This is a genomic window from Microbacterium sp. 05T445 (assembly GCF_056395865.1).
This window is the reverse complement of record NZ_JBFTKJ010000001.1, coordinates 788,624-898,309: the sequence shown is the minus strand read 5'-3', so window position 1 is coordinate 898,309 and position 109,686 is coordinate 788,624. Positions and strand designations below refer to the sequence as shown.

Sequence of the window (109,686 nt, the reverse complement as noted above, 5' to 3'; positions counted from 1 at the left end):
ACGCGCCGCAGCAGGTGAAGATCGAGTACAGCATGGACGGCGAGGCGTGGACGACCGGGACGCAGACCACGGACGTCTCGGGCGGCGGGCTGCCGACATCCAGGAACACCAAGGCCGTTCCTCAGAACGACGTGACGCTCTACGGCTGGGAGCAGGACGGGCTGTACTACAACTACCCGGTCGACCCGGCTCACCCGAGCGTGCAGGCGCGCTACGTGCGCGTGTCGTTCCCGCAGGGCGGTCAGAAGGGCAGTCCGATCGACCTGCTCGAGGTGCAGGTGCATTCGCTGCGCGATCTCACGCAGCTGGCGGGCCTCACGCTGGATCCCGGCATCGCCGACAGCGGTCGCAAGGCGAAGATCGGTGTCGCCGGAACGTCCTTCCTGGACGAGCCTGTCGAGCTGAAGCGGAACATGATCACGTTCAGCAGCTCCGATCCGTCCATCGCGACGGTGGATGCGAGTGGGCGCGTCACCCCGGTGTCGGAGGGTCGGGTCAAGATCGCCGTGTCGGCCGAGCGGAACGGGTACCGTGCGAGCGCGGAACTGTATCTGGCTGTCGATGCAGGTGGACGCCTGTCCGTTCCGACCTGGCTCACCTCGGTCGAACTGAAGCTCGACAAGGCCGAGATCCGCGCCGGGGCGCCGGTGGTGGCCTCTCTCGAGGGGACGCTCAACACCGGTGAGAAGGCCAACCTGTCGGAGGCGACCGTCGACTACGTCCTCAGTGACGCCCGTTTGCAGCACGTCGAGGGGAGCGGGGTGATCCTGCTCAAGGAGCCGGTCACGCAGCCCTTCGAGGCGACGGTGCACGCCGTGGTCACCCTCGACGGCGTGACGGTGTCTTCGGGCACGAGCGCCCTGAGCGCCCGCGGAGACAACGCGTCGACGGACGCGACGGCGACGACATCCTCCGTGCGCGATCGCAACGGCGCCCCCAACGGCGACAACCAGGATGCGCGATACGTCGGCGCGAAGGCCGCCGACAACGACAGGTCGACATCGTGGGCGGCGAAGAAGGCGGATGCTACCCCCTCGATCACGCTGCGATTCGACAAGCCGATCACGACCGACCGGATCAACCTGGTCGACCGGGCATCCCTCGTCGATCACGCCGGCGAAGGCCTCCTGGAGTGGGAGGGCGGAAGCCGCATGATCACCGACATCAAGTGGGAGGGGCAGCCCGACAACGTCGTGACCTTCGATACGCCGATCACCTCGTCGTGGTTCCGGTTCACGATCGATCCGAACAAGACCTACGACAACGTCGCCGTCGGCGGCGAGAGCGGTCTGGCCGAGTTCCAGGTGTACGAAGCCGCGCCCCAGCGCACGGTGGCCGACACCGTGGACGTGGTCACGGAGACGACGGTGGGTGTCGCGCCTGCGCTTCCGGGTGAGGTCGACGCGGTCTACACGGACGGGACGATCGGTGCGCTTCCGGTCACCTGGGCGCCCGTGGACGCGGGAGACCTGGCCGAGCCGGGCTGGTTCCGCGTCACGGGGACGATCGAGGGCACGTCGGTGAAGGCCGAGGCGGTGATCACCGTGCGCCCGTGACGCACGAACCCGGCCCGGCCGGTCGGCCGAGCATCGTCGGCAACGGAGAAGCGCCCCGCTCGCGGGGCGCTTCTTCCGTGCGCGGCGGGGTGGTCTCAGGCGACGTACGGGTCGATCAGCAGCGCTCCGCGGATGTCTCGCAGCGTGTCGACGAGCCGCTCGAAACCCTTGCGGTTCCAGGCCGCCAGCCGCAGGTCGTAGGGCCCGAGCGGCTCGAGCTTTCCGGTGCGGATCCGGATGACCTCCCATTTCGCGGCCCGCAGTGCGCGGTCCTTGCGGCGGTCGGCGTCCTCGCGCTTGCCGACGTGCTCCAGACCGTGCCGGCCGGTGGTGTCGTACTCGATGGCGACCCTCAGTTCCGGCAGAAGGATGTCGGGCCACACCTCGACATGGTCGAAGAACGGTCGTGCGACTCGCACGGCGTTGAACCCGGGCGTCACCGAGAGGCGCGCGAACACGTCGGCCCGCAGCTGCGCCTCGACCGCCGACGCGGGCTTCGGCGCGCACTCCGAGCGGAACGGCTCGCCGACGGGCAGGTCGGGGGTCTTCGGGCACAGCCGCAGCTTTCGCGGCGGCGTGCGCGGACGAAGCACCGTGCGCCCGAGAGGGTTGGCGATCGCGGCCGGAACGGGGGATCCCGGGAGGGTCACCACGTCCCGCATCGGCAGCGCCCTCGCGGGGCGGGCGAGATCCGTGCACTCCGGGCACCAGGCGGAGCGGCGGCGCTCACGACCGGGCCGGTGGCGCTGCTCGTCGGGTGTCGCGGCGAACTTGTGACCCGCCTCGCACTGCCACAGCAGCAGCACGTCGGCCGCAGGCGGGATCTGGCTCAGGACGATGCCGGCATTGAGCTCCGGATGGTACTGGCGCACGAGAGCGGGGAACGACGCCCACGCCTCGCGATAGCTCCCCACCGGGTAGGGCACCTCTGTGCCCTTGGAGAACTGGCGGCGGGCCCACCACAGTTCGACACGCTCCGGCATGCCAGCAGAGTAAGCGCGGCCGGCGACATCGCCGGGGTGCGAGGCCGCCGGCATCCGCTCCCGGCGTCACTCGTGCTCGGGGAGCACGGGGGTCGACCAGCCCGGGTCGCGACCGAGCTGCGCGGCCCGGGAGACGGATGCCGCGCCGAAGCGGTCTCGCACCGCGTCGAGCACGGTGTCGAGGCGCTCGCCGTCGTCCCAGTCGATGGGCAGTTCCGGCGGGAGGGTGTCGGCGCGCGCGAGCTGCGACAGGGAGATGCCGATCAGCGTGATGCCGCGTTCGGCGATATCGGGCTGCGCGGCGGCGAGCAGCCCGCGCGCGACCATGAGCAGCACCGCGGTGCGGTCGGTGGGGGCGCGGAGAGTGCGGGAGCGGGTGGCCTTGGCGTAGTCGCCGTAGCGGAGCCGCAGTACGACCGTGCGGCAGCCGCGGTCGCGATCGCGCAGCCGCCGGGCGAGGCGGTCGACGATCTGCGTGAGGATGACCTCCAGCTCCTCGGCCGACCGCGGACGGTTGCCGAGTGCGCGCTGCGAGCCGATCGATCCGCGGCGCCGGGTCGTGTCGACCGGGCGCGGGTCGCGCAGCCGGGCCAGCGCGTGCAGGTGCACGCCCGCCGCCCTGCCGAGCAGCCGTTCAGCGGTCGCGGCTTCGAGCTCGGCCAGCTGCCCGACGGTGGAGATGCCGAGCCGGTGCAGCTTCTCGGCGGTCACCGCACCCACGCCCCACAGTCGTTCGACCGGCAGCGGCAGCAGGAACTCCTGCTCCCGGTCGGGCTCCACCACGAGCAGGCCGTCGGGTTTGCTCACGGCGCTGGCGACCTTGGCGAGGAACTTCGTCCGCGCGACCCCGACCGAGATGGGCAGCCCGACCTCGGCGCGGACGCGCTCGCGCAGGCGCACCGCGATCTGCTCCGGCGTGCCCGCGATGCGCCGCAGCCCGCCGACCTCGAGGAACGCCTCGTCGATCGAGAGCCCCTCGACGAGCGGTGTCGTGTCGCGGAAGATCGCGAACACGTCCTTGCTGGCGGCGGAGTACGCCTCCATCCGCGGCGGGACGACGACGGCATCCGGACACAGGTCGCGCGCCTGCCGGCCGCCCATCGCGGTGCGCACCCCGCGCGCCTTCGCCTCGTAGCTGGCCGCGAGCACCACGCCGCCGCCGACGATGACCGGCCGGCCGCGCAGCGTGGGCTCGTCGCGCTGCTCCACCGACGCGTAGAAGGCGTCCAGGTCGGCGTGCAGCACGGTCGCCTCGCCCCGCATTCCGCCCTCCCCGCCGAATGTCCGTCACGCGGATCATCGCACCCACCGACGACATGGCCCGCGGGCGGTGGGCTCTAGTCGGCGGGGAAGAGCACCCCGATGGGGGTGTCGCCGGCCCCGTTGACCACGAGGTTGCCGCCATGGATGAAAGCGGATGTCGCACCGTCGAGCCACGTGTCGACGCCGTCGCACGCCGCGCTGCCCTCGACGGTCAGCGACAACATGATGAACTCGTCGTCGCCGGGCTTCCAGGTGCCGCGGAGGGGGTTGCAGCCGTCGAAGCCTTCGACGGAGTGGTCGGACGCGACGGTGAGCGTCGACGCGGGCTGCGACACGGCTTGGGCGGTCCACGAGCCGGTGGGGTCCGGTGGCGGGGGCGACGGCGGCTGGTTGCCGTCGCTGATCCGTGCGTTGCGGTCGTACATGGGCTGGAACCCGGCATGGAGCGCAGCGGTCGCTCCCGCGAGGACCGCGATCACCAGTGCGATCCCGGATGCCGCCACCCACGCCGTCCGCCGCCCGCGCAGGAGCACCACCGCTCCGACGACGATCGGAGCGACGACGGCGAGGAGCAGGAGCCACGGGTAGACGCGGTACGTCGTGAAGATCAGCTCGTCGCGACATATGCCCTCGCACCCGTCCAGGCTCATGCCCATGAAGGTCACGGACAGGTACCCGCCGAACGCGACAAGCGGGGCGACCACCCACAGCACGAGCTCAGGCCATCCGACGGACGGCGTCCGGCAGGTCACCGCCTGCTCCTGCTGTTCGCGATCGGCCATCCTGCCTCCGAGCGCCAGTGTACGAGGGTACCCCGTAGAGGCTTGCGCCGCCTGTGGACGGGCGCCGCCGGGGATCGTGCCGCCGCCCGGATCGCGTTGCATGTTGGTACAGTGCGCTCACGCCGGCAGAGAATCGTGCGCGGCGTTCCCCTGCCGACTGATGAGAAGGACGTGATGCCGTGCAGCGTGTCGCCTCGGTCATCCGACTGCGCCCCGAGCACGAGGCCGAACACCTGCGGCTCCATGCGGAGGTGTGGCCCTCCGTGCTCGACCAGATCACGCGCAGCGGCATCACCAACTACTCGATCTTCCTCCGCGACGGCTACCTGTTCTCGTACTACGAGTACGTCGGCACCGACCTCGCCGCGGACATGGCGGCGATGGCGGCCGATCCCGTGACGCAGCGGTGGTGGGAGCTGTGCGATCCGTGTCAGGAACGTGTGTCCACCGCAGCGCCGGGCGAGCACTGGGCGCCCATGCGAGAGGTGTTCCACCACGCGTGACGCACCGTCATGACGGCGTGGAAGGATGAAGCCATGGCCGCCTCCGTGCTCGACGCGCTCCACCGCAGGATCTCGGACGAAGGGATCCTCGACGACGCCGCCCTCGGAGACGGCATCGTGTACGGCCGGGCCCGCTTTCACGGTGCCGGCGCCGACGTCACGGTGAACGTCGATCCGGAGCTCGACGACGTGTCCGACCCCGACTCCGATGCACTCATCGACGGTGTCGAGCGGATCCTGGCGATGACCGAGTCGCGGTGGACCGCGCTCATCGAGACCGTGGCCACGGAGATCGAGGACAGCATCGCCGACGACCAGGTCGTGGAGCAGACGGATCTCCGCGTCGACCTCGAGGCTGCGTCGGTCGTGGTGTTCGCGGACGCGACCCTGCTCTCGCTGGCGGCGCCCCGCCAGTTCCCCGACTCGCGCATCCTGGTGCAGCTCGGCGAGGACTTCGAGATCGAGAACGTCGAGGTCGCCGACGGCGACGGTGCCGAGACGATCGGGTTCGCTTCGCTCGACGACCTCCTGGATCACATCAGCGGCCCCGACGCCGACTGACCCTGCGGCTCAGCCCGCGGACGTGAGCACGCGGCTGATGCGGTTGGGTGCACCGGGCGCGGCGTCGCCGAGGTCCACCACGATCGGCCGGTGCCGCTGCAGCTCCTCCCGGTCGTACGCGCCGTAGGACATGACGATGACGACATCCCCGGTGTGGACCAGGCGGGCGGCGGCGCCGTTGATCTGCACGACGCCGGAGCCTCGTTCGCCCGCGATCGTGTACGTCTCGAACCGCGCGCCGTTGTTCACGTCGACAACGTGCACCTGCTCGTTCTCCAGGATGTCGGCCAGCGCCAGCAGGTCGGCGTCGATGGTGATGGAACCGACGTAGTTCAGGTCGCTGCCCGTCACCGTCGCACGGTGCAGCTTGGACTTCAGCATCGTGCGCAGCACGGAGACCTCGCCTCGGTATTCATGGACTGCATCCAAGAATAGGGTGGCGTCGGATCGCCGCGCGCCATATGACGCGGCCGACGGGCCTATGAGCTGCTGCGCCGCCTGCGGGCGATCCCGATCCCGATCAGCACCAGGCCGGCGATGAGCACGATCGGTCCGACCGTCGCCCACAACGGCGAACCGCTCATCGCGGACCCGCCCAGCACGTTGAGGCCCTGCAGGGTCCAGATCAGCCCGACGGCGCCGAGGATCACACCGGGCACCACGAACGGCCACATCCGTTTCACGCCACCACGATAGGCCCGCGGCGTCGCGGGGACCAGGGGTGCGGGATCGGTGGCCCGGAGTCAGTCGTGCGGGACCGCGTCCACCACGGCGCCGGCGATGGTCGCGCCGTTGGGTGCCTGGTACGAGAAGGTCGCGCCGGGGAGCAGTCCGGCGATGGCGCGGCCGAGCGGCGAGTCGGGCGAGTACACCGCGACGTCTCCGGCGGCGCCGAGCAGCGCGCGCGAGCCGAGCAGGAACGTGTCCTCCGAGCCGTCGGCATCGAACCGCACGGTCACCCGCATGCCCGGCTCCACGATCCCGTCGTCGGGGCGCGCACCGACCTGGGCGCGGCGCACGATCGCGCGCAGCTCCAGGACGCGGGCCTGCGTCTGGTCGTCCTCGGCGCCGACGCGCACGAGCTCGTCGAGCTCGCCCTGCACCTGACGCAGAGCGTCGTGCGTGAGCCAGATGGGCTCTTCCACAACAGACACGGCAAACCTCCCGGGCCGGAACAGATGAAGTTCCCGAGCCTACCCGTTCCCCGGGTGCGGTGCGAGGCCGGCCGGATCGCGGATGCCGTCACTTGCGGTGCTCGACGACCCCCGCGGTGATGGGCACGGCGACGGCGGCGCCGATGCACAGCACGCCCGCGATGAACACGAGTCCGGGCAGCACCGGCGAGGCGAACGAGATCCCCACCAGCACCATTCCGCCGATCAGCAGGATCAGATACAGCACGAACAGCATCGTCCACCTCCAGAGTCGCTTGCTCCTCCTTGATACTCCTCGGGGAGTCGCCGCGGCAGGGGCTTCGCTGGCACGGTCGCGTGCGCGCCAGAATGACGCCATGAGACTTGTGCAGGTCGCGCAGCACGCCGACGACCTCGAGGCCGCCGCCGTCTTCTACACCGCCCTGGTCGGGGCGCCGTACACGGCGGTGTTCGACCCGCCCGGGCTGCTCTTCTTCGACCTCGACGGCGTGCGCTTGCTGCTGGACCGCAACGCGCCGTCCGCGCTCATCTACCTCCGCGTCGACGATGTGCGCGAGGCGCTGACACGCATCGCCGAGCGCGCCGAGGTCGTCTCCGAGCCCCACGTGATCTTCACGCACGAGGACGACACGCTCGGTCCCGCCGGTCATGACGAGTGGCAGGCGTTCGTGAAGGACCCCGCCGGCAACACCGTGGGCCTGGTCTCGTTCGCACCGCGCGCGTGAGGCGGCACAGTGCTCTCGCGGATGCCGGGGGCCGAGGCATCCTGCCCCTATCGACTCGGTAACGGCGCGCAGACTGCCCTCCGCCGGCGTTAGCCTGGTGGTGATGAGCGCCTATGTCTCGGCGTTCGAGCTGTTCTCCATCGGCGTAGGACCCTCGAGCTCCCACACGGTCGGACCCATGCGGGCCGCCCACGACTTCGTCGTCCACCTCCGCGAGGCCGGGCTGCTGCCGCAGGTCGGACGCGTGACGTGCACCCTCTACGGTTCGCTCGGTGCCACCGGCATCGGCCACGGCACCCCCGACGCGGTCGTCGCGGGGCTGCAGGGCCTGGAGCCCGAGACGGTGGACCCGGATGCCGTCCGCGCGGCGTGGAGCGCGTGGCCCGAGGGGCGCGAACTCCACCTCGCGGGCCTGCGCGCGGTGCCGTTCGACCGCGGCGACGTCGTGTTCGCGCCGCGCACGCGGCTGCCCGGTCACCCCAACGCCATGACGCTCGAGGCGTGGGCCTCACCCGACGACGGCCCCGCCCGCGCGCAGGCTCCGTCCGGCGTGCGCGAGACCGGGGCTGCGGCGCTCACCGAGACCGCGCAGGCACCGAGCTCCGACGCCGGACTCCTCGCCCGCGAGACGTACTACTCCGTGGGCGGCGGGTTCATCCGCCGCGAGGGCGAGGCGCCGCAGGTGCGTGCCCACGCCTACCCGCTCGACTTCGCCAGTGCCGAGCAGCTGCTCGCCCTGTGCGACGAGCAGGGGCTCACGATCGCCGAGGCGGCGCGACGCAACGAGGCGGCACTGCGCGACGACGAGGAGATCGCCGAAGGCCTCGACGCGATCTGGGACGCGATGGCGGCCTGCGTGAACGCGGGTCTGCACACCGACGGCGTGCTGCCGGGGATGCTCGGGGTCAAGCGTCGTGCGGCATCGATCCGCGCGCAGCTGGAGGATGCCGAGGCGGACGGCCGCCGCGAGCTTCCGGGGGAGTGGCTCGGTGCCTTCGCACTGGCCGTGAACGAGGAGAACGCCGCGGGCGGGCGGGTCGTCACCGCACCGACGAACGGCGCCGCCGGGATCCTGCCGGCCGTAGCGATGTACTGGTGGCGCTTCCTCGCAGACTCGGGACTCGGGGCCGGCAACGCCGTCACGCCCTACGGCGAACTGGTCGGCAGCGCCCTGCTCGGCTATCACGGTCACGCCGTCGCCCCCGCGGAGGCGGCCGGCTGGGACGACGAGGAGGTGGCCGAGGCGAACCGTCGCCGCGGCATCCGTCGCTTCCTCCTCACGGCGGCCGCGCTGGGTTCGCTGTTCAAGGCGAACGCCTCGATCTCGGGCGCCGAAGGCGGGTGTCAGGCCGAGGTCGGCTCGGCGTGCGCCATGGCGGCGGGCGGACTGACCGCGGTGATGGGCGGGACGAACCGTCAGATCGAGAACGCCGCCGAGATCGCGATGGAGCACCACCTCGGCCTCACGTGCGACCCGGTCGGCGGGCTGGTGCAGATCCCGTGCATCGAGCGCAACGCGATCGCCGCGTCGACCGCGGTCACGGCCGCGCGCCTCGCGCTGCGCGGCGACGGGTCGCACTACGTCTCGCTGGACGCGGTCGTCGAGACGATGCGGCAGACCGGCATCGACATGTCGCACAAGTACAAGGAGACGAGCGAAGGCGGCCTTGCCGTCAACGTCATCGAGTGCTGACGGCTACGCGGGCGCGGCGCCGGTGAAGTGGCGCCGGCAGCGCGCCTGGTAGGACTCGACGCCTCCGACCTGCGCGGCAGTGGGCACCCGCGGGTCGCCCGCGACGTCGGCCGCGATCCGCTGGTGGAAGGCGGCATCCTCGCCGCACACGGCGCACACCGCGGTGAGCTTGAGCACGTCCTCGGCGACCGCCATCAATGCGGGCAGCGGCTCGAACGGGCGACCGTCGAACGTCACGCTCAGGCCGGAGACCACGACGGTCAGCCCGCCGGCCACGAGCGCGCCGACGGCGTCGACGAGCCCCGGACCGAAGAACTGCGCCTCGTCGATCGCGACGAGGTCGAGCTCTCGCTCCTTCACCGCGGCGACGAGCGCGTCGACGTCGGCCACCGACCGCGACGGCACGCTCAGGCCGGAGTGCGAGCTGATCAGACCCTCGCCGCGGCGGTCGTCGAGCGCGTGGCTGACGACCTCGACGGCGAGCCCGGCGATGCGCGCGCGGCGCACGCGGCGCAGCAGCTCCTCCGACTTGCCGGCGAACATGGGTCCGGCGACGACCTGCAGCCTCGCCTGGGTGCGCGTGTGCATGGCGTCAGACTACGGCGCCCTAGGATCGAACCACCCGCCCCCGGACCGTCAGCAAGGATGCCGATGCCCGAAGACCTCTCCGCGCCTGCGCCTGCGCCTCGCCACCCCGCGCCCGCTCCCTCGCGCCCGGAACGCCCTCGGCGGCTCGCGCCGCTCCCCGGGCGCACCTGGGTGACCGTCGTCGTGCTCGGCCTCGTCGGCCAGCTCGCCTGGACCGTCGAGAACATGTACCTCAACGTGTTCGTGTACGACACGATCACCTCCGACCCGACGGTGATCGCGACGCTGGTCGCGGCATCCGCCGTCGCTGCGACGCTGGCCACGATGCTCGTGGGCGCCTGGTCGGACCGTGCGCGCACACGACGCCCCTTCATCGCCGTGGGCTACGTGCTGTGGGGACTGACGACGGCGACCTTCGGCTTCGTGCAGCCTGCGGCGGGAGCGGATGCCGCGCTCGCCGTCGGCACCGCGGTCGTGGCGATCGTCGCGCTGGACTGCGTCATGTCGTTCTTCGGCTCCGGCGCCAACGACGCGGCGTTCAACGCCTGGGTGACCGAGTCGACGACGCCGGCGAACCGCGGCCGCGTCGACGGGGTGCTGGCGATCATGCCGCTCATCGGCATGCTCGTGGTCTTCGGCGCTCTCGACGGCCTGACGCAGGCGGGGCAGTGGACCCTGTTCTTCGGGATCGTCGGCCTCGTGACGGCCGCGGTGGGCGTGCTCGCCTGGTTCCTGGTGCGCGACCCGGAACGCATCGAGTCGGCATCCGGCGCGTATCTCGCCTCCGTCGTGCACGGCCTGCGCCCCAGCACGATCCGCGCCAATCCACGGCTGTACCTGCTGCTCTTGGCGTACGCCGTGGTGGGCACGAGCACGCAGGTGTTCATCCCGTACCTCATCATCTACATCCAGCGCTATCTGCGGATCGACGGCTACGCGATCGTGCTGGCGAGCGTGCTCATCCTCGCCTCGGTCGCCAGCGTGCTGGGCGGTCGCGTGATCGACCGCGTGGGCAAGGTGCGGGCGATCGTCCCGGCGACCGCGATCCTCGTGGTGGGCCTGGTCGCCATGTTCTTCGTGCGCGACATGCTCGCGGTGATCGTCGCCGGCACGGTCATGATGGGCGGGTTCATGCTGTCGGTCGCCGCGATCTCGGCGAGCGTGCGGGACGCGACCCCGACCGACCGCGTCGGCGTGGTGCAGGGTCTGCGCATGATCGCCGCGGTGCTCATCCCGATGGTCGTCGGCCCGTTCCTCGGCGCCGCCGTGATCGTCGGCGCCGCCGAGACGTACATCGACCTCGGGGTCGTGAAGCAGGTGCCGACGCCCTGGATCTTCCCCGCCGCCGCTACCGTCGCGGTGCTCGTGGTGATCCCGGTGACGCTGCTGCAGCGCGTCGATCGACGGGACGCGACACGCACCCCCGTGGCGGAGGAGCAGGCATGACCCTCCTCACGCCCTGGGCCGAGACGCTCGACCCCGACGCGCCGCTGCCCGAGTATCCCCGGCCGCAGTTGGTGCGAGGCGACTGGGTCAACCTCAACGGCCGGTGGGACTACGCGATCGCGCCCTTCGCGGGACAGGTCGCCGATCCGCTCGCGGTCGCCGACCCTGCCACCGCCCCCGCCGACTGGGACGGGCGCATCGTCGTGCCGTTCTCGCCCGAGACCACGCTGTCGGGGGTCGGGCGCACGCTGCGGGCCGACCAGACGCTCTGGTACCGCCGCGGCTTCGCGCTGCCGCGGCCGCTGCGCGACGGCGAGCGGGCGATCCTGCATTTCGGCGCGGTCGACCAGTCCTGTCGCGTCGCGGTCGACGGCGTCGAGGTGGGCGGCCACACCGGCGGCTACCTGCCGTTCGCGCTCGACATCACCGCCGCGCTCGCCGCCGGGACCGCGCACGACCTCGTCGTCGCGGTGCGCGATGTGACGGATGCCTCGTGGCTCGCGCGCGGCAAGCAGTCCGGCCGTCCCGGAGGCATCTGGTACACCCCGCAGTCGGGGATCTGGCAGACGGTGTGGCTCGAGATCGTGCCGCGCGTGGCCGTGGACGCCCTCCTGCTGGCGCCGGATCTCGCGGCGGGAACGGTCGTGGTGACCGTCGCCGCCGCGCACGCGACCGGCGCCGACCGTGCGCACGTCGAGGTGCGCGGTGACGGGCGGGTCGCGGCATCCGTCGACATCCCGGTCGGAGAGGCCACCGCGGTGGCGCTCGACGGACCGGTCAGGCCTTGGAGCCCCGACGACCCGTTCCTCTACGACGTCACGGTCACGCTCGGCGACGACCGGGTGGAGTCCTACGTCGGCATGCGCTCCTTCGGCGTCGGGGTCGACGACCGCGGTTTCCCTCGGCTTCTGCTCAACGGCGAGCCCCACCTGCCTGTGGGCCTTCTCGACCAGGGGTACTGGCCCGACGGCGGCTACACCGCGCCGTCCGACGCGGCGCTGGAGTACGACATCCGGCTCGCCAAGCGCATGGGCTTCACGATGCTGCGCAAGCACATCAAGGTCGAACCCCTCCGGTGGTACCACCACTGCGACCGCCTGGGCATGCTGGTGTGGCAGGACGCGGTCAGCGGCGGGACGGCGTACAACCCGCTCGTGGTGTCGGCCCCCGCGATCGCGTCGCCGACGCTCGACGACCGCAAGCACGCCCGGTTCGGGCGCGCCGACGCCGCCGGTCGCGCGCAGTTCGAGGCCGAGCTGCGCGACATGGTCGCGCACCTGGGCGGCGTGCCGTCGATCTCGCTGTGGGTGCCGTTCAACGAGGGGTGGGGCCAGTTCGACGCGGCCCGCATCGCCGGCGTCGTGCGCGCCCTCGACCCGACGCGCCCCGTCGACCACGCGAGCGGGTGGCACGACCAGGGCGCCGGCGACCTGCGGAGCCTGCACATCTACTTCCGCCCGGTGAAGGCGCCGCGCGGCGCCGACCGCCGCGTGCTCGCGCTCACCGAGTACGGCGGCTACAGCCTCGCGGTGCCGTCGCACACGTGGAGCCCGACGTCGTTCGGGTACAAGAAGTACCGCACCCGCGACCAGCTGGTCGCGGCGCTCGAACGCCTGCACGACCGCGAGATCGTGCCCGCCGTGCGGCGGGGCCTCGCAGCCACCGTCTACACGCAGCTGGCCGACGTCGAAGAGGAGGTCAATGGTCTCGTGACCTACGACCGGCGGTACGTCAAGGTGCCCGAAGCTGTCATGCGGGCGATCAACGACCGGGTGCGGGCAGCGGCCCGATCCCCACGGGAGGACTCCGAATGACCGAGCGCGAGCTGACCGCCCCGGTATCACTGACCCTGTCGAACGGGCGGGTGAATCCCGACGCGATCGGGTGGGCGCGCCAGCCCATCGTCGACACGTCGGGCATCGGCCGCGGTGCCGGTCGAAACAAGCGATGGGAGTACTGGAACGTCACGACGCCGACGCACATCCTCGGCCTGACGGTGTCGTCGATCGACTACGCCGCCGTGCACGAGGTGTGGGTGTTCGACCGGGCCACCGAACGGACGTGGGGCAAGGGCGCGACGGTGCTGCCTTCGCGGGGCGTCGAGCTCGCGGCGAGCCTCAGCAGGGGCGTCGGGCCCGATGGCCACGCGCGTGCGCGTGCGAAGGACCTCGAGATCGACATCGACCCCTCGGTGAGCCCGGACGCCGTACCCGGCACGCGGCTGCAGGCGCGGATCCCGGATGCCTCGTTCGACGTCGTCGCGGCCCTCCCCGCGGGGCATGAGCGTCTGGCGGTCGTGGTGCCGTGGAGCAGCACACGGTTCCAGTACACCGTGAAGGATGTCGCCCGCCCCGCGACCGGATCGGTCACGGTCGAGGGGGTCACCTACGACGTGCCCGCGGGCCGGTCGTGGGCGGTGCTCGACCACGGTCGAGGACGCTGGCCCTACGACATCCGGTGGAACTGGGGAGCGGGCTCCGGGATCTCCGACGGCCGGACCATCGGCATCCAGGTCGGCGGGAAGTGGACGGAGGGCACCGGCTCCACCGAGAACGCCTTCTTCGTGGACGGGCGGCTCCACAAGATCCACGACGAGCTGACGTGGGAGTACGACATCGCCGACTGGCGGCGGCCGTGGCGGGTCGCGGGCGGCGGGCTGGAGGCATCCTTCTTCCCGTTCTTCGACAAGGTCACGCGCACGAACCTCGGGGTGGTCGCCTCGCGCACCGACCAGTGCTTCGGCCACTGGTCGGGAACCTTCACGCCCCCCGGCGGCGAGGCCGTCGCGTTCGACGGGATCCTCGGGTGGGCGGAAGAGGTCCACAACCGCTGGTGACGGTGCCGACGTAGGCTGTGGCCGTGGCGGAGTATGTCGTGCCGACGCCGAAGCGGCGCCGCGGACGCCCGCGCGCCGGTCAGTCCGACGCGCGCGACCGCATCCTCGCGGCCGCGATCGACGAGTTCGGCGACCTCGGCTACGACGGCGCCACCGTGCGCGGCATCGCGGCGCGTGCCGGCGTCGACTCCGCTCTGGTGCACCACTACTTCGGCACGAAGGCCGACCTGTTCGGCGAGAGCATCGGGGCGCCGATGCGCCCCGATCTCGCCCTTCCCGAGATCCTCGCCGGGCCGCGCGAGGCCGTCGGCGAACGCATCGTGCGCTACGTGCTGGACGCGTGGGAGCAGCCCGACGTGCGGCGCCGGGGCGTCGTGCTGTTCCGCACGGCGCTGGGCAACCGGCTCACGACGCCGCTGCTGGCGGGGTTCCTCTCGAGGGAGCTGCTCGGGCGCATCGCGCGGTCCCTCGACCGCCCCGACGCCGACCTGCGGGCGGCGCTCGTGGCATCGCAGATGGCGGGGCTGCTGATCACCCGGTACGTGCTGCGGCTGCCCGCGATGGCCGAGGCATCCGTCGACGAACTGGTCCGCCATCTCGCACCCACCGTGCAGCGGTATCTGTTCGACGACATCGCTTGACGCGGGGCGGATCCGGGCGCACTATTCATCACGTGATGAATAATGCGGCGACGGATGCCGTCAGCATCCGCGGACTCCATGTCCGGCGCGGCAAGACCGAGGTGTTCGAGAGCCTCGATCTCGACATCCCCCGCGGCCAGATCACGGGCCTGCTCGGGCCGTCCGGCTGCGGCAAGACGACGCTGATGCGTTCGATCGTCGGCGTGCAGAAGGTCGCAGGAGGAACCGTCACGGTGCTCGGTGAACCGGCCGGTTCACGTGCGCTTCGCCTCCGCGTCTCGTACGACACGCAGGCCGCCTCTGTCTACGGCGACCTCACCATCCGGCAGAACCTGCGCTACTTCGCTCGACTGCTGGGCGCACCCCGCAGCGACGTCGACCGCGTCATCGAGGAGGTGGGGCTCGCCGACCAGCGCGACCAGACCATCGACTCGCTCAGCGGCGGCCAGGAGTCGCGGGTGTCGCTCGCGGTGGCGATGCTCGGGACCCCCGAGCTGCTCGTGCTCGACGAGCCCACCGTCGGCCTCGACCCGCTGCTGCGTGCGGAGCTGTGGGGAGTCTTCCGCAGCCTCGCCGAACGCGGCTCGACGCTCGTGGTCTCCAGCCACGTCATGGACGAGGCGCTGCGCTGCGACCGGCTCATCCTGATGCGGGCGGGGCGGATCGTCGCCGACACGACCCACGAGCGCCTGCTCGCCGACACCGGCACGACCGATCCGGATGCCGCGTTCCTGGCGATCATCGAGAACGACGTCCGCGTCGGGCGCGCCGCCGGCGCGGGTACCGACGCCGCCGGGGCCGATCACCCGCTCACCCGGCGCGAACTGCGGGAGGCGCAGACCGGCGAGTCCCATGCGCACGACGACGACGAGGGGAGCGGCTCGTGAACGGCGTGCGCACCTTCGCGACGGCGGGTCGCGTGCTGCGTCAGCTCAGCCACGACCCGCGGTCGATCGTGCTGATGCTGGTGGCCCCGAGCCTCCTCGTCGGCCTGTTCGCCTGGCTGTTCAGCGACCAGGAGGGCGTGTTCGACCAGTTCGGCGGCCCGATCCTCGCGCTGTTCCCCTTCATCGTGATGTTCCTCATCACCTCGATCACGACGCTCCGCGAGCGTCGATCGGGAACCCTCGAACGGCTCATGACGACGCCCGTCGCCAAGGCCGACTTCATCGTCGGCTACGGACTCGCCTTCGGGCTGATGGCGACGCTGCAGGCGGTCATCACGGTGACCTTCGCGGTGTGGGTGTGCGGTCTGCAGGTCGACGGGCCGATCTGGCAGCTGGGGCTGGTCGCCGTGGTCGACGCCATCCTCGGCACCGCACTGGGGCTGCTGGCGAGCGCGTTCGCGCGCACCGAGTTCCAGGCGGTGCAGTTCATGCCGCTGATCGTGTTCCCGCAGATCATCCTCGGCGGCCTGTTCATGCCCCGCGAAGACATGCCCGACGCCCTCTACCAGATCTCGAAGATCCTGCCGCTGAGCTACGCCATCGACACCATCAACGCCGTCACGGCGGGCGACGAAGGGTGGGACGTGTTCGGGCCGCTCCTGGTGGTCGTGGCCTTCGCGGTCGGCGCGCTCATCCTCGCGTCGCTGACGCTGCGGCGGCGCACGCCGTAGCCGAGGGGCTCAGCAGGTCGGCTGCTTCTTGCGCAGCTTCGCCGTGAGGTCGCGCAGCTGCGCGAGCTCGTCGTCGGAGAGCAGCGACATCCGCTCGGCGATCGCCCTCCCGTGCGCGCTGGCGATGCGGCGGAACAGCGAGGCTCCGGCATCCGTCGCGTGCACGAGCGATCCGCGCCCGTCGTCGGGGTCGGCGCACTTCGTCAGCAGTCCGCGGGCGACCATGCGGTCGACCAGCCGCGACACGCTCGGCTGGCTGATGAGCATGTTGGCGGTCACATCGCGCAGGCGTGCAGTCATGTCGACGCCGCGGGTGACGGTGAGCAGCACGTCGTACTCGGCCTGGTTGAGGGTCTCTTCGTCGAAGTCCTCGTTGATGTCGCCGAAGACCTCGTGCTGCGCGCGGAAGAGGCTCTCCCACGCGTCGATGGCGAGGCGGCGATCAGTCATAGCGTCAAGAGTAGAGCCTGGCGCGGACCGTAGGCTGGCCCCATGTTCACAACTGCCGTCGCGTCGCCGCGCGGGCGCCGCCTCGGGGTGGCGGGCGTGCTGCTCGCGGTGTTCGCGGGACTGCTGCTGGTGCTCGGGATCGCCCCGCCGGCGCACGCCGACGTCGACGACTTCTCGTTCGAGAGTCTCGACGTGGAGTATCAGCTCGGCCGTGCCGACGACGGCACCAGCACCCTCACGGTGGTCGAGACGTTCGTGGCGGTCTTCCCCGACATCGACCAGAACCGCGGCATGCGCCACTCCATCCCCGACACGTACCAGGGCGCGCCGCTGAACCCGCAGCTCGTGTCGATCACCGACGAGAACGGCGCGGCGCGAGAGGCCGAGACGGAGTCCGACGACGGCTTCTTCACGATGACCTCGCGCGCGGACGAGTTCGTGCACGGCCGCCAGACGTACGTCTTCACCTACACGCTCGAGAACGTCACGCGGCACTTCGCCGACACGGCCGCCGACGAGTTCTACTGGGACGTCAACGGCACCGCCTGGCCGCAGCCGTTCGGGCGCATCACCGCGCGGGTGACGATGACGGACGAGCTGGATGCCGCCCGCACCGGTGCGCAGGCCTGCTACGTCGGGTACGAGGGCGACACGGGGACGTGCGCCATCTCCGACGTCGACGGGGCGGTGGAGGCATCCGTCACCGACGTGCAGCCGTACCAGACCATGACGATCGCGATCGGGTTCCAGCCCGACACGTTCGCCGAGTTCGACCCGGACTACCTGGCCTCGCCGTGGGGATGGCTGCAGGCGGGCGTCGCGCTGCTGGGCCTCGGCGGCGCGGTCCTGCTCGCGGGCATCACCCGCTCGAGGCACCTGCGCGACGAGCCGGGCCGGCCGGTCATCATCGCCGAATACACGCCGCCGCGCGAGATCGACGCGCTCGAGAGCGCCGTGCTGCTGGATCGCACGACCAAGGCGATCCCCGCCGAGGTGCTCGAGCAGGCCGTGGTCGGCAGCATCCGCATCGAAGAGGGCCCGCCCAAGATGTTCGGCGGGACGCGACTGAAAGCGGTGCTCGTCGATCCGTCGCGGGCCGACGGCGACGGACGGATGCTGCTTCCCGGCCTCTTCCCCAACGGCGTGCCGGGCGAGGAGTTCGAGTTCGGGCGCACCGACACGCGGTTCTCGTCGACGGCGCACAAGGTGCTGACGGCGGCCGCCGCGGAGCTCGTGACCCGCGGGCTGCGGCGCAAGGTGCCGCTCGGGCCGCGGGTGTGGCCGGTGGCGCTCGCGATCGTGGCGGCGGGCCTCGTCGTCGTGTTCGGGTTCGCGGCGCTCGCCGGGTTCGTGACCGCGTGGGTGCCGATCCTGCTCATGATCGCGGCGGTGCTCGTGGTGATCCTGGTGGCGGGCATGGTCGCCCGCAAGCCGCTCACCGCGGCCGGCGCGGAGGTGCGCGACCACCTCGCCGGGCTGAAGGTGTTCATCGAGTGGGCCGAGGCCGACCGCATCCGCATGCTGCAGTCCCCGCAGGGCGCGGAGCGGGTGCGCGTCGACGTCTCCGACCCGCGGGTCAAGCTCAAGCTGTACGAGAAGCTGCTGCCGTACGCCGTGGTGTTCGGCCAGGAGAAGCAGTGGTCGCAGGAGCTCGCGGTGCTCTACGGCGACGGCAACTCGCCGGTCTGGTATGCCGGCACCTCCGGCTTCAACGCGGCCGCGTTCTCGGCGGGAATCTCCAACCTGTCGGCGTCGGCATCCTCGTCGTCGTCCTCGGGCGGCTCGTCGGGCGGCGGGTCAGCCGGCGGCGGAGGCGGCGGTGGCGGCGGGGGCGGGGTGTAGCCGGATGCCGGGACTCCACCACATCGAGCTCTGGATCGCCGACCTCGACGGCGTCCGCGACGAGTGGACGTGGCTGCTCACACGTGTGGGCCTCACGCTCCACGACGAATGGGCTGGCGGCGGCCAGTCGTGGGGCTGGGATGGCGCGTACCTGGTGCTGACGGGTTCGCCGAACCTGTCGTCGGCCCCGCACGACCGACGGGTCCCGGGACTGAACCATCTCGCCTTCCGTGCGGGGGCGCGGGCGGCGGTCGATGCGATCATGAGCGACGCGCCCGCGCACGGCTGGCACCCGCTGTACCACGACCGCTATCCGCACGCGGGCGGCCCCGAGCACTACGCCGGGTGGCTCGAGAACGCCGCCGGGTTCAAGGTGGAGATCGTCGCGGATCCGGTGTGACGGCGCCGGCCCTCAGCGGTCGGCATCCGGACGCGGCGCCGCCTCCGGCACGTGCAGGCGCGTGAGGAAGCGGTCGGTGCCGCGCGGGATGCCGCGGCGATCGCCGCGCGAGACGAGCACCGTCACGAGCACCGCGAGCGGCACCGTCCAGGCCGCCGGCTGCTCGAGGAACGGGCGCAGCGCCGGCAGCCCGGCCGAGACGACGCCGCCGCCGAGGATCGCGACGCCCGACAGCACCGCGCCGGTCAGCATGCCGGCGATCGCGCCGCGCGCCGTGAGGCCGCGCCACCAGATGCCGAGGAGCAGCACCGGGCAGAGGGTCGACGCGGTGAACGCGAACACGAGCCCGACGCTGCCGGCAAGGCCCGCGGGCTCGGTGGCCAGCGCCACGATCAGCGGCACGAGCGACGACAGCACCGCCGCGATGCGGAATCCGCGGACGCTGCCTCCCAGCAGGTCCTGGCTGATCACGCCGGCCAGCGACACGACCAGGCCCGACGACGTCGAGAGGAAGGCGGCGAAGGCACCCGCGATGACCAGCGCCGTCAGCACGTCGCCGAGCGGGCCGGCGATGAGCCGGTCCGGCAGCAGCAGCACGAGCGCGTCGGCGTCGCCGGAGGCGGCGAGATCCGGCGCGAACGTCCGGCCGAGCAACCCGAAGGCGGTGGGGAACAGGTAGAACACCGACAGCAGGACGAGCACGATGACGGTCGTGCGTCGCGCGGCGACCCCGTCGGGGTTCGTGTAGAAGCGCACCAGGACGTGGGGGAGCCCGAGCGTGCCCAGCAGCAGCGCGACCATGAGCGACACGGTGCGGTAGACCTCGAGCTCGCCGGGACCGGCGCTGGGCGGGAACGCCTCGATCGGCGGCAGCGCGGGCTGCACATCGCCGACCAGGAGCAGGATCGCGACCACGGGGATGGCCAGTGCCGTGAGCTTGAGCCAGAACTGGAACGCCTGGACGAACGTGATCGAGCGCATGCCGCCGGCGGCGACGATGACCGCGACGAGGACGGCGACCGCGACCGAGCCCACCCAGGCCGGCAGCCCGGTCGTGATCCGCACGGTGAGCGCCGCGCCCTGCAGCTGGGGCACGATGTAGAACCAGCCGATCACGATGACGAGCGTGCTCGTGACGCGCCGCGCCCACGCCGAATCCAGTCGTGCCTCGGTGAAGTCGGGGATCGTGTACGCGCCCGAGCGGCGCAGCGGCGCCGCCACGAACAGCAGCAGCATGAGGTAGCCCGCCGTGTAGCCGATCGGGAACCACAGCGCCGACGAGCCGGTGAGGAGGATGAGGCCGGCGATGCCGAGGAACGACGCCGCCGACAGGTACTCGCCGCCGATCGCGGACGCGTTCCACCACGGCCGCACCGTGCGGCTCGCGACGTAGAAGTCGCTCGTCGTGCGCGACACCCGCAGCCCGTAGAACCCGATGAGCGCCGACACGACCGCCACCGCGGCGATCGCGACATAGCCGACGACCGGGTTCACTCGTCCTCCGTCAGTGACCGGTACCGCGACTCGTTGCGCGCCGCCGCGCGCACGTAGAGCGCGCCGACCGTGATCGCGAGGGGATAGACGCCCACCCCGAGCAGCAGCCACGACAGCGGCACCCCGGCCACGAAGGTCTCGTCGAGTGCGGGCACCAGCGCGATCGCGAGGACGAACAGGGCCGTGGCCCCCGCGAACCCCACCGCGAACACGACCCCCAGCCGCAGCTGCGATCGGATCAGCGACCGCACGTACACCCCCGCGATGTCGCTCGTCGGCTGGTCGGCCGAGCGCGCCGCGATGGGGCGGGCGGATGCCGCCGGCGAACCGGCGCGCGGTGCGGTGACACGCACGCGCTGGGCTGGGCGCCGGGGGCCGGCATCCGTCTCCTCCCGCCGCTCGTCCGCGCGCTCCGGCACCTCGTCGCCTGACGACGGTCCGTCCGCGCTCGACGGTTCCGGGGTCATGGCCGCGGCCGGATCGTCGTGGACTCGAGGCGCTCGCGCAGCGCGGGGAGCAGCCGCCGGCTGACGGGCAGCTCGGCCCCGCCGACCGTGACGCTCGGGTGGTCCCCGCCCAGCCGCAGCCGGGTCAGGTGCGGGATCGCGACGAGGTACGAGCGGTGGATGCGCACGAACGCGTCGGACCACTGCCGCTCGAGGTCCGACATCGGCACCCGCACGAGGTAGCTCGCCTCCTCGGTGTGCAGCCGCGCGTAGTCGCCCTGCGCCTGCACGTAGCGCACCTCGTCGCGACGGATCATGCGCGTGGTGCCGCCGAGGGTGACCGCGATCATCTCGGGACGAGCGGATGCCGCGGCATCCGTCGCGGGTGCTGCCTGCGCCTTCAGCGCCTCGACGACCCGCGTGATCGAGCGCTGCAGGCGTTCGGTGCGCACCGGCTTGAGCAGGTAGTCCACCGCCGCGAGGTCGAAGGCCTCGAGCGCGCTCTCCTCGTCGGCGGTCACGAACACGAGAGCCGGACGGTGCTCGAACCGCTGCAGGGCACGGGCGAGGTCGAAGCCGTTGAGACCGGGCATGTGGATGTCGAGGAACGCGGCGTCGACGCTCTCGCGGGTGAGCAGCCGGATCGCCTCGGCTCCCGAGGCCGCCTGGTGGATGACCCCGATCCGGGGATCCTGGCCGAGCAGGAACGCGAGCTCGTCGATCGCGGGCTGCTCGTCGTCGGCGATGAGCACGGAGATCACGGTTCCCGCCTCCCTTCGAGGTCGCCCGGGCGGTCAGGTGCCGTCACGCGGGAGGGACCGGTGGATGCCGCCGCCCGCCCGGGCTGCGACTTCGGCACGCGCATCCGCACCAGCGTGCCCGCGCCGACGTTCGTCTCGATGACGAGCCCGTGCTCGTCTCCGTAGACCTGCCGCAGGCGCGCGTCGACGTTGCGCAGGCCGACGTGCTCGCCGGGAGCACCGCCCGCGAGCGCGCGTTCCAGGACGGCCGGGTCGATGCCGACGCCGTCGTCCTCGACGCTGATCTCGGCGAACGCGCCCTGGTCGGACGCCTCGATCGTGATGCGCCCGCCGCCTTCCTTGCCTTCGAGCCCGTGCCGCACCGCGTTCTCGACGAGCGGCTGGATGGACAGGAACGGCACCACCGTCGAGAGCACCTCCGGAGCGACCTGCAGCGTCACCCTCAGGCGGTCGCCGAAGCGGGCGCGCTCGAGCCTCAGGTAGCTGTCGATCGAGCGCAGCTCCTCGGCCACCGTGGTGAAGTCGCCGTGCCGGCGGAAGGAGTACCGCGTGAAGTCCGCGAACTCGAGCACCAACTCGCGCGCCTTCGCGGGATCGGTGTTGATGAACGAGGCGATCGCGTTCAGCGAGTTGTAGATGAAGTGCGGGCTGATCTGCGCCCGCAGCGCCCGCACCTCGGCCTCGGCGAGCGCCGCCCTCGAGGCGTCCAGCTCGCCCAGCTCGACCTGCGCGGCGACCCAGTCCGCGACCTCGCCCGTCGCGCGCACCAGACCCGCCCGGGCACGCGGGGCGAACGCGACGATCGCCCCGGCGGGCGCACCACCAGCGAGGATCGGTGCGGCGACGGCATCCGTCTCCCGCTCTCCGATCCGGATGCGTCGCTGCATCTGCGCCCGGCCAGAGGCGCGTGTCTCGGCGGCGAGTCGCCCGGCGACCTCGCGCACGGCGTCGTCGCCCTCGACCGTCACGTGACCGGACGGATCGACCAACGCGAGCGTCTCGCAGCCGAGGAGGGCGCGCAGGTGCCGCCCGGCGCGGGTCGCGTCGCCCTCGGCGATGCCGCCGCGCAGGTGCTTGGCGGCGCGGCTCGCGAGATGGAGGGTCTGGTACGTCGCCTGTTCGACGTCGGTGCCGAGGTCTTTCGAGGTCACCACGACGCGGCGGAGCAGGATGATCACGCCGACCGCGAGTGCCCCGGCGAGGACGCCGGCGGCAGCGGCGAGCATCATCGACTCGGGCATGCGGCCAGCGTAGCCGTCGTTCGTCGGAGCCGATCCGCCGTTCGTCGCACCGTGGATGCCGTTCACCGACGACGAGCGGCGACGGCCCCCGGCGTGGTCCGCGCAAGACGAGCATGGTCGCACTGTCAACGCAGCGGCGTGGTCGATGGCCTCGCCGACCCCCCTCGAAGGAGAGACGCCATGGGCAACGAAGCCCCGAGCGCCACGACGAACCTCGCAGAGGTCGACTACGGCGCGGTCCAAGCATCATCAGAGTTCCAACGGCTCCGGCGCACGCATCGGAGCTTCGTCTTCCCGGTCCTGGGCGTGTGCCTCGCCTGGTACTTCGCCTACGTGCTGCTCGCGAGCTACGCCCACGACTTCATGTCGACTCGCGTGTTCGGCAGCGTCAACATCGCGATGGTGCTCGGCATCGCCCAGGTCATCACGACCTTCGCCGTGACCACGTGGTACGTGCACTACGCCAACAAGCGCCTGGACCCGCTCGCGGAGGAGATCCGCGACGAGATCGAGACCGGCGCGTTCGAGAACGAGGGGGCGCGCTGATGCGTCACATCGCAGCGGCCAGCACCTCGCCCGGCGAGCCCTGGCTCAACATCGCCATCTTCGGCGCGTTCGTCGCCGTCACGATGTTCATCGTGTTCCGCGCCAGCCGGAACAACAAGACCGCGGCCGACTACTACGCCGCCGGTCGTTCGTTCACCGGTGGCCAGAACGGCACCGCGATCGCGGGCGACTACCTGTCGGCGGCGTCGTTCCTCGGCATCGTCGGCGCGATCGCGATGACCGGCTACGACGGGTTCCTGTACTCCATCGGGTTCCTCGTCGCGTGGCTGGTCGCCCTGCTCCTCGTCGCCGAACTGCTGCGCAACACCGGCAAGTTCACGATGGCCGACGTGCTGTCGTTCCGTCTCAAGCAGCGCCCGGTGCGCATCGCGGCGGCGACCACCACCCTCGTCGTGTGCTTCTTCTACCTGCTCGCGCAGATGGCGGGCGCCGGCGGTCTCGTGTCGCTGCTGCTCGGCATCGGCGACCAGCTGGGCCAGGCGGTCGTCATCACGGTGGTCGGCGCGCTGATGATCGTCTACGTCCTCATCGGCGGCATGAAGGGCACCACGTGGGTGCAGATCATCAAGGCGGTGCTGCTCATCGCGGGCGCCGGCGTGATGACGGTGTGGGTGCTCGCCCTCAACGGGTTCGACTTCTCCGCGCTGCTCGACAAGGCCGTGGCGGTCGCCGAGAACCCGGCGATCCTCGACCCCGGCCTGAAGTACGGCGTCTCGGACATCTCGAAGGTCGACTTCCTCTCGCTGGGCCTCGCGCTCGTGCTCGGCACCGCGGCACTTCCTCACGTGCTGATGCGGTTCTACACGGTGCCGACGGCCAAGGAGGCGCGCAAGTCGGTCGTCTGGGCCATCTGGCTCATCGGCATCTTCTACGTCTTCACGCTCGTCCTCGGCTACGGCGCGGCCGCGCTCGTCGGACCAGCGGTCATCGCCGCCGCCCCCGGCGGACCGAACTCGGCGGCGCCGTTGCTCGCGTTCTCGCTCGGCGGACCGCTGCTGCTCGGCCTCATCTCGGCGATCGCGTTCGCGACGATCCTGGCGGTCGTCGCCGGCCTCACGATCACCGCGGCCGCCTCCTTCGCGCACGACATCTACGCGTCGGTCGTGAAGAAGGGCAAGCCGGAGCCGGGCGCAGAGGTCAAGGTCGCCCGCCGCACGGTGGTGATCATCGGCATCGTCGCGATCATCGGCGGTATCGGTGCGAACGGCCAGAACGTCGCGTTCCTGGTGGCGCTGGCGTTCGCCGTCGCGGCATCCGCGAACCTGCCGACCATCGTGTACTCGCTCTTCTGGAAGCGCTTCACCACCAAGGGCGCACTGTGGAGCATGTACGGCGGCCTGATCTCGGCGATCGTGCTCATCGTCTTCTCGCCGGTCGTCTCGGGCTCCGAGACGTCGATGCTGAAGACCGAGGCGATCGACTTCGCGTGGTTCCCGCTGTCGAACCCGGGCATCGTCTCGATCCCGCTGGCCTTCCTGCTCGGCTGGATCGTGAGTGTGCTCGACAAGACCCCCGAGGACCCGAAGAAGCAGTCCGAGATGGAGGTGCGCTCGCTCACCGGCATCGGCGCCGAGAAGGCGGTGAGCCACTAGCGGATCAGGGTAAGAGTAAGGGCCGGTCGGAGAGGCTACCGACCGGCCCTTGTCCCTTGCACCAAGAGTGTCCTGCAATCACATGCCGGTAGCTGCCACAGCAAAACAACTACCGTGCAAGCACTCTATAACGGCCAGATAACGCTGACAAGGGTCTGTCGTTATCTTTTTGTGATTCATCGGCGACGCATTGCAAACGCTCAGAATCGGGGAGCGGACGTCACCGGATGAAGCCCTCGCGGACCCGGCCGCCGGCCATCATCAACTCCTCGTCGACGCGGTCGGCGAACGCACGAAAGTCCCCTCGGAGGAGCGGTGACGTGAGCTTCTCGGTGCGAGTGCGGCTCAGCTCGCGCAGACGCCTCGGGAGGTACTTTCCTGTCCCGATCCAGCGTCGATCGGTAAGCAGCATGAGCTCGCCGAGTTTCTCGAAGAGAGTCCACGCCACGGCGCTCTGCTCCAGCTCGTCGCTCGCGTCGCGAAGGTCATCAACGAGATCAGTGATCGCGTAGCGACGAACTGCAAGGTCGTGCTCGCTGACGGATGGACCCTCGGCGAGCTGGGCCCTCCATCGATCGCGCATGACGTCGAGCGCAGCTCCTCCTCTTACCTCCCTGCCTTCGACGAGCATGTGGACGATGACCGGTCGGTGTCGTTCGATCCCCCTGCGTGCCCACTCCGAGTAGGCATCGTGGGAGTACGCGAACACTTCGAAGACCTCGCCGCCGTACGAGTACGTCGCCGCCAGGCTGGATCGGCCATCCGTGAAGACTCCGTCGCCGATGACGAGGAGGTCGACGTCGCTGGATGCCGTGCGCGTGCCGCGCGCCGTGCTGCCTCCGATCACCGCGATATCCGCGGTCGGGAACTCCTGCTCGATGAAGCTCTTGCACAGTTCGACGTAGTCCATGCCCGAATCGTAGAAGCTCGCGGTTGGGCGATGATGGCCGGAGGTGGCGTCCTCACGCGCGATGCGCCACGCGCAGCGCCGCTGCAAGACCTGCGCATGGAGTGGCGCTGCGGTCGACGAGGCCGGCCGAGAGCCCGGCAGTGCGTGCTCCGGCGATGTCCTGGTCGGGGTGATCGCCAATGAACACGATCTCCGCTGGCGGGACGTCCAGCCGCGCGGCGAGGGTCTCAAACGCGCGTCGATCCGGTTTCTGGAATCCGATCTCATCCGACGTGCAGACGACGTCGATGAGAGGCATGATGCCGATCATGGTGAGCTTGTCGATCTGTTGCGCGTGATCGCCGTTCGTGAGCACACCGATGCGCGCGCCCTCCGCCCGCAGTCGATGCAGGACCGGCACAGCGTCGTCGAAGGCTCGCCAAGCTCGGCGGTATCGAACCAGGTAGCGCGTGAAGAGGGCGCCCGCCGCGGCGGGATCGCGGGGAACAGGCATCCCCATCAGCTCGAGGAAGTCGTTGATGCGCAGCCTTCGCTGGTCCGCGAACGAGACTCGCCCCGCCCGCCATGCCTCGAAATGCCTGGCTTCCAGGTCGAACCATGCGCGCACGACATCCGGAGCGGGTTCGCCCCCGAGCTCGGCGAGGAAGCCCGTCACCGCCTCAGTGGCGGCTCCGCGGTGGTCGAAATGGGTCCCGTCGAGGTCGAAGCCGACGGCACGCCAGGGAGCTCGTGCTCGAGCGGCCGTACGGATCACACCGTCATCTTGGCAGTGCCTCCACGCGGGGTGGTTGGATGAGGACGTGTCCACCGTTGCGCCGCCTGCCGAGGGAAGGGTCGCGGGTGAGGGCGGCGAGTCGTCGCGCTACGTCGTCGTAGCCCTGTTCGCTCCCCTCGAGGTGGGTGCGTCGATCAGCCGAGCGCGGTGGCCCGCCCACGTGACCGTCGTCGCGAACTTCGTCACGGCGTCCCCGGTCGAAGAAGTCGAGGGAGTGGTCCGGGAGACGGTCGCTCTCGACGCGCCGTTCGTCGTCCACCTCGAGGGTCGCGACCTGTTCGGTCCGAACCGTGACGTGCCCGTGCTGCTCGTGCGCCCTGGGCGCCTCGACGAACTCCACGGGCGGTTGGTCGTCGTCCTCGAACCGCTCGGCGCGGTCGCCGAAGAGCCCGCGTACTGGCGTGAGGGGTACCGTCCGCATCTGACGCTCGGATCCGCGGTCGAGGGCGAGGAGGGGGAGCGTCGGGTCGTGAGCCACCTCGCGATCGTGCGCCTCGACGAGGAGACGGCGACGACGCTGAGCCTCATCGGGCTCCGGGCCGACGCACCGGCGAACCGCTCCGCCGAAGCTGGGATGCAATGATGCCGCCGCGCATGCTCGTCGCGACCGACCTCGATGGGACGCTGGTCCCCAGCGGCAGCGCCGAGCTTCGGGCGTACACCGCGAGCGTGCTGCGCCGCCTCGACGACGCGGGGGTACCGGTGGTGTTCGTCACCGCCCGGCCGCTGCGATGGATGGTCGGCCTGTGGCCGCACGTCGGGAGTCATGGGTCGGCTGTCGTGTCCAACGGTGCGATCACCTTCGACGTGCGGTCGCGGGAGATCATCGACATCTCCGGGATCGCGGCCAGCGTCGGCATCCCCCTCTGCGAGGCGATCAGAGCCGAACTGCCGGGGGCGCGGTTCGCCATCGAGTGCGTGGACGGCATCCGCCTGGATTCCGGCTACGTCGATCCCTATCCCTCGCCCGACGTGCCGCGGGGAACGCTCGCCGAGATCTGGACGGAGCCCGCGGTCAAGCTCCTGGTCCGGCATCCGGATGCGCCCGTCGACCAGTTCCACGAGCGGGTGAGCATCGTCGTCGGCGAACGCGCGACCGCGACCTGGTCCGTCCCGGGGCTGGTGGAGATCAGCGCCTCGGGGGTGACGAAGGCCAGTGCCCTCCGCAGCCTCTGCGACCGGATGCGGGTGGACGCGCGTGATGTCGTCGCGTTCGGCGACATGCCCAACGACATCCCGATGCTCGAGTGGGCGGGTACGTCGTACGCGATGGCGAACGCGCATCCCTCCGTGATCGACATCGCGGATGACCTCGCGCCCGACTGCGAGGAGGAGGGCGTTGCCCAGGTGCTGGAACGCCTGGTGTCGGACCTCGAGCACGGCGTCACCCGAGGCTGACGCGCTCCTGGCGACGGACCGACTCCGTCGGCATCCGCGGCAGCCCCCCTTGACGCGTCCCACCCGATGTGTACAGTGTGAACATATCCGTCCGCACTCCGGAGGTTCCGATGTCGAGCACGACCCCCCAGGCACTGCCCCCCGTCGTCGGCGCCGAGTCGTGGCGTCGCGAACTGGACGAGCTCCGCGTCCGCGAGAAGGCCGCGACACGAGAACTCGACGCGATCGCGGCGCAGCGCAGGCGCCTGCCCATGGTCGAACTGCCGGATTACACCCTCGTCGGCGAGGAGGGGCCGGTCCGCCTGGCCGACCTCTTCCAAGGGCGGTCGCAGCTCATCGTGTACAACCACATGTGGTTCGAGGGGAAGCAGTGGCACTGCCCGGGATGCACGGGCTACACGTCGCAGTTCACCCGCCTGGAGTTCCTCGAGCCGTACGATGCGCGGTTCGTGATCGTCACTCAGGGGCCGATCGACGAAGCCCTCGCGTACAAGGAGCGCACCGGCAACCGCATGGAGTGGTACTCCACAGCGGACAGTCCGTTCGGGGCCGACATGGATGCGCCGGCGGGCGGTGGATTCGCCGTGAACGTCTTCCTCCGCGACGGTGACACCGTCTATCGCACGTGGCACACCAGCGGGCGCGGCACCGAGCAGCTCAGTCACACGTTCCCGCTCATCGACCTGCTGCCGTACGGACGCCGAGAGGACTGGCAGGACTCGCCGGAGGGATGGCCGCAGACCCCCGCCTACGACGGATGGTTCACCTCGCAGAAGGTCGCCGAGCTCTACGGTCCCGGTCACGGCTGATTTCCGCAGGGGCGGAGCCGTCTGAGCGCAGCGTCGGCGGATCCGCCATGATGGAGCGGATGAGCGCTCCCTCCCGCACCCGCATCCTCGTATCGAGCCTCGTGGCGGGAGCGCTGTGGCTCCTCGTCGCGGGCATCGGACTGGCCATCGGTCAGATCCCGAGCGGCGCCTCCCAGCTGGGCGCGGCGATCCCCGACCTGATGCCGCCGGCGGCGAGGCTCTGGCCCGCACCGTGGCCCGTCGTCGCGCTCGTGCTCGGCGCACTCGCCGTCGTCGTGTGCCACGCGCTGTTCACGGCACTGACGACGCGTGAGGCGACGGCATCCGTCGTCGGCGCGTGGTTCGCCGCCGTCGCCGCGGGCGCGGCCGTCGGCCTCGCGTTCGACATCGCCCTGGCCTGGGAGTCCGTGGCCATCGTCGGGCCACGCGGACTGCTCAGCGGCGAGTTCTCGGCGACGGCGGCCGCGGGCGCGCTGTGGGGACTGGTGACCGGATGGATGCCGGGCCTCGTGGTCGTACGGTCCGCGCAGCGTGACACCCCAGAACGCCCGCGCTTCGGGTGGCTCGTCGCTGCCGCCGCGCTCGGCGTCGTCGCGATCGTGGCGAGCGGGCTCGCGGGCGAGCGCGCGCAGAGCGACGCGATCGCGGCGGAGGTCGAGGCCAGGCGGCAGGTCGAGGCGGCGAACACCTTCGGGGCGCTTCCGGATCCGAACGCGAAGGGCGAACCCGTGCCCACCGCGGCTGCGGCATCCGGCACCTTCGAGCCCGGCTGGTGCACGCCAGATGTCGCGACGCCGCTGAAGGGCGAGCCGGATGCCGCGACCGGCCACCGCGGGCTTCCGATCGAGCTGATGAACTTCTCCGAGGAGCCCTGCGTGATCGAGGGGTATCCGGACGTCGCCTTCGGCGATCAGAACGACCACCTGCTGGACGTGACGATCGAGCAGGGCGGGTCGTTCATGACGCAGGACCCGGGTCCGCAGCGGATCGAGATCCCGGCGGGAGGCACCGCGGTGATGTACCTGGGGTGGGACGCGGCATCGCCGCACGGCGCGTTGGTCACCAAGACCGTCTACGTGGCCCCGACCGCCGGCATGCCGCGCGGCTCCTGGCCCATCGAACTCGACATCGTGGAGGGGTCGACCGTCAAGGTCACCGCCTGGCAGCTCGGCAGCGCCCCCGTCATGCAGTGATGCCGCACCCCGACCTCGGGGTCGGGGTGCGGCGGGGCCCACGCACCCGGAGGCTCCGCCAGCGCGCGAGCGCTGGTGGAGGGGATGTGGGGACAGCTGTCCGCGTCAGCGCCGCGAGGCGCTGCGGATCAATACCAGTCGGTGGCCTGCGAGTGACCCCACGCGGCGCACGGAGTGCCGTAGGAGCCGGCGATGTAGCCCAGGCCCCACGCGATCTGCGTGGCGGCGTTGGTCTGCCAGTCGGCGCCGGCGCTGGCCATCTTGTTGCCGGGGAGGGACTGCGGGATGCCGGTGGCACCGCTGCCGGCGTTGTACGCCTGGTAGTTCCAGCTCGACTCCTTGTTCCACAGCGACTCGAGGCACGAGAACTGGCCGTCGCCCCAGCCGTACTGCGAAGCGGCCATCTGACGTGCGGTCGCCTTGGCGCCCTCGGGGGTGTTCGCGGCGGCGAGGGCGGCGGCGGCCGCCTCGGCCTGGCGCTGGGCCTCCGCCGCGGCGGCGGCGGCCGCCTCCTCGGCGGCCTTCTTCGCCTTCGCGGCGTCGAGGTGCTCGCGCAGGTCGGCGATGCGGGCCGAGACCTTGGTGGTCGAGCCGGTGGTGTCGTCGGCGAGCGCGGGCACGAGCAGCATCGGCACGACGTCGAACTTCGAGAGGTTCTCGGTCGCCTTCGCGAGGGCGGTCGTGTCGATCGAGGTGTCGGCGACGCCGATGTCCAGGCCCGAGGAGGCGATGTCGGCGGTGAGCGCATCGGCCTCGGTCAGCGCGACGCGGGCGGCCAGCAGCGTGCTCTGCGCGTGGGTGCGGATCTGGCGCAGCGTCTCGGCGGTGGCCTCGGGCGCGGCGACCGACGCGACGGCGGTGGCGGCCAGCGGGGCCGCGGCAGCGAGGCTCGGCGAGGCGAGGGTCAGGCCGGTGGTCAGGGCGACCCCGAGTGCCGCTCCGGCGGCGACGGCGGGGACGAAGAAGCGGCGACGGGGGCGGCGGGCAGGGGTGAACGGGGCTTTTGAGTGCATGACGAACGTAGATCCTTCGAGCTTCCGCGCAGGAGCGAACCTGCGCTGCGCGCCCTCGGGTCGGACGCACAAGTCCACGAGTCTGCCTCATCGCCTCTGGACGACTCCCGGTGTTTTCCTGCGAGAACCGTGGGAGCGGTTCTGCGCGAAAGTCCTGATCCCAGGCCGGAGATTCCCTCACGACGGCGGGGTTCGGCATCCGGACACGCGCACCGGCGCGGGTATACCCGGGGCCGCAGGCGGGCCGCTAGCGTAGCGCTCGACGGGCGCGGCGATGCGCTCCGTCGACGCCGTGCACGATTCCTCGAAGGAGCGATCCATGGTCACAACGCCTGCAGCAGACATCGTCCGGGCCGTCGGTGGCGCCGGCAACATCGAGAGCCTCACGCACTGTGCGACCAGGCTCAGATTCCAGCTCCGCGACGCATCCGGCGTCGATCAGAACACCGTCGAGGCGATCCCGGGAGTCATGGGCGCCGTACCCCAGGCCGGCGAGCGGTTCCAGATCGTGATCGGCGGCGGCGTGCAGAACGTCTACAACGACATCATGGCGCTGCCCGAGATGGTGGACGGCGGTGGGGCCGCGGCGCCGGCCGACGACGACATCGACGCGATCAAGGCACGTGAGCGGGCGAAGGGCGTGCGCGGCAAGGTCGCCTGGATCGACTCGCTGTTCGAGTTCCTGTCGGACTCGTTCCGCCCGATCCTCGGAGCCCTGCTCGGCGCCTCGTTCTTCATCACGTTCATGGCGCTGCTGGCCACCCTGGGCGTCATCCCGGACTGGAACGCGCCCGGTGTGACGCTGGAGCCGTCGTGGGCGTTCGTCAACCTGATGTGGCAGTGCATCTTCGTCTTCCTGCCGCTGATGGTCGCCTACAACGCGACGAAGAAGGTCGGCGCCGACCCGTGGGTGGGCTTCGGCATCATGGCCGTGCTCATGCTGCCGGGCTTCCTCGCGCTGGGCGAAGGGGTCGAGCCGACGAAGTTCCTCGGCGTCGAGGTCACGATCGTGCCGATCTTCGGCTTCCCGCTGACGATCTTCGACTACAGCTCGCAGGTCTTCCCGCCGCTGCTCATGGCCGCCGTCATCGGCCCGCTCTACAAGCTGCTGCGCAAGCTCATCACCGCGAACCTGCAGCTGATCTTCGTGCCGTTCTTCGCGATGCTCATCATGATCCCGCTGACGGCCTTCATCATCGGCCCGATCGGCGTGTACGCGGGCGCGGCGCTCGCCGAGGGACTGAAGGCGATCAACCAGTTCTCGCCGTTCATCTTCGCGATCGTGATCCCGCTCGCGTACCCGTTCATGGTGCCGCTCGGCCTGCACTGGCCGATCAACGCGGTGATGCTGCTGAACATCCAGACGCTCGGGTACGACTTCATCCAGGGCCCGATGGGCGCGTGGAACTTCGCGTGCTTCGGCGCGACCGCCGGCGTGCTCGTGCTGTCGCTGCGCCACCGCGACACCCAGATGCGGCAGACCGCCACGGGGGCGCTCGCAGCGGGCCTGCTCGGCGGGATCTCCGAGCCGTCGCTGTACGGCATCCATCTGCGGTTCAAGCGGATCTACCCGCGCATGCTCGTGGGCTGCTTCGTCGGCGGTCTCACGATCGGCATCGGCAGCCTCATCATGGGGCTGCCCGACGGGGTCACCACCCAGGCGTTCGTGTTCACGTCGCTGCTGACGATCCCGGCGTTCAACCCGATCGGGCTCTACGCGATCGCGATCGGCCTCGCGTTCTTCACCTCGATGTTCCTCGTCATCTGGTCGAACTTCCGCACGCCCGAGCAGCAGGCGGAGTTCGAGGCGACCCGCGATGCGGCCGAGGCCGCAGCGGCCGCCGAACACGTGGCTCCCGCCGCGGTCGAGGCGAGCGAGCCGCGGGCGATGGACGCATCGGACGCCGCTCCCGCCGCCGCGGCCGTGCCGACGGCCACCGCGGTGCTCGAACGGGCCGCCATCGAGGTGCTCTCCCCGCTGGCGGGCAAGGTCGTGCCGCTGTCGGAGGTGCCCGACCCGGTCTTCGCGGGAGGGGTCATGGGGCCGGGCGCGGCGATCGAGCCCGTCGGCGACACCGTGTTCTCGCCCGGCGCGGGCGTGATCGCGGCGGCGCAGCCCACCGGGCACGCGTTCGGCATCGTCCTCGACGGCGGGCTCGAACTGCTGATCCACGTCGGCATCGACACCGTCAACCTCAAGGGTGAGGGGTTCGACGTCAAGGTCAAGAACGGCGATCGGGTCGAGCTCGGCACGCCGCTGGTGACGTTCGACCGCGACGTGATCACGAAGGCGGGCTATCCGCTCATCACGCCGGTCATCGTGCTGAACGCCGACGACTTCGGAGAGGTGTCGCCGGTGCTGGAGGGCGAGATCGCCGTGGGCGGCTCGCTCATCACCGTCGAGCAGAAGGAGTAGAGCGGGCGGATGCCGGGGGCCGACGCTGGCCGTCGGCTCGCGGCGTTTCGTCTCGCTTCGCTCGCTCAACGACCGGGGTCATGGTCTCGGTCGTTGAGCGAGCGAGGGCGGTGCCTGGGTCTCGGTCGTTGAGCGAGCGAGGGCGGTGCCTGGGTCTCGGTCGTTGAGCGAGCGAGGGAGGGCGGTGCCTGGGCCTCGGTCGCTGAGCGAGCGAGGGAGCGAGGGCAGTGCCCAGGGGTCTCGGTCGTTGAGCGAGGGAGCGCAGCGACCGAGACGAAACGCGCCGAACCCGACGCGCTAAGCCTTGCGGTGCGCGGCGTAGTACGCGAGGAGGGCCCGGGTGGAGGCATCCTGTGCGGCGATCGCCGCCTCGTCACCCTCGATGGCCGGTGCGATCTGCAGGGCGAGCTGCTTGCCGAGCTCGACGCCCCACTGGTCGAACGAGTTCACGCCCCAGATGACGCCCTGCGTGAAGGTGATGTGCTCGTACAGCGCGACGAGCTGGCCCAGCACCGAGGGTGTGAGCGCCGGCGCGAAGATCGAGGTCGTCGGCTTGTTGCCGGCGAACGTGCGCGCGGCGACGAGGGCGCCGGTCGTGCCCTCGGCCTCGACCTCTGCGGCGGTCTTGCCGAAGGCGAGCGCCTTGGTCTGCGCCAGGAAGTTCGACAGGAACAGGCCGTGCACGTCGCGGCCGCCGTCCTCCAGCGGGTAGGCGGGGTTCGCGAACGCGATGAAGTCGGCGGGGATGAGGCGCGTGCCCTGGTGGATCAGCTGGTAGAACGCGTGCTGGCCGTTGGTGCCGGGCTCGCCCCAGAACACCTCGCCGGTGTCGGTCGTCACCGGACTCCCGTCCCAGCGCACGGACTTGCCGTTGGACTCCATCGTCAGCTGCTGCAGGTACGCGGCGAAGCGGCTCAGCTGCTGGGCGTAGGGGAGCACGGCATGCGACTGGGCCCCGAGGAAGTTCGAGTACCAGACGTTGAGCAGGCCCATCAGCACCGGCACGTTGGCCTCGAGCGGCGTGGTGCGCACGTGCTCGTCGACCGCGTGGAAGCCGGCGAGCAGCTCGCGGAAGGCGTCCGGTCCGAGCTCGATCATGAGCGAGAGGCCGATGGCCGAGTCGACCGAGTAGCGGCCGCCCACCCAGTCCCAGAAGCCGAACGCGTTGTCGGTGTCGATACCGAAGGCGGCGACCTTGTCGAGGGCGGTCGACACGGCGACGAAGTGGTGGGCGACGGCATCCGTCCTCGCCTCGTCGCTGCCGTCGATGGCGCCGGAGGCGGTGAGCCCGGCCCAGAGCCAGTCGCGCGCGAGGCGCGCGTTGGTCAGAGTCTCGAGTGTCGTGAAGGTCTTCGATGCGACGATGAACAGGGTCGTCTCGGGGTCGAGGCCCTTCGTCTTCTGTGCGAGGTCGGTCGGGTCGATGTTCGAGACGAAGCGGGCCTGGATGCCGGCGTCGGCATACGGCTCGAGCGCGGCCGAGATCATCACCGGGCCGAGGTCGGAGCCGCCGATGCCGATGTTGACGATGTGGGTGACCTTCTTGCCCGTCACACCCGTCCACTCACCCGAGCGCACGCGGTCGGCGAAGGCGGACATCGCGGTCAGCACCGCCTGCACGTCGGCGTCGACGTCCTGGCCGTCCACGACCAGCGCTGGCTGCGCGCCCGCCGGCCTGCGCAGCGCCGTGTGCAGCACCGCGCGGTCCTCGGTGGTGTTGATGTGCTCGCCCGCGATCATCGCGGCGTACCGCTCGGCGACGCCGGTCTCCTCCGCCAGGCGCACCAGCGCGGCGAGGATCTCGTCGGTCACGAGGTTCTTCGACAGGTCGACATGGAGATCGGCGAGCTCGAAGCTGAGGCGTTCGGCGCGTCGCGGATCGATCGCGAACCAGTCGCGCAGATCGGGGGCGAACGAGTCGCGGATCGAGCTGAGCTCGGCCCAGGCGGACGTGGCGGTGGCATCGACGGGAGCGGTCACGCCCCTAACGTACTCGGGACGATGCGCGCGGTGGTTTCGTATTGCTCACCGGTGGCCTGCTGCTCCCGTGAGCCCGCCTACGCTGGAAGCGGAGGTGCCATGCCCTTTCCCTCGCCCGACCTGCGCCTGATCGCCGTCGACATGGACGGCACACTGCTCGACGGTGACGGCCGCATCCCCGACGGGCTGTGGCCGCTCTTGGATCGGCTTCACGCCCGCGGCATCCGCTTCGCCCCCGCGAGCGGTCGACAGCTCGCGACGCTGCAGCACGCCTTCGGCGACCACCTCGACGACATGGTCTTCATCGCCGAGAACGGCGCATACGTCGTCGAGGGCGGGAGCGAGATCAGCTCGGACGCGCTGGATCCCGCCTTCACCGCCGCCCTCGTGACGCGGCTGCGCGCTCTCGCGGCAGCGGGGCGCGACATCGGCGTGGTCGTCTGCGGCAAGCGCTCCGCCTACATCGAGCGGGCCGACCCGGAGTTCCTCGCGGAGGCGCGGAAGTACTACGCGCGGCTCGAGACCGTCGACGACCTCCTCGCGGTCGACGACCAGATCCTCAAGGTCGCGATCTACGACTTCGACTCCGCGGCCGACGCCGCTCCCGCGCTGGAGGACCTGCGCGCGACCCACCAGGTCGTGGTCTCGGGCGAGCACTGGATCGACGTGATGAACCCGGGCGTGAACAAGGGCGTCGCCCTGCGGCGGCTCCAGGCCGCGACGGGGATCACCGCGGCCCAGACGGCGGTGTTCGGGGACTACCTCAACGACCTCGAGATGATGGATGCCGCACACCTGTCGTTCGCGATGGCCAACGCGCACCCCGAGGTCGTGGCCCGGGCACGGTACCAGGCGCCGTCGAACCTCGACTACGGCGTCATCACGACCATCCACAGGCTGCTCGACGGGGAGCCGGGGGTGGATCCGTCCGCGCCGTAGGGTGAGGGGATGTTCGGTGGGCGCCTCCTCGTCCTGATCCTCGTCTACGGGCTCGCCGCGGCGGCGCTGTTCGGCGTCGTCTACGCCGCCGTGAGGCTGGGCGCCTTCCATGCCATGAAGGCGCACACGCGGTGGGTCGACCGAGGCAAGCCCTGATCCCCGCCTAGGCTCACCGTCATGGCGGTGAGTCAGACCCGGCGTGCGCGCGCCTCCCGGCGGCGGGCGCGCCGTGTCGCGGCCGCCGACAACGACCTCACCGCCGACGAGTGGGAGGCGCTGGTCGAGGCGTGGGGTGCGTGCGCCTACTGCGGCCTGACCGCGGGGCCCTTCCAGAGGGACTGCGTCCTGCCGATCTCGCGCGGCGGCCGCTACACGTTCGAGAACGTCGTGCCCGCGTGCCGCTCGTGCAACGCCAGCAAGAGCAACGACGAGGTCACCGGCTGGCTGCGCCGCAAGCGCCTCGACGAGCGCGCGTTCCTGTTGCGACACGTGGAGGTGCTCGCGGCGTGGCGGGGCGCGTCGGTGCACGAGGAGACACCATGACCGTCGGCATCCGTCCCTACGAGTCCCGCGACTGGGACGACATCTGCCGCATCCACGACGCCGCCCGCCTCGACGAACTGCGGGGCGCGGGCCTGCTCGACGCGTACCTCGACCTCGCCGACACCTACGAGAACGAGGGGCTCTTCGACGACGAGGTGTGGGTCGCCGAGGTCGACGGCGCCGTCGCCGGATTCATCGCCGGCTCGGCGTCGGAGGAGGGCGGCGAGATCACCTGGATCTACGTCGACCCGGACCTGTACCGACGCGGCGTCGGCCGCGCGCTCGTCGAGCAGTTCGTCGCGCGCTCCGGCGGACCGGTGGAGCTCGAGGTGCTCGACGGGAACGCCGCGCGCGACTTCTACGAGGCGCTCGGCTTCGTGCACGCTTCGACGACGTCCGGAAAGCTCGCCGGCAACGAGGCATTCACCGCCACCGGTCACACGCTCGTCTGGTCCCCGCCGCGGCTGTAGACGCGCCGCGGGACGGGAAGCGGCCCGCGTGCTTCGGGTGCACGCGGGCCGCTGGTCCGGGGACGGATGCTACTGCGCCGCGTAGCCGCCGTCGACGAGGTGGTAGCTGCCGCTGACGAAGGTGGCGGCATCCGAGGCGAGGAACGCCACGAGGTTCGCGACCTCCTGCGGGTCGCCGAGGCGGCCGAGCGCGTGCTTGCCGGCGAGGGCCGTCTGCGCGTCGGCGTCGAGGTTCGCGTCGACCAGTGGCGTGTGGATGAAGCCGGGGCCGACCGCGTTCACGCGGACGCCCTGCGCGCCGTACTCGAGGGCCGCGTTCTTGGTGAGGCCGACCACGCCGTGCTTGGCGGTGACGTAGGCGGACGACATCGGGATGCCGACCGAGCCGAGCACCGACGAGATGTTCACGATCGCGCCCCCGCCGTTGCGCGCGATGGCCGGCGCCTGCGCGCGCGTGCCGTAGAACACCGCGTTCAGGTTGATGTCGATGACCTTCTGCCACGAGTCGATCGGGTACTCGCCGATAGGGGCGGCCGCGCCGCCGATGCCGGCGTTGTTGACCGCGATCCGCAGGGGCGCGAGGGCTTCGGCGGCGTCGACGGCCGCCTGTCCGACCGCCGGGTCGGACACGTCGCCGACGAACGCGACGGCTGTGCCGCCCGCGCCGGTGATCTCGGCGGCGACCGCGTCGGCGGCCTCCTGTCGCACGTCGGCGACGAGCACTGCGGCGCCGTTGGCGGCCAGGGTGAGGGCGACCGCCCGGCCGATGCCGGATCCTGCGCCGGTGACGATGGCGGAACGCTCCGCGACATCGTACGTAGCCATGATTACCTCCGTTGGTGGCGTCATCGCGTGGCGCCGATCACTTCTCCGACATTTGTCGGTTATGTATGAGTTAACCTACACCTGTCGAAAAGATTCCCGGAGGTGGGATGGACCCCCGCAAGCAGCGCAGTCGCGACCGTCTGTACGCCGCCGTGCTCGCGCTCGCCGCCGACCGGCCGATCTCGGATCTGACGGTCACGCAGATCGCCGACGCGGCCGGCGTGCACCGCTCGACGTTCTACGAGCACGCCGATTCGCCCGAGGCGCTCGTCGAGGCCGCGCTCACCGCGGAGCTGGACGTCCTGCGCGACGAGCTCATGAAGGACCGAGCGGATGCCGCCGCCGCGCTCGCGACCGTCACCGAGCGCGTGCTCCACCACATCCTGCGGCACGTCGCCATCTACCGACGGGAGCTCGCGGACGGCGGGGGAGTGCTGCACGCGATGCTCAGCCGCCACTTCCGCGGTACGACCGAGACGCTCCTGGAGCGCGGTCGCGTCGAGGTCCCGATCGTGGTCGACGGCGTCTCCGCCGCGCGCGTGTCGGATGCCGCCGCGCGGTTCCTGGCGGACGGCACGGTGGGGATGATCGACGGGTGGCTGCGGCATCCGTCACCGCGGGTCGCGGACTTCCTGCGCGTGTATCTCGCGCTGCTGCCGGACTGGTGGCCCCACCGGCCCACCGCCTGACCAGGAGCTACCCCGCTGCGGCAGCCGCTCCGGTGAGCACCGTGATGCCGTCGAGCACGGCGCGCTGTGTCGAACGGGCGCCGAGCACCCGGAAGTGCCCCGACGTCGGCACCGCGATGTTCGTCGCCCCGTCCAGGGCGCTGCCCTCGGGGATGTGGGGATCCCAGGGGCCGAAGACCGACACGATCCGTCCGTTGACCGACGTCTCGCGTCCGAGGGTGAGGATCGTCTCGTCCTGCGGGCGGAAGGCGCGGATGCTCGGCACGACGAACAGGCGCGCGAGCCGCGAGCCGCCGAACGGCGTCGCGACGGCGACGAGGCCGATGACGCCCAGCGGCTGCCCGTCGTCGGCCGCGCTGGCCGCGCCGTCGGCGGGGTCACCCCCGGCGGCCGCCTCGGCGACGGCGCGCGCGGCCGCCCCCGACGAGACGAGCAGGTGCTTGCCGATGAGCCCGCCCTTGCTGTGCGCCACGAGCACGCGCCCGGCGGCGGGGGCCGGGGTCCGCGCCAGCAGCTCGCCGAGGCGATCCGCGGTGGAGGGGATCGTCCGGCGGTTCACCCCCAGGCCGTGGACCACGCAGACGCGGTGCCCGGCCGCCGCGAGCGCATCGCCCAGCGGCCGCAGGAACGTCCAATGCTCGTACACGCCGGGCACGAGGTACACCTCGGGCAGTGCGGGATCGCCGCTGCGCCAGCTGCGTGGAAGGGGGCGAGGGCGCCCGATCGCCCACGGGAACGAGAAGACCGCGAGCTGCCGCCGCGCGGCGTAGACGTAGTCGCCCGCCCACCACAGCCCGCGCTTCACGAGGGGCAGGCGCGCGGTCGTCGTCGGCTCCGGCGTGGGCGGCATGGCGAAAGTCTAGGAGTCCCGTGGCCGCCGGCGGTGTCCGCTCAGACTGCGCGCATGCTGTTGTTGCGCTTCTCGTGGGTGAGCTCGGCCAGTCCCAGCTCCTCCAGGAGCGGCGGCAGGTACATGCCGAAACGCCCCCGGTAGCCCTTGCGCAGGCCGTACCAGCCGCCCACGGGGTTGCCGACATCCCGTGCCCACGCCTCGACGGTGCCCTCGGCCGCGGGCTTCTGCTCGTCGGCGGCACCCAGCGGCACCCAGTCGCCCTGCTCGCGCAGCCACGCGGCGAGGTCGTCGACGGCGCTCAAGTGGTAGCGCAGCGTCGTCGTGCCGACCTGGCACACCAGTGCCGGCGGATCGGCCGTCTCATCGCGGTGCATCGTGTACTCGCTGGTGCCCGGCGCCGTGGTCAGCCGCCACGGATCGTCGGCGGTCCCCGAACCTGTCATGTGCCCACCCCCTCGGACGGGAGTCTGCGCCCCGGCCGCCCGTCGCGCAAGCGCCTAGGCGACGGTGCCGGCGGGGGCGGGCGCCGGTGCGCCGCGCACGCCGGTGATCGCCGATTCCACGACGGCGGCGGCGAGGGCGTCGATGACGGATGCCGGCTGCCACCGCACCGGGCCGTGCACCGCGATGTCGGCGAACCCGTGGACGGCCGACCAGCACGCCCATTCGGCGTACGGCCGGCGTTCGGCGGCGAGGGCCCCGGCATCCACCATGGCGTCGAGCGTGTCCATGAGCAGCCGGAACGGAGCGACGATCTCGTCGTCGAGCGTGACGATCCCCCCGTTCGCGTGGGTGTCCTGCGTGAAGAAGGCGGTCTCGAACCACCCGCGCTCGGCGCGGGCGAAGGCGATGTACGCCAGGCCCACGCGGCGCAGGCGTTCGACAGCGGCATCGGCGGGGGAGAGCTCGCCCGGGGTCTCGTCGACGCGCGCGGCGATCGCGCCCGCGAGCGCGAGCTGCGCCTCGCGGGCGACGGCCCGCACCAGCGCGTCGCGGTCGGCGAAGTGGCGGTAGGCGGCGTTGGGCGAGACCCCGACCGCACGGGTGGCCTCCCGGAGCGTCACCGCGGACGGGCCGCCGCTGCGGGCGAGCTGCAGTCCCTCGGCGATGAGGGCGTGCCGCAGGTCGCCGTGGTGATAGGTGCGCACCGGTGAAGTCATTGCGCCGCCCCGCTCAGGTGTGTACGGTGTGAACATCGAATGTGAACGGTGTCCACATTCAGCTTAGGCCCTCGCCCGTCCGCCCTCGACCGCGAACACGCCGGAGGACAGTCCCATGAGCCAGCCGACCCCCGTGGAGGTCGCCGGATCCGAGAACCCGCACCAGGGGCCCGCGACGGTGCGCGCCTTCCACCAGGTCCTCGTCAACACCGCCGTGGCGAACGTCACGACCAGCTACCTGTGGTTCGGCCTCACCTTCTGGGTGTACCTCGAGACCCAGTCGGTGCTGGCCACCGCGATCATCGGCGGGTCGTACATGCTGCTGGTCGCCGTCTTCGGCGTGGTCTTCGGCGTGATCGTCGATCACATGAAGAAGAAGGCGGTCATGCTGCTGTCGAGCATCGTGACCCTCGCCGCCTACCTGATCGCCGGCGCGATGTTCCTCGCGTTCCCCGAGAGCGTGCTGCTGGACTGGGGTGGACCCTGGTTCTGGGTCTTCGCGGGCGTCATCCTCGCCGGCGGCGTCGTCGAGAACCTCCGCAACATCGCGCTGTCGACGACGGTGACCCTCCTCGTGCCCGCCGAGCGCCGCGATCGCGCCAACGGCCTCGTCGGCGCCGTGCAGGGCATCGCCTTCATGGTCACGAGCGTGTTCTCGGGGCTGTCGATCGGCCTCCTGGGCATGGGATGGACGACGGCGATCGCCATCGCCGCCACCGCCGTCGCGCTGGTGCACCTGCTGTTCGTGCCCATCCCCGAGCGCGGTGTGGCCCACGTGGAGGGCGATGCGCCGAAGGGCTTCGGCTTCCGTGGCGTGATCCCCGCCGTCATGGCGGTGCCCGGTCTTCTCGCGCTGATCCTGTTCTCGACGTTCAACAACCTCGTCGGCGGCGTCTTCATGGCGCTGATGGATCCGTACGGGCTGACGCTCTTCTCCGTCGAGATGTGGGGCATCGTGCTGGGGGTGACGAGCTTCGGCTTCATCATCGGCGGCGCGCTGGTGGCGAAGTTCGGCCTCGGCAAGAACCCCGTGCGCACCATGCTGCTGGTGAACATCGGCATCGCGCTGCTGGGGATGACCTTCGCGATCCGCGAGTGGTGGTGGCTGTACGGTCTCGGCATCCTCGTCTTCATGGCGCTGATGCCGATCGCCGAGGCGTCGGAGCAGACCATCGTGCAGCGCGTCGTGCCGTTCGAGAAGCAGGGGCGCGTATTCGGGTTCGCCGCGAGCGTCGAGTCGGCCGCCGCTCCCGTGTCGGCGTTCCTCATCGGGCCGATCGCGCAGTTCTGGCTCATCCCGTTCATGCAGTCGCCGCAGGGGCAGGATGCGTTCGGCTGGCTGCTCGGCGAGGGCGAGGCCCGCGGCATCGCGCTGGCGTTCGTCGGCGCGAGCCTGGTGCTGCTGCTCGTCGTGCTGCTCGCATTCGTGTCCAAGCCGTACCGCGAGCTGTCGGACGCGTACGCCGCGGCAGCGCCGCCAGAGCCGCTCGAGGACGCGTCGAGCGAGGATGCCGCAGCCGCAGCCGCAGCCGCAGCCGCAGCCGCAGCCGCAGCCGCAGCCGCAGCCGGAGCCGCCGCCGTCGGCGAGGCCGGAGAGGATCTCCGCTCCAGCCTGCGGTGAGTCCGTCGGCCTGCCGAAACCTGGGAATACCCTGGAGGGGTATCACCGTTGCCTTCCAGCAGGCATACCCATAGGGGGTATCTCGAACGGAGGAGAACGCCGATGAGCACCCTGACCCGCCCCACCCCGGCCGTGCGCCGACGGTGGTGGGGCCTCGCCCTGATCGCCGCGGCGCAGTTCGTCGTGATCATGGACACGTCGATCATCGGCGTGGCCCTCCCCGACATCCAGCAAGCCCTGGGCTTCACGCCCGAGACGCTGTCGTGGGTGTTCAACGCCTATGTGGTCGCCTTCGGCGGACTGCTGCTGCTGGGCGGGCGCCTCGCCGACGTGTTCGGCGCACGCCGCGTCTTCATCACCGGCTGGCTGGTGCTCCTGGCCGGATCGATCGTCGCAGGCGCCGCCGGCGACGTCGCCACCGAGATCGTGGGGCGTGCCGTGCAGGGCGCCGGCGCCGCGCTCATCGCGCCCGCCGCGCTGGCGCTGCTGATGACGCTGTTCGGCGGCACGGCGGACCTGCCGCGGGCCTTCGCCGTGTACGGCGCCGCGGCCCCCATCGGCGGTTCGGTGGGCGTCTTCCTCGGCGGCGTGCTGACGCAGTACGCGGGCTGGCCCTGGGTGTTCTACGTGTCGGTGCCGATCGCCCTCGCGGTGGTGCTGCTCACCCCCGTCGCCCTGCCCGCCGCGCCCAAGGCGGGCCGCGTCGGACGCCGGCCGCGGATCGACGTCGCCGGGGCGCTGACCTCGACGCTCGGCCTCGCCGCATTGGTGTTCGCGATCGTGCGCGCGCCCGAGGCGGGCTGGCTGAGCGCGGCGACGCTCGTGCCGCTCCTCGGCGGCGTGCTCCTCCTGGTCGCGTTCGCGGTGATCGAGCGTCGCGTGCGCGAGCCGCTGCTGCAGCCCTCGCTGCTGCGCCGTCCGCTGCTGGCAGGGGCGAACCTCGCGCAGCTGCTCCTCGGGGCGGCGTGGGTGTCGATGTGGTACTTCCTCAACCTGCACCTGCAGAACGTGCTCGGGGCGACCCCGTTCCTGGCGGGGCTGGCGCTGCTGCCGATGACCGCGCTCATCGTCGTCGGCATGACTGCCGTCTCGCCGCGACTGGCCGCGCGGTTCGGCACCCGCGCCATGGTCGGGTGGGGCTTCGTGCTGCTGACCGCCGGGCTCGTCTGGCTGGCCTTCGGGGGCGCCGACGGCTCCTACGTGCTTGCGGTGCTGCCGGCGTCGCTGGTCGCCGCGGCGGGCATGGCGCTCGCGTTCGTCCCGTCGCTGAGCGCGGCGATCTCGTCGGCGCCGCCGGAGGATGCCGGAGTCGCGTCGGGTCTGGTCAACACGAGCTACCAGATCGGCTCGGCGCTCGGCCTCGCGGCGCTGACCGCCGTCGTGGCCGCGCTCCCGCAGCCGGCGGGCGAGGTCGCTTATGGCGGCGGCTTCCTCGGCGCCGCGATCGTCGCCGCGGTCGGCGCGCTGGCGGCGTCGGCGCTGCTGCGGACGCCCGCGGCGCGATGAGCATCCGCGCGGCCGTTCGGTGACCACGGGCGGCGACAAGAGCGAGGGGGACGGATGCCGCGGCATCCGTCCCCCTCGTCCGCCCGCCGGGCGGTCGTCAGAAGCGCGTGAGCCCCGCGATGGCGGCCTCGTCGGGACGGCCGGGGAACACGTCGAGCGCGAATCCCGCGGTGTCGACGGCGACCGTCAGCAGCGTCGCCCACTGGTCGATGCGGGGGAGGTCCGGATCGGGGGTGAGGCAGATCTCCGCCGCCGCACCGGCTCCGCCGCACGCGGCCGCTGCGCGAGCCGTCGGCCCGAGTCCGGCGAGTCCGCCGCGTACCGCCTCGAGGTGGGCGAGGCGTTCGGCGGTGGTGGAATCGGCGGGCATGATGTCGCCCTCCGCCAGCTCGGGGTCGAGGAAGTGGTTCGTGTGCAGCAGCCAGCCGTCGGCTCCGGGGGAGACCACCGCGACGCCGGCGGGGGAGACCTCGATGGAGGCCGCGCGGGAGCCGGTGGCATCCGTCGTGAACACGGTGAACACCGTCGACGCGCTCACCGTCGCGCTCTCCGCGATGCGGTGCGCGTCCTCGACGGTCCGTGCCTCGTCGAGGATCCGGCGCGCGATGGCGTGCACCGGGACCCCGCCGGCATTCGAGTCGGTGCGGTGCGACAGGATGTTGAAGTGCACGCCGAGGCCCGCACTGTTGACGCCGATCTTGGCCGCCGTGCCGAACTCGGTGAACATCCTGACGTCCAGGCCCGCGTCCGAGGTGTATGAGACGAGCAGCCCCTCGGGAACGAGGAAGTCGTGCCAGTCCCACGTCTGGATGGACTCGGCGGGCACGCCGGGCCCGACGTGCACGGCGGTCGAGCATTCGCCTTCGCCGCGCGGCGGCGCGGCCGCGAGCACCTCGGTGCGGGCGCCGACGGCCGCGAGGTCCACCGGGTCGATGCCGGCCGTCGCTGCGGTCGCGTCCGCCTCGATCGCGAGCGTGGGCGCCCATTCGGCCAGCGCGTCCCGGCTGCGCGCGGCGATCTCCCGCACCTCGTGCGACGGGATGCCGAGCTCGGCGAAATGCGCGAGGTACAGCTCCACGTTGCGGCGGTACTGCGACGCGAACGTCGTTCCCAGCTCAGCGCCGCGCGCGGCGGGGTCGCCGGCGGTCGGCGCGGTGGTGCGAAGCTCCATTGCTCTCCTCGGGTCGGGGTAGGTGGCTCACGCTCGACGGTAGCGGGCGCGGTCGTGCGGGGTGCGCTTCGTCTCGGTCGCTGCGCTCCCTCGCTCAGCGACCGAGGGCGTTTGCGGGGTCTCGGTCGCTGCGCGGGCGCGGTCGTGCGGGGTGCGCTTCGTCTCGGTCGCTGCGCTCCCTCGCTCAGCGTCCGAGGGCGTTTGCGGGGTCTCGGTCGCTGAGCGAGCGCAGCGAGACGAAGCGCGGGCGTCAGTCGAGCTCGGGCGTGCGCGGCGGCGTCGTGCGGCGTGCGCGCAGGGCCTCGAACGCCGCGGCCCACGCCAGCAGGTCCGCGTCGGCGTAGGCGCGGCCGGCGATCGTCAGGCCCGCCGGCATCCCGATGTCGGCCATCGTGCCCATCGGCACGGTGACCGTGGGGATCCCGAGGTGGCGGATCGCGAGGTTGCCGTTGGCGACCCAGACGCCGTTGCGCCAGCCGAGATCGGCGGACGCCTCGTTCACGTCCATGTCGGCCGGGCCGACGTCGGCGACCGCCGGGAAGAGCACGGCGTCCAGGCCGAGGGCCGCCATCCAGTCCTCCAGGTCGGCGCGCCGGGTCTCTTCCAGCCCGCGGACGCCGGTCCCGATCTCGGGGATGTCGGCGAACGACGCGTACGGGTGCTCGCGCACCTGCGCGGGGTAGGTCGCGATGTCGTCGTCGAAGCCTGTGTAGCGGTCGGGCAGCGCCCCCTCGGGGTGCGGGAAGATCGCGGCGCCGTCGACGACGTCGAGACGGTCCAGCGCCGGGTCGCCGTTGGCGCGCAGGAAGTCGTCCCACGCCCACGCCGAGAGGTCGACGATCTCGCGCTGCAGGAACGCCTCCGTCACGAGCCCGCGGGTCTTGATGGTCGGCGCGCCGGGCCGGTCGCCTTCGTAGTTCGTGACGACGGGGAAGTCGACCTCGACGACCTCGGCGCCGGCGGTCACCAGATCGCGGCGCGCCTGCTCCCACAGCGCGAGCACCGACGGCCGCGTCTCCACGCGTGTGCCGGTCGGGCCGCCGATGCCGCCGTCCGGGTTCGTGCCGGCGTCGGGGTCCGCGCCGATGTACATGCGGGGCACGCCGAACCGGCGGCCGGCGAGCGTCGCGCGGGCGGTGTCGGCGTCGCGCGAGGCGAGCGACGGGTATGAGGCGGGCCGCGTGGCGGAGGCATCCGGGATCCGGATCCACGGCTGCGCGCGCCAGAAGTCTCCGCGCGTCTCGGGGTCGTCGGCGACCATCACGTCGAGGATCTCGAGGAGGTCGGCCATCGTGCGGGTGTGCGGCACCACGACGTCCATCGTGGGCACCAGCGGCCAGTTGCCGCGCACCGAGATGACGCCGCGCGACGGGGTGTAGGCGCACAGCGCGTTGTTGGACGCGGGCGCGCGGCCGCTCGACCACGTCTCTTCGCCGAGCCCGAACGCGGCGAAGCTGGCCGCCGTCGCGGTGCCCGACCCGTTGGATGAGCCGGAGCCGAACGCCGACGTCAGGTACGCGGCGTTGTAGGGGCTCTCGGCGCGGCCGTAGACGCCGCGCTGCATGCCGCCGTTGGCCATCGGCGGCATGTTGGTGAGGCCGATCAGCACCGCGCCGGCCTCGCGCAGCCGCTGGATCGAGAACGCATCGCGCTGCGCGACGAGGTCGGCGAACGCGGGCGATCCCGCCGCGACGGTGAGCCCCTTCGCCATGAACGAGTCCTTGGCGGTGTACGGGATGCCGTCCAGCGGCCCGAGAGCCCGGCCGTCGGCGCGACGGAGATCGGATGCCGCCGCCTCGGCCCGCGCCTCGGGGTTGCGCACGATCACCGCGTTGAGCGCGGTGGCCGTGCCCGGCGCATCGTACGCGTCGATGCGGGCGAGGTACGCGTCCACGAGTTCGACGCTCGTGACCTCGCCGGACTCGAGCGCGGAGCGGAGCTCGGCGATCGTCTTCTCGACGACGGGGAAGCGGGTCATCGCGCCACCGCCGGCTGCTGCTGCGTGATGCAGTGGATGCCGCCGCCGCCTGCGAAGATCTGGCGGGCGTCGACGGTCACGGCGCGGCGCCCGGGGTAGGCGGCCTCCAGGATGTCGCGGGCCCGTGCATCGGCGCGCTCCTCGCCGAAGCCGCAGGCGATGACGCCGCCGTTGACGACGAGGTGGTTGACGTAGCTGTAGTCGACGAAGCCCTCGTGATCGCGGAGGATCTCCGGCGCGGGCAGGTCGATGATCTCGAACGCGCGGCCGGCGGCATCCGTCTGCTCGGCGAGGAACGCGCGCAGGTCGCGCGAGACCTCGAAGTCGGGGTGCTCGGGGTCCTGCTGGGCGTGCAGCAGCACGCGGCCCGGCGTCGGGATCGTCGCGACGATGTCGACGTGGCCGTTGGTGCCGAACTCGTCGTAGTCGCGGGTGAGGCCGCGGGGGAGCCACACGACCTTCGTCGCCCCGATCGTGCGCGCGAGCTCGGCCTCCACGCGCGCCTTGTCGGCGAACCGGTTGCGGCGCGGGTCGAGCTGCACGGTCTCGGTGACAAGGACGGTGCCCTCGCCGTCGACATGGATGCCGCCGCCCTCGTTGACCAGCAGCGAGCTGACGACGTCGGCGCCGACGAGGCCCGCCGTGAAGCGGGCGTGCGCGGCGGCCTTCTCCCACGACGCCCATTCGGGGGCGCCCCAGCCGTTGAAGATCCAGTCGACTGCGCCGAGCGCGCCCGGGCGCTCGTCGTCGATCACGAACGTCGGGCCGTGGTCGCGGAACCAGAACTCGTCGACCGGCGTCTCGACCAGCTCGATGGCGGAGTCGAGCATGCGCCGTGCGCGGTCGGCCTTGGACGGGTCGACGAGCATCGTGACCGGCTCGAACGCGGCGACGGCATTCGCGACGGCGCTCCAGGCCTCGTAGAACCGCTCCTGGTCGACGGGGTCGCCGCCTAGCGTGGGGCCCTCGTTCGGGAACGCCATCCACGTGCGCTCGTGCGGGTCTCCCTCGTGCGGCATCCTCCAGGCCATCGTCAGCCCCTTCGCGTCGATTCGTCGTCGCCGATCATTAATTGATCTAGCGATCAATAGAGAACATATCTATGCTGGCGAGACCATGTCAAGCACATCGTCCCGGCCGCGAACCCGCAAGCCTCCCGCCGAGCGCGCCGCCGAGATCGTCGCCGCGGCGACCGCCATCGCGCGCGAGCAGGGCCTCAGCGCGCTGACGCTGCGGGCGGTCGCCGAGCGGGCCGGGGTCGCATCCGGGCTCGTCGCGCACTACCAGCCGTCGATGGACGACCTGGTCGCACGCATCTACGGCGACCTCGTGGAGGAGGAGGTGCGCGACGTCGAACGGGTCGTCGGCGCCGTCGCCGATCCCGCCGCACGGCTGGGTGCGCTCATCGACACCCTGATGGACGGCGAGCGCGAGGAGCTCACCGTGGTGTGGGTCGAGGGGTGGGCGATGGCGCGGCGCAACGACGCGCTGGCGCTCGCCGTGCGCGCACAGATGGAGCGCTGGCAGACCCTCGTGGAGGGCATCGTCACAGAGGGATGCCGCACCGGCGCCTTCTCGACCTCCGAACCCGGAGAGGTGGCGTGGGAGCTCATCGGCATGATCGACGGCCTCAACGCCCAGTCGCTCGCGCGCGGCACCGACACCACGCGGTTCGCGCTGCGCACCGCCCGTGCCGCCGAGGCGCTCGTCGGGGCTCCGCCCGGCTCGGTGCCGGTGAGCGCATGAGCCGCGTGCAGTGGGAGCAGATCCCGGCGGCGCTGCGCGCCGGGATCGAGGACGTGCTGGGTGAGCCGGTCGTCGAGGCGCGGTCGCAGTCCGGCGGCTTCTCGCCCGGCTCCGCCGACCGCGTCGTCACGGCGTCGGGCCGCCGCGCCTTCGTCAAGAGCGCAGGGCTGTCGGTGAACGCCGAGACGCCGGGCATCCACCGCGCCGAGGCCGCGATCACGCGTGCGCTGCCCGAGGGAATCCCCGCGCCCGCGCTCATCGGCTTCGTGGAGCACGAGGACTGGGTCGCCCTCGTGCTCGAGGACGTCGAGGCGCGGCATCCGTCCACTCCCTGGAAGGCCGACGAGCTGCGGGCGGTGTTCGACGCGCTGCATCAGGTGGCGTCCGTCGCGCTGCCGGCCGACGCTCCGCTGGGCGCGATCGAGGACGCGCTGGCCGGCGACGCCGACGAGTGGCGCCGCATCGACCTCGACACCCTGCCGCCGCTGCCGCGCGGGATCGACGCGTGGGTGCGCGAGCACCGGGACGAGCTGACGGATGCCGCGACCCGCGGCGCGACGGCGGCCCGGGGCGACCGACTCGTGCACTACGACACCCGCGCCGACAACATCCTGCTGCGCCCCGACGGGTCGGTCGTGCTGGTGGACTGGCCGTGGGCGGCTCGCGGCGCCGGGTGGTTCGACGCGCTCAGCCTCCTCATCAACGTGCGGTACTACGACCCCGACGCGGACGTGGAGCGCATGATCTCGCGGCATCCGGTCTTCGCGGGCATGCCCGCCGCGGCGGCGACCGACGTGCTCACCGGCTTCGCCGGGATGTTCCTGGGCTCGTCGCTCCGGCCCTCGCCGCCGAACATGCCGACGCTGCGCGGGTTCCAGCGCGACCAGGCCGTCGTGACGCTGGAGTGGGTGCGGGAGCGCTGGGAGGGCTGACGGCCCTGCGCGACCGCGCCGCACGCGCCAGGATGGAGCCATGAGCGCGATCCCCACCGTGACCCTGAACGACGGCACCTGGTTCCCCGAGCTCGGCCTCGGCACCTACAACCTGCGCGGCGAGGAGGGGATCGAGGCGATCGTCGCGGCGATCGACTCGGGCTACCGCCTCCTCGACACCGCGGTCAACTACGAGAACGAGCGCGAGGTCGGCGAAGCCGTGCGGCGCAGCGGCGTGGAGCGCGAGCAGCTGCTCGTCGCGTCGAAGGTCCCGGGTCGCCACCACGGCAGGCAGGAGGCGATCGACAGCATCAAGGGCTCGCTCGACCTGCTGGGCGTGGACCGCATCGACCTGCAGCTGATCCACTGGCCGAACCCGAGCGTCGGCAAGTACCTCGACACCTGGCGGGGCATGATCGAGGCGCGCGAGCGGGGACTGGTCCGCTCGATCGGCGTCTCGAACTTCACCGAGGACATGCTGGCCGAGCTCGTCGAGCAGACCGGTGTCGTCCCTGCGGTCAACCAGGTCGAGCTCCACCCGTACTTCCCGCAGGCGTCGCTGCGCGCCTTCCACGAGGCCCACGGCATCCGCACCGAGAGCTGGAGCCCGCTGGCCCGTCGCAGCGAGCTGCTGACGGAGCGCATCCTCAACGAGCTCGCCGTGGTCCACGACGTCACGCCGACGCAGGTCGTGCTGCGGTGGCATACGCAGCTGGGCAGCACCCCCATCCCGAAGTCGACCGACCCCGCGCGTCAGCGCGAGAACGCCGACGTGTTCGGCTTCACCCTCACGGCAGACCAGGTCGCCGCGATCAGCGCGCTCGAGCGCGGACGGCTGTGGGGCGGCGACCCGCTCACCCACGAGGAGATGTAGCAGGATGCCGCGCCCGGCGGCCACGCCCGCGAGCGGCATCCGCGCTCATGCGTCGGGCAGCGCGTCCAGCCATTCGGCGAACGTCTGACGGCCGCGAAGCGCGTCGGGTCCGGGCATCAGCGCGCCCGAGCGGAACGCGCGGCCCAGGCCGCCGGGGGAGTTCACCGCCGGGACCGGCCCGCGGTAGCCGATCGCGTGCGCATAACGGCGCACCATGTCGGCAAGGCTCTCCGCCTGCGGTCCGCCCAGATCGGCCGCGCGCCCGACGGGGCCGCGCTCGGCGAGGTCGACGAGATGTTCGGCGACTTCGCGGGCGGCGATCGGCTGCACGAGCCCTCGCGGCGCGACGTGGGCGCCGGCGCGGGCGCGATGGAACACCATCGCCGCGTACTCGTGGAACTGGGTCGTGCGAAGGATCGTCCACGGCACGTCGCCGTACTCCACGAGGCGCTCCTGGACGAGTTTTCCGGCGTAGTAGCCGTCGGGAGCGGCATCTGCCCCGACGATCGTGAGCACGAGGTGGTGCGGCACTCGGGCGGCGCGCCCGGCCGTCAGGAGGCTCTTGGTGACGCCCGCGAAGAACATCACCGACACATCCGGCCGCGCGGTGGTCACATTCGTGACGTCGATCACGGCATCGGCCCCATCGAGCGCCCCCGCGAGCCCGGCCCCGCTCAGCAGTTCGACGCCAGTACGCCGAGACAAGGCGACCGGCTCGTGGCCGCGCTCGTGCGCGACGGCGGCGATGTGCGCGCCGGTCATGCCGGTACCCCCGGCGATGGCCAGTCTCACGGTCCCTCCCGGTGCATGTCTGCGCAGACGCCGCCCAGCGTATTCCTGGACGCGACCGCGTACGCCGTCGCGCCCCACGAGCGCGAGGGGAGAGGTCCGCGTCAGCCGATGCCGTCGAGCCACTCGGCGAAGGTCTGGTGGCCGCGCACGGCGCGCACGCCCGGAAGGGCGAGGCCCGCACGCATGGCCTTCATCTGAGGGCCGGGCAGGCTCACCGACGGGATCCAGCCGCCGTGGCCGGTGCGCCGCGCGTAGGCCTTGACCATCTCGTCGAGGTGCTCCTCGCGGGGGCCGGCCAGATCCGCCGCGCGACCCTGTGGGGCCGCGGCCGCCAGCGAGGCCAGATGCTCGCCCACCTCACGGGCGGCCACCGGCTGCACCCGCGCGCGGGGGGCGACGTGCAGCGGTCCGAGCTTCGCGCGGTCGAACAGCTGCGCTGAGAACTCGTGGAACTGCGTCGCCCGAAGGATCGTCCACGGCACCGGGCCGGACTCGACGACATGCTCCTGGGCGAGCTTGCCGGCGTAATAGTCGTGCGGCATCCGGTCGATCCCCACGATCGACAGCAGCACGACGTGCGGCACCGCTGCGCGCGCGGCGGCGGCGACCAGGTTGCCGGTGGCGGTCTGGAAGAACCGCGTCGCGGTCTCGGCGGACAGTGTGGAGATGTTGGCCGTGTCGACCACCGCGTCGATGCCCTCGAGCGCGGCGTCCAGACCCTGTCCGGTGGTGAGGTCCACGCCCGTGCTGCGACTGAGCACGATCGCATCGTGCCCTGCTGCGCGCACCGCGCTCACGGTGCGGCTTCCGACGACACCCGTGCCTCCGGCGACCGCGATCCTCACGTCCCCGTTCCTCTCGCCGCAGTGGTCCTGTCCCCATCATGTGCAAGTCCGAAGCGCGCGCGCAACGGGTGGAGGGCCGTTCCGCCGCGACGGTTCGGTTAGCGTGGAGCCATGGCGACCCCCTCAGGCTCCACCCCCTTCGATTCGCTGGCCGACTACATCGCGCTTCCCCGGGTGGAGGCGCTCGCGCTCTCGCCCGATGGGAAGACCGCCGTGCTCACGGTGGCCGCGCTCAAGAAGGACGGCACCGGCTACGAGCGTGCGCTGTGGGCCGTGCCGGCGGACGGCGGCGGGGTCCCGCGCCGGCTGACGCGGTCGGCGAAGGGCGAGGCGGGCGCCGCGTTCACCGCGAGCGGCGACATCCTGTTCGTGTCCGCTCGGCCCGATTCCGAGGGCGACGCCGACGACGAGTCGGGCCAGCTGTGGCTGCTCCCCGCGGCGGGCGGCGAGGCCCGGCCGGTGACGCGTCTGGCCGGTGGCGCCGACGGCATCGCCGCGACCGCCGAGGGGTCCGACCGCGTCGTGATCGCGGCATCCCTCCTCCCCGGTGCCGACACGCTCGAGAGCGAGGCGGCGCTGCGCGCGAAGCGCAAGGAGAAGAAGGTGTCGGCGATCCTCCACGAGACCTACCCGGTGCGTTTCTGGGACCACGACCTCGGGCCGGCCGCGCCGCACCTGTTCGCGATCGACGTCGACGGCCTGCAGGACACGATCGCCGCCGCGGTCGAGGAAGCCGCGGAATCGGATGCCGTCGCCTCCGCGGACGGCGGCGAGCCGGCGGCATCCGACTCCGGCGAGAAGCCCTATCCGGCGACCCTGCCGCGCCCGCGCGATCTCACGCCGAAGCCGGGGCGTTCCGTCGATCACGCAGAGGCCGCGCTCACGCCGGACGGCGCGACGCTGATCGTGTCGCTGGACCGTCGCGAGCAGCGCGCGGGACGCCGGATCATCGTGGCGATCGACACGGCCACCGGAGAGCGCACCACACTCTTCGACGAGGTGGACGTCGACTTCGAGATGCCCGCCGTCAGTCACGACGGCACCCGCATCGCCTACCTGCGCACCGTCAAGAGCACGCCCGCCGCCCCCACCGACTACGAGGTGTGGGTCGCAGCGCTGGACGGCAGCGGGGCGCGGCGCATCGCCGCCGACTGGGACCGCTGGGCGACATCGCTGACCTTCGCCGCCGACGACGCCGCCGTCATCGCGACGGCCGACGAGAACGGCCGCGGGCCGGTGTTCCGCCTTCCGCTGGACGGCGGTGCTGCCGAGCGCCTCACCGACGACGACTTCGCCTACACGCACGTCGAGGTCGACCGCGCCAACGGCGGGCTGGTGGCGCTGCGCTCGTCGTGGGTGGTGCCGCCGCACCCGGTCCGCATCGCGCGCGACGGCACGGCGACGCCGCTCGCGACGCCGGCGGCGACGCCCGTCGCCCCGGGGACGATCACCGAGGTCGAGGCGGCCGCGGACGACGGCGCACGCGTGCGCGGCTGGCTGCTGCTGCCCGAGGGGGCGTCGGCCGAGAGCCCCGCCCCGCTGCTGCTGTGGATCCACGGCGGGCCGCTCAACAGCTGGAACGCCTGGAGCTGGCGCTGGGCGCCGCTGCTGGCGGTCGCCCGCGGCTACGCCGTGCTGCTGCCCGACCCCGCCCTGTCGACGGGGTACGGACTGGACTTCATCGCCCGCGGCTGGAACAGCTGGGGAGCCAAGCCCTACACCGACCTGCTCGCGATCACCGACGCCGCCGAGGCGCGCGATGACATCGACCAGGTCCGCACCGCGGCGATGGGCGGCTCGTTCGGCGGCTACATGGCCAACTGGGTCGCCGGCCACACCGACCGGTTCCAGGCGATCGTGACGCACGCGAGCCTGTGGGCGCTCGACCAGTTCGCCGGCACCACCGACAGCTCCGAGTACTGGCAGCGCATCTTCACGCGGGAGGCGATGGCCGAGCACTCGCCGCACCGCTTCGTGGACGACATCCGCACCCCGCTCCTCGTGGTCCACGGCGACAAGGACTATCGCGTGCCGATCGGCGAAGGGCTGCGGCTGTGGTCGGAGCTGGCCGAGCATCACGCCGACGAGGACGGCCGGATGCCGCACCGCTTCCTGTACTTCCCCGACGAGAACCACTGGGTGCTGAAACCGCAGCACGCGGTGATCTGGTACGAGACGGTGTTCGCCTTCCTCGGCGAGCACGTGCTCGGCGAGGCGCCCTCACGCCCGGAGCTGCTGGGCTGACGCCGGGTCAGGACACGTGGCGGACTTCGCAGTCGCTGCCGGGAGAGAGGATCGCCTCGTGTCCGTCGTCGTAGCGGACGACCAGCAGCGGGTTCTCCTCGCTGCCGCGCACTTCGATGACCTCGCCCGCGCGTTCCGCCGCCCCGACGATGCGGCCGTGGATGATCACGCGATCGCCGACGCTCGCCTGCATGGGGACCACCTCCTGGCGCTCACGATACGACGCGCCGGACGCGAGGGGTAGGGCGGTCGCGCGCACGCGGCCCCCACGACGTCCGTCTCCCGCGCCGAGCGGCTGCGGCTACAGCTGCGCGCCGTCGTCGTCGCGGTTCTCGAGGCCCACGTTGCGGCCGCGCCACGACTCGTAGGCCATCAGCCAGCCGATCGACACGGCGGCGGCCAGGACGAGTCCCAGCACCACGTTGCCCCAGATCAGTCCGAAGACGATCCCGAGCGTGAACATGAGGGCCGTACCCAGCGCCCAGCCCGAGTGGCCGCGCGTCCAGCCCTTCCGCGTCGTGGTCATGTCATGAGCCTAGACGGCACCGCGGGCGCGGGTCGCGCCGCAGGGTCCCGGCGCGCGGCCGGGACCCTGTCGTCCGGGCGTCAGGGCTGCTGCGCGTTGACCGCGACCATCCAGTCGATGCCGAACCGGTCGGTCAGCATGCCGAAACGGCCGCCCCACGGCGGCGTGTCGAAGGGCATCGTGATCGAGCCGCCGTCGGCGAGCTTGTTCCAGTAGCCCTCCAACGAGGCCTCGTCGTCGCCCGAGACCGACACCGAGATGCCCGCGGGCTTCTCGTACGTCATTGCGGACGGGGTGTCGGCTCCCATCAGCACGAATCCGTCGGGGCTGGTCAGCTGGGCGTGCATCACGAGGTCGTTCTCGGCGGGGTCCTGCACCATGCCTTCGAACTGGCCGAACGTCGAGATGTCGAGCTCGCCGCCGAACACGCTCTGGTAGAAGGTCATCGCTTCGCGGGCCTGGTTCCGGAAGGACAGATACGGGTTGAGGCTGGGCATGTCGAACTCCTGAGATGGGTGATGGATGCCGCGCCCGGCCGCGTGGCGCATCCCAGTGTCGTCGCCCCCTCCGACATCGACAAGGCCCTGCGCAGCGGCCCACGCCCTCAGCGGCTGCGGTGGTCCTCGGGGTGCAGTCGCGGGCCGCGGCGTGGCTCGCGCGCGCCGCTCAGGCCGATCAGCCGGATCACCCGCTGACGCTGGCCCGGCCACGCGGCCAGGAGCTGCAGCATCCCGTCGTCGTCGACGCGGTGTCCGGTCAGGGCGTGGCCGACCTCGTGCGCGAGGTGGAAATCGCCGACGCTCACGGCGTCGGGGTCGCCGAGGGCGCGGATGCGGGTCTCGGCGGAAGTCCACGGACCGATGCCGGGCTGGCTCACGAGCACCCGGTCCACGGCCTCGCCGTCGGGCGCCTCGAGAACGGCCCGCGCGATGGCGTCGCCCCGGCGTGCCGCCCGCACCACGGATCGGGACTGCGGCGGTTCGAGCCCCGCGCGATGCCACGCCCACGACGGCACATGCTGCCAGCCGTCGATCGTCGGCGGTGCGAACAGGGGAGCGGGCGTGGGCCCCGGTGCGCGTTCGCCGCACCACGTGATGATCCGCCGCCATGCCGCGAATGCCTGCATGCCGGTCACCTTCTGCTCGAAGACCGCACCGGCGAGGGCGTCGAACACGAGCCCGGTACGAGAGAGCCGGAGGCCCGGATTGCGGCGGTGCGCGTCGGCGATGAGCGGATGCCGCCCCGCCTCGAAGGCGTCGGGATCGTCGTCGGCGCCGCACAGCGCCGGGAGCTGGTCGAGCGCCCACTCGGCGCCCGGTCCCCACGCGGCACCGCGGACGACGCCCGGATGGGTCTCGCGGATGGCGAGGGTCGCGACGCCCTGCGGGGTGCGGCTGGCGCGCCAGATCACGGCGCCCGACACCATCATCGTCGGGTCGCCGGCACCGCGACGCTGGTTGAGCACCGTGCGGCGCAGATCCAGCGGATGCCGCGGACGGTACTCGGTCTCGAGCGGTCGACCGGGGTCGGGCCGCGGATCGCGGGGCGGCGCGGCGCGCGACGTGAAGCGCTCGGCATCCCTCGTCCGAGGGGTGCGCGAGAGCGACGTGGTCATGCCGCCCACCCTACGCCGGAGCCTCCGACATCGCTGCCGGACGGGGCGGGATCAGAAGCGGTCGGGCGAGGGGGTGCCGTGGCCGTAGCGGATGACCACGTCGGCGTGGCGGTCGAACCGGTAGCCGACGCCGCGCACGGTGCGCACGATGTCCTCGTAGCGGCCGAGCTTGGCGCGCAGGCGCCGCACGTGCACGTCGATCGTGCGCTCGCCCGGGGCGTCGTCGTCGGAGGTGCCCTGCCAGAGCGAGGTCACCAGCTCGGTGCGCTCGATCGTGCGGCCCTCGCGCAGCACCAGGTACTGGAGCAGCTCGAACTCCTTGAAGGTGAACGCTGCCGATTCGCCGTCGATGAGGACGCGCTTGCGGGAGATGTCGACGACCACGCCGCCGCCGGCGGGATCCTCCTCCTCCGGCTCCTCCTGCTTGGTGCGGGCGATGGCCGACGGCTCGTGGAGCGCCAGGCGCACCACGTCGACGTCGCGGCCGCCCGAGCCGACCGGCGCGAGCGCGACCGTGGCGTAGGTCTCGGCGGAGGGGGCGAGGTCGGCGATCGTGCGACGCAGGGCGTCGACGAGAACGCCGAGGCTGACGCCGGACGCGGCGGCCTTCGCCTCGTCGATGCCGACGTAGAGGGCGAATCCGCGCGGTGCGGTGCCTGCGGGCAGGGCTCGCGTGGCCGACGGCGCGGCCGGCGAGGCCTGCGGGGCGGGCGCGGTCTCCACCGCAGCGGGCTGGTCGACAGCGCGCAGGTGGCGGACGGGAGCGGTGACGGGACGGTCGAGAAGGGCGGTGGTCGACATGATGATGTCCTTGTGCGATGCACCCGGGTGGCGGTGCCCGGGTGGGAATGTGCTGCGGCCCTGATCGTCGGGGGCGAAAGGGGCCATGGGCCTGGGTACTGGCCCGTGCCCGACGTTGGGCGGTGTGCGAAGCGGATCCGGGTGCGCGTGATCGACGCACGAAACCGGTGCTTCGGGGGACTCCGTACGATCCGAGTTCAGAAGCGGAGGAGGAGTCCGACGGGGGTCACCGTGCTAGTGGCACATTCGACAACACATGACAATGCGGCCGGCCATCATCATGCCGGCAGTCCTGTTCGCCTCCCAGGCGGACACAGAACGCGCGTTGTCAGTCATGTGGCCGATTATGACCGACTGGGTCCGAAAACGTCAAATCGCACGGATGCCGCGGCTCCACGGTTTCGGAATGTGACAGATTGCTCAGTCCCGCGTGGGTGTACCCCATGCACGCTGTCAACGGAGTTGACTGTGCGAACGCCGGGACATCCGATCCGATGCGCCGAGGCGTCTGCGGGCGGGCGTACCCTGTGCGGGTGACCGACCTGCGCTTCACCCACGAGACGGATGCCTCGCGTTACACGCTGCACCGCGGCGACGACCTCGTGAGCGTCCTGGACTACCGCGACGACGGCCGGACGGTCGCCATGACCCGCGCCTACACGATCCCCACGTTCCGCGGCCACGGCTACGCCGGCGAGCTCGTCGAACGGGCCGTGACGGAGCTGGAGGAGCACGGCGACCGCAAGATCATCCCGGTGTGCTGGTACGTCGCCGACTGGTTCGACGCTCATCCCGGGCGCCGCGGCATCCTGACCCCCCGCGCCTGACGGAAAGGATCGCGTCCTCTCGCGCTTGTCAACCCGCTTCCGCGTGCCGCGCCCGGGCCGGAGGCTGAGGAAGGACGAGAGGAATCCGCCATGGAACGCGATCAGGCCACCCGTGCCAGCGACGACCACCGCGCCGAGGACGAGCGCTCAGCAGAGGCTGCGAGCAGCGCTGAGACCGCGCAGCCCGAGGAGCGCGCGACGCCGGCGACGCCCGCCGAGCCCAGCCACGAGGCGGTCGGCCTGGGGGTCGTCGAGGACGGCACGGATCACCACGGCCACGACGGTGAGCGCGAGACCCTCACCGCGAGCGAGGCGCAGCGCACACCGGGGGCGCTGGGCACGGAGCAGGCGCAGCGGCTGCCGGCGATGGCGCAGAACAACGCGTCGGCGCTCGAGAAGGTCACCGGCATCGTCGCCCAGACGCGGGCGGATGTCGCGACGCAGCCGTACGAGCGGATCGTCGAGGTGCTGCGGGAGCGCCTGGTGCAGGCGGGCGTCGAGCTTCCCGACAGCGACATCCAGGAGCTCGCGCGTCAGATCTCGACCGGGGACGCCGACCGCCCCTGACCGGCGACGCGCAGGACACGCGGAACACCGCGCGAGGTGCGGGGCCTGGCCCTAGGCTGAGCGCGTGCACATGGAGGACGTGTTCACCGCCGTCGCCGTCGGCTTCGAGGCCGTCGGCGCCGCCGCCATGATCGTCGGATTCGTGATCGCGCTGGTGCTCGGCGCCCGGACGCTCGCTCGGCGCGAGGGCGGGACGGCGGCGTTCACCGTGCTGCGCACGACGCTCGGCGCCGCGATCCTCCTTGGTCTCGAAGTCCTGGTGGCGGCGGACCTCATCCGCACGATCACCTCGAAGCCCTCGCTCGAGGACGCTGCGATCCTCGGGCTGATCGTGCTGATCCGGACGATCCTGTCGATCTCGATCCAGATCGAGATCGAGGGTGTGCTTCCGTGGCGTCGGGCGCTCCTGCGCAGCGGTGGTCAGATGCTCGGCGATGCCGTCGCGCGCGACCGGGCTGCAGAACAGGCGCGGAGCGCAGGACCGGCACCGGTGGCACCGGACCCGCGCTCGCCGTGACGCCTGTGCGTCACGCCGCCGCGCAGGCGGTGGTGCTATCGGCGACGTCGTGCAGCCCGATCGGCCGTGCCCAGCCCGCCGGGGCCGTCCGCGCGGCGGGGCGTTCGACGCGCACCACGCGCGGCGCGACCTCGACCGTCCGTTCCCGGATCGAGGCCAGCAGGGCGCGCTCGCGTTCACGCGTCCAGGTGTCGTGGCGGTACTGCTGCTCGGCGGCGTAGAGAGCGAACATGGTGTCCTCCATCGGTTCGACACTCACAACCTAGGAGGGGGTTCCGACATTGCCGGCGCCCCCGGCAATGGCAGGATTCCGCTCGCCGACGACCGGATCACGCCGCATCCGACGGGTCGCGCAGGCCCACCCGGTCGGGGATGTCGAACTGCACCCGAGGCAGCCACGACGACGGCTCCGGCCACGGCCGAGACGCCGGGAGCGAGCGCAGCCTAGCCCGCACCGCGGGGCCCGAGGCCTCGACCGGCAGCACCCGCGACGGTGCGTGATGGGCCAGCGCGCCCAGCCACCAATGCCGCCATGTGCCCTCGATCGCCTCGGGGCCCGCGACGACGTAGTAGTCGGGCATGACGGCCTCGCCCGAGGCGAACAGCGCCAGCAGGGCGCCGACCTCGGTCTCGAGCGACCCGAGCGTGGCGCGCTCCTCGTACAGCTCGACCCACGCGGACGCGACGTGCTCGAGGGGATCGGCGTCGTGCACGACGTACGGCATCGACACCGACGCGACCAGGTGGGCGGCGACGGCGGGTTCCGCCTCGCGCAGCGACAGCGCGACGAGCGCAGGGACGTCGCCCAGTCCGCTGAGCAGCTCTTCGCTGTCGGCCCCGACCAGGGCCACGACCGTCGACCGCGGGGCGGTGTCCGTGCGGTGCGCCATGTTCCACGATACGTCCGGCGCGACCCGACGAGGGCGGCGCACCGCCGGGAGGCGGCATCCTCCCGCCCGCGTCGGGAAGCGCCGTGGCGCCTCACTCCGCCATCAGCACCACCGTCACGAGGTCGGCGCCGAACGTGAACCGCGCGTCGACCGTGCCGCCGTGCAGCACGCCGGGCAGCCATCGCGACGCGTCGTCCCGCATCCGCCGGTACGGCACCGCGTCCAGCCCGTACCAGCGTGGTGCGACCCCGTCGGTCCGGATCGGGTCGCCCCGCCACCGGCTGCAGACGAACACCCTCGAGCGCTCCGACCACGCCGGCCGCGTCGGGAAGTGGCGTTCGACGGCGCCCGCCAGGCGCAGATCGGATGCCGCGACCACGACGCCGACAGCCTCGCGCACCGCCCGCACCGCGGCATCCGCTGCGCTCTCGCCCGGCTCCAGCCGCCCGCCGATGCCCACGACCCCGCACTCTTCGCGGCCGGAGGGATCCTCGCCGAGCAGCACCTCCATGCCCGCCTGGCCGCGTCGCAGCAGCAGCACGACGCAGACCTCGGGCAAGGACATGCCACGAGGCTAGCGCTGCCGCCGCGGGGCGTCCCGCGAGGAGGGGTTGCCGGCTCCTCGGCCTGCCTGGCCGGCGATGTCGGGGCTCGAACGTACCGTGGCTGCATGCGCATCCTGCACACCTCGGACTGGCACATCGGGAGGTCGTTCCACGGCCATTCCACCCTCGATGCGCTCCGCGGCGTGCTCGAGACGCTGGTGGCGCAGGTGCGCGACCACGGGGTCGACGCCGTGATCGTGGCGGGCGACGTCTTCGACTCCGCGACGCCCGCGGCCGGCGCCTACACGCTGCTGTCCGACATGCTGCGCGGGATCGCCGACGCGGGCGCGACGGTGATCGTCACCAGCGGCAACCACGACTCCGCGGCCCGGCTCGGCTTCCAGTCCGGCCTGCTGCGCGAGGGCGTGCACGTCATCACCGACCCCGCGACGGTGGGCACGCCCGTCACCCTCGCCGACCAGCATGGACCCGTGCACGTGTACGGCATCCCGTACCTCGAGCCCGTGCTGCTGCGCAGCGTCTGGCCGGGCGCGCGGACGCAGGCCGACGTGGTCGGGCACGCGATGGATCTGGTGCGCGAGGATGCCGCCGCCCGCGGCGGCCGGTCGATCGCGGTCGCTCACTGCTTCGCCGCCGGGGTCGAGCCGACCCCGCACCTGGAGCGCGACATCCAGCAGGGCGGCCTCGACATCGTGCCGCTGTCCACCTTCGACGGCGTCGACTACATGGCGCTCGGCCACATCCACGGCCGCCAGCAGCTGTCGCCGCGCGTGCGATACGCCGGCGCGCCGCTGCACTACAGCTTCGACGAGGGCGACAAGCCGCGGGGGTCGTGGCTGGTCGAGCTCGACGCCGGTGGGCTCGGTGCGGTCGAGTGGCTTCCGCTTCCGGTGCCGCGCGGGCTCACGACGCTGTCGGCCACCCTCGACGAGCTGCTCGCCGACGAGCGCTTCGCCGTTCACACGGGCGACTGGATCCGCGCCGAGTACACCGATGCGCTCCCGCAGCGCGACCCGATGCGGCGCCTGCTGGTCCGCTTCCCGTTCTGCGCCGAGGTGCGTCACACGCCCGTCGCGGTGCCCGCCGCCGACGCGCGCACGTACGCGCAGCGCGTGCAGGCTGCCCGCAACGACACCGAGCTCGTCGACGCGTTCCTCACGCACGTGCGCGACGGTGAGGGCGCATCGCCGCGCGAGGTCGAGCTGGTCACCGAGCTCCTGGAGGAGCGACGGCGCGTGGAGGCGAACGCGTGAGACTGCACCACCTCGAGCTCACCGGGTTCGGGCCGTTCCGCGAACGGCAGAGCGTCGACTTCGAGGCGTTCGAGCGCGACGGCATCTTCCTGATCGCGGGGCGCACCGGCGCGGGCAAGTCGAGCATCCTCGACGGCGTGTGCTTCGCCCTCTACGGCACCGTGCCGCGGTACGAGACGGGTGACAAGCGGCTCCGCAGCGACCACTGCGAGCCCGAGGACCCGACCGAGGTGCGGCTCGAGTTCACCGTCGGCGACCGCCGCTGGCGGGTCACCCGCGCTCCCGAGTATCAGCGTCCCGCGCGCCGCGGCGGCGGGCTGACGGCGGAGCCGACGCGGGCCGAGCTCGAGGAGCTCGTCGACGGCGTCTGGATCGGCCGCGCCGCGCGGCCGCGCGACGTCGGGCTCCTCCTCGACGAGGTGCTGGGGCTGAACGCGCAGCAGTTCCAGCAGGTGATCCTGCTGGCGCAGAACCGGTTCTCCCGGTTCCTGCTCTCCTCCGGCGCCGAGCGGCAGGCGCTGCTGCGTGCGCTGTTCGGTACGCGGCGGTACGAGGAGTACGCGCGCGAGCTGGGCGAGCGCAGCAAGAGCGCCCAGCGCGAACTCGACGCGCTCGGCGAACGCGCGCGCACACTGCTCGATCAGGCCGAACGCCTCATCGCGGCCGCTGCGCTGGTCCCCGACGCCGACGAGCCGGACGCCCCGGCCGACGCGGATCTGGCAGCCCGCCGAGCCGCGGTGGACCTCGCGCAGCAGCGCGCCGCCTACCGTCACGAGACCGTCGCACGCGAACGCGCCGACGCCGACGCGGCGCGCGTGGCCGCCGAGGCCGAGCACACGCGGCGCGTCGCGCTCGCGAAGGCGCAGGCCGAGCTCGCACACGCGCGGGAGCGGCTCGCCGCCCTCGACGAGGCGGCCGCGGGCATCGGCGACGATCGGGCCCGCCTCGCCCGCGCGCGGACGGCGGAGGTGCTGCGCGCCCCGCTGGAGGGGGCACGCCGCGCGCAGCGCACCGCGTCGGCAGCAGCGGAGGCGGCGGCTGTCGCCCAGGCCGCATGGGAGCAGGCGGCCGCCGGATCCGACATCCGCTCCACCGATCCCCCGGCGATCGTGGTCGAGCGGCTCACCGGCGAACTCGCGGTGTGGACGGCCGCGCTCGTCCAGGAGCGCGCGCTGCTGGCCGGCGAAGCACAGCTGAACGACGCCGCGACGCGCACGCGGCAGCTCGAGGCCGACCTCACAGCGCTCGACGCGCAGCGTGCCGCGGTACCCGCCGAGCTGGCACGGCTGGACGCCGAGATCGAGCAGCAGCGCGAGAGCGCGGCCGGCTGCGAACCGGCCCGCCACCGCCGCGATGAGACCGCGGCCCGGCTGGCCGCCGCCGAGGAGGCCGAGATCCTCGCGGTCGGGATGCGTGCCGCCGAGGTCGGGCATCGCGACGCCGCTGCCGCTGCCGCGGCCTCCGCCGCACTCGTCGCCACGCTGCTGCAGCGTCGGCTCGACGGCTACGCGGGGGAGCTCGCCGCGACGCTCCACGACGGCGCTCCGTGCGCCGTGTGCGGTTCGACGGATCACCCGGCCCCCGCGGCACCGGCGGACGAGCCCGTCACCGACGAGATGCTCGCGGCGGCCGAGACCTCGCGCGATGAGGCCGCAAGCCGAGAGCGCGGCGCTTCGGAGTCGGCGCAGGCGGCGCGCACGCGCCACGCCGCCGCAGCCGCCCGGGCGGGCGGCGAAGCTGCCGATGCGGTGCGGGAACAGCTCGCGGTCGCGACCGAGGCGCTCGCCGTTGCCGAGCGGGCGGTCCGCCGCCGCGACGATCTGGTGGCGCAGCGCACCCAGCTGGCCGCGCTCGACGACGAGGCCGCCGCTTCGCGCGCCGCGCTGGCCGAAGACCTCGACGCGGCCCGCGGCCGCGCGGTGGAGCTGGCGGCGACGGTCGAGACGGCGCGGCGGGCGGTGGACGACGCACGGGGCGACCATGCCAGCGTCGCCGCCCGCGTCGCGCACGCCACCACCGTCCGCGACGCGGCCAGGGCGGCCGCCGACGCCGGTGAAGAGGCACGCAGAGCAGTGGATGCCGCAGCCCTCGCGCGCGGCGAGGCCGACGAGCAGGTCGCGGCATCCGCCTTCGAGAACGCCGATGAGGTGATGGCCGCGCTGCTCACGCCCGACGCCGCCGACGCACTCGAGAAGGGGGTCGCCGCGCACGACGCGCAGCTGACCGCGACGCGGGCGAGACTGCTCGACCTCGAGCTCGAGCTGGCGGGCGCCCCCGACGACGCGGTCGACGTCGCCTCGTCGCAGTCGGCGCTGGCGGACGCCGACACGGCGCGGACGGCCGCTCTGCGCGCGGAGAGCGACGCGCGAACGCTCGTGGCGACGCTGCGCGACCTCGGAGTCCAGCTCGACGAGGCCTACGCGGGCATCGGGGCGCGCGCCGCCGACGCGGCGGCCATCGCCCGTCTGGCGGACACCGTGGCCGGTCGCGCCCCCAACACCATGAAGATGGATCTCGAGACGTTCGTGCTCGCCGCCGAGCTCGAAGAGATCGTCGCGGCGGCGAACGTGCGGCTCGGCGACATGTCGTCTGGGCGCTACCGTCTGCAGCACACCGATGCGCGCGCCGCCCGCGGCGCCGCCTCCGGGTTGGGGCTGGAGATCATGGACGCCTTCACCGGCCAGGCGCGCCCCGCCCAATCGCTGTCGGGCGGTGAGACGTTCCTCGCCTCGCTGGCGCTGGCGCTCGGTCTCGCCGAGGTCGTCACGGCACGCGCCGGGGGAGTGCGGCTGGACACCCTGTTCGTCGACGAAGGGTTCGGCTCGCTCGACGACGAGACCCTCGAGCTCGCCATGCGCACCCTCGACGAGCTCCGGCAGGGCGGCCGCACGGTCGGCGTCATCAGCCACGTCGCGGCCATGAAGGAGCAGCTGCCGGCACAGCTGGCGGTCGAGACGACGTCCGCCGGACCGAGCGTCATCCGCCAGGACGCCGACGCCCGCGTCTGACGAGGAGCTGCCCCCGCTCTCGCCCCGGGCGGGGACGCGCTGCCACTGCCCTGTCGCGAGCCGATGCAGGGGTGTATCGTTCGCGGCAGATCGCCGTCCTGGGGGACAGGGGATCCCGCCCGACCGCCGGCTCCGACCGGCCGCGGTGTTCGCCGCGCCCACCCGTCACGACGATGTACGGAGCCGACATGCGTTCCAAGACCTGGGGGCGTCGCGCCCTCGCCGCCTTCGCGGCATCCGCTCTTCTTCTCACCGGCACGCTCGCCGGCGCATCCGCGGCCAGCGCGGCGCCGCCGCCCGCCCAGATCACGCGCATGGCCGCGCTCGGCGACTCGATCACGCAGGCGGCGATGACGTGCTCGAGTCTGACGTCGTGTCCGTCGAACAGCTGGTCGACAGGGTCAGCGACAGCGGTCAACTCGCACTTCCTGCGGCTGCGCGCCGCGGGCGCCACGGCGCTCGTCACCAACAACGACGCCGTCTCGGGTGCCTCGTCGGCGGCTCTTCCCGCGCAGGCGCAGGCCGCCGTCGCGCAGGCCGCGCAGTATGTCACGATCGAGATCGGGGCCAACGACGCGTGCACCAGGACCGTCGCCGGGATGACGCTGACGACGACCTTCAAGGCCAATGTGCAGGCCGCCCTCGCCGCGCTGGCGGCGAGCCCGGCATCGCCCGAGATCTTCGTCGCGAGCATCCCGAGCCTGCAGCGACTGTACGACCTCAACAAGTCGAGCATCTCGGCGCGGCTCGCCTGGGCGCTTCTCGGGACGTGCCAGTCGATGCTCGCGAACCCGTCGAGCACGAGGGCCGCCGATGTACAGCGTCGTACGGCCGTGCAGCAGCGGGTGAACGAGTTCAACCAGGCGCTGTCGGAAGCGTGTGCGGCGACCGCGAAGTGCCGGTTCGACGGGTTCGCCGTCGCGAACTACGCGTTCGCCAAGTCGGACGTGTCCACGCGCGACTACTTCCACCCCTCGCTGTCGGGGCAGGCGACGCTCGCCGCGCTCACGTGGCCCAAGACCCAGTGGGTGTCATGAGCCGCTGAGGCGCGGCATCCGTGCGGCGTCCGATCCCTCGCGGGGGATCAGACGCCGTAGTCGGCGCGGACGCGGTCGCGCAGCTGGTGGCTGCACGCGGTGACGGCGGCGTGCCAGTCGGTGATCGCGCCGTCCTGGGCGCGGTCGGACACCGCCTTCAGCACGCGGATCGGCACGCCGTAGCGCTGCGCGACCCAGATGTAGGCGTAGGTCTCCATGTCGACCAGTCCGGCGCCCAGCGGCCGGATGACGGCCACCGCCTCGGCGTCGTCGACGAAGTGGTCGCCGGTGGCGATCGTCACGCCGTCGTCGCCGAGCTCCACCCGCGCCGGCAGCGACACGTGCTGGCCGACGATGCCGTCGATGTCGGTGACGTCGTGCTGGATCGCCGCGGCGATCTCGTAGACGGATGCCTCCAGCCGCGCGTCGATCGCGCCGGCGGTGCCGACCACCACGATCTCGTCGTAGGAGGCGTTCTCGAGCGCCCGGGTGAGCGCGTAGGTCGCCTGGAGTTTGCCGGGACCGGTGACGAGGCGGTCGAAGCCGGGCAACGGGTCGGGGAAGGCGACGAGCTCGGAATCGAGGGCGGCGACGAGAAGTCTCACCCTGCCATTGTCCCAGGTGTCCGCCGCACGGCGACCCGGGAACGTGCCGACCCGTCTCAGCCGCGCAGCGCGACAGGTCCCATGACCGGTCGACGACGATCGCGCACCCATCGGTCACGGCTGCCGCGGAACTCCTCGTGCGTCGTGAACCGGTAGCGGTACGACACCGCCCGCACCCACCGCGGCCGCTCGCCGGCGAAGGGGTCGTGCGCGAGCAGGCGCAGGGTGGGGGCATCCGCTTCCAGCAGCCGTACCAGGAACGCGGTGAACCAGTCGTCGAGCGAGCGGCCCAGCGGCAGGAACCACATCAGCCAGTCCAGGCGCAGGTGGTACGGCGCGAACTGGCGCGGTATGCGGCGCAGCTCGCCCGGCTTTCCCTTGAACGCGTACTCGCGCCAGGTCGCGGCATCGGGGTCGTCGTCGATGGTCCCCTCGATGACGATCTCGATGCGCTCCCTGGTGACCGTGCCGAACGCGCCGTACGCGTTGGCGAGCTGCCAGCGATGGAACGACGCGTTCATGAGCTGCCGCCGCGCGAACAGGTTCCGCAGCGGCCACCAGCTGAGCACGAGGTACAGCACCCCCACGGCGGAGGTCACGACCACCCAGGGCAGCGGCATCCCGTCGACGGTCCACGGCGGGTCGTCGGGCGGAGGGGAGGTGTCCGATGCGGCGCCGATCCCCGGCAGCCCGATCGCCGAGAACGCCAGCACGATCGTCGTCCAGTTCAGCCACGCGAAGTTGCCGGTGACGACCAGCCACACCTGCGTGGCGATGACGACGGCCGCCGCCGCCGCGCCGATCACGGCCGGCACCGGTCCCGGCACGAACAGGCCCAGCGCCGGCGCGAACAGGAACCACGGCACGACGAGCTGCGCGAAGTGATTGCCGAGCACCTCGCCCTTGTGGAACCAGCGGGGGAGCAGGTGCGCCTGCCGGCTGAGCGGACCGGGCATCGGCTGCGTCTCGTGGTGGAAGGTCAGCGCGGTGAGATCGCGCCATTCCCGGCCGCCACGGATCTTGATCATGCCGGCGCCGAATTCGAGCCGGAACACCAGCCACCAGAACAGCACGATCACGACGGTCGCCGGGGGCTGCGCGTCCGAGCCGAGGAACGCCGCGAGGAAGCCCGCCTCCAGCAGAAGCATCTCCCACCCGAAGCCGTAGAAGGTCTGGCCGATCGAGGTGATCGACATGTAGCCGAGCCACAGTGCCAGGAAGCACAGCATCGGCACCCACGGCGGAGCGAGCTGCGGGATGCCGGCCACCAGCGTCGCGGCGATCACGATGCCCGCGACGCACAGCGCGACCAGTCGCCGGTCGGTGTACCGCAGGTAGCGGAACAGGGTGGGATGCAGCAGCCGACGTCCTCGCTTCGACGAGTGCGCCCACGTGAGCAGGTCGGGCGCCGGCAGCAGCCCGTGCTCGCCCAGGAGCGGGCGGAACTGGTTCAGCGTGGACACGAACGCGACGAGGTACAGCGCAGCGATCCCCCGCTGCAGCACCTGCCGCGCGAACTCGAAGTCGACCGCCGCGAAGCCGCTCACGCCATCACCCCACGGCGAACAGGTCCTCGAGCTCGCGGCGCTCGCCGCTGTCGCGGAGCGCCTGGCGGGCGGCGTACCAGCCGGGCATGCCGGTGACCCCAGGGCCCGGGGGCGTCGACGCCGAGGCGAGGTACACGCCGCGCAGCGGCGTGCGCCACGGGGTCGGCGAGATCACCGGACGGCGGAACGCCTGCGCGAACGTGAACGCACCACCGAGGATGTCGCCTCCGATGTCGGCCGGGTTGTACGCGGCGCGCTCGGCCGCGGTCATGGCGTGGGTGGCGAGGATCCGCCGGCGGAACCCCGGCGCGAACCGCTCGACCTGGCGCACGACGAGCTCGGTCGGGTTCACCGTGGACCCCGCCGGCACGTGGATGTACGCCCACAGCACGTGGGACCCCCGCGGTGCGCGGGTGTCGTCCAGCACGCTCGGCTGCACCGCGAGCACGTACGGCCGGTCGGTGAGCTCGCCGCGGGCCACCGCGTTCTCGCTCGCCTCGATCTCCTCGCGTGTGCCGCCGAGGTGCACCGTCGGGGCCAGCGCGACGTCGGGGTTCGCCCACGGCACCGGTCCGTCCAGCGCGAAGTCGACCTTGGCCGCGGCCGGTCCGTACCGGTAGCGGCGCACCGCGGCGGCGTACCGCGACGGCAGCCGCGGGTGCGTGAGCAGCAGCCGCGGTGTGGTGTCCAGCAGCAGCAGGTCGCCGGCATCCGGATCGCCCCAGTCGAGGCCGTCGAGCGTCTCGACCCGCCGGCCCGTCTCGACCGTGCCGCCGTGCGCGCGCAGGTCGTCGACGAGCGCGTCGGCGATGGCCTGCGCCCCGCCGCGGGGGAACGCCCAGCCGTCCGCGGAGTGCCCGTGCGCTGCCAGGAACAGTCCCGAGGCGGCGGCGCCCACCGAGGGGAGGCGGGTGTTCGCGTGCGCGAGCACCCCCGCCAGCAGCGCGTTCGCCGCCTCGGTCGCGAACGTGCCGCGCCCGAGGCGCGTGCCCATCTGGAGCGCGCGCAGCCCGAACCGCACCGTGGTGACCGGATGCCGCGGCCACCGCAGCAGCTGCGACCCGGTGAAGTCGACGACCCCGCCCAGGTGGCTGCTCAGCGGGCGCACCACCGCACGCCACGCCCGGCCGTCCTTGCCGAGGGCGTCGGCGGTGCGTTCGATGTCGCGCCACGCGATGGCGGCGCGTCCGTCGTCCAGCGGCTGGGCGTACGACGCGCGGGGATGGATCCAGTCCACCCGGTCATGGATGCCGAACGCCCGGAGGAACGGCGACGACAGCGCCGCAGGGTGCACCGCCGAGCAGACGTCGTGGCGGAATCCCGGCAGCGTCAGCGCAGCGGTGCGGACGCCGCCGCCGATGCCGGACGCGGCTTCGAGCACGCGCACCTCGTACCCGGCGCGGGCGAGCGCCACCGCCGCGGACAGCCCGTTGGGCCCGCTGCCGACGACGGTCGCACGCCTGGCCATGACCCCATCCTGCCACCGGGCGGGGAGTGGGGCAGGTGCTCGACGCGCGCGATGGCGTGGCGCTTCCTCCGCGCTCGCCGCTTCGACAGGATGGAGGTGCGGACGGGCCGCGGAGAATGAGGTGGATCATGCAATCGGTGCTTCTCGAGACTCCGGCGGGCATCACGGCCAAGCTCGGATGGGACCCGACGCTTCCCGCCCACGACCGCAAGCGCGTGCTCGCGAAGGAGATCGTCGCGTCACGACTGGGCGTGGACCCCAAGGAGGTGCGGGTCGAGCGTGAGGCTCCGCGCACGTTCGGCTTCCACACGCAGCTCATCGCCGAGATCGGGGGTGCCGAGGTGCCGCTGAAGATCCGCAACGTCAACTTCCGGGCTGCCACCGTGGTGGCCGTGGCCGACCCCGATGCCGCGCTCGGCCTTGACCTGCGCGACGCGCACCCCGACGACGCCGAGCTGCACCTGATGAAGCGGCACTCGCACCTGTTCGACGAGAACGACCTGGGCAAGCTCCTGGCCCACTGGACGCGTGTGCAGGCCGTGCGGGATGCCGACGGCCGCGGTGCGCGGGTCGCCGCCGATCACGTCCGCCTCGACAGCCCGCTGACGAAGGGCTGGATCCCCGACCGGAAGGTCTTCTACCAGCTGGCCGATCTGTCGCGCGACAGCTGGATCATCACGCTGGCCTACACGCAGTCGCCGGCGTGAGCCGCGGCCCGCTCAGTCCTCGACGAGCTCGGGGAGGGCGGTCTTCAGCTCGGCCAGCCACACCCGGGCGTTGCCGTCGGACGGCGCGCGCCAGTCGCCGCGCGGCGACAGCGAACCGGCCGGCGACACCTTGGGGCCGTTCGGGATCGCCGAGCGCTTGAACTGCGCGAACGCGAAGTAGCGCTTGAGGAACACCTGCAGCCATTTCGCGACGGTGGGCAGGTCGTACGCGTAGCGGTCCTCGTCGGGGAAGCCGGGGGGCCAGGCGCCCGCCTGGGCGTCTCCCCACGCGTGCGCCGCGAGGTACGCGATCTTCGACGGCCGGAACCCGTAGCGGAGGATGTGGAACAGCGCGAAGTCGTGCAGCGCGTAGGGCCCGATGCGGTCCTCGGTGGACTGCATCTTCCCGTCCTGCCCCGCGGGCACGAGCTCGGGCGAGATCTCGGTGTCGAGCACCGACTGCAGCACCTCCGCCTCGCGGTCGTCGACGCCTTCGCGTTCGGAGATCACCCAGCGGATGACGTGCTGGATGAGCGTCTTGGGCACGCCGGCGTTGACCGCGTAGTGGCTCATGTGGTCGCCGACGCCGTACGTCGCCCAGCCGAGCGCGAGCTCGGACAGGTCGGAGGTGCCGATCACCATGCCGCCGTGGTGGTTGGCGAGGCGGAAGAGGTAGTCGGTGCGCAGGCCCGCCTGCACGTTCTCGAACGTGATGTCGTGCACCGGCTCGCCGTCGGCGAAAGGGTGTCCGAGGCGTTCGAGCATCTCGATGGCGAGCGGGCGGATGTCGATCGTCTCGATCGAGGCGCCCACCGACTCCGCGAGCGCGATGGCGTTCGACTTCGTGTGCTCGCTCGTCGCGAAGCCCGGCATCGTGTAGGCGAGGATGTCGCTGCGCGGACGGCCCATGAGGTCCATGGCGCGGGCGACCACGAGCAGCGCGTGCGTCGAGTCGAGGCCGCCTGACACGCCGATCACCGGCTTCGGGCCGCCGATCGCGCGCATGCGCTGCACGAGCCCGGAGACCTGGATGTTGAACGCCTCGTAGCAGTCCTGCGCGAGGCGCGCCGGGTCGTCGGGGACGAACGGGAACCGGTCGAGCGTGCGGCGCAGGCCCACGTCGGTCTGCGGCGGGTCGAGCCGGAAGTGGACGGTGCGGAAGCCGGCATCCGCCCCCGTCGCCCGCCGGTTGTCGTCGAACGTGCCCTGGCGCAGCCGGTCCTGCCGCAGCCGGTCGAGGTCGACGTCGGCGATCGAGCGGCGCGGCCCGTCGGGGAACCGCTCGGTCTCGGCGAGCAGGTTGCCGCCCTCGTAGATCATCGTCTGGCCGTCCCACGACAGGTCGTTCGTGGACTCGCCGCTGCCGGCCGCGGCATAGGCGTAGGCGGCGAGGCAGCGCAGCGACTGCGACTGCACGAGGTCTTTGCGGTCCTCGGCGCGCGCGATCGTGATCGGGCTGCCGCTGAGGTTGAGCAGCACCGTCGCGCCCGCCAGCGCGGCGCTCGACGACGGCGGGATCGGCACCCAGACGTCCTCGCAGACCTCGGCGTGCACGACGAGGCCGGGGACGTCCAGCGCCTCGAAGAGCAGGTCGGGGCCGAACGGCGCCTCGAGGCCGCCGACGCGGATGTCCTGCCCGGCCTGGTCGTCGCCCGGCGCGTACCAGCGCCGCTCGTAGAACTCGCGGTAGGTCGGCAGGTACGACTTCGGCGCGACGCCGAGCAGCTCACCGCGGTGGATCACGACGGCGCAGTTGTAGAGGCGGTTGCGGTGGCGCAGCGGCGCGCCGACGACGAGTACCGGGAGCAGATCCACGGATGCCTCGACCAGCCGCTCGATCGCGACCACGGCGGCGTCGATCACGGGGTCCTGCATCACGAGGTCGTCGATGGCGTACCCGGTCAGGCACAGCTCGGGGAAGACCGCGACGGCGACCGCGTCGGCGTCGCAGACGCGTGCCGCCTCGAGCACCGCGTCGGCGTTGGCGGCCGGGTCCGCGATCGAGACCGGGATCGTGCACGCGGCGACGCGGGCGAACCCGTGCCGATACGCGCTGTCGAAGGGCAGGCTCATGGGCTCCAGTCTGGCAGGTGGGCTGCAAGGGGTGTCGGATGCCGCGGCGCAGCGGCGGGTGCGTTGTCGGTCGTCGCGGTTACTGTCGAGGTGGGCCCACGCGCCCCGACAACAACCGCGCAGCGCGAAGCGATGCGCGCAGCGGGCGTGGGGAGGAGAAGGGCGGGGAATGCGATACATCGAGGACGAAGGCCGGATCGTCTGGAGCGCGAGCGATCTCAAGACCGCGGCGGAGTGCGAGTTCGCGTGGTTGCGCGCGATCGATGCGCGGCTCGGCCGCATCGCCCCGGTCGAAGAGCCAGAAGACCTCACCCTCGAGCGCGCCGGGCGCCTGGGCACCGTGCACGAGCGCCGTGTGCTCGACGACTACGTCGCACGCTACGGCGACCGGGTCGCCGTGATCCCCGAGACCCGATCGTCGGATGCCGCGGCCCTCGCCGAGGCGGTCGCCCTGACGAACGCGGCCCTCGCCTCGGACGCCGAGGTGGTCTATCAGGCGGCGTTCGCGACCGAGTCCTTCGTCGGCTTCGCCGACTTCCTGGTGCGCGACGCCGCCGGCCGCTGGCTCGTGCAGGACACCAAGCTGGCGCGCCATGCCCGGGTCACCGCGCTCATGCAGCTGGCCGCCTACGTCGCCCAGCTCGACCGTCTGGGCGTGCCGCGCTCCGACCGGGTGCAGCTGCTGCTCGGCGACGGCAGCGTCAGCGAGCACGAGGTCGACGACCTGCTGCCGGTGTTCGGGCTGCGCCGCGAACGTCTCGCGGCGCTCATCGCCGACCGCCGCCTCGACCTCGGTGCGTCGGGCGAGCCGATCGCGTGGGGCGACGAGCGCGGCGACCTCGGCGTCGTCGCGTGCGGGCGCTGCGCGACGTGCGACGCCGAGGTGGTGGCATCCCGCGATCTGCTGCTCGTGGCCGGCATGCGTCCGGTGCAGCGCGAGCGGCTGCGGGCCGCGGGCGTCGAGACGATCGAGCAGCTCGCCGCGGCGGCGAGCGGGCCGGCGGGCATGAACCCCGACGTCTTCGCCTCGCTGCGCACGCAGGCGCGCCTGCAGCTCGAGAGCCCGGCGGGCACGCCGCCGCTGATCGCGCCGAAGCCGCACGAGGTGGCGGTCGTCGAGTCCGCGATCACCGGCGACGGCGCCGTCGTCGCGCAGACGACGATGGCCGCGGTGCTCGAGGCCCCGCCGGTCCCGGTGTTCGAGGTGGTGGCGCCGACGGCGCTGGGCGCGCTGCCGCGGCCCGACCACGGTGACCTGTTCTTCGACTTCGAGGGCGACCCGCTGCACACCGAGCCGCCCGCGCCGGGCGAGCCCACGCAGTGGGGCATCGACTACCTGTTCGGCTGGGTCGACACCCGCGAGCAGTACACGGCGCTGTGGGCGCACTCGTTCGCCGACGAGAAGCGGGCGCTCGAGACGTTCCTCGACATCGTGAACATGCGCCGGCAGCAGTTCCCCGGCATGCACATCTACCACTACGCGCCCTACGAGCCGACGCACCTGCTCGCCATGGCCGCACGCCACGGCGTCCGCGAGGCCGACGTCGACCGGCTGCTGCGCGACGGCGTGTTCGTCGACCTGTACCCGATCGTGCGCAGGGCGCTGCGGGTGGGCTCGCGGTCGTACTCGATCAAGAAGCTCGAGCCGCTGTACATGGGCGACGAGGTGCGCACCAGCGACGTGCAGAAGGGCGACGACTCGATCGTCCGGTACGTCGAGGCGCGCGCGCTGCAGGCCGACGGCGCCGAGGCGGAGGCATCCGTCGTCCTCGACGACCTCGCCGACTACAACCGCTACGACTGCGTCTCGACCCGGCGCCTGCGGGACTGGCTGGTCGACCGCGCCCGCGAGGCGGCCCTCGTGCCCTCGCCGAACCCCGAGCCCGACGAGCGCGCCTACGAGCCGTCGGCGCGGGCCACGGTCCTGGACGCACTGGCGCTCGATCACCCGGCCGACTCCGTCGCCGGGCGCTCGCTGCGCCTGGGCGCCGCCGCCATCGACTACTACCCGCGCGAGGCGAAGTCGTTCTGGGCGACGCACTTCCTGCGGCTGCGCGAACCCGTCTCGCTGTGGGACGAGACGCGCGACGTCGTGGCGATCGATCCCGCGCGCAGCCGCGTGCGCGAGGACTGGCACTTCCTCGAGAGCGGCAGGGGCGGCGAGCGTCGCATCGTCGAGCTGCGCGGCGACCTCGCGCCGGGCACCCGGCTGAGCGAGGGCACGTCGCCGTTCGCGCTGTACGAGCTTCCCGCGCCGTACCCGTACGACGCGTCGCCCCGCTGGATCCACTCGGCCCGGTCCGTCACCGTCGTCGAGGTGCTCGACGACGGTGCCGTGATCGAAGAGACCGCGGTCGACGGCGTGACGTGGAGCGAGCTGCCGCTCGCGTTGACGCCATCGGCGCCGCCCGCCGCCGGCAACCAGCAGGCGGCCATCGACGCGTGGGCGGATGCCGTCATCGCTGCGGCGCCCGAGCTTCCGGCCGACCCGGCCACCGACATCCTGTGCCGGCGGCCGCCGCGTACGCTCACGGGCTCGCTCCCGGCCGCAGGGGAAGACACCGTCGACGCCATCGCCCGCGCGGTGCGCGACCTCGACCGCAGCTACCTCGCGGTGCAGGGTCCTCCGGGCACCGGCAAGACCTACGTCGGGTCGCACGTGATCGCCCGGCTCGTGCGCGACCACGGCTACAAGGTCGGCGTCGTGGCGCAGGGCCACGCCACCATCGAGCACCTCCTCGACCGCGTCATCGCGGCGGGTGTGCCGGCGGTGCAGGTGGCGAAGGCCCCGAAGGACCCGGACGCGCCGCATGCGTTCACCGTGATCCCCAAGAACGGGGTGGCGGCGTTCACGGCCGAGCAGGAGGCATCCGGCTACGTCGTCGGCGGCACTGCCTGGGACTTCAGCCACCAGGGCCGCATCCCGCGGGGCGGCCTCGACCTGCTGGTCGTCGACGAGGCGGGGCAGTTCTCGCTCGCGTCCACCATCGCCGTCTCGCTCGCCGCGCCCCGGCTGCTGCTGCTCGGAGACCCGCAGCAGCTGCCCCAGGTGAGCCAGGGCACCCATCCGGCGCCCGTCGACACGTCGGCGCTGGGGTGGGTCATGGACGGCGCCGACGTCATCCCCGCCGAGTACGGCTACTTCCTCGCCGAGACCCGCCGCATGCGGCCCGAGGTCGCCGCACCGGTCTCGACGCTCTCGTACCGCGGCGAGCTCGCCGCGCACCCGTCGACGGCGCTGCGCCGGATCGACGGCATCCCCGCCGGTCTCGTGCCGATCGCACTGCGCCACCACGGCAACGCCACGCAGTCGCTCGAAGAGGCCGACGAGGTCGCGCGTCTCGTCGCCGACCTCGTCGGCCGGGAGTGGACGGATGCCGCCACGGACGACGCCGACGGATCGTCGACGGCGCTGCCGACGCGGCCCCTCGAGCAGCGCGACCTCATCGTCGTCACGCCGTACAACGCACAGCAGGTCGCGGTGGAGGCCGCGCTCGCCGCGGCCGGGTTCCCCGACGTGCCCGTCGGCACGGTCGACAAGTTCCAGGGCAAGGAGGCGGCAGTGGCGATCGTCTCGCTCGCCGCCTCGAGCGGGCGCGACGCGCCCCGCGGGCTCGAGTTCCTGCTGCTGCGCAACCGGCTGAACGTGGCGATCTCGCGCGCGATGCACACCGCGTACCTGGTGTACTCGCCGGGCCTGCTCGACGACCTGCCATACACGCCGGAGGGCGTCGCCCGGCTCAGCGGTTTCGCGCGACTCGTCGGTCGCGGGTGACCGCCGCGTAGACTCGCGCACACGCCGCCCCGCGACGACCACCGGCGTCCTGCACCGGTGATCCGCGGCACACGCCCGCCCGAACAGGAGCACGCATGGCCGACGACGCACCGCAGCAGTTCGAGATCGACCTCCCGCCCGAGCTCATCGGCGGCAACTACGCCGACTTCGCGAACGTGTGGCACACGCCGACCGTGTTCGTGATGGACTTCCTGACCTTGGCTCAGCCGCCGCGCGAGCAGGTCGATGCCGAGACGGGGCAGCGGCACACCGTGGTGCCGGCGCGCGTGGTGAGCCGCATCCGGATCCCACCGGACCAGGTGTTCGAGCTGGCGAAGGCCCTCACCCAGCAGCTGGAGTTCTGGGAGCGCGAGACCGGCCGCCGCCCTCCGCAGGAGCCGTCGCTCGGCGACTGAACGCCCGCGCGCCGCCCGCCGTAGGTGCGGCCGGGCGCGCTGTCAACCCCGTTGGGGGTGGAGGGTGCGCCGCATACCGTTGACCATGCGTCCTTCGGGGCGCGTGGCGCGGCATCCGTTCGGCGAGGGGCGGGTGCCGCACCGCGCCGCCGCGGTATCACCCCGCAGCGTCCCGCCTCTGTCACACGGAGGGGGACGCCATGACCAGGGACGACGGGCCGCTGACGGCGGCGAGGCCGGTGACGGCGGCCGAGGGCGAGGCGGCGGATGCCGTCGCTCCGCGTCGCGGACCGGTGTTCTGGATCGTCCGGTACCTGCCCGCCGAGGTGTCCGGCACCGCCGCGATGGTGGCGGCGGGGATGGTCGCCGCGGTGTGGACCGACGTGCCGGCGCTCATCGCGGTGGTGGCGCTGATCGCCGAGATCGTCGGCTTCTACCTGGTGCTGGCCTTCGTGATCTACGTCGAGCAGGCGCGCGTGACGCCGTCGCGACGCCGCGCCGTCGGGCGCACTCTCGTGCTGCTGGTCGCCGAGTTCGGCACGGCCGAGCTGCTCGACACGCTGGTCGTGCGCCCCGCGGCGCTGATGCTGGGCGTGTGGCTGGTCCCCGACCCGGTCTGGGGGATGCTCGCGGGCAAGGTCGCCGCCGACATCGTGTTCTACGCGGTCGCCGCCGGCGCCTTCACGATCACCGCGAAGACCGGCCTGCGCGGGCCGCGTCGCGCGCCGAAGCCCCGGGCGGTGACCCCGTGAACCTGGGCACCCTGCGCCGCGAGCCCCGCACGACGCAGCGGTTTGCGCAGCGACGGCGGGCCGAGGCATCCGCTCTGCTGGCGACCGACGCCGCGCGCGCGGCGCTCGCGCTGCACGGCACCCCGCTGCTGCTGCTGGACCCGCGGATCGTCGAGCGGCAGTATCGCCGCCTGCAGCGCGCCCTGCCGTTCGTCGGCTTCCACTACGCGATGAAGGCGCTCGCGCACGAGACGGTGCTCGAAGTCCTCGACGACGCCGGGTGCGGTTTCGACGTCGCGAGCGGACAGGAGCTGGCGATGCTGACGCGCCGCGGCGTCGATCCGTCGCGGATCATCCACACCCACCCCGTGAAGAAGCCCGCCGAGATCGCCGAGGCGCTGGCGGCGGGCGTGCGCACGTTCGTGGTCGACAACGAGACCGAGATCGACAAGTTCCTCGGAGCGCCGGCCGACACGCGGCTGCTCGTGCGGCTCTCGTATCGCAGCCCGCACGCCGGCAGCGACCTGTCGAGCAAGTTCGGCGTCGGGCCGTTCGAGGCCGCGCACCTCGTAGAGCGGGCGCTCGCGGCAGGGGTGCGCGTCGCCGGGTTCAGCTACCACGTGGGCAGCCAGCTCGACGATCCGCCGCGGTTCGCCTCCGCCGCGGCAAACACCCTCGAGCTCATGGGCATCCTCGAGCGGCGGCTCAACGTGCAGTTCGACACCCTCGACATCGGGGGCGGCTTCCCGGCCTCGTACGACACCGAGACGGCGGCGGTCGACGACGTCGGTGCGGCACTGCGGCGCGTGCTCGCCCCGCACGTGCGCCGGCTCGACATCATCGCGGAGCCGGGACGGATCATGGTCGCCGACGCGATGACCCTCGTCACGAGCGTCGTGGGCATCGCCGAGCGCGACGACGGCCGCTGGTACTACCTCGATGACGGCCTCTACGGCTCGTACTCGAACGTGCTCACCGAAGACGTGCACCCGCTGGTGTTCGCCGAACGCGACCCCCGGGGAGCGGATGCCTCGTCGGCAGCGCACGAGCGGAACACCGGCGGTGCGGGCCACCGCTGGGCGACGCTCGCCGGTCCGACGTGCGACTCATCGGACGTGATCGCCCGCGAGGTGCTGCTCCCCGACCTGCGGGTGGGGGACCTCCTGGTGAGCCCCACGATGGGTGCGTACACGACGGTCACGGCGTCGCGGTTCAACGGGCGTCCGTTCACCCCGGTCGCCGTCGTCGGTCGCGGTCCCGCGACGCGACGGGTCGCGCCGGCCGCAGAGCCCTACCGCCTGCCGATCGTGTGACGGAAGCGGCGTCAGCCGCGGGGTGCCTGTCGCCCGAAGGGGACCGGTACCGCGGTGTCCGGACTCGGCGGGCGCCGCGGCTGCGGGATTCAGACGGTGCCGTAGAGGCGGTCGCCGGCGTCGCCGAGCCCGGGAACGATGTAGCCCTTCTCGTTGAGCCGCTCGTCCAGCGCGCCCAGCACGAGGGTCACGTCGCGCCCGGCCACCTGCTTCTCGATCGCGGCGACGCCCTCGGGCGCTCCGAGGATGCAGATCGCGGTGACGTCCTGCGCGCCGCGGTTGAAGAGGAACTCGATCGCGGCTCCGAGCGAGCCGCCCGTGGCGAGCATGGGGTCCAGGACGAAGCACTGGCGGTCGCTCAGGTCGTCGGGCAGGCGCTCCGCGTACGTCGAGGGCTCGAGCGTCTCGTGGTCGCGGACCATGCCGAGGAAGCCGACCTCGGCGGTCGGGATGAGCTTGACCATGCCCTCGAGCATGCCGAGGCCGGCGCGCAGGATCGGCACGACCAGGGGGCGCGGCTCGTCGATGCGGACGCCCATCGTCGTGGTGACGGGGGTCTGGATCTCGATCGGGGCCACGCGGACGTTGCGGGTCGCCTCGTACGCGAGGAGCGTCACGAGCTCTTCGGTCAGCTGGCGGAACACCGGCGACGGCGTGCGCTGGTCGCGCAGCACCGTGAGCTTGTGGGTGATGAGGGGGTGGTCGGCGACGTGCAGGCGCATACGCCCAGGGTAGTGCGTCGGGGGCCGCGCGCCCGTGGCGAGTTCGCAGGGCGGCTACCCTCGTCGTGTGAACGTGCCTCCCGCCGACCTCGCCGCGATGCGACGCGCGCTCGCCCTCGCGGCAGCGGCGGGGGAGTCCGGCGACGTGCCGGTGGGGGCGGTGGTGACGGATGCCGCGGGCCGGGTGATCGGCGAAGGCCGCAACCTCCGCGAGCTCGAGCACGATCCCACCGCGCACGCCGAGATCGTGGCGCTGCGCGCAGCGGCGGCCGCCGTGGGATCGTGGAACCTCGAAGGGTGCACGCTCGTGGTCACCCTCGAGCCGTGCGTGATGTGCGCGGGCGCGGTGCTCCAGTCGCGCATCTCGCGGCTCGTGTTCGGCGCGTGGGACGACAAGGCGGGCGCCGCCGGGTCGGTCTACGACGTGGTGCGCGACCGCCGTCTGCCCTACCGCGCCGAGGTCGTGGCCGGCGTGCTCGAGGTCGAGGCATCCGCTCTCCTGCGCGCGTTCTTCGACGCGCGGCGCTGACGCGGAAGCGGGGGTCCGCACACCGGGCAACCGGGGGTCTGCACCCTGCCGAGGCTGCGGACGCAGGCCTAGCGTGACGGACGTGACCCGCCTCATCGAACCCGTCCGCAGCGCGCCGGCCGTCGCGCGGCCCGGCGGCATCCGCTCCCGCATCGGGTGGCTGTTCGTGCTGCTGACGGCGATCGGCATCGTCGCCTTCGCCGCCGTGCCGTATTTCACGGCTTCGCTGCAGGACCTCGCGGGGCGGGGCGTCGGCCTGGCGCCGACCTACGCCGCGGTCGCTCCGTTCGTGCAGGGAGCCCTGTACGTCCACATCGCGGGCGGCGCCGTCGCGCTCGTCACCGGGCCGCTGCAGTTCTGGCGCGGCCTGCGCACCCGGGCGCCGCGCGTGCACCGCTGGACGGGTCGCGTGTACCTCGTCGCCGTCGCCGTCGGAGCGGTGGCGGGCCTCATCATCGCGCCGTCGAGCCCCGCCGGCTACGTCGGCTTCTTCGGGTTCGGTGCGCTCGCCGTGCTGTGGTTCGTCACCGCGTGGCGCGCGTACCGGGCGATCCGGCACCATGACGTGCCGAGCCACCGGGCGTGGATGATCCGCAACTTTGCCCTCACCTACGCGGCCGTCACACTCCGGATCTGGCTGCCGCTGCTGCTGCTGGCACCGCTCGCGCTCGGGCGGCCGTGGGAGTTCGACGCGGCGTTCGCGAACGCCTACGCGGCCGTGCCGTTCCTGTGCTGGCTGCCCAACCTCGTGTTCGCCGAGTGGCTCATCCGACGCCGCGGGCTGCCCTCGTACCGGCTGCCGGTGTGAGCCGCCGCCCGATCAGCGGGGGAGGTGGGGCAGCACCTCGGCACCGAGGAACTCGACATGGTCGGGGTCCTGCTGATCCAGGAGCTGGAAGTACACCCGCTCGACACCGAACGAGCGGTAGAACTCGATCCGCCGGCCGATCTCGTCGGCGTCGCCGACGATGTTGACGCCGTCGCGCACGTCCTCGAGGGTCTTGCCGATGCGCGCGGCCCGGCGCGCGACTTCCGCGTCGTCGCGCCCGGCGAAGGTCGACATCGCGATCGACAGCCGCACGGTGCCGGGATCCCGACCGATCCGCTCGCATGCGGCGTGCAGGTTGTCGATGCGCTCCTGGATCTCGTGGTCCTCGGGGAACCCGATGTTGTACTCGCGGCCGAATCGCGCGACGAGGTCGGGCGTGCGCCGCGGACCGCCGCCGCCGATCACGACGGGCAGCGGCCGCTGCACCGGCTTGGCCAGGGCGGGCGCCTCGACGAGCCGGTAGTTGCGGCCGTCGAACGAGTACGTCTCGCCCGCGGGGGTCGCCCACAGGCCCGTCACGATCTCGAGCTGCTCCTCCAGCAGGTCGAACCGCTTGGCGGGGAACGGGATGCCGAAGGCCCGGTGCTCCCGTTCGAACCAGCCGGCGCCGAGGCCCAGCTCGATGCGCCCGCCCGACATCTGGTCGATCTGCGCGACCTGGATCGCGAGGATCCCGGGGTGGCGGAAGGTGACCGGCGAGACGAGCGTGCCGAGCCGGATGCGGGAGGTCTCGCGGGCGAGCCCGGCCAGCGTCGTCCAGGCGTCGGTGGGGCCGGGCAGTCCGTCGCCCATGCCGCTCAGGTAGTGGTCGGAGCGGAAGTACCCGGTGAAGCCGAGCCGCTCCGCGGCCTGGGCGTAGGCGAGCTGGTCGGCATAGGTGGCACCGAGGTGGGGCTCGGTGAAGACGCAGTACTCCACGGCGGATCTCCGGTGATCGAGGTCGGACCCGGTCGGCGGCGCGTGGCCGCTGCGGTGCGGGTTCAGTCGGCGGACTTGATGACGAACTCCGACGTCGGAGGCGTCGGGTCATCGCCCGGGCGGTAGATGTCGGGCTCGAGGTAGATGATGCGCGCCGCCGGCACCGCCGCGCGGATGCGCGCCTCGACGCGGTCGATGTCGCCGGCGATGTGGGCAAGCGGCGCGTCCGAGGCGAAGCCGAGCTTCGCGGCCACCAGCAGCTCGTCCGGGCCGAGGTAGAGCGTCTTGATGTGGATGAGCTTCTCGACCTCGGGCCCGCTCTCGATGGCGTCGACGATGCGCTCGTGATCGGCATCCGTCGCGCCTTCGCCGACCAGCAGGCTCTTGGTCTCGATGCCGAGCACGATCGCGATGAGGATCAGCAGCGTGCCGATCATCAGCGTGCCCAGCGCGTCGAAGACCGGGTTGCCGGTGATGACGGTGAGCCCGACGCCGAACAGTGCGAACACGAGGCCGATGAGCGCGCCGACGTCCTCGAGCAGCACGACGGGGAGCTCGGGGGCCTTCGCGTGACGCACGAACGACACCCACGACTGGCCCTTGCCGCGCACGTGGTTGCTCTCGCCGACGGCGGTGCGCAGCGAGAACGACTCCAGGCCGATGGCGACGACGAGCACCACGATCGGCAGCCACCACCACTTCTCGTCGAGGCCGTGCGGGTGGGTGAGCTTCTCGACGCCCTCGTAGATGGCGAACAGGCCGCCGACCGAGAACAGGATGATCGAGACGACGAACGCGTAGACGTACCGCTCGCGGCCGTAGCCGAAGGGGTGCTCGCGGTCCGCGGCCTTCTTCGCCTTGCGGCCGCCGAGCATGAGGAGCAGCTGGTTGCCGGAGTCGGCGACCGAGTGGATCGCCTCGGCGAGCATCGAGGCCGAGCCCGACAGGAACCACGCGATGAACTTCGCCAGGGCGATGCCCATGTTCGCCAGGAACGCCGCGAGGATCGCCTTGCCGCCACCGGAAGCACTCATGCCGACGAGTCTACGGATGCTTCGTCTCGTTCCTCGCTCCGCACGAGTGCCGCGGCGGCGCCTCGTAACCGCGCGGAGGCGCTCAGTCCGACGAGCGCAGGATGATCGCCTCGGTCGGAGGAGCCGGGTTGTGCGGGTGCCCCACGTACCCGATCACCTCGAGCAGCGCGTGACGGAACTCGGCGGGACGCTCGAGGTGCGGCGAGTGGCCGACGCCTTCGAGGCTCACCTCGGCGACCTCCCCGCCCGCGTCGGCGTAGCGGCCCAGCACGTCACGGGTCTGCGACACCATCTCCTGCGCCGGGGCGACCTCGTCGCCGGGCCACCCGGGGACGATACCCAGCTTGCCGAGGTTGTTGAAGTCGTAGAACGACGCGTCCGACACGATCGCGTCTGCGGTGCCGTGGATCCACAGGATCGGGGGCTTCAGGGGAAGGTCGACGATGCCCGACACATCGAAGTGCTTCGGGGCCATCGTGTTGAGCACGCCGATGTCGCCGGCGCCGAACCCGGGCCAGTTCTCGCTCGTCACGGCATCGCCGGGGTAGTTGCCGGTGGCCGTCGACGTCGTGAGCATCGACTCGACCCACACGTCCTCGACCTCGGCCTCGGTCTCGTACCCGGAGGAGACGTAGCCCGAGCGGAAGACGCTGCGCGGTGAGGTCGGGGCCTCGTCGGTCGTGTCGTGGTCGATCAGGCGCTGCACGAAGTCGGGGTTGGCGCCCCCGCCGCCGCAGCCGGCGTCGTCGTCGGTGAGTCGCGAGCCGTCGCGGCGCGTGCCGCCGAATCCGTACGGCGACACGGGCGACTGCAGGGTGAGGCTCAGCGTCGGGTGGTCGAGCGCGTACTGCATCACGACGCCGCCGCCCATCGACCACCCCACGAGGTGGGCGGTCGGGATGCCGAGCGCGGCGAGCGTCGCGCGCACGTCGTCGCTGAAGTCCCGCACGCCGCGGGTGGCGTCGATCGGTGCGTGCTCGGTGTCGCCGAACCCGCGCAGGTCGATCGCGAGCACCCGCAGGTCGTGCGGGAGATCCTGCATGATCTCCTGCCAGAACAGCGACGACGAGACGTTCCCGTGGATGAAGACCACCGTGCGCTCAGGCGGGGTGGCCGGATCGTCGGCGGTGCGCTCCAGCACGTTGACGGTCAGATCGGGCGTCTCGACGCTGCGCGCTGCGATGCCGTCGAAGAGGGTCATGTCGGGTGCCTCCCACGTCCTGCGGGAGCCCCTGCGCCCCCGTACTCCGAGAATAGACCGGCGCGCCCGCTTTGTGAACCAGCTTTCATGTTCCAGGGGTCCCCGGCGCGGCGATGACCCGCGCCGCGTCGGTGGGCCGCTGTCAGGCGTCGCCGCCGCCCGCGGCGGGCTGTCCGGTGTAGAACGCGTAGGTGTTGTCGGCGGCGCGCGCGGCGGAGGCGGCATCCGCGCCGTCGGCGGCATGCGCGGCTCCCCACGCGTCCGCCGCGCCGCGGTAGAACGCCCTGCCCTCGTCGGTGAACGCCCAGGCCTCGGCCTCGGCGGGTGTCGGGCCGTCGCCTCCGGCCAGGTGCAGGGCGAGGCCGAGCAGCCCGCCGTCCCAGCCGACCCCGGTGGCGCCGGGGCCGTAGGTGTCCCAGAACTCCGACGGCACCTCGTCCGCGTGGGCGACGTGCTCGAGCTCGAAGCGGGTCGCATCGGCGCCCTCCGCCGTCAGCCTCACGGTGAGCCAGGTCACCCCGCCGCCGAACTCCCAGGTCGCCTTGTAGTGCGCCGACCCGTTCGCGGGCGGCGCGCATTCCTGGATCTGCCCGCCGGCGTTCCCCTCGACCTGGTAGCGGCCGCCGAGGGCGAGTTCGCCGGAGACGGGCTGGAACCAGCGCGCGATGCGCTCGGCGCGGGTGACGGCGTCCCACACGTCGTCGATCGGCGACGGATACGTCTGCGCCAGCGTCTGCACGCGAGACGGGAAGCCGTCGATGTCCTCGTTCTGGATCTCGCGCGTGACCGCGTCGAGCTGGGCGGATACGTCGACCATGTCAGTCCTCCTGGGGTTCGGTGGGGTCGGATTCTTCGGGGTCGGCATCCTCGCCCCGTTCGGCGGCCAGGCGCCGTTCGCGGCGTCCGCGGGCGAGCTCGGTGCCGAGCGCGTCGAGGTGCGGCTGCCAGAACCGGCGGAACGGGTCGAACCATGCCGCCGCGTCCTCCAGCGGCTGGGGGGCGATCGCGTAGAGCCGCCGGACGCCTTCGGGGCGCACGGTCGTGAACCCCGACTCGCGCAGCACGCGCAGGTGCTGCGAGACCGCGGGCTGCGAGATGCCGAACGCGCGCTGGACGTCCTCGCCGATCTCGCCGGCGCTGCGCTCGCCCTCCGCGAGGAGTTCGAGGATGCGGCGCCGGACCGGGTCGCCGAGGATGTCGAGTGCGTGCACGCCTCCATGATTGCGCGTTGACTTATATAAGTCAAGGATGATTGAGGAGTCCGGCGCCGAGACGCGCTCGTAGGATGACGCCATGGCTGCAGACACCTCCGCCCTCCCGCCCATCGCGATCCTCGGCGCCGGCTCGATGGGCGGCGCGATCGCGCGCGGCCTCTCGCGCTCGGGCCTGGCCGCGGGTGGAGTGACGACCACCAATCGGTCGCTCGCGAAGGCGGCCGAGCTCGACGGGCTCGCCGGCGTCACGAGTGTGGCCCTCGAGGCGAGCCCCGGCGGGAACACGGATGCCGCCGCCGCGGCGGGCGTCGTGCTGGTGGGCGTGAAGCCGGCCATGGTGCCCGACCTGCTGCGCGAGATCGCACCGGCGCTGCGGCCGGGCACGGTCGTCGTCAGCCTCGCCGCGGGCGTGACGATCGAGACGTTCGAGTCAATCCTCGGCGAGGGCGTCGCGGTGCTGCGCTCCATGCCGAACACGCCCGCCCTGGTGGGGCGCGGTGTCACCGGTCTCGCGGCGGGCTCGCGTGCCGACGCCGAGGCCGTGGCGACCGTGCGCCGGCTCTTCGAGACCGTCGGCACCGTGGTCGAGGTGCCCGAGTCGCAGATCGACGCCCTGTCGACGATCTCGGGCTCCGGTCCCGCCTACTTCTTCCTGCTGGTCGAGGAGTTCACCAAGGCCGCCATCGGCAAGGGGTTCGCCGAGCCCGAGGCCCGGCTCATGGCCGAGCAGACGTTCATCGGTGCGGCCGCGCTGCTGGAGGCATCCGCAGACGACCCCGCCGAGCTGCGCCGACGGGTCACGAGCCCCAAGGGCACGACGGAGCGCGCCGTCGCGGTGCTGCAGGAGGCCAGGCTCGACGACGTCTTCGCCGCGGCGACCGACGCGGCCCTCGCGCGTGCGAAGGAGCTCGCCGCCGGCGCGTGAGCGCGGCGCGTCAGCTCGCTTTCGAGCGGTCCATCCACCACTCGGTGAACGAGTCCGCGCGCCCGTCCGGGGCGAGCGACACCACCCACAGGTTGGCGTAGTCGGTGCCGGAGGCGTACCGGGTCTCGCCCTGGATGAACGCGAACCGGCCGTCCACGCCGATCACGCGGCCCTCGAACGTCCAGGTGCCCGGGTCGTCCTTGCGCGCCAGCCACGACGCCACGATGGCGTCTTGATCGCGCAGCGGCTCGGACCAGGGCTCGTAGCGGTACACGGCGTCCTCGGTGAAGACGGCGCGGATGTCGTCGGCGTCGTTGGATGCCCACGCCCGGCGGTAGCCGTCGAGCCAGCGCTCGGCATCCGCGACGATGCTCTCTCGATCGCTCATGCGGTCAGTCTGCCGCCCGGCGCCGACATCCGCAGGCGGTCGCGGGTGCTCAGCGCTCCAGCGACGCGAACCGCTCGATGTCGGAGTTCGTGCCCGACACGATGATGAGGTCGTGGTTGGTGACGACGGTGTTCGCCTCGGCGTAGCGGAACGGCTTGCCCGGGCTCTTCACGCCGACGACCGTCACGTTGTACTTGGTGCGCACGCCCGACTCGTTGAGCCCGACGCCGCGGATGAACTTCGGCGGGTAGAGCTTGGCCAGCGCGAAGTCGTCGTCGAACCGGATGAAGTCCAGCATCCGTCCGCTCACGAGGTGCGCGACGCGCTCGCCGGCCTCGCGCTCGGGGTAGATCACGTGGTTCGCTCCGACGCGCGCCAGGATCTTGCCGTGCGACTGCGACACCGCCTTCGCCCAGATCTGCGGCACCTTGAGGTCGACGAGGTTGGCCGTGATGAGGACGGATGCCTCGATCGACGAGCCCACCGCGACCACGGCCACCGAGAAGTCCTGGGCGCCGATCTGCTTCAGCGCCTCGATGTTGCGGGCGTCGGCCTGCACGGTGTGCGTGACGCGCTCCGACCATTTCTGCACGAGATCGAGGCTCTCGTCGATCGCGAGCACCTCACGGTCGAGCCTGTCGAGCTCTCCCGCGCACGCGGCGCCGAAGCGCCCGAGTCCGATCACGAGAACGGGCGCATCGCCCCTCATCCGCTCAACCAACGATCGGCCTTTCCACCGGCAGCGAGTACAGCTGCGAACGGGATGACGCGGCCACCGCCGCGGCGAGAGTCACTGTACCAACGCGACCCATGACGATCGTGAGGGCCAGCACGTAGACGGCGGGATCGGGCAGGTCCGCGGTCAGCCCCGTCGACAGCCCGACGGTGGCGAAGCCCGAGATGACGTCGAAGAGCACATCGCCGAGATCGGCCTTCGTGATCTGCGTGATGATGATCGTCGAGATGGCGACGATGGTCGATCCCCACGCGACGACGGACAGCGCCACCCGCAGCACGTCGCTCGGGATGCGGCGGCCGAACACCTGGTTGGAGGTGCGGCCCTTCGCCTCCGAGATCACCGCCAGCGCGATCACGGCCAATGTGGTGACCTTGATGCCGCCCGCCGTGGAGGCCGAGCCGCCGCCGACGAACATCAGCATGCACGCGACGAGCAGGCTCGACTGGTTGAGCTCGCCGATGTCGAGGATCGCGAAGCCGCCGGATCTCGTCATCGCCGAGAGGAAGAACGCCTGGAACGTGGTGTCCCAGGCGTCGTTCGTGCCGAGGGTCAGCAGGTTGTCGTACTCGAGCACGAGGAAGACCACGCCGCCGAGGAAGAACAGCGAGACCGTGGTGATGATGGTGAGCTTCGCGTGCAGCGACCACCGCCGCACGTGCCACAGCTCTCGGCGCAGCGTGTAGATCACCGGGAAGCCGATGGAGCCCAGGAAGACGCCAGCCATGAGCGCGGTGAGGAAGAAGTAGTCGTGCCGGAACGGCGCGAGACCGTCGGCGTTGGGCGTGAACCCGGTGTTCGTGAACGCCATGGCCGCGTAGAAGGGGGCCTCCCACAGAGCGGTGGTCCACGGGACGCCCGCCACGAGCAGACCGGGGAACAGCAGCACCGCGATGATGGCCTCGATCGCGAGGGTCGACAGCGCGACCGTGAGCAGCAGGCTGCCGATCTGGCCGAGCTGCACCGTCTGACCCTCGTTGACCGGGCCGCCGTGCGTGCGCAGCGGGTTGGAGTCGCTCGCGGCGATGAGCTTGGCGCGCAGCCCCAGTCGCCGCGAGATCACGAGCCCGAGGATCGAGGCCAGCGTGAGCACGCCGAGGGCACCGATCTGCACGCCGATGAACACCAGCACGTGGCCGAACGGCGACCAGTGCGTGGCCATGTCGACCGTGGCCAGTCCCGTGACGCAGATCGTCGACACGGCGGTGAAGAAGGCGTCCGCGAACGGCGTGACCTGACCGTCGGCCGCGGCCACCGGCAGCGAGAACAGGATCGTGAACACCAGGATCAACGACAGGAAGATGATGATCGCGAACCGGGCGGGGGAGCGCTGCGTCAGATCGCGGAAGAACTCCATGAACGCATGGCCGATACGGCGCAGGCGGCTCATCCCGGCGACGGGGGCGACACGCCTGCCATCCGTCATGCGGGATCCTTCCTGGGACGCGAATGCCGAACCCGTCGTCGGTCGGGGGCGATCGTGCTCATGGTACTCGGCAGGGCTCCCGACTAATCTGAGCACATGGCGGACATCTTCGACGTGATCGCGGACGGAACGCGTCGCGACATCCTGCGACTGCTGCTCGATCGATCATCCGCCGGAGAGCGCGGCACCAGCGTGTCGCACATCGTCACCGAACTCGGCGCCAGCCAGCCCACCGTGTCGAAGCACCTGAAGGTGCTCCGCGACGCGCACCTGGTGTCGGTGCGCGAAGAGGGCCAGCACCGCTACTACAGCCTGTCCGCCGAGCCCCTCGACGAGGTCGACGACTGGCTCGTGCCCTTCCTCGACGGCGCGGGACCGGACGCCGACACCGCCGCGGTGTCGCTGCCCGATACCGCCGCGCACGCCGCCGAGGTCGTCGGCCGGGCCGCGGCCTCGGCCAAGCACGCCCTCGAGAACGCCTTCAAGCGCCTCCCCGGACGCTGACACGACAGAGGGGAGGGATGCCGCGACCCGCGGCATCCCTCCCCTCTCCGCGTCAGCGGCGCCCGCCCTTGCGGCCGAACAGCCACGCACCCCATACCGCCGAGACGGCGAGGATGAGCACGCACCACCCGATGGCCCACAGCGGCTCGGTGCCGAGGTCCGTGCCCATCAGCAGCCCGCGGATCGTCTCGATGATCGGCGTGATCGGCTGGTTGTCGGCGACCCACTGCAGCCATTCGGGCATGGTCTCGACCGGCACGAACGCGCTGGACAGGTACGGGACGAACAGGATGATGAACCCGTAGCCCGACGCCGCCTCGGGGCTGCCGGCGGCCAGTCCGATCGAGGCGAACAGGTACGTGATCGCGAGGATGTACAGCGCGATGATCGCGCCCGCGCCGATCCAGGCGGCGAGGTCGGCGTGCGGCCGGAACCCGACGAGGAGTCCGACGCCGATGACGACCGCGGTCGCCACGAGATTGCGGGCGAGGCTCGCGACGACATGACCGGTGAGCACCGCGCCGCTGCGCAGCGGCATCGTGCGGAACCGGTCGATGATGCCGCTGGACATGTCGCGGGCCACGTAGGTGGCCGTCGTCGCGGCGCCGAAGCCGGCGCACAGCAGGATGATGCCCGGTACGACGTAGTCGACGTAAGCGCCGCCGGGTTCGATCGCGCCGCCGAACACGAACGTGAACAGCAGCATCAGCATCACCGGCAGCAGGATCGACATGCTGAGCGATTCGCCGTCGCGCAGGGACTGCGTGAGGCTGCGGCCGACGAACACCGACTCGGCGGTGAATCCCCGCAGCCGGGGACGCGGCGCGATGGCGGTGGCGGTGATGGCGGTCATGCGAGCTCCTTGGCGGTCGTGGGCGCGCTCGCGGCGGACGTGCCCGTGAGGGAGAGGAAGACGTCGTCGAGGGTGGGACGCCGCAGCATCACCTCGACACCGGGCGCCTCGTCGGCGCTGAGCTCGTCCAGCGCCGCCCGCAGGCCCTCGAACGACCCGTCGGTGGTGAGTTCGCGCACGATCTCGCCGTCGGGCCTGGTGAGCACGACGGTGTCGGTGCCCACGAGGGACTTCAGCTCCGCCGGTGTGCCGGTCGCGACGACGCGCCCCGCGTCGAGCACCGCGATGCGGTCGGCGAGCTGGTCGGCCTCCTCCAGGTACTGCGTGGTGAGGAAGACCGTCGTGCCGGCGTCCGAGAGGGAGCGGATCACCTCCCACAGGTCGCGACGGCTGCGGGGGTCGACGCCGGTGGTCGGCTCGTCGAGGAACAGCACCTCAGGAACGACGACGAAGCTCAGCGCGAGATCGAGCCGCCGCCGCATGCCGCCGGAGTAGGTGCTGACGCGGCGGGTCGCGGCATCCATCAGCGCGAAGCGCTCCAAGAGCTCCGCGGCCCGCAGCTTCGCGGCCCGGGTGGACAGGCCCGAGAGCCGGCCGAGCATCACGAGGTTCTCGACGCCGGTGAGCATGTCGTCGACGGCCGCGGACTGGCCGGTCAGCGCGATGCGCTGGCGGACGGCCTCGGTCTGCGACGTCACGTCGAAGCCCGCGACCGACGCGGTGCCGGAGTCGGGGCGCAGCAGCGTCGTGAGGATCGAGATGGTCGTGGTCTTGCCGGCGCCGTTCGCGCCGAGCAGTGCGAAGATCTCGCCGCGATGCACGGCGAGGTCGAGTCCGTCGAGGACGGGGGTGCGCCCGAAGCTCTTGCCGAGCCCGCGGACGTCGATGGCTGGTGCTGGGCCCACGCGCGGAGTAGGTGTGGGGATCATCGCGGCATCCTTCCGGTGAACTGTGTACGAGCGAAACTGTGTATGCCAGTAACTGTTTATGACGGTAACACACTGTTTACGCAGTAAACAGTCCTAGACTGACGACATGACGGATGCTGCCGAGCCCGAGCTTCCACGAGGCATCGCCCTCGCCTGGGGCGTCGCCGCCAATCCGCAGCGCGGTCCCAAGCGCGAGATGAGCGTCGAGCGCATCGTCGAGGCGGCGATGGAGATCGCGGATGCCGAGGGCCTGACCGCCGTCTCGATGGCCGCCGTCGCCTCGCGCCTCGGCTTCACGCCGATGTCGCTGTACCGCTACGTCAACGCCAAGGAGGACCTCATCCTGTTGATGCAGGAGGAGGCGACCGGAGCGCCCTCCGACGCGGCGCGTGCCGCGGGCGACTGGCGGGAGCGCCTCGAGGCGCTGTACCGCGAGCAGCTGCAGAACTACCTCGCGCACCCGTGGGTGCTCGACATCCCGATCTCGGGCGTGCCCGCGACCCCCAACAGCGCCGCGTGGATGGATGCCGGACTCAGCGCGCTCGCCGGCACCGCGCTGACCTACGAGGAGCGCCTGGCGGTGATGCTCCTGGTCACGGGCACGGCGCACTGGGCGGGGACCATCCTCGCCGGATACGCGCAGGTGCAGCGGGAGCGAGGCATCGACGAGCAGGAGATCACCCGCAACGAGGATGCCGTGTTCCGCGCGCTCATCAGCGCCGACGCCTTCCCCGATCTGCGCGAGGCGATCGACGCCGGCGCGTTCCTGGACGAGTCCGATCCGTTCTCGTTCGCGCTCGCCCGCGGGCTCGACGGCGTCGCCGACTACATCGCCGCGGCCGAGGCGGACGGCACGCGGGAGAAGCGGCAGCCCTGGGTCGTCCCCGACGACGCCGACATCGCCGACGACAAGAAGGTGCGCGAGGCCCGCAAGGCCGTGCGCGCCGCCGAGAAGGTGCTGCGCGACGCCCGCAAGGTCGAGCGGCAGGTCGCGCGCGACGCGCGCGAGCGGCGCGCCCGCGAACGCGCCGGCTGACCGGACGGACGACGTACGCAACACGAGTCACAGGGGTTCACACGCGCCCCGTGTTTACACATGGGTCGCACGCCGCTTAGAGTGTGTCCATCACTTCTGGGGAAGGGGATGTCCATATGGCCGAGTTGTCCGATGTGCGATTCTTGACGGTCGCGGAAGTCGCTGATCTCATGCGCGTGTCGAAGATGACGGTGTACCGCCTCGTGCACTCCGGAGAGCTGCCTGCGGTGCGCTTCGGTCGTAGCTACCGCGTTCCCGAGTCCGCCGTCACAGAGGCCCTGCAACGGCCGATCGCCGACGTCGGCTAGACTGTTCTGAGGCATTTTCCGTATCTGCCCGTTCCCGGGCGCCGCACACGCCGCGCCCAGACCCCGACATAGTGAGGTTTTCCGTGGGTTCTGTCATCAAGAAGCGCCGCAAGCGCATGGCGAAGAAGAAGCACCGCAAGCTGCTTCGCAAGACTCGCCACCAGCGCCGCAACAAGAAGTAAGCGGCATCCGCACCAAGCGCCTGTCTTCGGACGGGCGCTTCGTGTATGACGGATCCGCGTCTCCGAGAGGCTGTCATGAAGTCCATCACCGTGCAGGAGCTGCGCGAGCGCACCGACGTCCCGCTGATCGACGTCCGCGAGGTCGACGAGTTCGCCGGCGGGCATGTGCCCGGGGCGATCAACATCCCGATGTCGGGCATCGGCGGCCGCCTGGACGAGCTGCCCGACGGCGCGTTCGACGTGATCTGCGCGGTCGGCGGCCGCTCCGGGCGCGTGGTCGAGGCCCTCGAGGCGCGCGGGTACGACGTGACGAACGTCGACGGCGGCACGAACGAGTGGATCGCCGCCGGCTACCCCGTCGAGGCGTGACGGCCGCGCGGATGACGACGCTCACCCTCATCGGCAAGCCCGACTGCCACCTGTGCGACGTCGCGCGCGAGGTCGTGGAGACCGTCGTTTCCGAGCTGCCCGAGGACGCCGTCGACGTCGAGGAGCTCTCGATCGCCGACGACCCGGCGCTCTACGCGCAGTGGTGGGAGAAGATCCCGGTGGTGCTCATCGACGGCGAGCTGCACGGCCACTGGCGCGTCTCGCCCGACCGCCTGCGCGCGGCGCTAGGCGCCGCGCGCTGACGGACCGGAGTCACTTCTCGATCTCGACCACCTCCGCGCCGGGCGCGTTCGTCTTGACCGATTCGATGCCGTTGAGGGCGCTCGCCTTCGACGAGTAGCCCTGACTGGTCGCGATCACCTGGCCGTTGCCGGCCAGCAGGTTGAAGCGCCAGTCGCCGCCCTTGTCGGTCCACAGTTCGAACTTGCCCGCCATCGGAACCCCCTCGATCGGTGTGGATGCCGGCTGCTGCCGCGCATTCGACGTCTCGCGTCGCGCTCACGCTATCGGGCGCGGGGCCCGCAGCGGAAGGGCCGTCCGTCCGGTCAGCGGTCCTCGCGCGGACGCACAGCGACCGGCTCGGCCGACAGCGCGATGCGCACGCGCTCGTCGTACTCCACGCGGTCGGTGGCCGCGTGCTGGACGCGCAGCAGCGACCCGTCGGCCGTGCGAACGAGCGTGCGGCGAAACCCGCCGAGGAACGTGCTCTCCTGCACGACGGCATCGACACCGGGCGCCTCCGCGCCGACCAGACGCACGTTCTCGGGCCGGAGGAACACCTCGACCGTGCCGGCGGCGTGGGGCGACTGAAGCGGCAGGCGCGCGCCCCACACGGTGACCGCGTCACCGTCGACCACGCCGGGCACGATGCTCGAGACGCCGATGAACGCCGCGACGCCGGGCGTCGCCGGATGCAGGTAGAGCTCCTCGGGCGTGCCGATCTGCTCGATGCGCCCGGCGTTCATGACGGCGATCCGGTCGGACACCGCGAGCGCCTCCTCCTGATCGTGGGTGACGAACACCGTCGTGATGCCCAGCCGCAGCTGGATCCGGCGGATCTCGTCGCGCAGCTGCACGCGTACCTTGGCGTCCAGTGCCGACAGCGGCTCGTCCAGCAGCAGCACGCGGGGTTCGGTCACGAGCGCGCGGGCGAGCGCCACGCGCTGCTGCTGACCGCCCGACAGCTGGTGCGGGAAGCGGTCGGCGAGGTGCCCGAGCCCGACCAGTTCGAGCGCGTCGGCGGCGCGGGCGGCGGCATCCTTCTTCCCCGTTCCGCGCCGGCGCAGGCCGAAGGCGGTGTTGTCGGCCACGCGCAGGTGAGGGAACAGCGAGTACGACTGGAACACCATGCCGATGTCGCGCTTGTTGGTCGGCACGCCCGAGACGTCGGCGCCGCCCAGCCGGACCTCGCCCGAGGTCGCCTTCTCGAGCCCGGCGAGCACGCGCAGCGCGGTGGTCTTGCCGCAGCCGGACGGGCCGAGCAGCGAGACGAACTCGCCGGGGGCGATGTCGAGGTCGACGCCGTGCAGCACGCGCGTGGCGCCGTACTCCTTCACGACGCCGCGGAACTCCACGCGCGTGCCCTCGCCGGCGTCGGCCAGCAGCAGATTGTCGGAGGTCGCCGGAAGCGTGCGCGGCGGGGTGTCGGCGGTGGTCATGAGGGGGTCCTTCCGGAGCCGGCGCGGCCGGCGCGACCGATGATGAGCAGCAGCACGAAGGCGAACGCCAGCGCCAGCAGGGTGAAGATCGCCGCGGCATAGGCGTCCTGCCGGTTGATCACGACGAGCCCGGTCTGCAGAACCTGGCGGTTCAGCAGCGACGCGATGGTGAACTCGCCGAGCACGACGGCCACCGAGATAAGGGATGCCGCCAGCAGGCCCTGCCGCAGGTTCGGCGCGATCACGCGCACCAGCACGGTCATCCACCCCGCGCCGAGCGTGCGCGCGGCCTCGGACAGCGTCTTGACGTCGATCGCGTCGATCGAGGCCTGGATCGAGCGGTAGGTGAACGGCAGCACGAGGATGCCGTAGGCGAACGCCAGCGTCCACGCACCGGTGCCGAGCGTGCGGCCGATCTGCAGGTAGATGGGAGCGAGGCCGACCACCAGCACGATGGCCGGGATCGTGATCGGCAGCAGTGCCAGGAACTCGAACCCGCGACGCAGCTTCGGGAACCGCAGCGCCACCAGCACCATCGTCGGCGTGAACAGGAACAGCACGATCAGGACCGTGACGCCGGCGAGGAGGAGCGAGTTCGCCAGGCCGGTCCAGATCGGCGCGTAGCGCGCCGCGTTGGCCGGGTCGAACAGCGCTAGCCAGCGGTCGAAGGTGTACGCGCCGCCGCCGGGGGAAGACAGGGTGAACAGGAACGTCGCGACGAAGGGGACGGCGAAGACCAGGCCGACCAGGATGCCGATGATCCACCGGACGGCGGGGGAGGGGGCGAGCCGGTTCATGCCTGCCACCTCGCGGCGCGACGCTGGATGAGCGAGTACCCCCACATGACGACCGCGACGACGACGATCATGCCGAGGGCGAGCGCGCCGGCCAGATTCTCACGGCCCAGGAGCGTCTCGCTCGTCAGCGCCGTACGGATCTGGAGCGGCACGATCTGCGATCCCTGGCTGGCGAGGGCCGCCGCGGTCGCGTACGAGGAGAACGCGTTGGCGAACAGCAGCAGCAGGCTCGCCAGGAACGACGGCGCGAGCACCGGGAAGCCGACGTGCCACCAGAAGCCGGCACGGGTCCCGCCGAGGGTGAGGTGCGCCTCGACCCACGCGGGTCGCAGCGCCGCGAGCGCCGGCATGAAGGTGAGGATCATGAGGGGGATCTGGAAGACGAGGTACGCCGGGATGAGGCCGGCCAGGGCGTAGATCCACGCACCGCCGGCGAAGATGTCGATCCCGAGCACGTCGCGCAGGAATCCCGTGACCACGCCCTGCGTCCCGATGGCGGCGATCATCGTGAAGGCGAGCATGACGCCGCCGAACTGCGCGAGGACGCCGGATGCGGCATCCACCGTCGTGCGGACGACCCCGGTCTCGGGAAGGCCCAGCATCGCGTAGCAGACGAGGGCTCCCACGATCGCGCCGATCACGGCAGTGAGGGCGGACACCCACGCCGAGTTGGCGAACGTCGCGAGGATCACCGGATCGCCGAGCGCCGCGAGGTTGTCGAGGGTCGGAGCCCCGTCACCGTCGAACAGCCCCGACGCCACCGCGATCAGCGTGGGCAGGGCGAGGAACAGCAGCACGTACGCCGCGAAGGGGGCCAGACCCAGCCACGACCAGTCGGCGACCGCGCGGCCCCGCCGCACCGGAGCGGATGGCTCCGGTGCGGCGGGGTCGTTCACACGGTCCTGATCGGGACCGGTGAGAGTGTGGGCGATGGTCACTGGACCGCTGCGGCCCACTCTTCGCCGAGGAGCTTGCCGGCGTCGGCCGACTGCTCCTCCGTGGGGACGACCGTCTCCTCGGGAGCGGTCGGGAGCGCGTCCGCGAGCTTCTCATCGATCGTGCCGGCGGAGACCATGGCCTCCATGCGCACCGGGCGGGCGCCGCCCTTGAGCCACAGGTTCTGCACGTCGTCGCTGTACAGGAACTCCTGCCACAGGCGCGCGGCGGCCGGGTGCGGGGCATCCTTGTTGATCGCCTGGTTGTAGTAGCCGGCGTATCCGACGCCCGGGAAGACGACGGTCTTCCACGTCGGCAGGTCGGCCTGGTGCGCGGCGTTCAGGTAGTCCCAGTCGAAGACCACCGGCGTCTCGCCGCTGGCGACCGTGGCGCTGGTGACGTCGAGCTTGAGCATGTTGCCGGCCTTGTTGAGCTCCGAGAAGAAGTCGATGCCCGGCTGGAAGTCATCGAGCGTGCCGTCGGACTGGACGGTGGCCAGACCCACCGCGGCGAAGGCCGCGCCTGCCTGCGTCGGGTCGCCGTTGATCGCGACGGCGCCCTTGTACGTCTCGCCCAGCAGGTCGTCGAGGGCCTTCGGGGCGTCGAAGCGCGCCGAGTCGTAGCCGACAGACATGTACCCGCCGTAGTCGCCGACGAACAGGCCGGTGGGCTCCTTGAGGGCCTCGGGGATGTCGTCCCACGTCGCCACCTTGTAGGCGGCGAACGCGTCGGTGTTCTGCAGGGCGACCGTCAGGCCGATGTCGAACACGTCGGGCGCGGTGTCCAGGCCCGCGTTCGTCTCGGCGGCCTGGATCTCCTCGGCCGACGAGACGTCGGGCGACTGCTCGTTGATCGTGATCTCGGGGTAGCGCTCGGCGAACAGGTCGAGGATCTCGCCGTAGTTCGCCCAGTCGCGCGGCAGCGCGATGACGTTGAGCTGGCCCTCGGCCTCGGCAGCGGCCTCCAGGTCCTTCAGCGAGCCGAAGTCGGCGAGGCTCGACGCGGTCGCCGCGTCGACCGAGGCGCGGTCGGTGCCCTCGGCGGTCGGGGTGCCGGAGCCGGCGCAGCCGGTGAGTGCGAGCGCGGCGACGGCGGCCGCCGCGGCGCCCATCAGCAGGCGCGATGTGGTGCGGGACATGTGCATTCCTCTCGGGTTGCCGTTCGCGGGCGTGCCGAGGCACGGGCTGCGATCGGGGACGAGAGGACGCTACGGACGCACGGTGACGCGATGACCCGCGCCGGGTGAACGATACGTGAGCGGGCGGTGACGGACGACCGCGCGTCGATGCGGACGCTGTAGAGGGATCCGGCGATTCAGGCCCGCAGGCGCGCGCGCAGGTCGTCGAGCTCGGCGTCGGTAAGCCCACCGGCGGCGAGATACCCGGCGCTGCCGCCGTGTTCGGCGTCGATCCACGCGAGCGCCTGTTCGATCGCGGCGGGCGGCGTCTCGGTCACGAGGGTCCGCAGCGGGTCGGTCACCGCGATCCCCATCGACGTCAGCATGGCGATCATCCCGTCCGCCCAGGGGCCCGCGAGGTTCTGCTGCGACGAGGAGTAGTCCGCGACGATCGCGTCGCGCTCGGCGCCGGCGACATCGAGCATGAGGGCGACCGCGATCCCGGTGCGGTCCTTGCCTGCCGTGCAGTGGACGAGGACCGCCGTCGGCTCTTCGTCGGTGGACGAGGCCACCAGACGGCCCAGCCGGGCGAACGTCTCGGCACCGTGTCCGAGCATCGACACGTACAGCTCGCCCAGGGTGGGCAGCTGCGACAACGCCGCCGCGAACGACTCGGGTGCGACGGCACCGTCCCCGCCGACGGCCGGCTGGGGGAGCGCTCCCTCCAGCAGCGGCAGCGTCTGCACGTCGAAGGGACGCGACGACGGCACCCGGTCGGGAGCCATCTGCTGCTCGACAGGGGTGCGGAAGTCGGCGATCACGCCGATGGGGGAGTCGGTCAGCTGCGCCAGCCCGGTATCGGTGAGCGCGTTGAGCGCGGCCGACCGGTACAGCACGCCGTCGCGGGTCGTGCCACCTCCGCTCAGCGGCATCCCACCCGTGTCGCGGAAGTTGAACAGACCCTCGATCGCCATGCGTTTCACCCTAGCCGCGCGCTGACGCGGCCCCGGACGTCAGGGCGCGAGACGCGTCGGGCCGCGGAAGAGGTAGGTGACCTCGCGGATCGACGACTCGCCCAGCAGCAGCATCAGCACGCGCGCCAGCCCCATGCCGAAGCCGCCGTGGGGCGGGGCGCCGTAGCGGAAGAAGTCGAAGTAGAAGTCGAGGTGCTCGGCTCCGAGCCCCTTCTCCTTGGCCTGTTCGATCAGCACGTCGACGCGGTGCTCGCGCTGCGCGCCGGTGGTGATCTCGACGCCCTTGAAGAGGAGGTCGTACGACTTGGTCAGCCCGGTCTCCTCGTCGCGCATGTGGTAGAAGGCGCGGATCTCGGGGTGGTAGTCGGTGATGAAGACGAACTGGTGACCGTAGGTCTCCTCGACGTACGCGGAGATCTGGCGCTCGCCCTCAGGGTCGAGGTCGCCGTCGGTGCGGGGGATCTCGTAGCCGCGGCTCTTCACGATCTCGCGCGCCTCGGCCAGCGGGATGCGCGGGAACGGGATCGCCGGCACCTGCACCTCGAGGCCGAACAGCTCCTCGATCTCGGCGCCGTGCTTGTCCTTGACGGCCTGGAACGCGGTCTGCAGGAGCTCCTCCTGCATGCGCGCCACATCCTCGTGCGAGTCGATCCAGCTGATCTCGGCATCCACCGAGGTGAACTCGGTGGCGTGGCGCGACGTGAACGACGGGTCCGCGCGGAAGGCGGGGGCGATCTCGAAGATCTTGCCGAAGCCGGCGACCTGCGCCATCTGCTTGAAGAACTGCGGCGACTGCGCGAGATAGGCGGTCTGGTCGCCGAAGTACTCCAGCGAGAACAGCTCCGCGTTGGACTCGGATGCCGAGGCCATGAGCTTCGGCGAGTGCACCTCGATGTAGTCGCGCTCGATCCAGTACGTGCGGAACGCGTGCTCGAGCGTGGTCTGCACGCGGAAGATGAGGTTGTTGCGGCGCTGGCGCAGGTCGAGGAAGCGCCAGTCCATGCGCTTGTCCAGACCCGAGTCGGCCGCGATCGGCGTCTCGGGGAGCGCGGCGGCCGCGATGTCGAGCGCGCCGATCTTGATCTCGACGCCGCCGAGCTTCACGCGCTCGTCGTGCTTGAGCTCGCCCGTGACCGTGAGAAACGTGCCCGTGGCGAGGTTCGAGATGAGGTCGGTGAGGGCGAGGGCTGCGGCATCCTGCTCGCTGCCGTCCTCGGCCGGGCGCGTGGCCGGGTTGACCAGCTGCACCGCCCCGGTCTCATCGCGAAGGATGACGAACTGCACCTTCTTCTGATCGCGGACGGTCTCGACCCACCCGGACACCGAGACGGGGCCGTCGGGAAGAGCCTGCAGCTGCTTGACGAGAACGCGTTCACTCACGAGCGACAAGTCTACGTGGACGACCGAGCGTCGCTTCCCGCCGGATCCGGCACCCGCCGCTACCATGCCGCCATGACGACGCCCGAGCCCGAGCCGACGGCCCCCGCGTGGGCCGCGGCATCCCCGCCTCCCTATCCGGGCGGGCCGGCGTACGCGCCGCCGCCGGGGGCGGCACCGCCGGCGAAGCGGCCGGTGAAGACGCTGGACGTCGTCATCACGATCGTGCTGCTGATCGCGGATGCCGTGCTCGCCACGCTCGCATCGTTCATGGGGCTGTTCCTCATCATGGCGTCCGACCCGTGCGGCGTGCGCGACTGCAGCACCGAGCTCATCACGATGGGCTGGCTGATGGGGACGATCCTGCCGTGGGTCGCGCTCGCGGCGACCGCCGTGGTGGCGATCGTGCTCATGGTCAAGCGGCGCCTGGCGTTCTGGGTGCCGCTGGCGGGAGCCGCCCTCATCGTGCTCGCGCTGGTGGCGGCGTTCTTCGTCACCTCCGCCGGCGTCCCGGGCTCCAGCGTCTGAGGTGCACCCCACCCCGGGTACGGGGGTGTGCACCCGGGATTCGCTCAACCTCGTTCCGTAGCGTGGGGATGCCGCGACACACGGTCGCGGCCGCCGCCATCAGGTGCCACCGACGGACGGGATCCGACGAATGACGACAGCGACGACGACCGACGGCTCGTGGCTGTCCGCCCTCGCCGACTGGGCGGTCTCGCTCATGGACATCATCGGACCCGCCGGCGCCGGCATCGCCATCGCGATGGAGAACCTGTTCCCGCCGCTTCCGAGCGAGGTGATCCTGCCTATGGCGGGGCTCGCGGCGAGCCGCGGTTCGTTCACCGTGGTGGAGGCTCTCGCGTGGACGACCGCCGGGTCGGTCGCCGGCGCACTCCTGCTCTATGCGCTCGGCGCCTGGCTGGGCGTCGCGCGGCTGCGCGCCATCGCCGCCGCGGTGCCGCTGCTGAACCCCGAGGACATCGACCGCACCGTCGCATGGTTCGCACGCCACGGCGGCAAGGCGGTGTTCTTCGGCCGGATGATCCCGATCTTCCGCAGCCTCATCTCCATCCCCGCCGGGATCACCCGCATGCCGATCTGGCGGTTCGCGCTGCTGACGGCGGCCGGGAGCCTGCTGTGGAACACGATCTTCGTGCTGTCGGGCTACCTGCTCGGCGAGTCCTGGCACATCGTCGAGCGCTACGCAGAGATCCTCCAGTACGTCGTGATCGCGGTCGCAGCGGCCGCGGTGGTGTGGTTCCTCGTCGTGCGCATCCGGTCCGTGCTCGCCGAGCGCGCCGCGCGCGGTCCGGCCGAGCCCGAGCTCGACTGACCGCGCCTCCGCCCCACGCTGGGCGAACGCTCAGCCGACCCACAGAAGACGCCCACGTAGACTGATGCGGTGCCCGCAGACCGCCTCCATCTCGTGCGCCACGGGGAGGTACACAACCCCCGCCGCGTGCTCTACGGGCGACTCCCGGGTTACCGGCTGAGCGCCGACGGACGGCGGATGGCCCAGCAGGCGGCGGAGCACATCCACTCCCTCGAGCGACCCGTGTCGGCGCTGGTCTGCTCGCCGCTGCAGCGCACCCGCGAATCGGCGGAGCCGTTCACGGCTCTCTTCGGCATCGAGCCGGTCGTCGACGAGCGCGTCATCGAGCCGACGAACGTGTTCGAGGGTCGCCGCATGAAGAAGGCGCTCGCCAACCCGTTGAACTGGCGCCACCTGCGCGCGCCAGCCACCCCGAGCTGGGGGGAGCCGTACGCCCAGGTGATCGCCCGCATGGACGCGGCGATGACGGATGCCTGGAACGCCGTGGACGGCGGGGACGTGGTGATCGTGTCGCACCAGCTGCCGATCTGGGTGACCCATCTCGCGGTCGCCGGGCTCCCCGCGCGGCACGACCCGCGCAAGCGCCGCTGCGCGCTGTCGAGTGTGACGAGCTTCGAGCTCGTGGACGGAACGTGGAACGAGACCGGCTACGTCGAGCCGGCGACGACGGCCGGGGCCGTGGATGTGGGGGCGGTATGACGGCACGAGTCGCAGGACGTGGCCGGGCGCGACGCGCGCGGGCGGCGGCATCCGCCTTCCTGGCTGTCGGACTGGTCGCCGGGCTCGCCGCGTGCAGCAGCGACCCGCTGGCAGACCAGTACCGTTCCGGTGACAACAAGGGCTTCGTCGCGGCCGACGGGTTCGAGGTCGACGAGATCCCCGCGGCCGAGCGCACCGACCCGGTGCAGTTCGAGGGCGTCCTCGACACCGGTGGCACCGCCACCAGCGCCGACTACGCGGGCGACGTGCTCGTCGTGAACTTCTGGTACGCCGGCTGCGCGCCCTGCCGTGTCGAGGCGCCGGAGCTCGCAGCCGTCGACAAGTCGTTCGAGGGCGAGGACGTCTCCTTCCTCGGCGTCAACCTCTACGACGGCGCGGCCGCCTCGCAGGCGTTCGCGAAGAAGCACGGCATCGAGTACCCCAGCGCGCTGGCGACCGAGGACGGCTCCATCAAGCTCGCCTTCGCGGGGGAGACCCCGCTCAACGCCGTGCCCGTCACGCTCGTGCTCGACAAGCAGGGCCGCGTCGCCGCCCGCCTGATCGGGCAGATCGAGGAGGCCTCGATCCTCGAGACGCTGGTGCGCGACGCGTTGGCGGAGTCGTGAATCTCGGCGCGCTGGTCGCCGACGGATCGCTCCTGGTGGCGATCCCGATCGCGGTGCTCGCCGGTGCGATCTCGTTCCTCTCGCCGTGCGTGCTGCCTCTCGTTCCGGGCTACCTCGGCTTCATCGGCGGCGCGGTCAGCCCGCGCCCCGCGGTCGTCGCCGCCGGCGCTGCCGGCGTCTCCGGCTCGACCGATGCCACTCCCGCCGCGACCACAGGCCTCGAGGCCCCCGCGCGCGGGCGGCTCGTGCTCGGCGTCGTGCTCTTCATCGCCGGCTTCACCGTGGTCTTCGTCAGCATGGCGATGCTCGGCGGCACGCTGGGCCGGTTCCTCCTCGAGTACGCCGACCTCATCACGCGCATCCTCGGCGTCCTGATCATCGCGATGGGGCTCGTCTTCATCGGCTGGTTCGGCCTCGCCCAGCGCATCGCGCGTCCGCAGGTGCGCGGCAACCTCGGGCTGGTCGGGGCGCCGCTGCTCGGCATCGCGCTCGGCATCGGCTGGGCCCCGTGCATCGGCCCGACCCTCGCCGTGATCCTCGCGATGGCGTTCGACTCCGGCTCGGCCGGGCGCGCAGCGCTGCTGGGTGTCGCGTACTCGCTGGGTCTCGGCATCCCGTTCCTGCTGCTCACGCTCGGCTTCGGCTGGGCGACCCGATCGGTGTCGTTCGTGCGCCGTCACATCCGCGTCGTCAACCTCATCGGCGGCGCCCTGCTCATCGTCCTCGGGCTCCTCATGGTGACCGGTGTGTGGACCGCCGTGATGGCCCAGCTCCAGGGGGTGTTCTCCAGTGTCCCGGCCCCGCTCTGACGCCTCGGAAGGATCTGCGACCGACGTGACCGACCCGCTCCGGCCCTCCGACCACGCCGACAGCGACGCCCCCGCCGCCGACGTCACCCAGCCCGCCCTCGGGTTCGTCGGGTGGCTGCGCTGGGGATGGCGTCAGCTCACCTCGATGCGCACCGCCCTCGTGCTGCTCCTGCTGCTGGCGATCGCGGCCGTCCCCGGCTCGCTCGTGCCGCAGCGCAGCGCCGACCCCAACGGCGTGCGCCAGTACTTCGTCGACAACCCCGACCTGGCGCCGGTGCTCGACAAGATGAGCCTGTTCGACGTGTACACGTCGCCCTGGTTCTCGGCGATCTACATCCTGCTGTTCATCTCGCTGGTCGGCTGCGTCATCCCGCGCACCAAGCACCACTACAAGGCGATGCGCGCCCAGCCGCCGCGCACGCCCGCACGGCTCTCGCGCCTGGAGGCGCACCGCACCGAGATGCTCGAGTACGCGGACGACGCGGATGCCGCAGCGGCGGCATCCGAAGCCGTCGAGGCCGCCCAGCAGCAGCTGCGCAAGGCCGGCTACCGCGTCGCCCGGTACGACAGCGCCCGGGCGCTGTCGGTGTCGGCCGAGCGCGGGTACCTCCGCGAGACCGGCAACCTGGTCTTCCACGGGGCGCTGGTGGGCGTGCTGCTCGCGGTCGGCCTCGGCGGCGGGTTCACCTACACCGGGCAGACCGTCATCATCGAGGGCCGCACGTGGGTCAACACGATGCTCGACTACACGTCGTTCAACCCCGGCCGCTTCGTCGACGAGAACGCCCTGCAGCCGTACGCGCTGACCCTCGACGACTTCTCGCTGTCGTACGTCACCCCCGGGCAGCAGGGGGCCGGGCAGGCGGGGAACTTCGTCGCCCACCTGACCACGCAGTTCCCCGATGCCGACCCCGCCAAGGGGGAGGTGCGCGTGAACCACCCGCTGCAGATCGCCGGCGACCGGGTGTACCTGATGGGCAACGGATACGCGCCGACGATCACGGTCCGCGACGACGCGGGCGAGGTCGTCTTCTCGGAGTCGGTGCCCTTCCTCCCGCAGGACAACAACATGACCTCGCAGGGCGTGGTGAAGATCCCGGACGGCCTGCGCGAACAGCTGGGCCTCGTGGGCTTCTTCTACCCGACGGCCCAGCCGCTCGACAGCGGCGCCTACACCTCGGTGTACGGCGATCTCGAGTACCCGATGCTGACCTTCTGGGTCTACTCCGGCGACCTCGGCATCGACGGCGGTGTGCCGAAGTCGGTCTACACCCTCGACCCGAGCGAGATGACCCAGCTCGCCGGTGGCAACTCGGGTGTCGACTCGCTCGCGCTCAAGCCCGGTGAGACCGTGGACCTGCCCGACGGGCTCGGCACGATCACGTTCGAGAACGAGGCGCCCGCCGGCGCGAACGGCTACGAGGACTCGGTGAAGCGCTACGTCTCGCTGTCGATCCACCGTGATGCGGCGGCGACCTGGGTGCTGGTGTTCGCACTGCTCGCGCTCGGGGGTCTGCTGGCCGCGCTGTTCGTGCCGCGTCGCCGCATGTGGGTCAAGGCGACCGCGCAGGGGCACACCGTGCAGCTCGAGTACGCCGGTCTCGCCCGCGGCGAGGACCCCGCGCTGGACGGCGCCGTCGAGCAGTTCGCGCAGCGTCATCTCGCCTCGCTCTCCGAGCGCACGACGCCCGGCGCACGCGCCGGACAACCCGAATCCACCCCCGACGTAGACTGAGGATCATGCCCGACGCCTCCCCTCTCACCCTCGACGATGTCTCGGTGCTGCTGGTCTGGACGGCCATCGCGATCTACGCGCTCGCGTTCATCGCGTACGCGGTCGATCTGTCCCGGCGCGGCGTCGTGGCTGCCGACGCCAAGGACGCCGCCGCGAAGACGGTGCGCGACCGCGAGCTCGTGGGCGCCGCCGCATCCGGACGCCCCGGGATCGTCGAGCAGATGCGTGCGCAGGAGACGGCATCCGAGGCGGCGCTGAACGCGCCGGTCGGTCGCCGCGAGCGCCTGGTGTGGGCGCGCATCGGCACGGCGATGACGGTGCTCGCCTTCCTCTTCCACCTCGGCGGCGACGTCACCCGCGGCCTCGCCGCAGGGCGCGTGCCGTGGTCGAACATGTACGAGTTCGCCCTCACCGGCACGCTCCTCATCGTCGCGGTCTACCTGGGCGTGCTCTTCCGCTACGACCTGCGGTTCCTCGGCACGTTCATCACCGGCCTCACGATGGTGCTGCTGGGCGGTACGGCGATCTGGTTCTACACCGACATCGTTCCGCTGATGGACCCGCTGAAGTCGGTGTGGCTCGTCATCCACGTCTTCGTCGCCTCGCTCTCGACGGCGCTGTTCGCCCTCGCCTTCGGTCTGTCGGTGCTGCAGCTGATGCAGGCGGGCCGCGAGCGGAAGATCTCGGCCGCGGCACGTCTGGCCGAGGACGGGGATGCCGCCTCCACCGGTGCGGTCAAGGCCGGACCGGGCTTCCTGCGCACCCTCCCGAGCGCCGACGCGCTGGAGTCGCTGGCGTACCGGTTCGCGATCATCGGCTTCATCTTCTGGACCTTCACGCTCATCGCCGGGTCGATCTGGGCCAACGACGCGTGGGGCCGCTACTGGGGCTTCGACACGAAGGAAGTGTGGACCTTCGTCATCTGGGTGCTCTACGCCGGCTACATCCACGCGCGGGCCACCCGCGGGTGGCGCGGGGCGCGTTCGGCGTGGCTGTCGATCATCGGATTCAGCGCGGTGCTGTTCAACTTCACGATCGTGAACATGTTCTTCAAGGGTCTCCACGCCTACTCCGGGCTGAGCTGAGCTGAGCTGAGCGGCGCTCAGCGCACGGGCGAGAGCACGACCACGGGCGTCTCGCGGCTGCGCAGGGCGGCGTAGGCGTCGAGGTCGGCGTCGCCTTCGAGCGTGCGCCAGACCGCCCACAGTCGCTCGCGTTCGGCGCCGGTCGCCTCGTGGGCGACGACCTCGCGGGTGCCGCCGGGCAGGTCGACGGATGCCGCGGGCCGCGCCCGCAGGTTGAGCCACCACGCCGGCGGCGGGTCGCCCCACCCGTTCATCGCGAGCGTGACGAGGTCGGGGCCGTCCTCGAAGTACCCGAGGATGGCCACGCGCGGGCTTCCCGACCGGCGGCCGACGGTGTGAAGGCGCATCATGCCGTAGACCGTGGGCGTCGGATGCCGCAACCCCGCCCGACCGCCGGTCACCCGGTACAGCGCGCGATGCACCACCCACGCGGTGCGGATGAACCAGCGCGGCGGGATGCGTGCCGCGCGATCGGGCGACGGCGCGGCGGGCTCGGAGGAGGTCATGCTCCGATCCTGCCGCGCGCGCCTCGCGAGGGCCATCGGCCGATCGGTCTGTTCGGACAGCCGATCGGCCGATGCAGGTCCGGTGCCCTCCGCACGCGGAAGAGCCCCGGCCGCGAGTGCGGGCGGGGCTCTTCCGGCGGAGGCGTCAGGCGGTGACGGGTGTCGTCTTCAGCAGCGCCCTCGCCGAGGTGGTGCGGCGGCGTGCGACGGCGATCATGGTCGCCGCCAGGCCCAGCACCGTCCACACCACGAGGCCCGCGATGGCCGCTCCCAGACCCGAGGTCGAGGTGAGCGCGGCCACCATCGCGTGATACGCGGGTGCCGTGGGCATGAGGTTCGCGATGCTCGACAGCACGCCCGGAACCGTCGAGACGATGCCCGTCGCCACGGCGAACACCCCGATCAGGGCCGCGACCCAGCGTCCGGCGCCGCCGAAGACGGCGACGAGCGCCTGGTTGACGGCCGCGAACGCGATGCCCGCGACGACGCACACGACGGCGAACACCGACCACTCCGCCCACGAGTACGACGCGGCGAGCTGGACGACGCCGGCCACGAGCAGGCCCTGCAGGGCACCCAGGCCCGCGGCGGGGGCCAGCGCCCGCAGCGCGAGCAGCGCCGACGGCTTGCGCGAGGTCAGCGCACGGCGCGACACCGCCTGCAGCGCGATGAACGTGCCGAGTCCGCCGAACCACAGGGCGAGGGTCGCCAGCAGCGGGACCGCCGACGCGCCGAACAGCGACGTGCCGGCACCGTCCGCGGCCACGGGATCCGCGACGACGGTGGCGAGATCGGTCGCCTCGGTGTCGGTGTACGAGGGGATGGAGTCGGATGCCGTCGCCAGACCGTTCGCGAGGTCGCCGGTGCCGGAGGCCAGCTGCGAGACGCCGTCGGCGAGGCTCGTCGCACCGTCGGCCGCCTGCGTGGCGCCCGAGGCGAGCTGCGAGGCGCCGTCCGCGAGGCCGCTCGCACCGGCCGCGGACTGGGCGGTCGCAGACTGGAGCTGAACGAGGCCGCTGGAAAGGTCGCGCGTGCCGTTCGCTGCCTCCGTCAGGCCGGCGCTCGTCCTGTCCATCAACCCGGTCAGGCCGGTCAGCGTGCCGTTCGCGTACCCCGCGGCGGTGCCGGCGCTCTTCGCGACGTCGCCGGCGCTCTGCGCGGCGGCCCCCGCGCTTCCCACCGCCGCCGACAGCTGCTTGCAGAAATCGTTGTCCGACGACACTGCGGGGCACTGCGCGGCGAGCGCACCGAGCTTCTGCGTAAGGCCCGGTGCGTTCGCATCCTCGTTGTAGAGCGCCCCGGCGAGGGCGATGGCCTGCTTCGTCGCCTGATCCGCGTTGGTCGCGGACGCGCTCGCGGCATCCTTGAGCTCCTGGCTCTGGACGCCGGAGGCGGCCGCATCCAGGCCCGAGGCGATGGTGTTCGCTCCGGTCGCGGCACCGCCGATGCCGGACGCGATCTGGTTGAGCCCACCCGCCAGCCGCGAGGCGCCGTCCGCGAGCTGGGCGTTGCCGTCGGCGAGCTTCGAGATACCGCCCGGAAGCTGCGCCGCGCCGTCGGCGGCGGAGGTCGCCCCGTCGGCGAGCTTCTGCGCGCCGTCGGCGGCGGTGCCCAGCTGGTCGCCCAGCGTGGTGAAGCCGAGGAAGACGTTCTCGAGGTACACGGTCGACAGCTGCGTGCCCATGCTGGAAGCGGCCGCTGCCGCGACCTGCGCCGTGATCGCGTCGTCGACGATGAGGCTGTCCGGCGGCGTGGTCACCTCGATGGTGGCCTGCTCGGGGGTCCCGCCTCCGGGGCGGGTCGAGGTCGCCGCCGCCGAGAAGTTCTCGGGGATCGTGATGACGGCGGCGTACGTGCCGTCGGCGAGCCCGGATGCCGCGTCAGCGGCGTTGGAGAGCGTCCAGGTGAGGTTGCTGTCCTGGTCGTCGGAACCCTCGACGAGCCCGGCGCTCAGCTGGCGGCCCAGCGGCACCATCTGCCCGTCGATCGTCACCGCCTCGTCCTCGTTCACGATGGCCGCGGTGAGGTTGTCGAGGCGTTCGGTGGGGTTGTAGAGCGCCGCCACGAGGATGCCGCCGATCACGACGGGCAGCAGCAGCACGCCCACGAGCGTCAGCCACGTGACGGGGCGGCGCGAGCGCGCGCGCTCGACGACGGTGGTCAGCCAGTTGGGGGTCATGCGGTCACCTCTGCGGTGGTGGTGGTCGGAGTGCCGGCGCGCAGCGCGACCGAGGTCACGTCGGGGCGGTGCGCGTCGCCGGCGAGCGCGAGAGCGGTGCTCTCGACGCGGGAGGTCAGGACGAGCGTGAGGCCGGGGTCCTCTTCGCCCGCACGCTCGCGCAGCGCCTCGGCGGCGTCGCGGATGACGGCGGCGGCCTGATCGCGCTCAGCGGCGTCCAGCGCGTCGATGCCGTCGACGACGACCAGCGACGCCCGGCCGCCGAGGGCGCGGCGCAGCTCCTGGATGCGGTCGTCGGCCTCGCCGAGGAGCGCGAGCCCGACATGGGCGCGCACCCAGGCGGCGCGTTCGGGCAGGAGGTGCCCGGCCACGCGGAGCTTGCCGTCGGTCGGCGCGAGGCGGCCCGCGACGACCAGCGCGAACGCACGGGCGGTGCGGACGTCGCCGGTGGCGATGAGGGTTCCGCCGCGTTCGATGCGGAAGGCGGCATCCTCCAGCAGCGACACCTCGCCTGCCTGGCGACCGCCGTCCGCGCGTACGGTGACGCCGTCGCCGACGACCGCCGCGGTGGTGGCGGGCTCCGGCCAGTCGGCCAGCGACAGCTCGCGCTCGACCGCCTCGCCCTCGATGTCGAAGTGGGGGAGGATCCGCTCCAGCCAGCG

The 109,686-nt window shown here is 71.8% G+C and carries 117 protein-coding genes (2 of these 117 only partly in view); 58 read left to right on the top strand and 59 right to left on the bottom strand.

Annotated features, from left to right (window positions below; translation table 11 throughout):
- Positions 1-1,556, top strand: the final stretch of a protein-coding gene (locus AC1DDU_RS04375; RefSeq protein WP_477431484.1) for a DUF7402 domain-containing protein. The gene continues 3,292 nt to the left of window position 1, outside the view; 1,556 of the gene's 4,848 nt are visible here — the last part of the coding sequence; its start codon lies beyond the left edge, outside the window; it ends in the stop codon at positions 1,554-1,556.
- A 95-nt stretch (positions 1,557-1,651) separates the two neighbouring features.
- Here AC1DDU_RS04375 and AC1DDU_RS04370 read toward each other — a convergent pair whose 3' ends face one another.
- The 3 genes from AC1DDU_RS04370 to AC1DDU_RS04360 form a co-directional block, all read right to left on the bottom strand.
- Positions 1,652-2,539, bottom strand: a complete 888-nt coding sequence (locus AC1DDU_RS04370) for a zinc-ribbon domain-containing protein (protein WP_477431482.1) — start codon at positions 2,537-2,539, stop codon at positions 1,652-1,654.
- 66 nt (positions 2,540-2,605) lie between these two features.
- Positions 2,606-3,802 carry a DNA polymerase IV gene (gene dinB, locus AC1DDU_RS04365; protein ID WP_477431480.1) on the bottom strand — a complete coding sequence of 399 codons (1,197 nt, stop codon included), beginning with the start codon at positions 3,800-3,802 and terminating at the stop codon, positions 2,606-2,608.
- A 74-nt stretch (positions 3,803-3,876) separates the two neighbouring features.
- Positions 3,877-4,584, bottom strand: a complete 708-nt coding sequence (locus tag AC1DDU_RS04360; RefSeq protein WP_477431478.1) for an META domain-containing protein — start codon at positions 4,582-4,584, stop codon at positions 3,877-3,879.
- Positions 4,585-4,763: 179 nt separating this feature from the next.
- Between AC1DDU_RS04360 and AC1DDU_RS04355 the strand changes: the two genes are divergently transcribed.
- Together AC1DDU_RS04355 and AC1DDU_RS04350 are read left to right on the top strand one after the other, a co-directional pair.
- On the top strand, positions 4,764-5,087 hold the full coding sequence (locus AC1DDU_RS04355) for an L-rhamnose mutarotase (protein ID WP_477431476.1): 324 nt from the start codon (positions 4,764-4,766) through the stop codon (positions 5,085-5,087).
- A gap of 33 nt (positions 5,088-5,120) precedes the next feature.
- A complete protein-coding gene (locus AC1DDU_RS04350) occupies positions 5,121-5,648 on the top strand; it encodes a cytochrome C5 (protein ID WP_477431474.1) in 528 nt (175 codons plus the stop codon).
- Between the two features lie 9 nt (positions 5,649-5,657).
- Here AC1DDU_RS04350 and panD read toward each other — a convergent pair whose 3' ends face one another.
- From panD to AC1DDU_RS04330, 4 genes are all read right to left on the bottom strand, one after another.
- Positions 5,658-6,041, bottom strand: a complete 384-nt coding sequence (gene panD, locus AC1DDU_RS04345) for an aspartate 1-decarboxylase (RefSeq protein WP_477431472.1) — start codon at positions 6,039-6,041, stop codon at positions 5,658-5,660.
- Positions 6,042-6,127: 86 nt separating this feature from the next.
- Positions 6,128-6,322 carry a hypothetical protein gene (locus AC1DDU_RS04340; protein ID WP_477433418.1) on the bottom strand — a complete coding sequence of 65 codons (195 nt, stop codon included), beginning with the start codon at positions 6,320-6,322 and terminating at the stop codon, positions 6,128-6,130.
- A 69-nt stretch (positions 6,323-6,391) separates the two neighbouring features.
- Positions 6,392-6,802, bottom strand: a complete 411-nt coding sequence (locus AC1DDU_RS04335) for a GreA/GreB family elongation factor (RefSeq protein WP_477431470.1) — start codon at positions 6,800-6,802, stop codon at positions 6,392-6,394.
- 88 nt (positions 6,803-6,890) lie between these two features.
- A complete protein-coding gene (locus AC1DDU_RS04330) occupies positions 6,891-7,058 on the bottom strand; it encodes a hypothetical protein (RefSeq protein ID WP_477431469.1) in 168 nt (55 codons plus the stop codon).
- 100 nt (positions 7,059-7,158) lie between these two features.
- On the opposite strand from AC1DDU_RS04330, the gene AC1DDU_RS04325 reads away from it, so the two are divergent.
- Together AC1DDU_RS04325 and AC1DDU_RS04320 are read left to right on the top strand one after the other, a co-directional pair.
- On the top strand, positions 7,159-7,527 hold the full coding sequence (locus AC1DDU_RS04325; RefSeq protein ID WP_477431467.1) for a VOC family protein: 369 nt from the start codon (positions 7,159-7,161) through the stop codon (positions 7,525-7,527).
- Between the two features lie 103 nt (positions 7,528-7,630).
- On the top strand, positions 7,631-9,220 hold the full coding sequence (locus tag AC1DDU_RS04320; protein ID WP_477431465.1) for an L-serine ammonia-lyase, iron-sulfur-dependent, subunit alpha: 1,590 nt from the start codon (positions 7,631-7,633) through the stop codon (positions 9,218-9,220).
- 3 nt (positions 9,221-9,223) lie between these two features.
- Here the strand turns inward: AC1DDU_RS04320 and AC1DDU_RS04315 are convergent, their stop codons facing one another.
- Positions 9,224-9,808, bottom strand: a complete 585-nt coding sequence (locus tag AC1DDU_RS04315) for a thymidine kinase (protein ID WP_477431463.1) — start codon at positions 9,806-9,808, stop codon at positions 9,224-9,226.
- A 63-nt stretch (positions 9,809-9,871) separates the two neighbouring features.
- Here AC1DDU_RS04315 and AC1DDU_RS04310 point away from each other — a divergent pair, with 63 nt between their 5' ends.
- Genes AC1DDU_RS04310 through AC1DDU_RS04285 form a run of 6 tightly spaced genes read left to right on the top strand, consistent with a single transcriptional unit; the run spans position 9,872 to position 16,349 of the window.
- Positions 9,872-11,254 carry an MFS transporter gene (locus tag AC1DDU_RS04310; protein ID WP_477431461.1) on the top strand — a complete coding sequence of 461 codons (1,383 nt, stop codon included), beginning with the start codon at positions 9,872-9,874 and terminating at the stop codon, positions 11,252-11,254.
- A complete protein-coding gene (locus AC1DDU_RS04305; RefSeq protein ID WP_477431459.1) occupies positions 11,251-13,068 on the top strand; it encodes a glycoside hydrolase family 2 protein in 1,818 nt (605 codons plus the stop codon). Before AC1DDU_RS04310 ends, AC1DDU_RS04305 begins: the two co-directional genes overlap by 4 nt.
- Positions 13,065-14,090, top strand: coding sequence for a DUF2804 domain-containing protein (locus AC1DDU_RS04300; protein ID WP_477431457.1), 1,026 nt, complete (start codon positions 13,065-13,067; stop codon positions 14,088-14,090). The genes AC1DDU_RS04305 and AC1DDU_RS04300 overlap by 4 nt, the downstream gene beginning before the upstream one ends.
- A 23-nt stretch (positions 14,091-14,113) precedes the next feature.
- Positions 14,114-14,731: a TetR/AcrR family transcriptional regulator gene (locus tag AC1DDU_RS04295; protein WP_477431455.1), complete on the top strand. Its 618-nt coding sequence runs from the start codon at positions 14,114-14,116 to the stop codon at positions 14,729-14,731.
- 35 nt (positions 14,732-14,766) lie between these two features.
- Entirely contained in the window at positions 14,767-15,618 is an 852-nt protein-coding gene (locus AC1DDU_RS04290) for an ABC transporter ATP-binding protein (protein ID WP_477433417.1), read from the top strand.
- Positions 15,615-16,349 carry an ABC transporter permease gene (locus AC1DDU_RS04285; protein ID WP_477431453.1) on the top strand — a complete coding sequence of 245 codons (735 nt, stop codon included), beginning with the start codon at positions 15,615-15,617 and terminating at the stop codon, positions 16,347-16,349. The genes AC1DDU_RS04290 and AC1DDU_RS04285 overlap by 4 nt, the downstream gene beginning before the upstream one ends.
- A 9-nt stretch (positions 16,350-16,358) precedes the next feature.
- Here AC1DDU_RS04285 and AC1DDU_RS04280 read toward each other — a convergent pair whose 3' ends face one another.
- A complete protein-coding gene (locus AC1DDU_RS04280) occupies positions 16,359-16,799 on the bottom strand; it encodes a MarR family winged helix-turn-helix transcriptional regulator (protein ID WP_477431451.1) in 441 nt (146 codons plus the stop codon).
- A gap of 42 nt (positions 16,800-16,841) precedes the next feature.
- On the opposite strand from AC1DDU_RS04280, the gene AC1DDU_RS04275 reads away from it, so the two are divergent.
- Both AC1DDU_RS04275 and AC1DDU_RS04270 read left to right on the top strand, forming a co-directional pair.
- Complete coding sequence (locus AC1DDU_RS04275; protein WP_477431449.1) at positions 16,842-18,641, top strand: DUF2207 domain-containing protein; 1,800 nt, start codon at positions 16,842-16,844, stop codon at positions 18,639-18,641.
- Between the two features lie 4 nt (positions 18,642-18,645).
- Positions 18,646-19,041: a VOC family protein gene (locus AC1DDU_RS04270; protein WP_477431447.1), complete on the top strand. Its 396-nt coding sequence runs from the start codon at positions 18,646-18,648 to the stop codon at positions 19,039-19,041.
- Positions 19,042-19,053: 12 nt separating this feature from the next.
- On the opposite strand, the gene AC1DDU_RS04265 is transcribed toward AC1DDU_RS04270, so the two are convergent.
- The 4 genes from AC1DDU_RS04265 to AC1DDU_RS04250 are packed head-to-tail and all read right to left on the bottom strand — an operon-like array spanning position 19,054 to position 22,983.
- Entirely contained in the window at positions 19,054-20,535 is a 1,482-nt protein-coding gene (locus tag AC1DDU_RS04265) for a sodium/solute symporter (protein WP_477431445.1), read from the bottom strand.
- Positions 20,532-21,002 (bottom strand): DUF485 domain-containing protein, encoded by a 471-nt coding sequence (locus tag AC1DDU_RS04260; protein WP_477431443.1) that lies wholly within the window; start codon positions 21,000-21,002, stop codon positions 20,532-20,534. The genes AC1DDU_RS04265 and AC1DDU_RS04260 overlap by 4 nt, the downstream gene beginning before the upstream one ends.
- Complete coding sequence (locus AC1DDU_RS04255; RefSeq protein ID WP_477431441.1) at positions 20,999-21,742, bottom strand: LytR/AlgR family response regulator transcription factor; 744 nt, start codon at positions 21,740-21,742, stop codon at positions 20,999-21,001. The genes AC1DDU_RS04260 and AC1DDU_RS04255 overlap by 4 nt, the downstream gene beginning before the upstream one ends.
- Positions 21,739-22,983: a sensor histidine kinase gene (locus AC1DDU_RS04250; RefSeq protein WP_477431439.1), complete on the bottom strand. Its 1,245-nt coding sequence runs from the start codon at positions 22,981-22,983 to the stop codon at positions 21,739-21,741. The genes AC1DDU_RS04255 and AC1DDU_RS04250 overlap by 4 nt, the downstream gene beginning before the upstream one ends.
- Before the next feature lie 180 nt (positions 22,984-23,163).
- Between AC1DDU_RS04250 and AC1DDU_RS04245 the strand changes: the two genes are divergently transcribed.
- Positions 23,164-23,529, top strand: a complete 366-nt coding sequence (locus AC1DDU_RS04245) for a DUF485 domain-containing protein (protein ID WP_477431437.1) — start codon at positions 23,164-23,166, stop codon at positions 23,527-23,529.
- Entirely contained in the window at positions 23,529-25,142 is a 1,614-nt protein-coding gene (locus AC1DDU_RS04240) for a solute symporter family protein (protein WP_477431435.1), read from the top strand. The genes AC1DDU_RS04245 and AC1DDU_RS04240 overlap by 1 nt, the downstream gene beginning before the upstream one ends.
- Positions 25,143-25,362: 220 nt before the next feature.
- Here the strand turns inward: AC1DDU_RS04240 and AC1DDU_RS04235 are convergent, their stop codons facing one another.
- Both AC1DDU_RS04235 and AC1DDU_RS04230 read right to left on the bottom strand, forming a co-directional pair.
- Entirely contained in the window at positions 25,363-26,052 is a 690-nt protein-coding gene (locus tag AC1DDU_RS04235) for a nucleotidyltransferase domain-containing protein (protein ID WP_477431433.1), read from the bottom strand.
- A 52-nt stretch (positions 26,053-26,104) separates the two neighbouring features.
- Positions 26,105-26,806 (bottom strand): HAD family hydrolase, encoded by a 702-nt coding sequence (locus AC1DDU_RS04230; protein WP_477431431.1) that lies wholly within the window; start codon positions 26,804-26,806, stop codon positions 26,105-26,107.
- A gap of 46 nt (positions 26,807-26,852) precedes the next feature.
- Here AC1DDU_RS04230 and AC1DDU_RS04225 point away from each other — a divergent pair, with 46 nt between their 5' ends.
- The 4 genes from AC1DDU_RS04225 to AC1DDU_RS04210 all read left to right on the top strand — a co-directional run bounded on the left by AC1DDU_RS04225 (position 26,853) and on the right by AC1DDU_RS04210 (position 30,227).
- Positions 26,853-27,410: a 2'-5' RNA ligase family protein gene (locus AC1DDU_RS04225; protein WP_477431429.1), complete on the top strand. Its 558-nt coding sequence runs from the start codon at positions 26,853-26,855 to the stop codon at positions 27,408-27,410.
- Positions 27,410-28,225, top strand: coding sequence for an HAD hydrolase family protein (locus AC1DDU_RS04220; protein ID WP_477431427.1), 816 nt, complete (start codon positions 27,410-27,412; stop codon positions 28,223-28,225). The genes AC1DDU_RS04225 and AC1DDU_RS04220 overlap by 1 nt, the downstream gene beginning before the upstream one ends.
- Positions 28,226-28,335: 110 nt before the next feature.
- Positions 28,336-29,034 (top strand): DUF899 domain-containing protein, encoded by a 699-nt coding sequence (locus tag AC1DDU_RS04215; protein WP_477431425.1) that lies wholly within the window; start codon positions 28,336-28,338, stop codon positions 29,032-29,034.
- A gap of 59 nt (positions 29,035-29,093) precedes the next feature.
- Positions 29,094-30,227, top strand: a complete 1,134-nt coding sequence (locus AC1DDU_RS04210; protein ID WP_477431423.1) for a DUF4232 domain-containing protein — start codon at positions 29,094-29,096, stop codon at positions 30,225-30,227.
- A 128-nt stretch (positions 30,228-30,355) separates the two neighbouring features.
- Here the strand turns inward: AC1DDU_RS04210 and AC1DDU_RS04205 are convergent, their stop codons facing one another.
- Positions 30,356-31,240 (bottom strand): aggregation-promoting factor C-terminal-like domain-containing protein, encoded by an 885-nt coding sequence (locus AC1DDU_RS04205; RefSeq protein WP_477431421.1) that lies wholly within the window; start codon positions 31,238-31,240, stop codon positions 30,356-30,358.
- Positions 31,241-31,559: 319 nt separating this feature from the next.
- Between AC1DDU_RS04205 and AC1DDU_RS04200 the strand changes: the two genes are divergently transcribed.
- A complete protein-coding gene (locus AC1DDU_RS04200) occupies positions 31,560-33,656 on the top strand; it encodes a glucose PTS transporter subunit IIA (protein WP_477431419.1) in 2,097 nt (698 codons plus the stop codon).
- 297 nt (positions 33,657-33,953) lie between these two features.
- On the opposite strand, the gene pgi is transcribed toward AC1DDU_RS04200, so the two are convergent.
- Positions 33,954-35,636 carry a glucose-6-phosphate isomerase gene (gene pgi, locus AC1DDU_RS04195; RefSeq protein ID WP_477431417.1) on the bottom strand — a complete coding sequence of 561 codons (1,683 nt, stop codon included), beginning with the start codon at positions 35,634-35,636 and terminating at the stop codon, positions 33,954-33,956.
- A gap of 99 nt (positions 35,637-35,735) precedes the next feature.
- Between pgi and AC1DDU_RS04190 the strand changes: the two genes are divergently transcribed.
- Genes AC1DDU_RS04190 through AC1DDU_RS04175 form a run of 4 tightly spaced genes read left to right on the top strand, consistent with a single transcriptional unit; the run spans position 35,736 to position 37,588 of the window.
- Positions 35,736-36,575: a Cof-type HAD-IIB family hydrolase gene (locus AC1DDU_RS04190; RefSeq protein WP_477431415.1), complete on the top strand. Its 840-nt coding sequence runs from the start codon at positions 35,736-35,738 to the stop codon at positions 36,573-36,575.
- A gap of 9 nt (positions 36,576-36,584) precedes the next feature.
- Complete coding sequence (locus AC1DDU_RS04185) at positions 36,585-36,731, top strand: hypothetical protein (protein WP_477431413.1); 147 nt, start codon at positions 36,585-36,587, stop codon at positions 36,729-36,731.
- A gap of 21 nt (positions 36,732-36,752) precedes the next feature.
- Positions 36,753-37,118, top strand: a complete 366-nt coding sequence (locus AC1DDU_RS04180; RefSeq protein ID WP_477431411.1) for an HNH endonuclease — start codon at positions 36,753-36,755, stop codon at positions 37,116-37,118.
- Positions 37,115-37,588 carry a GNAT family N-acetyltransferase gene (locus AC1DDU_RS04175; RefSeq protein WP_477431409.1) on the top strand — a complete coding sequence of 158 codons (474 nt, stop codon included), beginning with the start codon at positions 37,115-37,117 and terminating at the stop codon, positions 37,586-37,588. The genes AC1DDU_RS04180 and AC1DDU_RS04175 overlap by 4 nt, the downstream gene beginning before the upstream one ends.
- Before the next feature lie 69 nt (positions 37,589-37,657).
- Here the strand turns inward: AC1DDU_RS04175 and AC1DDU_RS04170 are convergent, their stop codons facing one another.
- The gene (locus AC1DDU_RS04170; RefSeq protein WP_477431407.1) at positions 37,658-38,413 is read right to left on the bottom strand and encodes an SDR family NAD(P)-dependent oxidoreductase; all 756 of its coding nucleotides are present in this window, start codon (positions 38,411-38,413) and stop codon (positions 37,658-37,660) included.
- Between the two features lie 107 nt (positions 38,414-38,520).
- Between AC1DDU_RS04170 and AC1DDU_RS04165 the strand changes: the two genes are divergently transcribed.
- Positions 38,521-39,102: a TetR/AcrR family transcriptional regulator gene (locus AC1DDU_RS04165; RefSeq protein WP_477431405.1), complete on the top strand. Its 582-nt coding sequence runs from the start codon at positions 38,521-38,523 to the stop codon at positions 39,100-39,102.
- A 7-nt stretch (positions 39,103-39,109) separates the two neighbouring features.
- Here the strand turns inward: AC1DDU_RS04165 and AC1DDU_RS04160 are convergent, their stop codons facing one another.
- From AC1DDU_RS04160 to AC1DDU_RS04150, 3 genes are read right to left on the bottom strand one after another with little or no spacing between them, the layout of a single operon-like run.
- Positions 39,110-39,952: an esterase/lipase family protein gene (locus AC1DDU_RS04160; protein ID WP_477431403.1), complete on the bottom strand. Its 843-nt coding sequence runs from the start codon at positions 39,950-39,952 to the stop codon at positions 39,110-39,112.
- Between the two features lie 41 nt (positions 39,953-39,993).
- Complete coding sequence (locus AC1DDU_RS04155; RefSeq protein ID WP_477431401.1) at positions 39,994-40,398, bottom strand: DUF6855 family protein; 405 nt, start codon at positions 40,396-40,398, stop codon at positions 39,994-39,996.
- A gap of 54 nt (positions 40,399-40,452) precedes the next feature.
- Positions 40,453-41,115 carry a TetR/AcrR family transcriptional regulator gene (locus AC1DDU_RS04150; RefSeq protein ID WP_477431399.1) on the bottom strand — a complete coding sequence of 221 codons (663 nt, stop codon included), beginning with the start codon at positions 41,113-41,115 and terminating at the stop codon, positions 40,453-40,455.
- Positions 41,116-41,230: 115 nt separating this feature from the next.
- Between AC1DDU_RS04150 and AC1DDU_RS04145 the strand changes: the two genes are divergently transcribed.
- Together AC1DDU_RS04145 and AC1DDU_RS04140 are read left to right on the top strand one after the other, a co-directional pair.
- Entirely contained in the window at positions 41,231-42,736 is a 1,506-nt protein-coding gene (locus tag AC1DDU_RS04145) for an MFS transporter (RefSeq protein WP_477431397.1), read from the top strand.
- A 102-nt stretch (positions 42,737-42,838) separates the two neighbouring features.
- Complete coding sequence (locus AC1DDU_RS04140; RefSeq protein ID WP_477431396.1) at positions 42,839-44,242, top strand: MFS transporter; 1,404 nt, start codon at positions 42,839-42,841, stop codon at positions 44,240-44,242.
- A 97-nt stretch (positions 44,243-44,339) separates the two neighbouring features.
- Here the strand turns inward: AC1DDU_RS04140 and AC1DDU_RS04135 are convergent, their stop codons facing one another.
- The 3 genes from AC1DDU_RS04135 to AC1DDU_RS04125 form a co-directional block, all read right to left on the bottom strand.
- Positions 44,340-45,413, bottom strand: a complete 1,074-nt coding sequence (locus AC1DDU_RS04135) for a C45 family autoproteolytic acyltransferase/hydolase (protein WP_477431394.1) — start codon at positions 45,411-45,413, stop codon at positions 44,340-44,342.
- Positions 45,414-45,663: 250 nt separating this feature from the next.
- Complete coding sequence (locus AC1DDU_RS04130; protein ID WP_477431392.1) at positions 45,664-47,391, bottom strand: amidase; 1,728 nt, start codon at positions 47,389-47,391, stop codon at positions 45,664-45,666.
- A complete protein-coding gene (locus AC1DDU_RS04125; protein WP_477431390.1) occupies positions 47,388-48,422 on the bottom strand; it encodes an agmatine deiminase family protein in 1,035 nt (344 codons plus the stop codon). Before AC1DDU_RS04125 ends, AC1DDU_RS04130 begins: the two co-directional genes overlap by 4 nt.
- Before the next feature lie 85 nt (positions 48,423-48,507).
- On the opposite strand from AC1DDU_RS04125, the gene AC1DDU_RS04120 reads away from it, so the two are divergent.
- From AC1DDU_RS04120 to AC1DDU_RS04110, 3 genes are read left to right on the top strand one after another with little or no spacing between them, the layout of a single operon-like run.
- Entirely contained in the window at positions 48,508-49,137 is a 630-nt protein-coding gene (locus AC1DDU_RS04120; protein WP_477431388.1) for a TetR/AcrR family transcriptional regulator, read from the top strand.
- Positions 49,134-50,069 (top strand): phosphotransferase, encoded by a 936-nt coding sequence (locus tag AC1DDU_RS04115; protein ID WP_477431386.1) that lies wholly within the window; start codon positions 49,134-49,136, stop codon positions 50,067-50,069. Before AC1DDU_RS04120 ends, AC1DDU_RS04115 begins: the two co-directional genes overlap by 4 nt.
- 40 nt (positions 50,070-50,109) lie before the next feature.
- Positions 50,110-50,943 carry an aldo/keto reductase gene (locus AC1DDU_RS04110; protein ID WP_477431384.1) on the top strand — a complete coding sequence of 278 codons (834 nt, stop codon included), beginning with the start codon at positions 50,110-50,112 and terminating at the stop codon, positions 50,941-50,943.
- 45 nt (positions 50,944-50,988) lie between these two features.
- On the opposite strand, the gene AC1DDU_RS04105 is transcribed toward AC1DDU_RS04110, so the two are convergent.
- The gene (locus AC1DDU_RS04105; RefSeq protein ID WP_477431382.1) at positions 50,989-51,735 is read right to left on the bottom strand and encodes an SDR family oxidoreductase; all 747 of its coding nucleotides are present in this window, start codon (positions 51,733-51,735) and stop codon (positions 50,989-50,991) included.
- Positions 51,736-51,836: 101 nt separating this feature from the next.
- Positions 51,837-52,580 (bottom strand): SDR family oxidoreductase, encoded by a 744-nt coding sequence (locus AC1DDU_RS04100; protein ID WP_477431380.1) that lies wholly within the window; start codon positions 52,578-52,580, stop codon positions 51,837-51,839.
- Positions 52,581-52,691: 111 nt separating this feature from the next.
- Here AC1DDU_RS04100 and AC1DDU_RS04095 point away from each other — a divergent pair, with 111 nt between their 5' ends.
- Positions 52,692-54,824, top strand: a complete 2,133-nt coding sequence (locus AC1DDU_RS04095; protein WP_477431378.1) for a S9 family peptidase — start codon at positions 52,692-52,694, stop codon at positions 54,822-54,824.
- Positions 54,825-54,831: 7 nt separating this feature from the next.
- On the opposite strand, the gene AC1DDU_RS04090 is transcribed toward AC1DDU_RS04095, so the two are convergent.
- From AC1DDU_RS04090 to AC1DDU_RS04070, 5 genes are all read right to left on the bottom strand, one after another.
- Positions 54,832-55,017, bottom strand: a complete 186-nt coding sequence (locus AC1DDU_RS04090; RefSeq protein ID WP_477431376.1) for a DUF1918 domain-containing protein — start codon at positions 55,015-55,017, stop codon at positions 54,832-54,834.
- 108 nt (positions 55,018-55,125) lie between these two features.
- Entirely contained in the window at positions 55,126-55,350 is a 225-nt protein-coding gene (locus AC1DDU_RS04085; RefSeq protein WP_477431374.1) for a hypothetical protein, read from the bottom strand.
- 80 nt (positions 55,351-55,430) lie between these two features.
- Positions 55,431-55,847, bottom strand: coding sequence for a VOC family protein (locus AC1DDU_RS04080; protein WP_477431372.1), 417 nt, complete (start codon positions 55,845-55,847; stop codon positions 55,431-55,433).
- Positions 55,848-55,954: 107 nt separating this feature from the next.
- A complete protein-coding gene (locus AC1DDU_RS04075) occupies positions 55,955-56,965 on the bottom strand; it encodes a DNA-3-methyladenine glycosylase family protein (protein ID WP_477431370.1) in 1,011 nt (336 codons plus the stop codon).
- A gap of 51 nt (positions 56,966-57,016) precedes the next feature.
- Positions 57,017-57,766 carry a winged helix-turn-helix domain-containing protein gene (locus AC1DDU_RS04070; protein ID WP_477431368.1) on the bottom strand — a complete coding sequence of 250 codons (750 nt, stop codon included), beginning with the start codon at positions 57,764-57,766 and terminating at the stop codon, positions 57,017-57,019.
- Between the two features lie 494 nt (positions 57,767-58,260).
- Between AC1DDU_RS04070 and AC1DDU_RS04065 the strand changes: the two genes are divergently transcribed.
- From AC1DDU_RS04065 to AC1DDU_RS04055, 3 genes are all read left to right on the top strand, one after another.
- Positions 58,261-58,593 carry a GNAT family N-acetyltransferase gene (locus tag AC1DDU_RS04065; protein WP_477431366.1) on the top strand — a complete coding sequence of 111 codons (333 nt, stop codon included), beginning with the start codon at positions 58,261-58,263 and terminating at the stop codon, positions 58,591-58,593.
- A gap of 90 nt (positions 58,594-58,683) precedes the next feature.
- A complete protein-coding gene (locus AC1DDU_RS04060) occupies positions 58,684-59,160 on the top strand; it encodes a hypothetical protein (protein WP_477431364.1) in 477 nt (158 codons plus the stop codon).
- Between the two features lie 70 nt (positions 59,161-59,230).
- Entirely contained in the window at positions 59,231-59,677 is a 447-nt protein-coding gene (locus AC1DDU_RS04055) for a DUF1622 domain-containing protein (protein WP_477433416.1), read from the top strand.
- A 10-nt stretch (positions 59,678-59,687) separates the two neighbouring features.
- Here AC1DDU_RS04055 and AC1DDU_RS04050 read toward each other — a convergent pair whose 3' ends face one another.
- From AC1DDU_RS04050 to AC1DDU_RS04040, 3 genes are all read right to left on the bottom strand, one after another.
- Positions 59,688-59,909, bottom strand: a complete 222-nt coding sequence (locus AC1DDU_RS04050) for a hypothetical protein (protein WP_477431362.1) — start codon at positions 59,907-59,909, stop codon at positions 59,688-59,690.
- 97 nt (positions 59,910-60,006) lie between these two features.
- A complete protein-coding gene (locus AC1DDU_RS04045; RefSeq protein ID WP_477431360.1) occupies positions 60,007-60,567 on the bottom strand; it encodes a hypothetical protein in 561 nt (186 codons plus the stop codon).
- A gap of 91 nt (positions 60,568-60,658) precedes the next feature.
- Positions 60,659-61,132 carry an NUDIX domain-containing protein gene (locus AC1DDU_RS04040; protein WP_477431358.1) on the bottom strand — a complete coding sequence of 158 codons (474 nt, stop codon included), beginning with the start codon at positions 61,130-61,132 and terminating at the stop codon, positions 60,659-60,661.
- A gap of 105 nt (positions 61,133-61,237) precedes the next feature.
- On the opposite strand from AC1DDU_RS04040, the gene AC1DDU_RS04035 reads away from it, so the two are divergent.
- The 3 genes from AC1DDU_RS04035 (at position 61,238) to AC1DDU_RS04025 (ending at position 66,431) form a co-directional block, all read left to right on the top strand.
- The gene (locus AC1DDU_RS04035; protein WP_477431356.1) at positions 61,238-62,386 is read left to right on the top strand and encodes an exonuclease SbcCD subunit D; all 1,149 of its coding nucleotides are present in this window, start codon (positions 61,238-61,240) and stop codon (positions 62,384-62,386) included.
- Positions 62,383-65,394 (top strand): AAA family ATPase, encoded by a 3,012-nt coding sequence (locus tag AC1DDU_RS04030; protein WP_477431354.1) that lies wholly within the window; start codon positions 62,383-62,385, stop codon positions 65,392-65,394. Before AC1DDU_RS04035 ends, AC1DDU_RS04030 begins: the two co-directional genes overlap by 4 nt.
- A gap of 188 nt (positions 65,395-65,582) precedes the next feature.
- On the top strand, positions 65,583-66,431 hold the full coding sequence (locus AC1DDU_RS04025) for an SGNH/GDSL hydrolase family protein (RefSeq protein ID WP_477431352.1): 849 nt from the start codon (positions 65,583-65,585) through the stop codon (positions 66,429-66,431).
- 47 nt (positions 66,432-66,478) lie between these two features.
- On the opposite strand, the gene AC1DDU_RS04020 is transcribed toward AC1DDU_RS04025, so the two are convergent.
- From AC1DDU_RS04020 to AC1DDU_RS04010, 3 genes are read right to left on the bottom strand one after another with little or no spacing between them, the layout of a single operon-like run.
- On the bottom strand, positions 66,479-67,036 hold the full coding sequence (locus tag AC1DDU_RS04020; protein ID WP_477431350.1) for a phosphorylase family protein: 558 nt from the start codon (positions 67,034-67,036) through the stop codon (positions 66,479-66,481).
- Positions 67,037-67,092: 56 nt separating this feature from the next.
- On the bottom strand, positions 67,093-68,583 hold the full coding sequence (locus AC1DDU_RS04015; protein ID WP_477431348.1) for a lipase maturation factor family protein: 1,491 nt from the start codon (positions 68,581-68,583) through the stop codon (positions 67,093-67,095).
- Positions 68,584-68,587: 4 nt separating this feature from the next.
- Positions 68,588-70,051, bottom strand: a complete 1,464-nt coding sequence (locus AC1DDU_RS04010; RefSeq protein WP_477431346.1) for a phytoene desaturase family protein — start codon at positions 70,049-70,051, stop codon at positions 68,588-68,590.
- Positions 70,052-70,179: 128 nt separating this feature from the next.
- On the opposite strand from AC1DDU_RS04010, the gene AC1DDU_RS04005 reads away from it, so the two are divergent.
- Positions 70,180-70,758, top strand: a complete 579-nt coding sequence (locus AC1DDU_RS04005; protein WP_477431344.1) for a hypothetical protein — start codon at positions 70,180-70,182, stop codon at positions 70,756-70,758.
- 12 nt (positions 70,759-70,770) lie between these two features.
- On the opposite strand, the gene AC1DDU_RS04000 is transcribed toward AC1DDU_RS04005, so the two are convergent.
- Positions 70,771-72,831, bottom strand: coding sequence for an NAD(+) synthase (locus tag AC1DDU_RS04000; RefSeq protein WP_477431342.1), 2,061 nt, complete (start codon positions 72,829-72,831; stop codon positions 70,771-70,773).
- 169 nt (positions 72,832-73,000) lie between these two features.
- On the opposite strand from AC1DDU_RS04000, the gene AC1DDU_RS03995 reads away from it, so the two are divergent.
- The 4 genes from AC1DDU_RS03995 to AC1DDU_RS03980 all read left to right on the top strand — a co-directional run bounded on the left by AC1DDU_RS03995 (position 73,001) and on the right by AC1DDU_RS03980 (position 79,066).
- On the top strand, positions 73,001-76,606 hold the full coding sequence (locus AC1DDU_RS03995) for a TM0106 family RecB-like putative nuclease (protein WP_477431340.1): 3,606 nt from the start codon (positions 73,001-73,003) through the stop codon (positions 76,604-76,606).
- A 95-nt stretch (positions 76,607-76,701) separates the two neighbouring features.
- A complete protein-coding gene (locus AC1DDU_RS03990; protein ID WP_477431338.1) occupies positions 76,702-77,022 on the top strand; it encodes a DUF3467 domain-containing protein in 321 nt (106 codons plus the stop codon).
- 200 nt (positions 77,023-77,222) lie between these two features.
- On the top strand, positions 77,223-77,774 hold the full coding sequence (locus AC1DDU_RS03985) for a hypothetical protein (RefSeq protein WP_477431336.1): 552 nt from the start codon (positions 77,223-77,225) through the stop codon (positions 77,772-77,774).
- A complete protein-coding gene (locus AC1DDU_RS03980; RefSeq protein WP_477431334.1) occupies positions 77,771-79,066 on the top strand; it encodes a type III PLP-dependent enzyme in 1,296 nt (431 codons plus the stop codon). Before AC1DDU_RS03985 ends, AC1DDU_RS03980 begins: the two co-directional genes overlap by 4 nt.
- A gap of 89 nt (positions 79,067-79,155) precedes the next feature.
- Here the strand turns inward: AC1DDU_RS03980 and upp are convergent, their stop codons facing one another.
- On the bottom strand, positions 79,156-79,788 hold the full coding sequence (gene upp, locus AC1DDU_RS03975) for a uracil phosphoribosyltransferase (RefSeq protein WP_477431332.1): 633 nt from the start codon (positions 79,786-79,788) through the stop codon (positions 79,156-79,158).
- Positions 79,789-79,885: 97 nt separating this feature from the next.
- Here upp and tadA point away from each other — a divergent pair, with 97 nt between their 5' ends.
- Entirely contained in the window at positions 79,886-80,317 is a 432-nt protein-coding gene (gene tadA, locus AC1DDU_RS03970) for a tRNA adenosine(34) deaminase TadA (RefSeq protein WP_477433414.1), read from the top strand.
- A gap of 82 nt (positions 80,318-80,399) precedes the next feature.
- Positions 80,400-81,125, top strand: coding sequence for a DUF2306 domain-containing protein (locus AC1DDU_RS03965; protein WP_477431330.1), 726 nt, complete (start codon positions 80,400-80,402; stop codon positions 81,123-81,125).
- A gap of 12 nt (positions 81,126-81,137) precedes the next feature.
- Here AC1DDU_RS03965 and AC1DDU_RS03960 read toward each other — a convergent pair whose 3' ends face one another.
- The 5 genes from AC1DDU_RS03960 to AC1DDU_RS03940 form a co-directional block, all read right to left on the bottom strand.
- Positions 81,138-82,064, bottom strand: a complete 927-nt coding sequence (locus AC1DDU_RS03960; RefSeq protein WP_477431328.1) for an LLM class F420-dependent oxidoreductase — start codon at positions 82,062-82,064, stop codon at positions 81,138-81,140.
- A gap of 62 nt (positions 82,065-82,126) precedes the next feature.
- Positions 82,127-83,098 (bottom strand): cation diffusion facilitator family transporter, encoded by a 972-nt coding sequence (locus AC1DDU_RS03955; protein WP_477431326.1) that lies wholly within the window; start codon positions 83,096-83,098, stop codon positions 82,127-82,129.
- An 82-nt stretch (positions 83,099-83,180) separates the two neighbouring features.
- On the bottom strand, positions 83,181-84,299 hold the full coding sequence (locus AC1DDU_RS03950; protein ID WP_477431324.1) for an alpha/beta fold hydrolase: 1,119 nt from the start codon (positions 84,297-84,299) through the stop codon (positions 83,181-83,183).
- A gap of 142 nt (positions 84,300-84,441) precedes the next feature.
- Complete coding sequence (locus AC1DDU_RS03945; RefSeq protein ID WP_477431322.1) at positions 84,442-85,116, bottom strand: SRPBCC domain-containing protein; 675 nt, start codon at positions 85,114-85,116, stop codon at positions 84,442-84,444.
- Between the two features lies 1 nt (position 85,117).
- A complete protein-coding gene (locus tag AC1DDU_RS03940; RefSeq protein WP_477431320.1) occupies positions 85,118-85,510 on the bottom strand; it encodes an ArsR/SmtB family transcription factor in 393 nt (130 codons plus the stop codon).
- A gap of 82 nt (positions 85,511-85,592) precedes the next feature.
- On the opposite strand from AC1DDU_RS03940, the gene proC reads away from it, so the two are divergent.
- Entirely contained in the window at positions 85,593-86,438 is an 846-nt protein-coding gene (gene proC, locus AC1DDU_RS03935; protein ID WP_477431318.1) for a pyrroline-5-carboxylate reductase, read from the top strand.
- 10 nt (positions 86,439-86,448) lie between these two features.
- On the opposite strand, the gene AC1DDU_RS03930 is transcribed toward proC, so the two are convergent.
- From AC1DDU_RS03930 to AC1DDU_RS03920, 3 genes are read right to left on the bottom strand one after another with little or no spacing between them, the layout of a single operon-like run.
- Positions 86,449-86,826: a YybH family protein gene (locus tag AC1DDU_RS03930; RefSeq protein WP_477431316.1), complete on the bottom strand. Its 378-nt coding sequence runs from the start codon at positions 86,824-86,826 to the stop codon at positions 86,449-86,451.
- Positions 86,827-86,875: 49 nt separating this feature from the next.
- Positions 86,876-87,535, bottom strand: coding sequence for a potassium channel family protein (locus tag AC1DDU_RS03925; RefSeq protein WP_477431315.1), 660 nt, complete (start codon positions 87,533-87,535; stop codon positions 86,876-86,878).
- A gap of 4 nt (positions 87,536-87,539) precedes the next feature.
- Entirely contained in the window at positions 87,540-88,988 is a 1,449-nt protein-coding gene (locus tag AC1DDU_RS03920; protein WP_477431314.1) for a TrkH family potassium uptake protein, read from the bottom strand.
- A 96-nt stretch (positions 88,989-89,084) separates the two neighbouring features.
- Between AC1DDU_RS03920 and AC1DDU_RS03915 the strand changes: the two genes are divergently transcribed.
- Positions 89,085-89,492, top strand: a complete 408-nt coding sequence (locus tag AC1DDU_RS03915; protein WP_477431313.1) for an ArsR/SmtB family transcription factor — start codon at positions 89,085-89,087, stop codon at positions 89,490-89,492.
- Positions 89,493-89,544: 52 nt separating this feature from the next.
- Here AC1DDU_RS03915 and AC1DDU_RS03910 read toward each other — a convergent pair whose 3' ends face one another.
- Both AC1DDU_RS03910 and AC1DDU_RS03905 read right to left on the bottom strand, forming a co-directional pair.
- Positions 89,545-90,345, bottom strand: a complete 801-nt coding sequence (locus AC1DDU_RS03910) for an ABC transporter permease (protein ID WP_477431312.1) — start codon at positions 90,343-90,345, stop codon at positions 89,545-89,547.
- Positions 90,342-91,274, bottom strand: a complete 933-nt coding sequence (locus AC1DDU_RS03905) for an ATP-binding cassette domain-containing protein (protein WP_477431311.1) — start codon at positions 91,272-91,274, stop codon at positions 90,342-90,344. Before AC1DDU_RS03905 ends, AC1DDU_RS03910 begins: the two co-directional genes overlap by 4 nt.
- Before the next feature lie 106 nt (positions 91,275-91,380).
- Between AC1DDU_RS03905 and AC1DDU_RS03900 the strand changes: the two genes are divergently transcribed.
- From AC1DDU_RS03900 to AC1DDU_RS03880, 5 genes are all read left to right on the top strand, one after another.
- On the top strand, positions 91,381-92,310 hold the full coding sequence (locus tag AC1DDU_RS03900) for a TetR/AcrR family transcriptional regulator (RefSeq protein WP_477431310.1): 930 nt from the start codon (positions 91,381-91,383) through the stop codon (positions 92,308-92,310).
- Between the two features lie 116 nt (positions 92,311-92,426).
- Positions 92,427-92,618 carry a helix-turn-helix domain-containing protein gene (locus AC1DDU_RS03895; RefSeq protein ID WP_477431309.1) on the top strand — a complete coding sequence of 64 codons (192 nt, stop codon included), beginning with the start codon at positions 92,427-92,429 and terminating at the stop codon, positions 92,616-92,618.
- 83 nt (positions 92,619-92,701) lie between these two features.
- A complete protein-coding gene (locus AC1DDU_RS03890) occupies positions 92,702-92,800 on the top strand; it encodes a 30S ribosomal protein bS22 (protein ID WP_003792170.1) in 99 nt (32 codons plus the stop codon).
- 75 nt (positions 92,801-92,875) lie between these two features.
- Entirely contained in the window at positions 92,876-93,169 is a 294-nt protein-coding gene (locus tag AC1DDU_RS03885) for a rhodanese-like domain-containing protein (protein ID WP_477431308.1), read from the top strand.
- Positions 93,170-93,180: 11 nt separating this feature from the next.
- Positions 93,181-93,432 (top strand): glutaredoxin family protein, encoded by a 252-nt coding sequence (locus tag AC1DDU_RS03880; protein ID WP_477431307.1) that lies wholly within the window; start codon positions 93,181-93,183, stop codon positions 93,430-93,432.
- A gap of 10 nt (positions 93,433-93,442) precedes the next feature.
- Here AC1DDU_RS03880 and AC1DDU_RS03875 read toward each other — a convergent pair whose 3' ends face one another.
- The 7 genes from AC1DDU_RS03875 to aspS all read right to left on the bottom strand — a co-directional run bounded on the left by AC1DDU_RS03875 (position 93,443) and on the right by aspS (position 100,052).
- Complete coding sequence (locus tag AC1DDU_RS03875) at positions 93,443-93,625, bottom strand: YegP family protein (RefSeq protein WP_477431306.1); 183 nt, start codon at positions 93,623-93,625, stop codon at positions 93,443-93,445.
- Positions 93,626-93,735: 110 nt separating this feature from the next.
- Entirely contained in the window at positions 93,736-94,848 is a 1,113-nt protein-coding gene (locus AC1DDU_RS03870) for an ABC transporter ATP-binding protein (RefSeq protein WP_477431305.1), read from the bottom strand.
- A complete protein-coding gene (locus tag AC1DDU_RS03865; RefSeq protein WP_477431304.1) occupies positions 94,845-95,645 on the bottom strand; it encodes an ABC transporter permease in 801 nt (266 codons plus the stop codon). The genes AC1DDU_RS03870 and AC1DDU_RS03865 overlap by 4 nt, the downstream gene beginning before the upstream one ends.
- Positions 95,642-96,583 carry an ABC transporter permease gene (locus AC1DDU_RS03860; protein WP_477431303.1) on the bottom strand — a complete coding sequence of 314 codons (942 nt, stop codon included), beginning with the start codon at positions 96,581-96,583 and terminating at the stop codon, positions 95,642-95,644. The genes AC1DDU_RS03865 and AC1DDU_RS03860 overlap by 4 nt, the downstream gene beginning before the upstream one ends.
- Complete coding sequence (locus AC1DDU_RS03855) at positions 96,580-97,719, bottom strand: ABC transporter substrate-binding protein (protein WP_477431302.1); 1,140 nt, start codon at positions 97,717-97,719, stop codon at positions 96,580-96,582. The genes AC1DDU_RS03860 and AC1DDU_RS03855 overlap by 4 nt, the downstream gene beginning before the upstream one ends.
- A gap of 176 nt (positions 97,720-97,895) precedes the next feature.
- Positions 97,896-98,672, bottom strand: coding sequence for a tyrosine-protein phosphatase (locus tag AC1DDU_RS03850; RefSeq protein WP_477431301.1), 777 nt, complete (start codon positions 98,670-98,672; stop codon positions 97,896-97,898).
- A gap of 39 nt (positions 98,673-98,711) precedes the next feature.
- A complete protein-coding gene (aspS, locus tag AC1DDU_RS03845) occupies positions 98,712-100,052 on the bottom strand; it encodes an aspartate--tRNA(Asn) ligase (protein WP_477431300.1) in 1,341 nt (446 codons plus the stop codon).
- Between the two features lie 72 nt (positions 100,053-100,124).
- On the opposite strand from aspS, the gene AC1DDU_RS03840 reads away from it, so the two are divergent.
- The 7 genes from AC1DDU_RS03840 (at position 100,125) to ccsB (ending at position 106,339) form a co-directional block, all read left to right on the top strand.
- On the top strand, positions 100,125-100,577 hold the full coding sequence (locus tag AC1DDU_RS03840; protein WP_477431299.1) for a DUF6264 family protein: 453 nt from the start codon (positions 100,125-100,127) through the stop codon (positions 100,575-100,577).
- Positions 100,578-100,707: 130 nt separating this feature from the next.
- Positions 100,708-101,385 carry a DedA family protein gene (locus tag AC1DDU_RS03835; protein ID WP_477431298.1) on the top strand — a complete coding sequence of 226 codons (678 nt, stop codon included), beginning with the start codon at positions 100,708-100,710 and terminating at the stop codon, positions 101,383-101,385.
- A 69-nt stretch (positions 101,386-101,454) separates the two neighbouring features.
- Complete coding sequence (locus AC1DDU_RS03830; RefSeq protein WP_477431297.1) at positions 101,455-102,084, top strand: histidine phosphatase family protein; 630 nt, start codon at positions 101,455-101,457, stop codon at positions 102,082-102,084.
- Positions 102,081-102,710, top strand: coding sequence for a TlpA family protein disulfide reductase (locus tag AC1DDU_RS03825; RefSeq protein WP_477431296.1), 630 nt, complete (start codon positions 102,081-102,083; stop codon positions 102,708-102,710). The genes AC1DDU_RS03830 and AC1DDU_RS03825 overlap by 4 nt, the downstream gene beginning before the upstream one ends.
- Positions 102,707-103,519: a cytochrome c biogenesis CcdA family protein gene (locus AC1DDU_RS03820; RefSeq protein WP_477431295.1), complete on the top strand. Its 813-nt coding sequence runs from the start codon at positions 102,707-102,709 to the stop codon at positions 103,517-103,519. The genes AC1DDU_RS03825 and AC1DDU_RS03820 overlap by 4 nt, the downstream gene beginning before the upstream one ends.
- A gap of 25 nt (positions 103,520-103,544) precedes the next feature.
- Complete coding sequence (gene resB / locus AC1DDU_RS03815) at positions 103,545-105,254, top strand: cytochrome c biogenesis protein ResB (protein WP_477431294.1); 1,710 nt, start codon at positions 103,545-103,547, stop codon at positions 105,252-105,254.
- Between the two features lie 5 nt (positions 105,255-105,259).
- A complete protein-coding gene (gene ccsB / locus AC1DDU_RS03810) occupies positions 105,260-106,339 on the top strand; it encodes a c-type cytochrome biogenesis protein CcsB (protein WP_477431293.1) in 1,080 nt (359 codons plus the stop codon).
- A gap of 17 nt (positions 106,340-106,356) precedes the next feature.
- Here the strand turns inward: ccsB and AC1DDU_RS03805 are convergent, their stop codons facing one another.
- From AC1DDU_RS03805 to AC1DDU_RS03795, 3 genes are all read right to left on the bottom strand, one after another.
- Positions 106,357-106,845, bottom strand: coding sequence for a nitroreductase/quinone reductase family protein (locus AC1DDU_RS03805; RefSeq protein WP_477431292.1), 489 nt, complete (start codon positions 106,843-106,845; stop codon positions 106,357-106,359).
- A 145-nt stretch (positions 106,846-106,990) separates the two neighbouring features.
- Positions 106,991-109,024 (bottom strand): YhgE/Pip family protein, encoded by a 2,034-nt coding sequence (locus AC1DDU_RS03800; RefSeq protein WP_477431291.1) that lies wholly within the window; start codon positions 109,022-109,024, stop codon positions 106,991-106,993.
- Positions 109,021-109,686 carry the end of an MMPL family transporter gene (locus AC1DDU_RS03795; RefSeq protein WP_477431290.1) on the bottom strand. 2,256 nt of this gene lie beyond the right edge of the window, so the window shows 666 of its 2,922 coding nt (coding positions 2,257-2,922); its start codon lies beyond the right edge, outside the window; the stop codon is at positions 109,021-109,023. The genes AC1DDU_RS03800 and AC1DDU_RS03795 overlap by 4 nt, the downstream gene beginning before the upstream one ends.

Bases quoted from the DNA above. Each gene is read 5' to 3' on its own strand.
- AC1DDU_RS04180 (WP_477431411.1), top strand. From the start codon at position 36,753: ATGGCGGTGAGTCAGACCCGGCGTGCGCGCGCCTCCCGGCGGCGGGCG.
- AC1DDU_RS04125 (WP_477431390.1), bottom strand. From the start codon at position 48,422: ATGGCCTGGAGGATGCCGCACGAGGGAGACCCGCACGAGCGCACGTGG.
- AC1DDU_RS04160 (WP_477431403.1), bottom strand. From the start codon at position 39,952: ATGCCGCCCACGCCGGAGCCGACGACGACCGCGCGCCTGCCCCTCGTG.
- AC1DDU_RS03835 (WP_477431298.1), top strand. From the start codon at position 100,708: ATGACGACAGCGACGACGACCGACGGCTCGTGGCTGTCCGCCCTCGCC.
- AC1DDU_RS04050 (WP_477431362.1), bottom strand. From the start codon at position 59,909: ATGTTCGCTCTCTACGCCGCCGAGCAGCAGTACCGCCACGACACCTGG.
- AC1DDU_RS04075 (WP_477431370.1), bottom strand. From the start codon at position 56,965: ATGACCACGTCGCTCTCGCGCACCCCTCGGACGAGGGATGCCGAGCGC.
- AC1DDU_RS04220 (WP_477431427.1), top strand. From the start codon at position 27,410: ATGCCGCCGCGCATGCTCGTCGCGACCGACCTCGATGGGACGCTGGTC.
- AC1DDU_RS03955 (WP_477431326.1), bottom strand. From the start codon at position 83,098: ATGAGTGCTTCCGGTGGCGGCAAGGCGATCCTCGCGGCGTTCCTGGCG.
- AC1DDU_RS03930 (WP_477431316.1), bottom strand. From the start codon at position 86,826: ATGAGCGATCGAGAGAGCATCGTCGCGGATGCCGAGCGCTGGCTCGAC.
- AC1DDU_RS04275 (WP_477431449.1), top strand. From the start codon at position 16,842: ATGTTCACAACTGCCGTCGCGTCGCCGCGCGGGCGCCGCCTCGGGGTG.
- AC1DDU_RS04085 (WP_477431374.1), bottom strand. From the start codon at position 55,350: ATGACCACGACGCGGAAGGGCTGGACGCGCGGCCACTCGGGCTGGGCG.
- AC1DDU_RS03920 (WP_477431314.1), bottom strand. From the start codon at position 88,988: ATGACGGATGGCAGGCGTGTCGCCCCCGTCGCCGGGATGAGCCGCCTG.
- AC1DDU_RS04190 (WP_477431415.1), top strand. From the start codon at position 35,736: ATGCCCTTTCCCTCGCCCGACCTGCGCCTGATCGCCGTCGACATGGAC.
- AC1DDU_RS04145 (WP_477431397.1), top strand. From the start codon at position 41,231: ATGAGCCAGCCGACCCCCGTGGAGGTCGCCGGATCCGAGAACCCGCAC.
- AC1DDU_RS04165 (WP_477431405.1), top strand. From the start codon at position 38,521: ATGGACCCCCGCAAGCAGCGCAGTCGCGACCGTCTGTACGCCGCCGTG.
- AC1DDU_RS04150 (WP_477431399.1), bottom strand. From the start codon at position 41,115: ATGACTTCACCGGTGCGCACCTATCACCACGGCGACCTGCGGCACGCC.
- AC1DDU_RS03990 (WP_477431338.1), top strand. From the start codon at position 76,702: ATGGCCGACGACGCACCGCAGCAGTTCGAGATCGACCTCCCGCCCGAG.
- AC1DDU_RS04130 (WP_477431392.1), bottom strand. From the start codon at position 47,391: ATGACCCGCTTCCCCGTCGTCGAGAAGACGATCGCCGAGCTCCGCTCC.
- AC1DDU_RS04315 (WP_477431463.1), bottom strand. From the start codon at position 9,808: ATGCACACGCGCACCCAGGCGAGGCTGCAGGTCGTCGCCGGACCCATG.
- AC1DDU_RS04210 (WP_477431423.1), top strand. From the start codon at position 29,094: ATGAGCGCTCCCTCCCGCACCCGCATCCTCGTATCGAGCCTCGTGGCG.
- AC1DDU_RS04320 (WP_477431465.1), top strand. From the start codon at position 7,631: ATGAGCGCCTATGTCTCGGCGTTCGAGCTGTTCTCCATCGGCGTAGGA.
- AC1DDU_RS03885 (WP_477431308.1), top strand. From the start codon at position 92,876: ATGAAGTCCATCACCGTGCAGGAGCTGCGCGAGCGCACCGACGTCCCG.
- AC1DDU_RS03840 (WP_477431299.1), top strand. From the start codon at position 100,125: ATGACGACGCCCGAGCCCGAGCCGACGGCCCCCGCGTGGGCCGCGGCA.
- AC1DDU_RS03895 (WP_477431309.1), top strand. From the start codon at position 92,427: ATGGCCGAGTTGTCCGATGTGCGATTCTTGACGGTCGCGGAAGTCGCT.
- AC1DDU_RS04260 (WP_477431443.1), bottom strand. From the start codon at position 21,002: ATGACCCCGGAACCGTCGAGCGCGGACGGACCGTCGTCAGGCGACGAG.
- AC1DDU_RS04010 (WP_477431346.1), bottom strand. From the start codon at position 70,051: ATGGCCAGGCGTGCGACCGTCGTCGGCAGCGGGCCCAACGGGCTGTCC.
- AC1DDU_RS04290 (WP_477433417.1), top strand. From the start codon at position 14,767: ATGAATAATGCGGCGACGGATGCCGTCAGCATCCGCGGACTCCATGTC.
- AC1DDU_RS04135 (WP_477431394.1), bottom strand. From the start codon at position 45,413: ATGGAGCTTCGCACCACCGCGCCGACCGCCGGCGACCCCGCCGCGCGC.
- ccsB (WP_477431293.1), top strand. From the start codon at position 105,260: ATGCCCGACGCCTCCCCTCTCACCCTCGACGATGTCTCGGTGCTGCTG.
- AC1DDU_RS03825 (WP_477431296.1), top strand. From the start codon at position 102,081: ATGACGGCACGAGTCGCAGGACGTGGCCGGGCGCGACGCGCGCGGGCG.
- AC1DDU_RS04325 (WP_477431467.1), top strand. From the start codon at position 7,159: ATGAGACTTGTGCAGGTCGCGCAGCACGCCGACGACCTCGAGGCCGCC.
- AC1DDU_RS04205 (WP_477431421.1), bottom strand. From the start codon at position 31,240: ATGCACTCAAAAGCCCCGTTCACCCCTGCCCGCCGCCCCCGTCGCCGC.
- AC1DDU_RS03900 (WP_477431310.1), top strand. From the start codon at position 91,381: ATGACGGATGCTGCCGAGCCCGAGCTTCCACGAGGCATCGCCCTCGCC.
- AC1DDU_RS04095 (WP_477431378.1), top strand. From the start codon at position 52,692: ATGGCGACCCCCTCAGGCTCCACCCCCTTCGATTCGCTGGCCGACTAC.
- AC1DDU_RS04060 (WP_477431364.1), top strand. From the start codon at position 58,684: ATGGAACGCGATCAGGCCACCCGTGCCAGCGACGACCACCGCGCCGAG.
- AC1DDU_RS04310 (WP_477431461.1), top strand. From the start codon at position 9,872: ATGCCCGAAGACCTCTCCGCGCCTGCGCCTGCGCCTCGCCACCCCGCG.
- AC1DDU_RS04200 (WP_477431419.1), top strand. From the start codon at position 31,560: ATGGTCACAACGCCTGCAGCAGACATCGTCCGGGCCGTCGGTGGCGCC.
- AC1DDU_RS04305 (WP_477431459.1), top strand. From the start codon at position 11,251: ATGACCCTCCTCACGCCCTGGGCCGAGACGCTCGACCCCGACGCGCCG.
- dinB (WP_477431480.1), bottom strand. From the start codon at position 3,802: ATGCGGGGCGAGGCGACCGTGCTGCACGCCGACCTGGACGCCTTCTAC.
- AC1DDU_RS04070 (WP_477431368.1), bottom strand. From the start codon at position 57,766: ATGTCGACCACCGCCCTTCTCGACCGTCCCGTCACCGCTCCCGTCCGC.
- AC1DDU_RS03910 (WP_477431312.1), bottom strand. From the start codon at position 90,345: ATGACCGCCATCACCGCCACCGCCATCGCGCCGCGTCCCCGGCTGCGG.
- AC1DDU_RS04340 (WP_477433418.1), bottom strand. From the start codon at position 6,322: ATGTGGCCGTTCGTGGTGCCCGGTGTGATCCTCGGCGCCGTCGGGCTG.
- tadA (WP_477433414.1), top strand. From the start codon at position 79,886: ATGCGACGCGCGCTCGCCCTCGCGGCAGCGGCGGGGGAGTCCGGCGAC.
- AC1DDU_RS03855 (WP_477431302.1), bottom strand. From the start codon at position 97,719: ATGTCCCGCACCACATCGCGCCTGCTGATGGGCGCCGCGGCGGCCGCC.
- AC1DDU_RS04025 (WP_477431352.1), top strand. From the start codon at position 65,583: ATGCGTTCCAAGACCTGGGGGCGTCGCGCCCTCGCCGCCTTCGCGGCA.
- AC1DDU_RS04300 (WP_477431457.1), top strand. From the start codon at position 13,065: ATGACCGAGCGCGAGCTGACCGCCCCGGTATCACTGACCCTGTCGAAC.
- AC1DDU_RS03925 (WP_477431315.1), bottom strand. From the start codon at position 87,535: ATGAGGGGCGATGCGCCCGTTCTCGTGATCGGACTCGGGCGCTTCGGC.
- proC (WP_477431318.1), top strand. From the start codon at position 85,593: ATGGCTGCAGACACCTCCGCCCTCCCGCCCATCGCGATCCTCGGCGCC.
- AC1DDU_RS03850 (WP_477431301.1), bottom strand. From the start codon at position 98,672: ATGGCGATCGAGGGTCTGTTCAACTTCCGCGACACGGGTGGGATGCCG.
- AC1DDU_RS04250 (WP_477431439.1), bottom strand. From the start codon at position 22,983: ATGCCCGAGTCGATGATGCTCGCCGCTGCCGCCGGCGTCCTCGCCGGG.
- AC1DDU_RS04370 (WP_477431482.1), bottom strand. From the start codon at position 2,539: ATGCCGGAGCGTGTCGAACTGTGGTGGGCCCGCCGCCAGTTCTCCAAG.
- AC1DDU_RS03805 (WP_477431292.1), bottom strand. From the start codon at position 106,845: ATGACCTCCTCCGAGCCCGCCGCGCCGTCGCCCGATCGCGCGGCACGC.
- AC1DDU_RS03995 (WP_477431340.1), top strand. From the start codon at position 73,001: ATGCGATACATCGAGGACGAAGGCCGGATCGTCTGGAGCGCGAGCGAT.
- AC1DDU_RS04080 (WP_477431372.1), bottom strand. From the start codon at position 55,847: ATGCCCAGCCTCAACCCGTATCTGTCCTTCCGGAACCAGGCCCGCGAA.
- AC1DDU_RS03865 (WP_477431304.1), bottom strand. From the start codon at position 95,645: ATGAACCGGCTCGCCCCCTCCCCCGCCGTCCGGTGGATCATCGGCATC.
- AC1DDU_RS04140 (WP_477431396.1), top strand. From the start codon at position 42,839: ATGAGCACCCTGACCCGCCCCACCCCGGCCGTGCGCCGACGGTGGTGG.
- AC1DDU_RS04330 (WP_477431469.1), bottom strand. From the start codon at position 7,058: ATGCTGTTCGTGCTGTATCTGATCCTGCTGATCGGCGGAATGGTGCTG.
- AC1DDU_RS04280 (WP_477431451.1), bottom strand. From the start codon at position 16,799: ATGACTGATCGCCGCCTCGCCATCGACGCGTGGGAGAGCCTCTTCCGC.
- AC1DDU_RS04185 (WP_477431413.1), top strand. From the start codon at position 36,585: ATGTTCGGTGGGCGCCTCCTCGTCCTGATCCTCGTCTACGGGCTCGCC.
- AC1DDU_RS04055 (WP_477433416.1), top strand. From the start codon at position 59,231: ATGGAGGACGTGTTCACCGCCGTCGCCGTCGGCTTCGAGGCCGTCGGC.
- AC1DDU_RS04170 (WP_477431407.1), bottom strand. From the start codon at position 38,413: ATGGCTACGTACGATGTCGCGGAGCGTTCCGCCATCGTCACCGGCGCA.
- AC1DDU_RS04045 (WP_477431360.1), bottom strand. From the start codon at position 60,567: ATGGCGCACCGCACGGACACCGCCCCGCGGTCGACGGTCGTGGCCCTG.
- AC1DDU_RS04155 (WP_477431401.1), bottom strand. From the start codon at position 40,398: ATGACAGGTTCGGGGACCGCCGACGATCCGTGGCGGCTGACCACGGCG.
- AC1DDU_RS04240 (WP_477431435.1), top strand. From the start codon at position 23,529: ATGCGTCACATCGCAGCGGCCAGCACCTCGCCCGGCGAGCCCTGGCTC.
- AC1DDU_RS04040 (WP_477431358.1), bottom strand. From the start codon at position 61,132: ATGTCCTTGCCCGAGGTCTGCGTCGTGCTGCTGCTGCGACGCGGCCAG.
- AC1DDU_RS03800 (WP_477431291.1), bottom strand. From the start codon at position 109,024: ATGACCCCCAACTGGCTGACCACCGTCGTCGAGCGCGCGCGCTCGCGC.
- AC1DDU_RS03870 (WP_477431305.1), bottom strand. From the start codon at position 94,848: ATGACCACCGCCGACACCCCGCCGCGCACGCTTCCGGCGACCTCCGAC.
- AC1DDU_RS04115 (WP_477431386.1), top strand. From the start codon at position 49,134: ATGAGCCGCGTGCAGTGGGAGCAGATCCCGGCGGCGCTGCGCGCCGGG.
- AC1DDU_RS03945 (WP_477431322.1), bottom strand. From the start codon at position 85,116: ATGGTCGACGTATCCGCCCAGCTCGACGCGGTCACGCGCGAGATCCAG.
- AC1DDU_RS04120 (WP_477431388.1), top strand. From the start codon at position 48,508: ATGTCAAGCACATCGTCCCGGCCGCGAACCCGCAAGCCTCCCGCCGAG.
- AC1DDU_RS04245 (WP_477431437.1), top strand. From the start codon at position 23,164: ATGGGCAACGAAGCCCCGAGCGCCACGACGAACCTCGCAGAGGTCGAC.
- AC1DDU_RS04235 (WP_477431433.1), bottom strand. From the start codon at position 26,052: ATGGACTACGTCGAACTGTGCAAGAGCTTCATCGAGCAGGAGTTCCCG.
- AC1DDU_RS03950 (WP_477431324.1), bottom strand. From the start codon at position 84,299: ATGACCCTCTTCGACGGCATCGCAGCGCGCAGCGTCGAGACGCCCGAT.
- AC1DDU_RS03875 (WP_477431306.1), bottom strand. From the start codon at position 93,625: ATGGCGGGCAAGTTCGAACTGTGGACCGACAAGGGCGGCGACTGGCGC.
- AC1DDU_RS04360 (WP_477431478.1), bottom strand. From the start codon at position 4,584: ATGGCCGATCGCGAACAGCAGGAGCAGGCGGTGACCTGCCGGACGCCG.
- AC1DDU_RS04350 (WP_477431474.1), top strand. From the start codon at position 5,121: ATGGCCGCCTCCGTGCTCGACGCGCTCCACCGCAGGATCTCGGACGAA.
- AC1DDU_RS03880 (WP_477431307.1), top strand. From the start codon at position 93,181: ATGACGACGCTCACCCTCATCGGCAAGCCCGACTGCCACCTGTGCGAC.
- AC1DDU_RS03985 (WP_477431336.1), top strand. From the start codon at position 77,223: ATGACCAGGGACGACGGGCCGCTGACGGCGGCGAGGCCGGTGACGGCG.
- AC1DDU_RS04065 (WP_477431366.1), top strand. From the start codon at position 58,261: ATGCGCCGAGGCGTCTGCGGGCGGGCGTACCCTGTGCGGGTGACCGAC.
- AC1DDU_RS04110 (WP_477431384.1), top strand. From the start codon at position 50,110: ATGAGCGCGATCCCCACCGTGACCCTGAACGACGGCACCTGGTTCCCC.
- AC1DDU_RS04215 (WP_477431425.1), top strand. From the start codon at position 28,336: ATGTCGAGCACGACCCCCCAGGCACTGCCCCCCGTCGTCGGCGCCGAG.
- AC1DDU_RS03915 (WP_477431313.1), top strand. From the start codon at position 89,085: ATGGCGGACATCTTCGACGTGATCGCGGACGGAACGCGTCGCGACATC.
- AC1DDU_RS03905 (WP_477431311.1), bottom strand. From the start codon at position 91,274: ATGATCCCCACACCTACTCCGCGCGTGGGCCCAGCACCAGCCATCGAC.
- AC1DDU_RS04005 (WP_477431344.1), top strand. From the start codon at position 70,180: ATGCAATCGGTGCTTCTCGAGACTCCGGCGGGCATCACGGCCAAGCTC.
- AC1DDU_RS04175 (WP_477431409.1), top strand. From the start codon at position 37,115: ATGACCGTCGGCATCCGTCCCTACGAGTCCCGCGACTGGGACGACATC.
- AC1DDU_RS04270 (WP_477431447.1), top strand. From the start codon at position 18,646: ATGCCGGGACTCCACCACATCGAGCTCTGGATCGCCGACCTCGACGGC.
- upp (WP_477431332.1), bottom strand. From the start codon at position 79,788: ATGCGCCTGCACGTCGCCGACCACCCCCTCATCACCCACAAGCTCACG.
- AC1DDU_RS04000 (WP_477431342.1), bottom strand. From the start codon at position 72,831: ATGAGCCTGCCCTTCGACAGCGCGTATCGGCACGGGTTCGCCCGCGTC.
- AC1DDU_RS04090 (WP_477431376.1), bottom strand. From the start codon at position 55,017: ATGCAGGCGAGCGTCGGCGATCGCGTGATCATCCACGGCCGCATCGTC.
- AC1DDU_RS04035 (WP_477431356.1), top strand. From the start codon at position 61,238: ATGCGCATCCTGCACACCTCGGACTGGCACATCGGGAGGTCGTTCCAC.